Below are 115,343 nucleotides of genomic sequence, written 5' to 3'. Positions count from 1 at the left end.
CCTGCAAGCGGCTCCTGACGCGATTGAGACCCTGGCGACGCTTGGTGTCCGCTTCGATCGAACCGGGGAAGGAGCACTGCTGCTGGGTTTGGAGGCCGCGCACGGCCGCCGGCGCATCGTTCATGCCGGCGGCGACGGCAGTGGGCAGGAGATCATGCGCGCGCTGGTCGAAGCCGTGCGTTCCACTGCGTCGATTGTGGTCGTCGAGGGCGTTGAGGCGCGGCGGCTGGCGGTGGAGGACAATACGATCCGGGGCGTTTGGGCAAGCTGTTCGATGAGCCCTGTGTTCCTGGGTACCGGACGTGTCGTCCTCGCGACCGGTGGGATCGGCGGCCTGTTTTTCGATACCACCAATCCTTTGGGCAGTTGCGGACAGGGCCTGGCACTTGCGGCGCGTGCCGGTGCTGTCCTTGCCGATATCGAGTTCATCCAGTTCCACCCGACCGCTCTCGACGGACCGGACCGCCCCATGACGCTGATCAGCGAGGCGGTTCGCGGCGAAGGCGCTGAGATCGTCGATGAAACCGGCCGGCGCTTCCTCGAAGACTTGCATGACGCGGAACTCGCCCCGCGCGACGTCGTGGCCCGCGCCATCTCGAAGCATCTTTTGAACGGTCATCGCGTCTTTCTCGATGGACGCGAAAAGCCCGGCCCGACATTCGCGCGGCAGTTTCCGACGATTGCATCAACCTGCCGTCGCGCCGGCATCGACCCGGAGCGCGACCTCATTCCGATACGGCCGGCCCAGCACTATCACATGGGCGGTGTCGCGGTGGATAGGGACGGACGTACCTCCGTTGCCGGACTATGGGCTTGCGGCGAAGTCGCCTCGACCGGGTTGCACGGCGCCAACAGGCTTGCCAGCAATTCCTTGACCGAGGCCGTTGTGTGCGCACGCTGGGTCGCCGAAAGCGTGGCGGGATCTCCGATCGGCGTCAGAACGCGATCGACGGCACGAGAAATTCCGGCGCCAAATCCACTCTCCTTGCGCCCTCTCCTCTCGCGCCCTTGGCGTGAAGCGGGATGGTGAGGTCTTGCGCGAGACCATAAGCACATTGCTTCCGCTGGCCAAGCGCCAGGATGCGGCGTCCGATCCCGCGACAGTGGGACTGATGATCGCGATTGCCGCCTTGCTGCGCCAGGAAAGCCGCGGCGCTCACTACCGCACGGACTTTCCCGATCGTGCTGCCATCGCCCGCCGTTCAAGCCTCACGCTCGATGAAGCCTTAGCCACGGCCCAGGAATTCGCATGTTCGGCAACGCTCGAAGAGGTCGAGCCATGAACCTCTCGCCGCTTCCCGCAATCATGCTCGAGCCCCTGGTGCGGGCAGCGCTTCTGGAAGATCTCGGCCGGGCCGGTGATCTGACGACCGATGCCATCGTGCCGAAGAACCATCACGCGACGACCGTGCTGTCGGCTCGCCAGAAGGGAATCGTCGCCGGGCTCGATCTGGCGATGCTCGCCTTTAGGCTGATTGATCCGAATGTCGTGGTGGCCGTGGAGCGGACGGACGGCAGCGACGTCGCGAAAGGAGAGGTCATTGCATCCGTGGTTGGTCCGGCCCGGGCCATTCTCACGGCCGAACGGACGGCACTCAATTTTCTGTGCCATCTGAGCGGTGTCGCCACGGCAACCGCATCGATCGTCACAGCGATTCGTGGACATGGCGCGAAGATCGTCTGCACGCGCAAGACGACGCCCGGATTGCGGGCGCTGGAGAAATACGCCGTGCGCGCCGGTGGCGGCTCCAATCACCGCTTCGGCCTCGACGACGCCATCCTGATCAAGGACAACCACATCGCAATCGCCGGCGGAATTCGGCCCGCCATCGAACTGGCGCGAGGCAGCGTCGGCCATCTGGTCAAGATTGAAGTCGAGGTCGACACGTTGGCCCAGTTGGAAGAGGCCCTGGCGCTCGCCCCCGACGCTCTCCTGCTCGACAACATGTCGGTTGACGAGTTGGGTCGTGCGGTGACCATGGTTGCCGGCCGGGCGATCACCGAGGCATCAGGCAGGATCACCGCCGCGACAGCGCCAGCCATCGCCGCGACCGGCGTCGATCTGATTTCCGTCGGCTGGCTGACCCATAGCGCCCCGATCCTGGATATCGGGCTCGACTATCGGGACATGATCGACTGATGAACGGACGGCAGCCGGCGGATAAACTTCCGGTCGCCGTCAATCGGCTAGCAAAGAAGCCGTAAAGGCCGGAACCCCAGGGAATAGGATAAAGATGCACGCCACCAACCCGACGAAGACAATGCCACCGGCTCAATCCAATGATGGCGGGATGTGGACCCGGGAAGAGGCCCGCGCGCTTCACGACGCACCCTTCAACAATCTGCTCTTCCTGGCCCAAACCGTCCACCGCGAGAATTTCGATCCCAACAAGGTCCAGCTCAGCCGGCTTCTCAGCATCAAGACCGGCGGATGTCCGGAGGATTGCGGCTATTGCAGCCAGTCGGCCCATCACGAAACCGGCCTGAAGGCATCGAAGCTGATGGAGGTCAAGCGCGTCATCACCGAGGCGACCAAGGCGCGTGACGCCGGCGCCACACGTTCTTGCATGGGAGCCGCCTGGCGAAACCCCAAGGCGCGCGACATGGATGCGGTCGTGGCGATGGTCGAAGGCGTCAAGGCGCTGGGCATGGAGACCTGCATGACGCTCGGCATGCTCGATCTTGAGCAGACCGCTCGTCTGAAACAGGCTGGTCTCGACTATTACAACCACAACATCGACACGTCGGAACGCTACTACAGCGAGATCATCGGCACGCGCAGCTTTGCTGACCGGCTGGAAACGCTCGAGCTTGTCCGCCAATCCGGCATCAAAGGTCTGCTGCGGCGGCATCGTCGGCATGGGCGAAGAACCGGTGGACCGGATCGACATGCGGCGGAAAGACGCACATGCGATTTCGGCATCATGATGCGCGCCAGGGCAATCACGCGCACGAACTTAAGCGTTCCGATCAACATGCTCATCCCGATCGCCGGCACCCCGCTTGACCGGGCAGTCAGGCTTGAGCGGCTTGCCTAACGAGATCCGGGAGCGGCGGAATCGACTCTTGTGTTGGTATGGCGAGGCGGTCGCCGAGATAGCGGAAGAATGAGACGTCGAGCTTGATGCAGGTCTTCATCAGGCCGAGCAGGACGTCGCGGGCGTTCTTGCCTGCCTCGCTGACGGTTCCGCCGGAGATCTTGCGCTTGGTGACGAAGGCGCGGATGTCGTTTTCCGAACCATTGGTGTGGAGTGGGATCTCGGGACGATCGAGAACGCGCAGGAGTTCATGCTTGCGGCGATGCAGCCTGGCAAGAAGCCGGTCGAGCATGACGTAGCCGGTTCGTCGTTTGAACAGGCGCTCGAAGCGGGCGCGCAGGGCCGCCGCGCGGCGCGGACAAGGAGCACGCTGGTAGCTCTTGAGGTCGCGATAGAACCACCAGATCAACTGGCGCATGATGTCGACGGCCTGACGTTGATCCGGGGTCACGGGTATCAATTTGTGGACGAGCCGCTCGGCGTGGACCCAGCACAGAGCATGGTCGCCGATGCGGAACTGGCCGGCATCATCGGATACGACCACGGTATCGCCGAGAAAGCCGTGGTGGCGGATCGCTCCCCACATCGCCCCTTCGGTGGCGATCCTGACTGGGTTGGGCTCAACCGCGAGCTGGTCGAGGCCGAGTGCGGCCAGATGCGCCTGCCATGCGGCGCTGTCGGCAAATGCCTTGTGCGGCGCAGCCGCCAGCCGCGCGATCACCGGACCGGCGAGGTTGCGGCCGCGCATATTGGGCGGGCCTCTTTCGTTGATGAAGTAATCGCTGTGCCCGGCACGCAGCGTCGCCAGGAACGCCTCCCGTGACTTCGATCGTCCGGTGCGGAACGCGGTGAAGCGGCGATCGCCGATCTGGGTGGTGTAGCCGTCCTGGTGGGCGTGGCGCGCCGACGTATCATCGACGGTGATCCAGGGCGCCGTAGCCAGCCCGGCGCGCAGCACGTCACGGTCCTCCGCCGCGAAGGCCTCCAGGCCCTCCGAAATCAGCCGCACCACCTGGCGCTTCGAAATGTCGACCCCGATCCCGGTCAACAACGCCGTCAACCGCTCCGTCGTCACCTGGCCTTGAATGTGACAGGCCAGAATGAAGCGGCGCAGGTTCGCGCCCCAGCCGCCGATGATCCCCGCCGGCAAGGGCGCCACCATCGTTTCGCCGGTCGGTGTCACCCAGCGCTCGCGGCGATAGCGCACCACCTCGGCCGACAACGCCAGATCGCGCACCAGGATCGTCTCATACCCCTTGAAGCGAGAGCCCGCAGGAGCGCTCACCGCAACCGTCACCTCGCGGCTCACGCGACCGCCGTCGCGCTTGGCGCCGCGCCGGCGGCGCTTGCCCTTGCCAGATGTCGGCTGCGTCGCCTTCTCCATGCCCGATGGCTTGGTCGGCTTGACCGGGGGACGCGGCGGCAGGTCCTTCAGCCGGGCGATCTCATCCTTCAGGGTCTGGTTCTCGGCGCGTAGCGCCTGGTTCTCGATCTCAAGGCTCTCGACCCGGCCTTGAAGACCGCGCACTTCGCCGATCAGCGCAGAAACCAGCCCGCGGAGGTCCGCGAGCGACAGGCCTTCAAGCGAATCAGTCGGTGGTAGCGTCACGCAAAGGGTGAATCACGAACGCACGCGCCTGCAAACCCCCACCGCCCGGTAATCTGCCCCGGTTACAGGGAACCGCAGCGGCGGTGACTCCTCAGCTCCGCCCGCTCTACTACAACCGCCTACCAACTGCTTTCATTCAGAGTTGTCGGCCATTGATATGCAAATTCCCCGCCTCACGCCTGCCAGCGCGGCCTGCGGCGATCGAAGAAAGCCGCGATTCCTTCGGCGGCGTCGGCCGTTTCCCACGCATCGGCCAGCAGAGCGACCGTCTCGCCTATGACCGCATCGTCGATTGCCGCTCCAAGTCGGCCCACAAGCGCCTTGGCGGAGGCGACGGCCTGCGGCGAGGCCGAACGATAAGGCCGGGTCTCGGCCTCGACCGCCGCCGCCAAGTCGGCCAGCGGCACGGCGCGGGAAACCAGCCCGAGTTCGCAAGCTTCATTGGCATCGAATATCCTGGCTGACATGAAGACCCGCCGCGCCCGGCCCTCCCCCATCCGAGCCAGGACATAGGGAGAGATCGTCGCGGGGATGAGGCCTAGTCTGACCTCGGTGAAGCCGAACTTCGCGGTGTCGACTGCGATCGCGACGTCGCAGACGCTCATTAGGCCGAGACCGCCGCCGAATGCTTGGCCGTTGATGCGGCCGATCAGCGTCTTGGGTAGTTCGTTGAGCGCGCGCAGAGCCAGGGCCAGCTTCCTGGCCTCCGCGATTCGCTCGTCACGCGCGGCGGAGGCCTGCGCCCCCATCCAGGCGAGATCGGCACCGGCACAGAAGCTGTCCCCCTCGCCCGTCAGCACCACCGCTCGCACGTTGTCGTCATTGGCGAGCAGTTTGGCGGCGGCCGTAAGTTCGGCGATCATCTGTCCCGACATGGCGTTGTGCTTGTCCGGGCGGGCGAGAGTCAACGTAGAGACGCCGATCTCGTCAGTCGTGACCCGGATGGTCTCGAAGTTCATGGCCGCCCCCCTCTCAGGCTGTCCGTGAAGCGGGCCGCCGCCCCTAGTCGCTCCATATGGAGACCCGTCTCATAGCTCTTGTCGGCTAGCATTGCGGCGACGGCGAGGGTGTCCACATTGCCCTTCGAACCGGGGGCGAAAGGACAGCCGCCAAGGCCTCCAACCGCGGCGTCGAAGGTGCGCAAGCCCTTCTCCAAGCTTACAAGGATGTTATCGAGGGCCCGACCCCCCGTGTCGTGGTAATGTCCGGCAAGCCTCTCGGCCGGCACCTCTTCCAACACGGCATCGAGCATGGCAGCGATGGTGGCAGGGGTCCCTTGCCCGATAGTGTCGCCAAGCGAAATCTCATAGCAGCCCATCGCAAGGAGTTCGGCCGCAACCCTCGTGGCGGCAGCTGGTGGTACCGGCCCTTCGTAAGGACAGTCGGTGACGCAGGAGACATAACCCCGCACCGGAGTGCCGTCGGCGGAAGCCGCAGCGAGCACGGGGCGGAACCGATCGAGGCTCTCGGCAATCGAGCAGTTAATGTTCTTATGGCTGAAGGTTTCGGAGGCCGACGCGAACACGGCGATCTCGTCAGTTTTGGCCGCCCGCGCCGCCTCGTAGCCCTTCAAGTTGGGGACCAGCACCGCGTAGACGACGCCGGGCGCACGGCGAATACCGGCCGCGGCACCCACCTCGGCGACACGAAGGAGGTTGCCTCGATCTTCTGCAAGCCGCAGTCCGACAGCATGTCAATAAGTCTAATCTTTTCAGCAGCCGGCACGAGGCGCCTCTCGTTTTGGAGCCCGTCGCGTGCCGACATCTCGAAAATGCGAACGAATTCGCCCATCGGCTAGGCCTTTGGCTGAAATTAAGCGATTTAATCATCGGCAACCAAAGGATCGCCTGCGTGCATGGCGGCTATTATTTTCCGACCAACCTCACATCGACCGGATAGATACCGCTTTCGTTAGCGATAATTGGGTTGATGTCGAGCTCCACAAGGTTTTCCATTCTCAAGACTGCCATAGACAAGGACGAGATGAAGCTGGCGAGAGATCGCTTGTCGACTCTCGGAAACTGCCTGAAACCGTCGAGGATCTTCGCAACACGCGTCTCCTCGATCATGTTCAAGGCTTCCTCGAGAGAAACCGGTGCCGCGCGGAAAGTCACGTCTTCGGCTGCCTCAACCAGCACACCCCCTGAGCCGAACAAGATCACCGGACCGAAAACAGGATCGTTGGTTGCACCCACAAATAGTTCTGTGCCGCTATCCACCATCGGCGTGACGATGAAACCGAACGCTGTTCCTGGACCGGCGTGTGATTTCACGGCCTTTGTGATATCGGCGGCTACAGCCTGCGCCGTCTCTCTCGTCACTCCGAGACACACCCCGCCTACGTCAGACTTATGGCTGACCGCCGCCGAATCAACCTTCACCGCACAAGAGGTTGCGAACTCGGAAACTGCCGCCTCTACGGATTCGGCATCGACAGCAGCCGACCATTGACCAGCGTTCACACCCAATTTCTGCAATATCCCGCGAGCTGTCGTCTCTGCCGACAAGCCATTGGGCACGACAACGCGCGGCCCCCCAGTCGCCAACGTTGTGTTGTGGCTACTGTGTTTTGAAAGCCAGGTTGCCCTCTCAAAGAGCGCTCTCGAGCCTGCAACAGCCAAATCCAACGAGGCAAAGACTTGCATGCCGCCATTTCGCAAGATCTGGTGGTTCTCAGGCATTCGGCTGGCGTAGCAACTATGGAAAACTAGCGGAAGGCCGGAGGCTTTTTGCAATGCAACGATACGCTCGGCGGCCAAATTCTCAGCTTTCATGAGAGAATCTTCGAACCTTAGGTGGTACGCTCCAAACATCCCGGATGTCAGAATGAGCCCCACCTCTGGATCTGCCGCCAAGAGTTCAATGCATTCCGGAAAGACATCCGGATGTGCATCTATGGCGCTGTAAACGTCGATCGGATTTTCGACACTGGCCTCTTCTCCGAGCACCTTTCTCAACTTGGCCTTGGTGTCCTCTGAAAGAGACGCAAGAGGCACGCACGCACGCGATAGCGCATCAACCGCAAGCGTTGCATGTCCAGCACCGTCAGCCAGAACCACAATCCCAGTATGTGATTTGGGAAGAGGCGTGGTCGCCAGGAGTGCAGCAATCGGCAGTAATTCGTCAGAGCGATCTACCAACGTAACGCCCATTTGCGGCAGCACCCTTAGAGCAATATCGTCGGCCCCCGCAATTGAACCCGTATGAGAAAGCGCCGCTTTCCCACCTTCGTGGGATCGCACTCCGCGGAGCATTACAATCGGGCAGCTTTGCCCCACCCGAGCCGCCGAATTCAGCAAGCGCCGCCCATCGACAAAGCCTTCATTGTAGATTGCAATCGACCGAGTGCTCTTGCGCAGGCAAAGCTCTTCGATCAGTTCGTCATATCCCACATCAGCCTGGTTACCCAATCCAGCGATGACGTCGAAGCCGGGACCATTAATCGCGCGGCTATCCTCGAGCACCGTCAGAATCATGTTGCCGCTTTGCGTTAAGACACTGACCGGTCCCAATGGCGGCAGTTCTGGCAGGCCGATTAGGTCCGCCTGCACGGTGCAGTTTACCATTCCGGACGTGTTTGGCCCAATTATGCGGACGCCGCTTTCTGCTAAGGCATCACGCAATCTCTTCTCCGTGCCAGCTGCTTGGTCGCCCCTCTCTCCAAATCCATGCGCGACAACTACCGCGCCCGCGATGCCCTTTTTGCCGCACTGAAGAAGAATATTTGGCACTTCCTCAGCCGGGCGGACTATCACCGCGATGTCCACGCCGTCCGGAAGGGTATCGATTTCAGTGGCGACGGGTAAACCGAGGATCGTCCCTCCCTTCGGGTTGACCGGAAGGATCGGATAGCAGTAGCCGGCCTTTTGAAGCGCGTTGATGATCTGATATCCGCGCTTGGAGGGACTTGCAGATGCGCCAATGACCGCGACGGAATGCGGCTCAAGTATGCGGCTCACCGCTGTTGCCTTATTGAGGGCGTCCATTTCCTATTTTCCTTCAAACTAAGATTCAGCGGTCACCGAGGAGGGTGTCGGCACCGGCACCGTCGCAGAACTCTCGCGGCTGAAGGAGACCTATGACTGGCTCGTAAGCAGAGATGCCTTTTTGGTGTTCAGTGCAACGTTTGCGCCCTATGTTTTGCAATACCCCTCCTCCCGCGCCGCATTTCAAATCGAGCCCGCTGCCACCTCCTCCCGGCAGCGGGCTTTTCTTTGTGTGTGTGGACAGCGGGCCATGGCCTACGCATTGGCGTCTAGCCCCACTTAAACACCGCCTGTAAGAATATGTTATTATATCAGCACGTTAGGCGCGCGCCGGCGCGTGTTACCACTACATTTTGGGGATGATCTCAGGCGAGTTGTTCGTCGAGGTTGTGTGGCAGAGCGATGCCAGGTGCCTTGAAGACGTTGCCCACTTGGCCCGTAACGTGGGTTCTGGTGGTGACGATGCGACCATCCTTTTCGATGGTGGCTTCCTGGAGGCGGTCGAGATCGCGTAGAAGCGGCTGCCATTCGGGCGTCAGGCCTTTGGCCCGGCAGAGGCGGTACAGTTCCTTGCTGAGTACGAGCCCCAGGAACGAGCAGAACACATGCCCGCGGATGGCGGCATCGGATTGGTGGAAGATCGGCCGGGTATTGAAGGTTGCCTTGGCGGCGCGGAACAGGCTCTCGACCTCGAGCAAATCGCGATACCGCAGCACGGCCTGGAGCGGGGTCACCTTCGCGTTGGTCCGCACCACGGTGATGCCGTCGTACCGGGCTTCCTCGGCAAGCTTGCCGACATCGATCTTGAAGTTCTTGCCGCTGGCCTTGAGGTAACGCCGGTAGGCCGAGTTGCCGACCAGTGCCTTGTCGCCCTTCTTGAGCTGTGCCTCGAGGCCGGCGATGATCGCCTGGCGGTCGGCCTTGTCCTTCTCGGCCTCGGCGTCATTGCGGCTGACAATGTAGCGGTCTTTACCGACCTTGACCTCTTTGACCCACAACTGAGTTTCACCGCGCTGGCGCTCGAGAACGAGCGGAACCATCGGTGCCGCGTCATTGAGCACGACGTTGTGGATCACGCTGCTCGAGCGTTCGCGGGCCCCCAGAATGTATTCCATGCCCAGCTTTTCGAGCGCGGCGATGGTATCGGCGCTGATCATGCCGCGATCGGCGACAACGCAGGCGCGTGTGACGCCGAAGCGCGTTCGCAGCCGATCGACCACCGGCAACAGGACGGTCACGTCAGCGGTGTTGCCGGGCACCATCTCGGTGCAGATCGGCCGGCCCTCGGCATCAACGACCAGCGCCAGGATCATTTGCGCCAGATCGGGGCGGAAGTCCTTGGAATGCCCGCGCTTGCCCAGCGTCTCGCCGCCCGCGCCGTAGAAGGACAACGAGGTGGTGTCCATGAACACAAGGCTGAGGTCGGTGAACAGGTCCTGCCGGCGCGCGAAGAGCTTTTCCTCGATCACGTCTTTCACGCAGCGCGCCACCAGCGCGCCTTGCGCCTTTTCGCCGAGTTCCTCGCCCAGCCACGCCATGGCCCGGTAAAAGTGATGGAGCGCCAGACCCTCGGCGCCCTCGATACCATAATCGGCCATCCAGTTCGCGCAGTCGCGGTCCGAGCCCGAGACGAACAGCCGATGCAACGTGCCAATGAACACCGCCCGTTCCACCGCAAAGCCGAACTGGCGCCCTTCCAGCACCTCTTCCAGCACATCGCCGATCCCGAGCCGCTCCCACAGCCGCCCGAACAACAGCGGACCGCCGATGCGGCGAGAGGCAATTCGCCCCGCGTCAATGTCGGACAGGATGAGGCTGCGCTCGCCATGGCGCGCAATCGAGGCCGCCAATCTGTCAAGTTCGCCGCTGGCAACCAGCGCATCCTTGCGGCCCAGCGCCTTTATCGTGCGCTGGCGAACGGTTTTGCCGTCGCGGACACTTTCCACGAGGTAAAGATAGCGGTGGCCGCGCGCGACTCTCTCAACGACAAACATGCCAGCGTTGTTAGCGAATAAATGCCATAAAATCCATACAACATGCGGCTAGCAGATCAAATGTTGTTACCACACATTTTCGCGCCGAAAACTCGAGGCGAGTGAAGTCAATAGCTTAACGGACAGCGTTCGCCATCCGTTCACCTCCAACTGTTCAAGCTCGTCATGGCCGCCGCCAAATCCTGGCGTCGATTGAAGGGACAAAATCAGTTGCCGAAACTGCTCGCAGGTGCCAAGTTCCAGGATGGGATCGAGCTCATCGAAATGAAGCCGCAAAGCGCCGCTTGATCAACCCCGTCACCCAAAATCCGTCATAGCTCCTGCTCTGCCTCCCAAATCCGCAATCATCGCCTTCGGGCCATCGCCGAATGGAAAGCCGCTGCCGGCATCACTGCCTGAACGGCATCTCACGGCGTTACACTCGCCGTCCTTTTGACAACGTGACAGCCCCCACGCCCGAAATCCGCCCGCCGCAAGGCGGCCACGGCATAGTCTGCCGCTTCAAAGATCGACATCCGCTCAAGTCCGGACCCATGCACCAACGCCATCCCGTTCCATACAAATCATTCTTATGCGAAGGCGCGCCCCAGTGGCGCCCGACGCCCTGCCTTGGTCCTCAAGGCTGTCCCGCATTACACCCGGTCACGGCCGCCTTTCAAAAGCTCGCACGGAGATTTCTGCTACTTGTTTCATCAGGGGTATCTGATCAAACGGCAAGTCCGAGGCAATGTCGCGCCCGACGAGAGCCAATTGTTTCCAAGGCCAATGACGCGTTTTTTCATTACCACGCATCGCAAGCGCCGAAATCGCGCATTGCCGCGCCCAAAAAAGCCGTCGTTCAGGCAGATAAGTCTTCATAAGTTTGGCAACGCGCTGTTTGGAACCTTTGACAGGATAGAGAAAATCCTCTAACGCCTCGCCAGCTTCAAACCATTGATACTTGAATTCACTTTCCAGTAGATCGGCGTGCGCTCTTGCCACGGCTGTCGGATTTGATTGTTCAGGTGGCAGATCAGCCAGGAGGCCCGTAATGATTTCCATTGGCGAAGCATGATCGGGATGAACCGGACCAAGGCCGAGACTCTCCACCACCTCGACCAATTTGAACGGCGGCAGATTTCCAGAGGCGAAATTGTCGGCAATCGCCAGTCCCAACATCCGAGCAATGCCAGCTAAATCTGTTTCCGACACCGGCATGGAGGATTTCATTTGACGAACCATATCGTCCATCTCGGATTTTGACAGTTCCGGAATAACCATAGCTTCGGCAACCCCTGAATACTTCATCATGACGCTTGCAAGTTGGTAGTGAGCGCCGACCCTTTGTGTGACGAAGAGACCTCTCGTGCCCGAACCATCGCAGACCGAGACATAACACTTGATGACCTTTGGCGACTCCGTTTTCGCCGGCGGTAAGGCGTTCAACCGCATGGCCCGTATGGTTGCGTCGAGATGGGCCTGTCGGGTCTGCGGCACCCAAGGCCGCATGCGGACAAGCCGTTCGATCATCGAACTCTCAACGGGGGTTTGCGTAGCGGATACGGCCAAAGTTTCAGCCACTGACTGCGCGAGAACAGCATCAGGATGCAACACGAATCCAGCGACGGCCTGATCAATCACCGCCTTCTTGCCAGCGACGAGTTCAACCAGCAGCATGACACTAGCCTCCGGCGGAAAGCCGGCCAAAAGGGAATTCACACTTTCATAGACATCGAACGGATTTTGTCCTACCTGATCGGCTACTTCCAACAGCGATGAAACGATAGCATTTCCGGCAACACCTTGCGTATCCGGCGGGGCAGTTCGTAGCGCCTCAGCCATAGCCTGTCTCAAACTATCGGGAACAGCCCACCCGGCATCAGTAAAAATCTTCCCGGTCATCATCATATCAATTGGATGCAGCGAATGACCTTCAATTGCATTGTCCAATAGATCATAGATGGCTTGGATTTTTTCGCGAGCTTCCCGGTCACCTCCATTGGAGTCTACTTTAAGGCCGCCTAGCTCAACAACCAAATCAGTCAAGAGTGCGGCTTGCACATCTTCATCGGCCTTACCCAGCGCGCAGCTTTCCAGATATTCAGCGAATAGATCGATAGGATCCTCCGGATCAAACATTTCGGAACCAAAACCCATCTCTTTCTGCACGGTCTGCCGCAGCACGGCGACCAAGTCTTCATCCATATTGTTCAACATGACCAAAATGGGATTGCCCTGCCCCTTACTCTTTTGGGTGGGCGCTTTCGCTTTCGATGGCTTCCTAGCCTTACTCGCATTCTTCATCGATTCGATCCTCTGATTCGCGCCCATCTTTTCTCCATCTTTAGCCAAATCTGCATGAGCCGCCAAATGCTGACTATCCGTGTCCAGCAATTCGAAATGGCGTCACACAGCCTGATTTTTTTGGTTTTCCCGCGCTCCTTCGAGATGCAGGTTCTCGATCGCTTGGGCGTTGGTGCATGGGTCCGGACTTGAGCGGATGTCGATCTTTGAAGCGGCAGACTATGCCGTGGCCGCCTTGCGGCGGGCGGATTTCGGGCGTGCGCAGGCAAGCATGCGGTTGAGGACGGCGCAGCCGATGGCGACTTCGGTCTGCTGAACGGGAAGCGACCGTGCCCGCAAACGCCGCCCGATGGTGGACTTGTATCGCCCTATGGCGGTCTCGACCAGCGAGCGTTTGCCATACCCGTTGGAGACCTGCCATTTCATCCGGCCGTCTCTGCCGATTGCGGCGATATGCTGGTCCCTTTGGCCGGCAGGTCTATCGTCGAATGGTTCGACCGCGTTGACGCGAGGCGGAATGACGATTGCGGTGGCAGCGCTATGATCGATGACTGCGTCGTAAGTCGGTTTTCCGTCATAGCGCCGTCAGCAGTAAACTGTCCGATCGGACCGCCAATCTGGTCGAGTAGTGGCTCAACTTGAGAGACATCGCCAGTGTCCTGATCAGTCAGGGTATGGGCAATGATCTCGCCGCTGTCGGCATCCAGTGCCAGATGCAGCTTGCGCCAACTGCGACGGGATCTGGCGCCGTGCTTCTCCTCCAGCCACTGACCCGCGCCGTAGACCTGCAGGCCGGTGCTGTCGACAAGAACATGCACTGGTCCCTCCGGCGGAACCTGGCGATCATGCCGTTTGTTGGGCGATTGCCATGTCCGCGCCCGACGGCTCAGGGTGGTATGATCGCGGACAGCGAGCGCCAGCCCCATCAGTTGCAGCACCGATTCCAGCAAGCCTTCTGCCTGGCGCAGCCGCAGGCCAAACACAAGGCCCAGCGTCAAGGTGGTCTCGATCGCCAGATCAGAATAGCGGTGCTGGCCGCCACGTGTCTTGCGTCGTGGCGCTTGCCACCTGGACAGGGCTTCCGGCGTCACCCACAGGGTCAAACTGCCGCGATGACGAAGTCCTGCCTCATATTCTGGCCAGTTCGTCACCCTGAACTTCATCTTCTCAATATGATGGCGGCTGGTATTGTGTTTGCAAGGCATGGCTACGCTACAAAGGCTATTGCGGTTACCGCTTGCCTAAACCCACACCAATAAACGATCCGTGCACCAACGCCGGGTGGCATCGCTTTTCCTCGGATGCCCCATTCTTTCCGCCGGCGCTAAATCCACAGGCGCGGCCGGTCTTGTTCGCTCACGCCCTCCATGGCCTCGTGCTGTCTGCCATTGAAATCCGTGTGCGGGACGCGTTCCGGAGCGAAGATGTTGGAGGCCAACCACGTTCATTGTGTGTCAAGCGAAGTGAGGATTTGACCCGGTCAGTTTCTCAATTCGGCCGACACATTGTGAGCTTCACTGCTTGAGTGCTGCACGGTGTTACCGATCGGGCCGGAGGCTGACCCGGTGATTGCGGGGTGCGCTCGTTGTCGGATTCTCGACGATGTCGGACATGTGACACAACGCTGCCAGAGCGATCCCAGCGTTCCAAACGATTTCCCGGTTGGCACGACAGATGCAGTCCTGTGCGCAAAAGCACTGCGACGCCGTCCACTGAGGAGAGCCTAGCTGATGATCGCGTTTTTGGAACATGCGGGTGCAGCCGCCAAAACTGAGTGTTCCCGAGCAGACGGAAGCCATTGCGCTTTCATTTCTCTGGTTGTGCGGACATGACCGAATTCGATTTCCGCCCAACAGTGAATGCACCCGACGATGACCCCCATCTTTGGCTTGAAGATGTAGAAGGTGAACGGGCACTTGCGTGGACCGCCAGCCAGTCGGCAAAGACCCTGAAGCACTTTGGTGGAACGCAGTTCGATCGGGACCGGGCGGCACTGACGGCGATTTTCGACCGTCCCGACGGGGTTCCCCTGGTCATGCGCCGCGGTCAGTATCTCTACAATTTCTGGCAGGATGCCGGAAATCCCCGCGGGGTGTGGCGCCGGGCCACCCTTGCCGCCTACATGACGGCGGATCCGCAGTGGGAGCTACTGCTCGATCTGGATGCCCTCGCGGCTAGCGACGGAGAAGACTGGATCTGGGGCGGCGCGTCGATCGAGCCGGAGACGCGCGAAAGAGCCGTCCTGCGCCTGTCGCGCGGCGGCAGCGACGCGGTCGTGCATCGCGAATTCGATCTAGGGACTCTGAGCTTAGTCGCCGACGGTTTCAATCTCCCGGAGGCCAAAGGCGGCATTGATTGGCTCGATCCTGACACGCTTCTGCTTTCCAGTGCGATTGGTGATGGCATGGCCACCCGCTCCGGCTACGCGCGCACCGTGCGGCTGTGGAAGCGTGGCGCGGATCCCCTCGCCGCGCCGGTAATCTTCGAGACCGGTTCCGAATCCCTCGGCGTGTCTGGCCATCTGGACCGTACCGCCGAAAGCGAGCGCCTATGGTTTATCGAAAAGCCGGCCTACTTCGAGAAGATAGCCCGCATTGGCGATAGAAGCGGGCCGAAGGTTGAGATCGACCTTCCTCGGGACGCCTGGTGGAATGGCTTCGATGACTGGCTGGCGGTAAAGCCGCGCAAACCCTGGACGGTTGGTGGGACGACCTATGCCGCCGACGCGCTGATCGGCATCTCGCTTTCCTCCTTCCTGGCCGGCGAGCGCGGATTTAGTACCCTGTTTGAACCAGCCGAAAGACGTTCCCTGCAGTCATTCTTCTGGAATGAGGGGAAGCTCATCAGTTCCTACTTCAGCAACCTCGTTCCGCGATTCGAGATGTTCACCCCCGGTCCCCAGGAATGGACGCGCCGAACCCTGGACACTGTGCCCGGCGCGAACAATGTCCAACTCTGGTCACTCGACGCAGAAGATCACGAAACCAATGGAGAGGTCTTGGTCTGGGCTCAGGATCCGATCACGCCGCCGCAGCTTTCCCTATTCGATCTCAATGCCGCGCCGCCTCTCAGCGCTTCACTAATCCTGAAGCGCAACCCGGAGAATTTCGACGCATCCCGACTGACGGTCACGCGCTACGAGGCAGTCTCGATCGATGGTGAGATGATCCCCTATACGCAGGTCGGTCCGGCGGACGGGAACGGCGATGCCCCGGTTCATCTCACCGCCTATGGCGGGTTCGGCATGTCGCTCCTGCCCTCCTACAACTCCGCGCTGGGCAAGCTGTGGCTCGAACGCGGCGGCACGTGCGTGGTGGCGAACATCCGTGGGGGCGGCGAGTTCGGCACCCGTTGGCACGACGCCGGGCGCAGACAGGGCAAGCGTCTCGCCCATGACGATTTCGCCGCCGTTGCGGCCGACCTCGTGCGAAGGGGCATTACGCGGCCGAGCCGGATTGCCGCCGAGGGCGGCTCAAATGGCGGCCTCCTGATCGCCAACATGCTTACCCGCTACCCCGAGCACTTCGGCGCGCTGTTCTGCACAGTTCCGCTTGTCGACATGCGCCGCTACACCAAGCTCCTGGCGGGCGCGAACTGGATCGACGAATATGGCGATCCTGACAAGCCGGCCGATTGGGCTTTCCTGAAGGAAATCTCCGCCTATCACGCCGCAACGCCGGGACAGCCTTATCCGCCTGTCCTGCTCGCCACGACGAAGCGCGACGACCGCGTCCACCCGGGCCATGCGCGCAAGATGGCTGCAAAGCTGCAGGCTCTTGGCTATCCCGCTTACTTCTACGAGCTCAGCGCGGGCGGGCACGGCTACGGCAAGGACAATCGCGAGCGGGCCGCATTCATCAGTCTTGGCACCAACTTTCTACGCAGCATGATCGGCTGGCAAGCCGATAGCGCTCATTGACGACCGGGGCGCGACAGGAGCAAACTAGGAACAAGTGAGTACAGATCGACGTCTGCGACAACTGTACAAATAATGCGTGCAGAGTTTGCGTAAATGCGCGCCAGAGCTCTGTCGATCTCAACCAATACAGCAGACCTATTCACAGTGCGGCCCGTCATTTCTGACATGCAAGGAGACAATATCATGGCAACAAAGCGAACGAACGTGGCGCGGGGAGCAACAGCGGCCATCGTCCTGCGAGGTATACGGGTCGCAAGTAACGGAAGCCGACACGTTGTGTCGCCTTTGTCGAGTCCGCGACACAGTCTGGGTCTAACCGATCTATTGTTTTGCCCGAGGCTAAGCCACTGAAAGCAAACGCCATTTTTTTGCTTCGGCCCAACTCGACGAGCTGGCACGAGCCTTGAAACCATAAGGGCGAGGCGGCGAGAGCTGCCGGCCGGTATTCATGTCGCGGGCAGCCGCAAGAGAACAAAGGAAGGAAAGCTATATGGCAGGTCTGCGTCAGATCGCATTGTACGGCAAGGGGCATCGGGAAGTCGACCACGTCTTCGCCCGCAACGGCCGAAACGTTGCGCTCGTAGTTTCCCCAGTCGCGGCAAAGATGCCGCTTATCGAAAGGATGGGATGATGGAACCGAACCATCAAGAACCGGCCAGCCTCTCCGGCACCCCGCAGAAGAAGAGCTGGCGCAAGCGCATCGCCATAGGCGGCATTGCGATAGCGGCGCTTGCCGGCGTCGGCGTCGCCGGCGCGCTCAGCCAGGATTACGAGCGCATGCAGCGCTTCGGCATGGGCGGGGGCCATGGCGGACTCGACATGCACATGCAGGCCAACTTCCGGCGCGGGATGGGGTTCGGCCAGCATCGCTTTGAGCGCATGCTCGAAGAGGAGATCGACGCCACGCCCGAGCAGGAAGAGAAACTGAAGGCGATCAGGGACAAGTTCCTCGACGGTCTCCGCCCGATCATGCTCGGCTTAGTCTGTACCCTAAACGATGTCGACAAGCTGCCAACCATCGACCGCGAGGCAGCGGAGAAGCTGCGGGCCGCGCTCGTCGCGGCCTTCGACGAAGCCTCGCAAGCTGACGACGGCGCTGCTCGACGGCGCCGCGGTGCTGACGCCCGAGCAGATGGAGAAGCTTGTCGAATTCTGGGATTAGCCGGCACCCGCTGGTAAGCTTTGTACCTGCACAGTTTCGAATCGGAGCAGACAAACGAGCATGGCGGAACTAGGTTCTCATCGTAGACGACGACAGGCGCCTGGCCGCCATGCTCGCGAAATACCTGACACGCAACGGCTTTCGCGTGAGAGGCCGAGACGGCTGGTGCAGGCATTTCTCGACGTCATGCTGCCCGACATGGACGGCTTCCAGGCCCGCAACTACTGATCCCAAAAACAGGACCATTCACATGAAGAAGCCCAATCCAGTAGATCGCCGTGAAACCGCCCGCAGCCACGCCGGCGACCTGATCCACGAAGGTCTGCGCCAGCACATGCTGCGCGTCTACAACTACATGGGCGTTGGCCTCGTGGTCACCGGCCTGGTCGCCTTCATGGTGTCATCGACGCCGGCGCTCCACGTGCCGATCTTCTCCGGCCCGCTGAAATGGGTGGTGATGCTGGCGACGCTCGCCTCCGTCATGCTGTTTTCGTTCAAGATGCAGACCATGTCGGCGGCCAGCGCCCAGGCGATGTTCTGGGCGTTCTGCGCGGTCATGGGCCTGTCGCTTGCTTCCGTGTTCCTCGTCTTCACCGGAACCAGCATCGCGCGCACCTTCTTCATCGCCGCCACCATGTTCGGCGCAACCAGCCTCTACGGCTACACGACCAAACGCGACCTGACCCAGTTCTCGTCGTTCCTGATCATGGGCCTGATTGGCGTGGTGATCGCCAGCATCGTCAACATCTTCCTCGGCTCGACCGCGCTGCAGTTCGCCATCTCGGTGATCGGTATTGCCGTCTTCATCGGCCTGACCGCCTGGGAAACGCAGACAATCAAGGAACAGTATGCCGAGAACTTCGATTCGGAATCGCGCCAGAAGCTCGCCGTCTTCGGCGCCTTCTCGCTCTATCTGAACTTCATCAACATCTTCCAGCTGTTGCTGAATTTCACAGGCGAACGCGAATAGCCGCGCCGGGCAGAGCCGGCCAAGGTTGGCGCCCAGACTTGGATATAGAGCCATGGCCGGAGGGCGACCCTCCGGCCAACAATCGACCCGAAGGCCCGACCACACCTTGAGTCCGCAAGGGCTTTTGCTACATTGCCCGCTGCATCAGCCTGCACACCGGCCGCGCGAGGACATGTGCGCAAGACAGCCTAACGCTTCATGGCGACGGCATCTCGGCGACCGTCGTCCTACCGCGTGAGCGATCGCGTCTACGACGCCGTCATTGATCGGGCGCCGGTCCCAAGTATTGCGTGGGCGCTGCGTCCGTGAGCGGGTTGCTGCTCGCCGCGGCGTGCCCTGTACCCTGTACACGCATCGCCTCGCCGGAGCGCAGCCGGCCGCACTGTGACCAAGGCCTTCGAAGGCCTCGTCGATATCGGGGTGGTCGAAAGCCGCCGCGGCATGGGCATGTATGTTGCCGACGGGGCGCGCGAAAAGCTGCTCGCCCACGAGCGGCGCAAATTTTTAGCCGAGGACTGGCGCGCATAATCGCCCAGATCAAGGCCCTCGGAATCGATCCCGCAAGCTGTTGAAGGAAAGCCAAGCACATGAGTGATACTGCTCTCGCCCCCATTGTCTCCGCCCGCGGGCTGCGCAAACATTTCGGCAAGACCGAGATCCTGCATGGGCTCGATTTCGATATCCCCGCCGGCCGCATCTATGGCTTGGTCGGTCATAACGGCGCAGAAGACCACGACGCTGAATGCGCTCCTCGGCCTCACTTCCTACGAAGGCACCGTTCGCGTCCTCGGCGAGGATCCGTACCAGAAACGCGCCGCGCTGATGGAGAACGTCGCCTTCATCTCCGATGTCGCCAGCCTGCCGCGCTTCCTCCGGGTCCGCGAGCTCTTCGCGCTCATCTCCAACATTCATCCCAGGTTTGATCAGGCCAAGGCCCGCGGCTTCCTCGAAGGCACCGACGTCAAGATGGAAGCCAAGATCAAGCACCTGAGTAAAGGCATGATAGCCCAGCTCCACCTTGCCGCGGTGATGGCCATCGACGCCAAGCTGCTGGTGCTCGACGAACCCACGCTCGGCCTCGACATCACCTATCGCAAGCGCTTCTACCGCCGCCTGCTCGATGACTATCGTTCCCGCTACGTGCGCCGCCATCATATTCGGCGACGTATCGCGGGCCAATCCGACGACGGTGCGCTGGTGGCAATTCGCCCAGTCGATGACCGACCCCGGTGAAGGGAATGCTCACTGGCCCCAACGCGATTGTCTATTTTCCCAAGATCTGCGATTGAGGTCGGGGTGTTGTCACCGTTTCAGCGGGTAAGATGGGATAGGCAATCTCCGGCAGCTTTCCGGTCAGCGAATTAAGGAAGGCAACGAGCAGGTCGAATTGGTTTTCCGTCAATTCTTCGCCAAGCTGGGTGGTCGCCATGATGGCGACGGCCCGTCTCAGGTCCCAAACCTTGCCCGAATGAAAGTATGGCGCGGTGATTGCTACGTTGCGCAGCGGCGCCACACGGAAGAATCGTCGGCTGCATTGGTGTCAAATCGGCCCTTGTCGTTCTCCTGCAGAACGTCGGCGCTAGGCTTCTCAACAAGGCCGAATGTGTAATACCCTTCCCCTCCAATGTTGGTACCGGAATGGCAAGACGAGCAGCCCTTTTCCATGAAAAGCGCTAGGCCCTGTTTCTCTTCGGGGCGTTGTCACGTTGTTTGAAATGTGGTCGCGTGAGGCCGATACCGCGCTTTTCAGGCAGGCCGTGCACTCACGGCTTCCCACGCGGCCATTGCCTGGCGTCGATGGGTTCGAATTTGTGCTGCGGAGCGGTTGGTCTGGGATGGGACGAAGAGATTTCGGACGGCGGAGAAGATCGACACGAAATGCTGCAATGAGCCGACCGACCGGAAACCCTGTCGCGTTCGTTCCCGTTTTCGGAACGGCAGATGAAGTTCAAGCCTTTATGCGAGCGGTGTTCCACGTTCGGCATGACCTGGCGTTGGGCCGCCCCGTAGGAGCGCAGTTTGTCGGTGATCATACGCTTTGGCGGCAGACCCTGCTTCTTCAGAAGTCGCGTCAGCAGGCGCCTGGCGGCCTTGGTGTTGCGACGCGTCTGGACAATCTCGTCGAGCACATATCCGTCCTGATCAACCGCTCTCCACAACCAGCATTTCTGACCGTTGATGCGCACCGCGACTTCATCCAGGTGCCAGACGTCGGCGACTTGCGGCGTATGCGGCGCGCATAATCAGGGCCGTGCTTTCGGCACCATCGGCGGATGGTCTCGTAGGAAACGACGATCCCGCGATCGAGCAGCATTTCCTCGACATCGCGCAAGCTCAGATTGAAACGGAAGTAGAGCCAGACAGCACGGGCCACGATTTCGATCGGATAGCGGTGGTTCTTGTAGGTCGGTGCACTCACGGTTATGGGTGCGCTGCTACCTCAATTTCCTTACCCCTCAATCAATGTGACACCACCTTCCGCAATGGTACCACGCGCGACCGCAAAAATCCTGCGGCCCACCTCGGATGGATACTGACTATGAGATGGCCGCGTTGGTTATTCGGTGTCTCGGAAAGCCTCATGCGAAGTGTTGCAGAAATGCTGATAAGGCGGGAGATGTGTTTTCGTGATGCCATGCCAGTGCCAGTTCGATAGTCGGTGCGTCGCCGTCAAGTTCAACCGCGACGACTCCTTTCGGAAACAGCAATGTGGACCGTTGCGGCAACAGACATATGCCGCCCGCTGTACTGATGAGCGATAAGGCCATTACCAAGTTCTCGGACTCATAAGCTGAAGTGAACTCGACGCCGTGCCGAGCTGCATATGTTTGAATAATATCGAAAAGTACCGGCGCATCGCTGGCGGACACACCGATCATTGGTGCCCCGACCAGCTGTCGAATGTTCAAGGAAGCTTCAGCGGCGAGTGGGTGGTTGACAGGCAGTGCGACGATGAGCCGCTCCCGACGAATGATTTTCGCCATCAAACCCTGAGATTGCTTGGATGGCCGAATGAAGCCGGCATCAACGCGCCTTTCACGAAGGGCCGAGATGAGCAATGGGGATGGTAGGCTCCGCAGTACAATCTCGCCACTGCCGAGGCTGCCGCCGACAGCACCCATGACGCGTGGGAGTTCCTCGATTTCGACGCCAGGGACAAAGCCTAGCGACAGTGAGTGCGCATTTGCCTTGGCCGCCTGCCGGACGCGCTCTAAGGCCATTTCGGAATGCTCTAGCAACAATCGAGCCTCAGCAAGAAGAATGACCCCGGCCGCCGTCAACGATATCCGACGACTGGTTCGCTCGAGGAGTCGCGCGCCGACATGCTCCTCCAGGTCGCGAATTTGACGGCTGAGTGACGGTTGAACCGTGTTGAGGCGACTTGCTGCGCGAGTGAAGCTGCCTTCATCGGCAACGGCAACGAAGTAACGGAGATGACGAAGTTCCATGGTGGTGATCTATAGCGAATTGGTATCGATCCAGCAAATCAAAGTATTGGCCCTTCCCCATTCGCGCCCCTATGTGAAGCTATGGCAGTCACGAATTGCTACCGCAATCAAGGAGCGCATAATGAATGATCCATTTGGATCAACCAAACCGGAGCAGTTGAAGGGCTTCATCGGCAAGCACTTCATCTATACCTACGAGAATGGCTGGCAGTACGAAATGTATCTCAAGGACTCTCGTACCATCGACTACCGTATCCACAGTGGCATGGTCGGTGGGCGGTGGGTCCGGGATCAAGAAGCGCATATCATCCGGTTGAGTGATGATGTCTGCAAAATTTCGTGGGACGAGCCCACCGGCACCACTGTGAGCGTGGCAATCAATTTCGCGGAGAGACAGCTACACGGAATTATTTTTTTTCCGCGATGGGTAGCTCAAGCCCCGGAAAAAACCATTTGTTTCCAGAATGATCACTTGGACGCCATGCTAACCTATCGAGATACCGGGCCCCACTATCCCAAGCTTGTGATCGACGAGTTTGCTCCTATTACATTCATCGAGGATCGGGGCGAGCGCGACGAGACCGTAATCGACTGCGCGCCGGCGGATCTTCCCGACGGCTATGCTGCGCGCCGCGGCTGATCTGGCGACTTCGCACCCTGCCGATCACGAGACTGTCGCTGCTTCCGCATGCGCCAGGTTCGATCTCGCCCACGTGCAGTCATATTTCATGGCCACGGACGACCGCATCAACAATGTCGCCGTTGCAATGCTTAAAGCCTGTAATCATATCACTTCTCAAGAAATGGGCGAGAAACAGACGAGGTCTATTTTCGATGTATATCGATCCTGAAGTGAAAAATCTCTTCGCGAAAATAAACGAACAACCCGCCCCGTCGATGGATCAGCTTAGCGTGGCTGACGCGCGGCAGCGATATTGCGATCAGAGCGCAGTATTGGGCGGACCGGTGGTCGCGATAAACCAGGTCGCGGACTTCGCCGCGGAAGGACCTGCGGGCGCAATTCCGCTTCGTCTGTACCGTCCTGATGGTGTACCCGAGGATGCCGCACCGGCATTGATCTACATCCACGGCGGTGGATGGGTCATAGGCAGCATCGAGTCGCATGACCGCGTATGCCGTCAGATTGCGCATCGTGCCAGCTGCGCGGTGATATCAGTCGAGTATCGCTTGGCTCCCGAGCATCCAGCTCCCGCCGCTGCGGAAGACGTTATCTCGGCCTTGATCTGGATTGTCGATCATGCCACGGAGATCGGCGTCGATGCCGGTCGTCTGGCTGTGGGCGGTGACAGCGCAGGCGGTAGCCTGACGGCAGTCGCGGCCCTCGCGGCAAGAGATGCCGGTATCCCTCTACGCTGCCAGATTTTGATTTATCCGGCCACCGACAACAGAGACAGCGCATGGTCGTATCCATCGCGGATCGCCTATGCTGAAGTTCCGCCTCTGACACGTCCCATAATGGAATATTTCCGGGAAAGTTTCTTACCCGACAAGACGGCTGCGCAGGATTGGCGAGTGTCGCCGCTGGTGGTCGAGTCTGTAGAAAATGTGGCGACAACTCTGGTTATAACGGGGAGCAGTGACGTACTGCACGACGAGGGAGTGCTTTACGCAGATCGATTAGAAAAAGCCGGCGTGGCGGTCATACGCCGGAATTTCCCCGGCATGGTCCACGGCTTCATCGAAATGGCAGGCGTGCTGACGGCCACCCACCTCGCTCTCGACACCATCGCATTCGTACTGCGCGAGCAGCTGGTTCAATCAAAGTAACACTGTCAGTGCCTTTGCCTATCCAACTCAGCGACACCTTTTGCCGAAAGCACCGGCTCCGGCATCGTAAACTTAACGCTGCGAAGGCACGATTTGGAGTTCTGCCTTTGGTTCAGGCGGCATGAAGGCGTGCGATCTGGCGCCATGTTTCCATGGCTATTGCTCGCAGCTCGCGATGATGGGTGGATGAGATGTCGTGGCGGGGAATGTGAAAGAGGTTGGCGATCGGGTCGTGGATGGAAACAAAGCGTTGAAGCTGCCTGGCTGACTTGAAGCGCTTATCCTCTCACGCCTTCGGATCGGCTGATGGGAGTTTTCCGCCCGATTGTTCAGGCCTTTGTGCGAGCGATGTTCGACGCTGGGCATGATGTCGCATTTTGCGGCGCCATAGGACCGGAGCTTGTCGGTGATCATCACACGGGGCGAACGGCCTTGTCCTCTCAGGAGTTTTCTCATCAACCGCTTTGCAGCCCTGGCACTCCGGCGGTTCTGGACCAGGACGTCAAGGATGAAACCATCCTGATCGACGGCACGCCATTGCAAGTGTTTCTTGCCGGCGATCGTGATCACAACCTCATCGAAGTGCCATTTGTCACCGAGCTTGCCGGCCGTTCGCCTCCGGATATCATTGGCAAAGTGTCTGCCAAACTTCTCCGCCCAGAGCCTCACGGTCTGGTGAGAGACGATGATGCCACGCGCTGCCAGCATATCCTCGACCATGCGCAGACTGAGCGGAAAACGGAAATAGAGCCACACCGCATGGGCAATCACTTCTGCAGGAAATCGATGGCGACGATAGAGAGGATCACGGGCAGGTTTGGTCATGCCGCTAAATCCCACATCTTTCTGGAAAACCAGTTAAGTTTACGATGCCACCCACACCAATAAAAGATCCGTGCACCAACGCCATTAGAAAGTGCTAAACTAATGGTCGGCCACGCGGTCGATGACCGGTAGCCTGAGGCACGCCAGGAATGCCGACCCTCTATGGATAGCCGCAGGCATGCGTTTCAAAGGACTTGATCTGAACCTTCTCGTCGTGCTCGACGCCCTGCTGGCCGAGCGCAATCTCTCGGCGGCGGCACGCCGCATCAACCTCAGTCAGCCGGCCATGAGTGCGGCCGTCGCCCGGCTGCGCGATTTTTTCGGCGATGAACTGTTCAGCATGAGCGGCCGAGAACGTATTCTGACACCACGTGCGGCAGCACTTGGCCCCGCAGTCCGCGAGACTCTCCAAAACATCCAGTCCTCGTTTATTTCGTCGGATCCGTTTGACCCTGCTCGATCCGATCGCCGCTTCAGGATCATTATTTCCGATTTCGCCGCGCTCGTGTTTTTTGAAAAGGTCGTGGAGCGTGTTGCCCGGGAAGCCCCCGCCGTCAGCTTCGAATTGATGCCTCTCGACGGCAGCCCCGATGAGGTCCTCCGGCGTGGTGAGGTCGATTTTTTGATCACTCCGGATGTGTTCATGTCGAACGCGCATCCAAGAGTGGCGCTTTTCCACGAGAGGCTCGTATGCGTAGGCTGTCCCACGAACAAGCAGCTGCCACGGCACCTTACATTCGAGAGATACATGTCGATGAGGCACGTCTGCGTCAGGTTCGGACGTTTGCTGAAGCCCTCCATCGAGGAAGGGTTCTTGCTTGAGCATGGTCTTAAAAGACGTGTCGAAGTCGTCGTGCAGGGCTTCAGCATGATCCCGCCCATGGTGTCCGGCACAGCTCGTATAGCGACCGTGCCCCTCCGGCTGGTCAGGCATTTCGAAAACACGTTTCCCCTTCAGGTTGTCGAACTTCCGCTGCCGCTTCCCGGTTTCACCGAAGCCGCCCAGTGGCCGGCTCTCCACAATAGCGATCCGGCAAGCATCTGGATGCGAGAGATAATGATGCAGGAGGCAGAGCTGGATCGGGAAATTTGGACAGGGGTTATAAGTGGAATTTCTGCCTGAACACGGCGTTGGTACACGGATCTTTTATTGGTGTGGCTCAACTTGAGAGACATCGCCAGTGTCCTGATCAGTCAGGGTATGGGCAATGATCTCGCCGCTGTCGGCATCCAGTGCCAGATGCAGCTTGCGCCAACTGCGACGGGATCTGGCGCCGTGCTTCTCCTCCAGCCACTGACCCGCGCCGTAGACCTGCAGGCCGGTGCTGTCGACAAGAACATGCATTGGTCCCTCCGGCGCAACCTGGCGATCATGCCGTTTGTTGGGCGATTGCCATTTCCGCGCCCGACGGCTCAGGGTGGTATGATCGGGGACAGCGAGCGCCAGCCCCATCAGTTGCAGCACCGATTCCAGCAAGCCTTCTGCCTGGCGCAGCCGCAGGCCAAACACAAGGCCCAGCGTCAAGGTGGTCTCGATCGCCAGATCAGAATAGCGGTGCTTGTCAAACGGCGTAAGCGCTCATTTCCATGCGCGTTGACGCGGCCCGTTTGACCGGGGTCGCTGTCGGCCAGTTGCATCGGATCAAGTAGCGGCGGTTTTGGCGAAGTTGAATGGCAAGAGATCGGTGATGTCGGCATTGTCCGCGCGCTGCGGCAATTCCGTGAGGACGTGGCGCAAATAGGCCAAGGGCTCGATGCCGCAAGCTCGGCATGTCAGCATGAGGCTGTAGACGACGGCACTGGCCCTGGCTCCGTCCACAGTGTCGCTGAACAGCCAACTCTTTCTTCCAGTGGCAAAAATCCTGATGTCGCGCTCAAGCAGGTTGTTGTCGATCGGCATCCTGCCGTCTTCGGTGTAGCGCGTCAGGTACTCCCACTGGTTCAGGGTGTAGGACACGGCGTCGCCGATCTTGCTGTCGGGCAGGACCTTCGGGGCTATGTCGTCGAGCCATGCCTTGAGAGCGTTCATGATGGGGACGCTGTGTTGCTGGCGGAAACGGCGGATGCGTTGATGTCGCGTTTCGCCCTTGTCCGGCTTTTCGTTGCGCGTCTGGCTTTCAATCCGGTAGAGCTGTTCGAAGAACTTCAGCGCCTGCTCCGGCGGGCCGCCGCCTTTCTTTCTGGTCTTCAGTGCATCGACGAAGCGACGTCTGGCATGGGCCATGCACCCCAGATGGGTCGCTCCTGGCGTTGGTGCATGGGTCCGGACTTGAGCGGATGTCGATCTTTGAAGCGGCAGACTATGCCGTGGCCGCCTTGCGGCGGGCGGATTTCGGGCGTGCGCAGGCAAGCATGCGGTTGAGGACGGCGCAGCCGATGGCGACTTCGGTCTTCTGAACGGGAAGCGACCGTGCCCGCAAACGCCGCCCGATGGTGGACTTGTATCGCCCTATGGCGGTCTCGACCAGCGAGCGTTTGCCATACCCGTTGGAGACCTGCCATTTCATCCGGCCGTCTCTGCCGATTGCGGCGATATGCTGGTCCCCTTTGGCCGGCAGGTCTATCGTCGAATGGTTCGACCGCGTTGACGCGAGGCGGAATGACGATTGCGGTGGCAGCGCTATGATCGATGACTGCGTCGTAAGTCGGTTTTCCGTCATAGCGCCGTCAGCAGTAAACTGTCCGATCGGACCGCCAATCTGGTCGAGTAGTGGCTCAACTTGAGAGACATCGCCAGTGTCCTGATCAGTCAGGGTATGGGCAATGATCTCGCCGCTGTCGGCATCCAGTGCCAGATGCAGCTTGCGCCAACTGCGACGGGATCTGGCGCCGTGCTTCTCCTCCAGCCACTGACCCGCGCCGTAGACCTGCAGGCCGGTGCTGTCGACAAGAACATGCACTGGTCCCTCCGGCGGAACCTGGCGATCATGCCGTTTGTTGGGCGATTGCCATGTCCGCGCCCGACGGCTCAGGGTGGTATGATCGGGGACAGCGAGCGCCAGCCCCATCAGTTGCAGCACCGATTCCAGCAAGCCTTCTGCCTGGCGCAGCCGCAGGCCAAACACAAGGCCCAGCGTCAAGGTGGTCTCGATCGCCAGATCAGAATAGCGGTGCTGGCCGCCACGTGTCTTGCGTCGTGGCGCTTGCCACCTGGACAGGGCTTCCGGCGTCACCCACAGGGTCAAACTGCCGCGATGACGAAGTCCTGCCTCATATTCTGGCCAGTTCGTCACCCTGAACTTCATCTTCTCAATACGATGGCGTCGGCTGGTATTGTGTTTGAAAGGCATGGCTACGCTACAAAGGCTATTGCGGTGACCGCTTGCCTAAGCCCGCACCAATAAAAGATCCGTGCCCCAACGCCAGTTCGCTATAGAGCGGCACGGTTGGAGCGTGTGCGTCGATCACCTTCACGACGGTGGCGGTGAGGGGGAGATTCCTCTTCTCAGCCTCCCACGCTTGCCGAAATCGCTGGACGGTTTCGGCGGCGGTGTCGATGACAAGCTTTTCCGGCAGCAACGCCTTCGCCGCCACATGCCGAAGCTCATCAGCGTCGAGTTCGGCCATCTTCTTTGTTCGCGAGAAATTGAGGGCGGCCGTATCCTCGCCCTCCATATAAGGAACGGTCGACACCAGGTCGTAGGCTGGCGAGAGCGCAGCCGTTCGTCGGTCCGGATAGATCAGCGACCAGTTCTTGAGGTGCATGTCGCCATTTCCGATCAGCGCACTGAATACGAGGCGCCGGATAAACTCAGCGGCGCCGGCATCGCCCGCTTCTGTGCCAATGACGCGTGCGATGTTTGCGTAGCTCGCACGCTTGTACTTGTTGTCCGGAAAGACACCGAAAACCTGCGCGAAATCCTCGGTGTGGACGGGACCGTCACCGGTCCGGTCGAAGCGGCTGACAGCGAGCGCCTGTCCCTTTAGTTCGCCAAGGCCGTCTGGAATGCCGGCGATCGCATCGAGATCGATCAGGTTGATGATCGGTACCTCCATGCCGATCATTCCGGCGATCGTCATCATCGAGAATTCGTTCTCCGGAACGCCGGCGAACTGCTGAGACGGAAGCTTCACGATCCAGGAACCACCGACTCCTTCGGCGGGAATGGTCAGGCCTCCGCCCTTTCCGGCGTTCTGGAACGCGGAGAACTTGAGTTGCACACCAGCGAGCGAAAAGCGCAGCGCATTAGGTTTGGCATTCTCCGGCAAATCCTCGTCGGCGCCAGGTGGAAGGGCGTCACCGGCTGCGGGATGAATAGACAGCGCTCCCGGCAGATCCAGGCCAAGCACCCAGAGCAGGAAGAATTCACGTTGCTGATTGACCCCAGCCCGCTCGGCGAGATAACGCCGCAGCCCTCCCTCAGGTAGCAGGTTCGAGAAGAATGGCGGCACAACCCGCTGTGTCGGGCGAATTTTGGTAATGAGGCCACCCAGATCGTCTTTGAACGAAAGGCTCAGGGTTGGCCGATCCGGGTTTTCGACATAGTCTTCGTTGAAGGCAAAGATCGTCCGGTCGCCCTGCAAATGGGTTAGCGTGCCAATGGGCTCACCGTAGAGCCGCACATCGAGAACCGAGACGTCAGGCATCGTCGTCACCTTCGTCGAGCGAATAGGCTGGCCTCGGTTCGACTGAACCGCCATGGGCGATCGAATTACGTAAGCGCTGCAGGTTCTGCGCGATGTCACGGATGACGGGCGCCGCTTGGTCGCTCGCCTGATAGCGCTCTAGCCGAGCGATCAGTTCGCGCACGAGCTGCATCTCCTGATCGGTGAGAGTCATTCGCCGCAGGAAACGCAGCGTATCTTCGACCCGATCGAGGTCAACCGAGCTTCCGTAGAGTTCCTTCATTTTCTTGACCAGCCGTTCGGCGCGGGCGAAGCGCTTGTCGTTGCGCTGACCGGCATGAATATACATGTCGGGCGTTGCCTGCGCCTTGATCAGGCCTAGTACCGCGGGCACCAGCTTCTTCGGCACGAGCATGAGCTCAAGATCGAGCGCGCGGGTTATGTCGATGAAACTCGACAACCCAGGCTCCATCTTGCCGCTCTCGATTTGGGAGATATGGCTCTGCGTCAGCCCGGCGCGCTTACTGAGGGCGCGCTGACTAAGACCGGAGGCCTCGCGGACCTCGCGTGTTTGCGTTATCAGGCTTTCGCTCTGGTAGGCCATGATACATAATCCTAGATCAAATGGGCCGAACGATCAGGATGATGTATCTACCTTGACATGCCGCCGCCGTCAACGGCCTTGATGTAGAATAATGATCATCAGGCGCTACTTGATACAGGATCATGCATCAAATTATATCCCCCAATCCGAATGTGGCATTCTTCCTATGGAGTGAAGACATGGCGGCCAAGCCAACAGGTCAGTTGCGATCTTGGATAGAGGGACGCTACCCAGTCAAGTTACCGAAAAGTTTGCGACACATCCAGGCGGATGCCTCGTCGGTGACCGAGGCGGACCGTGCGGCTGAGCGGGTGATCCTTGAAGGGCTGCGCGAGGCGCTGGCCGGCGTAACTTGTGTGGCGGAAGAGGAAATCGCCGCCGGCGTGGTGCCGGTGCTCGAAGGCGATGCGATCCTGCTGATCGATCCGCTCGACGGCACCAAGGAATTCATCAACCGCAACAGCGACTTCACGGTGAATATCGCGCTTGTCCGCCAAGGCGTTCCGGAATTAGGCGTAGTTTATGCTCCGGCAAAGGGTGTGTTGTACTCCGGCCGTCCGGGCGAAGCGACCGAGGTATCAATTGCGCCGGATTTCCAGCCGGCGGCCCGCCGCAAGATATCCGTACGAAGGGCAGCCAAGCGGCTTACCATCGTCGCGAGCCGCCCCCACCGCACGCCCGAGACCGACGAATTCATCGCCAGGTTCCCGGGCGCGGAGATCGTCTCTGTTGGCTCTTCGTTGAAGTTCTGCCTTTTGGCGAGCGGAGCGGCTGATCTTTATCCGCGCTTCGGTCGTACTATGGAATGGGATACTGCGGCCGGCGATGCCGTGCTGCGGGCGGCTGGTGGACGAACAACGCTTCTCGAAGGCGGCCCGCTTCGCTACGGCAAACTGGGGCAACAGGACGAGGCGGATTTCGCCAATTCCTGTTCATAGCAGACACGTCACCGGCTGCGATTGATCAAAGTTCGCACTCTGGAGAATAACTCAACCGATTGGTCGGAGTGGAACAGACGCTCGTCACTTCATCAACATCTGCCAGTTGCTGCTGAATTTCACTGGCGAGCGTGAGCAGCGACTGTCCGTTGTGCGGCGATAGCGAGGTAACCGGAGAGATCCTCCGGCCACAATTTGTTCTCGCAAAACCCGGCCACACCTTGCGTCGCCAAGAGCTTTTGCTAGTCTGCCACAGCACCGGCCTTCAACAGCGGCCCGCGAGGATATGTGCCACAAGACAGTCAAACCCTTCATGGCGACGGCATCTCGGCTGTTATAGTCGGCCAGGGGGCCGAACTGGTGTCGCTGCAGGATGCGCAAGGATTTGAGTTCCTCTGGCAGGCCGGTCCGGCCTGGCGGCGCCATTCTCCGTTGCTGTTTCCGATTGTCGGCCGGCTGAAGGGCGATCAACTGCGTCACCGCGGCCAGACCTATACGATGAAGCAGCACGGCTTCGCGCGCGACAAGCCTTTTGTGTGGGCGGACAGGGGACCTCGATCCTGCACGCTGGTTCTTACCGACGACGCCGACAGCCGCGCGCACTACCCCTTCGCGTTTCGCCTGGCCGTGACTTACACACTGGAACGCCAGCAACTCGGGGTGACCTTCGAGGTCACCAACACAGGCGACGAGCTGTTGCCGGCCTCAATCGGCGCGCACCCGGCGTTCAATTGGCCGTTGCTGTCGGAGTTACCTAAGGAGGCCTACCACCTGACATTTGCCGATGATGAGCCGGCGCCAGTTCCTCGCCTTAGCGATGGCCTCCTGCTCGCAGCACCGCGGCCGACGCCCATCGAAGGCAGGACGCTTGCACTATCCGAACGGCTGTTCGATGACGACGCCGTCATCCTGGATCGTCCCGCAAGCACCAGCGTGCGCTACGCGGCCGAGCGTGGTCCGGCGATCGAAGTATCATGGCAGGGATTTTCAGAACTGGGCATCTGGTCAAAGCCGGGCGGCGCCCCGTTCCTGTGCATCGAACCCTGGCATGGCATAGCAAGCCCTGTGGACTTCGATGGCAACTTCATCGATAAGCCGGGCCTGATGCTGGTCGCACCGGGGGCGAAGCGGTCGCTTAATTACGGGATCAGACTGGAGCAGGGGCCATGGTGATCCCCGGACCATCCGGAGAAGCAACGCTCGTGGGGTACCCAATCAAACTTGGCTTCGTCGGCAGCCATGCGCTTACTTCGCCATTGTTATCGGCTGAAATCCCATCAAGGGCGATCCGGTATCGATCTTGTTGTCGCCTTCCAGCGAAGAGATCGCGGCAAACTCGCTTCGCGCTATCCGAATGTGGGGGTTGCCGCAGACAACCAGGCTGTGCTCGAAGAACGCGACACTATCACGCTGGCGGTCCGGCCGCAGATTGCCCCCAGCTGTTGTCCGAATTGCGGTTTCGGCGCGACCACCACTTTATCAGCCTGATCGCCACGCTATCGGGATGTGTCGCAAACTTTTCGGTAACTTGACTGGGGCATGACAGCTCTTCGATTTTCGGGAGCGCTCAATGTTCAAAGGCAGGCACTTCGATCGATCCGTGATCCTTCAGTGCGTGCGGTGGTATCTGGCCTACAATCTGAGCTTGCGTGATCTGGAAGAGATGATGGCCGAGCGAGGCCTGAACGTCGACCACTCCACCGTGCATCGTTGGGTCGTCCACTTCTCGCCCCAGCTTCTGGAGCGTTTCAACAGTAAGCGCTCATTTCCATGCGCGTTGACGCGGCCCGTTTGACGGGGTCGCTGTCAGACGGCTGCATCGGATCACGCAGCGGCGGTTTTGGCGAAGTTGAAGGGCAGCAGGTCGGTGATGTCGGCGTCTGTGGCGCGCTGCGGCAATTTGCTGAGGACGTGGCGCAAGTAGGCCAAGGGCTCGACGCCACAGGCGCGGCAGGTCAGCATCAGGCTGTATATGACGGCGCTGGCCCTGGCTCCATCCACGGTATCGCTGAACAGCCAGGATTTTCTGCCGGTGGCCATCGCAGGGTCATTCTGCCCATGTCGGGCAGATGGTAGAGTTTCATTATCGCTGGCATCCATATTACGGCGGCCGATTCCGGCATGAAGGTCGGGAGGATCGGGCTAACGGTTCGATCATTCGGGTCGAGATTAGGCCGGGTGAGATCATTCAGGTCGCAGAGTGGATGCTGGATCGGGCGTTTTGCGCCAACATGGAGATGGGCGAACCGCGCGTTGCGGTGATTGGACTTGTAGAGCTTCATAGACTGCTTACCGAGCGCGGTTTCAGGCAGACTTCGACGGATGGACTCACGGCCATCCAGGAGGCGCGCCATGAAGGCTTTACCACCACCACCCTCGACATTACCGGTGCTGACCCAGCAGCTGAGCATGCCGCTCGATACGCCGCAGATGCGAGGCCTGAGCGACCCGGAACGAAGCGTTGTTGTCGCCAGGCTGGCGACCCTCCTGATGGCCGCGGCCGGCGTCGCGACGAAGGAGACGAGCGATGACGGGCAATGATCTCCTTCCAGCGACGGTGCTGAAGCGCAAAGCTGTGGTCTACGTTCGACAGTCGACCCCCGGTCAGGTCCAGAACAACCTGGAAAGCCAGCGGCGACAATATGAACTTGTGGATGTTGCGCGCCGCTGGGGATTCCATGATGTCGAGGTGATCGACGATGACCTTGGTCGGACCGCCAGCGGCGCTGTCGACCGCCCTGGTTTCGAGCGACTGGTGAGCGGCCTGTGCACAGGCAAAGTTGGCGCAGTGCTCTGCCTCGACGCATCGCGCCTTTCCCGTAACGGCCGGGATTGGCACCACCTCCTGGAACTGTGCGGCCTGGTTGAAGCGCGCGTCATAGATCTCGACGGGGTGTACGAGCACACATCTTAATGCCCCAATTAGATTTGGAGATGATCAGCGCATAACAGTTACTGATCCGGCGCACCCTCTTTATGGGCGCGATTTCATTTTAGCGGCAGGACCGAGCGGCGCCGGCGCCTATCGTCAGCTTCTTGTCGTTTACCGCGATGATGTTCTCCTGAAGATTCCGATCTCGGCCACCAATCTGTATCCATCGGCACCAGATTCGCCGTCAGCCAAGCTTTCGACTGCGAGCGTTCGCGATTTTATTCGCCTTGTTAGCTGTGCAAAGGCGCAGGCGCCGCGAAGTTCCGGCGATATGGCTGACCATGGTAGCGTAACGTTAGAAACCGAATCACCCCTATCGGAATCGCATGGTTCTCTGGAGGGCGAGCCATGATGTCGGATCTGATAACAACCCAGCATTTGTGCCGAAAAGCCGTGATTTACATCCGGCAATCGACACCACATCAGATGGTCAACAACCAGGAAAGCCTGCGGCTGCAATATGCATTGCATCAGCGTGCGGGAGATCTCGGCTGGGACGACACCAATATCGAAGTGATCGACGCGGACCTTGGCCAGAGTGGAGCTGCGGCGGCTCACCGTGCCGGCTTCAAAGATCTCCTTGGACGCGTCACATTGGGTGAAGTTGGCATCGTTCTCTCGTATGAAGTGACACGGCTTGCCCGCAATTGTTCCGATTGGTACCCACTCCTCGATTTATGCGGCTATCGGCAATGCCTCATCGGCGACCGCGACGGAATTTACGACCCGGGCTCGGCCAACGGGCGCCTGTTGCTTGGCCTGAAGGGTACGATCTCGGAAGTGGAATTGCACACGCTTCGTGGCCGCCTGACGGCTGGTCTGCTCAGCAAGGCTGAACGGGGTGAGTTGGCTTTGCTGTTACCAGCCGGGTTGGAGCGGGATACCAATGGTGTCGTGATGAAGGATTCAAACCAGGAAGTGCAGGACCGGATTGCCCTGATATTCTCTGCATTTTGGGAGTTGGGCACCGTCGGAAAAGTGATCCGTTCCTTGCGGGATCGTGCGCTCACCATACCGCGGCGAAATCGATTTGGCGACGTTGTCTGGCGCGTCCCAACTGCCAACATGCTTGCCGGGATGTTGAAGAACCCGGCCTATGCCGGCGCCTTCGTCTATGGCCGCACCCAGTCCTGTCACGCCAGGTATGCGAGTGGTAAAATCATCTCGCGACGCCGGCCAATGGCAGAGTGGAAAATCGTAGTTAAAGACCGTTATCCTGCTTATTGCGATTGGGAGCGTTACGAGCGGATCCAGACCATGCTGAGCGACAATCACGCTGAATACCGACGAAACCAGACACGCGGTGCGCCGCGTGATGGCGCGGCGGTGTTGCAAGGCATTGTCTGGTGCGGGCGATGCGGCCATAAAATGGGCGTCGAATACAAGAACGGCAATCGTTACGTCTGCAACTTCCTGGCACGCAGCCAGGGCGGAGCCTTATGCCAGCATTTGCCAGCCGATCCCATCGACGCCCGCGTCGTTGAGGCCCTCTTCGCGGCGGCCAGTCCGGCCGAGTTGGCCGAGTTGATGCACGCCAAAGATGCTCGTCAGCAGGCAGACGAGGCTTTTAAGCGCGCTGAAGAGCAGCAGATCAAGCGGCTGCGTTATCAAGCGCTGCTCGCAGAACGGCAATACAATCGGGTTGACCCTGACAATCGCCTGATTGCGGCCGAGTTGGAGCGCCGTTGGGAGGGGGCTCTGCGTGAGCTTCGTCAAGCGGAGGATGCACTTGAGCGCCGTCGCGCAATGCAAAGTCAATCTGATGATCTGACGCCGACAGAACAGAATGATTTTATCGCTGCCGGTTCGCAACTTCCCGAATTTTGGCAGAGACCTGACATAGAGTGGGGACGCAAGAAAGCCTTGCTACGCAGCCTGATCGACAAAGTGATCCTGCAACGGGTGGTCCGAGATCGGATTACGATCCGCATCGTTTGGCGAGGCGGTGAAGTTACCGAACGCGAGGTCGAGCCGAGAGTTCATGCCTTGAGCGCCCTGTCTCGCGGCGCCGAGATGGAGGTCCGGCTGCTCGAACTGGCTCATCAAGGGCTCAACGACGCGGCGATAGCGGCCAAACTGACTAAGGAAGGCTTCCGCTCACCGCGCCGCAGCTACGTTCCTGTGCGCACAGTCCAGATCGTCCGACAACGCCATCGCGTATTGAGGCAGTCTACACCAGCCCGCTCTCACCACATTCCCGGGTGGCTAACGGTGTCTGAACTAGCGATGGCAGCGGACGTTTCTCGCTCCTGGATCCGGCATCGAATCCGCAATGGCGTGATCAGTATCCACCAAAACGCCCATCACAAACGCGTTCTGTTCCCAGATGCCGCTGCAACAATCGCCGCAATACAAGCGCTCAAATCCGGCGTGCGGCAACACCTCGACTTTAACCCACCTGCTACCGAATAAGGGTATCAACATGATAGATCGTACGATCCTTGTCGGCCTAACGATCGATTGTTGTTGGGTATGAAGGGCAGCATCAGCGAGTTTGAGCTCGGCATATTGCGAACGCGCATGCTTGACGCGGCTCGCGCCAAAGCGCGGCGGGGGGAACTGCGCCTCAGTGTTCCGATCGGCTATATCTGGCATCGTGAATACGGTCTGGGGCTTGATCCTGATCTTCGGGTACAGCAGGCGATCCGCCTCATCTTTTCGCGCTTCCGCGAGCTTGGCAGCGCCCGTCAGGTGCTGATTTCGCTGACGGCTGATAATTTCCATTTTCCCCGCCCTTCTGACGGGCGCAAAACGGTGTCCTTCGACTGGGTGCCGGTTCGCTATCGAAGTGTTATTTCGATCCTGAAGAACCCATTCTACGCCGGGGTCTATGTCTATGGTAAAAGCGAGAAGCGAACGGAGATTGTCGATGGCAGGGCTCGCAAAAGCTACGGCCACAACAAGCCCTTTGGAACGTGGGAAGTGCTGCTCCAGGATCATCATGAAGGTTATATCGATTGGAGTGAGTTTGAGCGGAACCAGAGCCATATCGCCGTCAATGCCTTTGGACAGAAAGGCGGCATCAAGTCGGGTCGTGGCGGCCGTGCGCTGCTTGCGGGCCTGCTCACCTGCGGCCGATGTGGAAGGCGGTTGGGCGTTGTCTATTCGGGCCGGCCTCCGGGTCATCCCTATTACCGCTGCGAACGTATCAACCAGATGCTGGCCAAGCCGCGATGCATGACTTTTGGCGCATCTCGCATCGACCCTGCCATCGGCAAAGAGATATTGAGAGCCGTGACGCCAATGGCGATCGAGGCCGCAATGGAAGCTGATCGTGCGCATCGGGATAATCTGGAAGAACGACACCGTATGGTGGAGCTGGACTTGCAGCAAGCTCGATACGAGGCATCTCTCGCTGAGCGTCGCTATGCCGCTTGCGACCCCGACAACCGGCTGATCGCTGCCCAACTTGAGAAGAGCTGGGAGGCAGCGCTCAGGCGCGTGGAAGCCTGTGAAGCGGGTTTGGCCCAAGCGCGACAAATCGATCTTGTCACCCCAGTTCCCGATTTTGCTGGCATTGCCACCGACCTGGAGGCTGCCTGGCGCGCGCCTGACGTCGATATGCGTTGCCGTCAGCAGCTCCTCCGCACCCTCGTGTCGGATATCATCGCTGACGTCGATGAAGAGCAACGTGAAGTTATTTTGACGATCCACTGGAGGGGTGGCCAGCACTCCCAGCTGCGTATTCGCAAACCCAAAGCTGGCGAACATGGCCAGAGTACTCCGGAGGCCGCCCTTGCCGTCATGCGGTCTATGGCTACCCGCTGGTCCGACGCAAACATTGCCGCCACTCTCAACCGGATGGGAATGCAGACCGGACAAGGCAAAACCTGGACGGCGCGCCGTGTCGGGGCACTGCGCACGGTCCATAAAATCCACGGCTACCGATCCGCCGAAAAGAATGGCGAATGGCTCACGCTGACCGAAGCTGCCAAAAAGCTTGGAGTTACAGCCCATCGTGTCCGTCGACTGATCAAGGAGGGCGTGCTCCCTACCGAGCAGGTTGTTCCGGATGCGCCGCACCAAATACGAGCCACGGACCTGGAAAAGGATCAAGTAACCCAGTTTCCGCGTCACAGGGGCCCGTGTCGCATCAAAATGGAAAACCAAAAGTCCCTGTTTCCGGACGTTTGAGGAGGAGGTGCAGTATGAATCGGTCGTTGGAATCGGAAGAAAAAATTGGCTCTTCGCGGGGTCGGACAAGGGCGGTGAGCGCATCGCAAACATCCTGACCATCATTGAGACTGCCAAACTCCATGGCCACAATCCGGAGGTCTATCTCACAGACGTCCTGACCCGGATCCAGAGCCATCCAAAGGATCGGCTTCAGGAATTGCTGCCGTGGCAGTGGGCGCCGGCGAAAGACCGATACGAGGCTGCGTGATGGCACGCTCGAGGTTCGTCTATACGCTTAAAGAAGTCGCCGGCATGATCAGCGAGAACCTCGAATTGGTCGAGGAGCTGACCGCCAACTCGGACAATATCGCCGAGGGCGAATTGGTTTATGTCCGCGATGGCAGTGAAGATGGCACAAAAGGCCTGACCGAAAATGGAATTGACGACCTCCAAAATCTCCTCGCCGACATACGGACGTGGGATGGTGGAATCCGCCAGTTCCTCGTCGATGAACAATGCGATCCCGAGATGATCGAGCGCGTCATGGCAGATGAGGTGGAGCGCGTCCTCTAGCTTCGGCCGCTCGACCAGCCAAAACGCTTTCGCCGGACGCTTACTGTTTGCCAGCGTTGCCAGGATCCACAACCGGATCAACGAGACGCTCTTCGACAGACCGCAGGATTATGCGCCCGGATTCGCCACCAAGCCCAGCGGCGGCATCGACCCCCGGCCGTGGTGCCAGGGGTTCTACGCGGCCATGAATCTCAACATCAAAAGCTGGAGACGGCTACTCGACCTCGATAACCCCAACCACGGCCTGCTGCTGCCGATCCTGATCTACTGCGTCGACAAAAAGGGGAGGCCCGTCCTCGGCAAGCCCAGACCGGGGCCCGAGACCGCGCATTTCATCGAACACGAGGCCTACAAAGACATCGCCCTCGTCATCCCCGCCCTACGCGAACTCCACTACGTCACCCGTTATGACGACCCGGAGTGATCGGCGCCGGCGCGCGCACCAACGACCGACCCGCCATAGACACATCACCAGCGGTTTCAGGAAAGGTGCCTTGGCGCACCGCTTACGCTGCAGGATAGACCGATAGGTTGGCTTGCCGTCATAGGCTCCGTCGGCTGTGAACTGGTCGATCTCGCCGTCGATCTGATCGAGCAGCGGTGCCACCTGGGAAGGATCATCCGTGTCCTGATCTGTCAGCCTTTGGGCAATGATCGCGCCCCTTTTGGCATCCACTGCCAGATGCAGCTTGCGCCAGTTGCGACGTGATCTGGCGCCATGTTTCTGCTCCAGCCATTGCCCGGCGCCGTAGACTTTCAATCCCGTGCTATCGACAAGCACATGCAGCGGGCCGTCCGGCTGCGGCGGGTTTCGTCAGGCTGATGGCTCCCACTTCTGTGCCCGACGGCTCAGCGTCGTATGATCTGGAACTGGGACTTTCAGCCCCATGAGATCCAGCAGCGAGTGGAGCAATCCCTCGGTCTGGCGCAGCCGCATTGCCAAGACGCAACCCAGCGTCAGCGCTGTCTCAATGGCGAGATCGGAATACCGGGCTTGGCCGCCGCGGGTCTTGCGTCGCGGAGCGCGCCATCCCGCCAGTGCCTCCGGCGTTACCCATAAGGTCAGGCTACCACGCCGGCGCAGACCTGCTTCGTAGTCACGCCAATTCGTCACCCTGAATTTCATCTTTCCGACGTGATGACGACGATCTGCGTTGTGTTTGTACGGCATGGCACTCAAATCAAGCTGATTTCGATCCTGCCTGCCTATCGCCAAACCGTTGACAAAGGATCCATGCACCAACGCTACGTTCTAACATACAGCAAGTCGCTGACCTTCGCGCAATGCTTTCAGGCTATTGTCAGTTCTGGCCGCTATACAAGTTCCGTTCGACTTGACGATCGCGAAACGGATGCGATGGCGGACAATTCACAAACGAGCACAAGGAAATCCTTACATGAGATCCTCACCGAAAGAGACCGCCACTGCGGCCATCCCGCTTCATCGAGTGCATCCCCCGTCTTTCTGGAAGGGGATGATCCTTGCTGCGACCGTGATCGTCCTCGTACCGAGTAGTCAGGTTTCGGCTGAGGACAAGGGGCAAACCGTTCACCACATACATCAGGCAGCCTCAGTTGATTGGGAGAGGAAGAAGATGGAAGAACTTCCGGCGGGAACAAAGTTCAACCACGCTAATAGGGATGGGGTGTGGGGCGGTTCGGGGCAAAGCGGGCACACGGGCAAAGCAATTTGGATGACCTCAGAAAACGATGTAAACGCGGCACGCGGCTATGCAGGTAGTTCTGGAAAGTACTTTGTTGTCAAGGCGCAAAAGCCCCTCAAATTAGCGGTCATGGACGAGCAGGGTGATCAAGTGCACCCTGATGAACTAGGCGCATGGGCCACCTTGGCGCAGAGATACGGCTTGGATGGAGTGAAGACGGAATATGGAAGCTCGTACGAGGTGGTTTTATTTAACAGAAGCAAGATTGCACCTGTGGAAGAACGTCATTTCGATTAGCACAGACGCCAGCGCACGACGCCATCGAGATAGGTGCCGTCCTCGTTGAGGCGGATGAAGTTTGCGAGTTCGGTCATGGTCTGTGTCCTGAAATGTGTGTTTCCCGAAGGGAAAGCCCTTTCGGGCGAAGCCTCCCCGGTCTTTCCGGGGGAATGGCGAAAGCCCGCCCCACGGCGGCGGGCGGGACTGTCAAGTGGCGTGGTGCGGAAGGTGGGGATCTTCTCGGGTCCGCTCGCGGACTGGCGCGGAAGATTTTCCACCTTCACGGGCCGCTTGACCGGCCTGGCCGGCGATGTCATGGGGCGGAAACAAGCAATGTGGCCCGGAGCGGGCCTCCGTGCCGGGTGCGCAAGCAGCCGCTGGACAAGCGATCGTTACCGGGATCGGCGGAGACGGGCGCCGGCCGGCTCCGTGCCCTCGGCATAGAGAGCGGCCATCGGAACGGGCGGTGGCCTTCTCCTGATTCAGTGCCCGTGATGAACAAGGGCTACGTAGGTCGGGATGTGCGCCACTTCGTAGGCCGTGACGTTGTCGAAGTCTGGTGATCCTTATCGATCGCGATTTGACGTGGAAGCCGGCCCTCTGGGCAATGCTTCCGTTTGTGCCGGAGGCGCGTCGACATGGCGGCCAATCGAGGTCAAGTACGCGGCGATCTCGTAACGCAGGTAATCGCGGCTACCGTAGCGCACCTCGATTTCGGCGAGCTTCTTGTACAGCCCCCTACGCTTGCCCCGCGGAACATCACTATCGCCCAAGGAGTAGTACCCCGGACCGACGGCACAGATATCGCAGCCGGTCGCGGCCACCTCACGCACGAACGCCGGAATGTCCTCTTCTCGCATCTGCTTCATTTCAAAGCCTCTTCGCATCCAATGGGCGTTGGTGCACGGATCGTTTATTGGTGTGGGTTTAGGCAAGCGGTAACCGCAATAGCCTTTGTAGCGTAGCCATGCCTTGCAAACACAATACCAGCCGCCATCATATTGAGAAGATGAAGTTCAGGGTGACGAACTGGCCAGAATATGAGGCAGGACTTCGTCATCGCGGCAGTTTGACCCTGTGGGTGACGCCGGAAGCCCTGTCCAGGTGGCAAGCGCCACGACGCAAGACACGTGGCGGCCAGCACCGCTATTCTGATCTGGCGATCGAGACCACCTTGACGCTGGGCCTTGTGTTTGGCCTGCGGCTGCGCCAGGCAGAAGGCTTGCTGGAATCGGTGCTGCAACTGATGGGGCTGGCGCTCGCTGTCCGCGATCATACCACCCTGAGCCGTCGGGCGCGGACATGGCAATCGCCCAACAAACGGCATGATCGCCAGGTTCCGCCGGAGGGACCAGTGCATGTTCTTGTCGACAGCACCGGCCTGCAGGTCTACGGCGCGGGTCAGTGGCTGGAGGAGAAGCACGGCGCCAGATCCCGTCGCAGTTGGCGCAAGCTGCATCTGGCACTGGATGCCGACAGCGGCGAGATCATTGCCCATACCCTGACTGATCAGGACACTGGCGATGTCTCTCAAGTTGAGCCACTACTCGACCAGATTGGCGGTCCGATCGGACAGTTTACTGCTGACGGCGCTATGACGGAAAACCGACTTACGACGCAGTCATCGATCATAGCGCTGCCACCGCAATCGTCATTCCGCCTCGCGTCAACGCGGTCGAACCATTCGACGATAGACCTGCCGGCCAAAGGGACCAGCATATCGCCGCAATCGGCAGAGACGGCCGGATGAAATGGCAGGTCTCCAACGGTTATGGCAAACGCTCGCTGGTCGAGACCGCCATAGGGCGATACAAGTCCACCATCGGGCGGCGTTTGCGGGCACGGTCGCTTCCCGTTCAGCAGACCGAAGTCGCCATCGGCTGCGCCGTCCTCAACCGCATGCTTGCCTGCGCACGCCCGAAATCCGCCCGCCGCAAGGCGGCCACGGCATAGTCTGCCGCTTCAAAGATCGACATCCGCTCAAGTCCGGACCCATGCACCAACGCCTGCGACGTGCTGTTCCGTTACCTGCTTTTGTAATTCCGCCCTGGCGGCGAGTTCCACCGCTCGAATGCTCCGATGGTACGAGCCCCAGATAGGCCATCAGTTGACGCGGATTTGTAAAGCGGCTGATATCGCCCAATTCGGCAATCATCGTTGCTGCTGTCACCAGAGCCATGCCGCGCAGCGATTGCAGCGCATGGACGACCGGAGCCAACGACCAGTCTGTGATTTTTCATGGAATGAGGGGCTCTGACGCACTTTTGGTGGTGATGGGGCCTACGCAGAACCGATGACGCGCGCCTGGAGTAGGTCGAGTTTTCCTCGGCCGTACATTTGGCGCTTAACGAGCTTGAGTTTGGTGATCTGCCCCTCGGTTTGGCCATTGGACCAGGGAGATGTGATCGCCGCGCTCACAGCCGCTCGGTCCTTGACGATGCCGTTGGCGAAGGGGGCAACAAGGCCCGATCGAGCTCGCTCCAGCCATGGCTCAAGATCGACGAGAGACTTCTTGCGGATCATGGCCTGGAAGGCGGCGATGATTCCTCGGGCGTCGACCAGCTGGGGCACACCGCCCTTAATCGCGGCGACAAGGATGGTTTCGGACTTGGAGAGGTTGTCGCGACCGACGGTCATCAGCCGCGCTATGGTCCGCGCCGAGGGCGCCCGGCTCAAGGCGCCGCCATCGACCTTTTCCGCCTTCCGACGGCGCGTGGCCCACTCAGTGACAACCCGAAGACTACCACGGAACCCTTGGCCTTTGAGCCGTCGCCATAGCTCGGCGCCGTTCCGCCGTCCGGCCGACCACTGGGCGTCGAGCCATGGCAGGTGCAGTTCGAGCGAGTTCTCGCGGACGCGGAAGATATCCGAGCGTTGACCGCGCATGACGCGACGGACCAGGCCGCGGCTGTACCCGGTCCGGCGAACGATCTCCTTGATCGTCACCCCGGTCTTGGCCAGGCCGAGAATGGCGGCGTTGGTGTCTTCCCGGCGAAGATATCCCTCATATTGGATCCGCTCGGCGGCGGTGAGCAGGTCGGGATTGATCGTGACTGCGCCGATCGCGGACCGAATCTGGCGTATGGATTTGCGCACGGCGTCGAGGAAGGCGCGGCTTGCGTTCTCCATCAAGTGCCAACGGTCGGCCACCTGGACCGCCTTCGGCAGAGCCTTGGCTACAGCCATTGCGTAGCCACCGCCACGGTCGCGGGCGACGATGCCGATCTGAGGCTGGTCTGAGAGCCAGGCCTGAGCCGTCGCTGGTTCCCGGTCAGGCAGCAATGCGATGGTCTTGCGCCGCTCCAGATCGCAGATGAGGGTTCCATAGCCCCACTTAAACACCGCCTGTAAGAATATGTTATTATATCAGCACGTTAGGCGCGCGCCGGCGCGTGTTACCACTACATTTTGGGGATGATCTCAGGCGAGTTGTTCGTCGAGGTTGTGTGGCAGAGCGATGCCAGCTGCCTTGAAGACGTTGCCTACTTGGCCCGTAACGTGGGTTCTGGTGGTGACGATGCGACCATCCTTTTCGATGGTGGCTTCCTGGAGGCGGTCGAGATCGCGTAGAAGCGGCTGCCATTCGGGCGTCAGGCCTTTGGCCCGGCAGAGGCGGTACAGTTCCTTGCTGAGTACGAGCCCCAGGAACGAGCAGAACACATGCCCGCGGATGGCGGCATCGGATTGGTGGAAGATCGGCCGGGTATTGAAGGTTGCCTTGGCGGCGCGGAACAGGCTCTCGACCTCGAGCAAATCGCGATACCGCAGCACGGCCTGGAGCGGGGTCACCTTCGCGTTGGTCCGCACCACGGTGATGCCGTCGTACCGGGCTTCCTCGGCAAGCTTGCCGACATCGATCTTGAAGTTCTTGCCGCTGGCCTTGAGGTAACGCCGGTAGGCCGAGTTGCCGACCAGTGCCTTGTCGCCCTTCTTGAGCTGTGCCTCGAGGCCGGCGATGATCGCCTGGCGGTCGGCCTTGTCCTTCTCGGCCTCGGCGTCATTGCGGCTGACAATGTAGCGGTCTTTACCGACCTTGACCTCTTTGACCCACAACTGAGTTTCACCGCGCTGGCGCTCGAGAACGAGCGGAACCATCGGTGCCGCGTCATTGAGCACGACGTTGTGGATCACGCTGCTCGAGCGTTCGCGGGCCCCCAGAATGTATTCCATGCCCAGCTTTTCGAGCGCGGCGATGGTATCGGCGCTGATCATGCCGCGATCGGCGACAACGCAGGCGCGTGTGACGCCGAAGCGCGTTCGCAGCCGATCGACCACCGGCAACAGGACGGTCACGTCAGCGGTGTTGCCGGGCACCATCTCGGTGCAGATCGGCCGGCCCTCGGCATCAACGACCAGCGCCAGGATCATTTGCGCCAGATCGGGGCGGAAGTCCTTGGAATGCCCGCGCTTGCCCAGCGTCTCGCCGCCCGCGCCGTAGAAGGACAACGAGGTGGTGTCCATGAACACAAGGCTGAGGTCGGTGAACAGGTCCTGCCGGCGCGCGAAGAGCTTTTCCTCGATCACGTCTTTCACGCAGCGCGCCACCAGCGCGCCTTGCGCCTTTTCGCCGAGTTCCTCGCCCAGCCACGCCATGGCCCGGTAAAAGTGATGGAGCGCCAGACCCTCGGCGCCCTCGATACCATAATCGGCCATCCAGTTCGCGCAGTCGCGGTCCGAGCCCGAGACGAACAGCCGATGCAACGTGCCAATGAACACCGCCCGTTCCACCGCAAAGCCGAACTGGCGCCCTTCCAGCACCTCTTCCAGCACATCGCCGATCCCGAGCCGCTCCCACAGCCGCCCGAACAACAGCGGACCGCCGATGCGGCGAGAGGCAATTCGCCCCGCGTCAATGTCGGACAGGATGAGGCTGCGCTCGCCATGGCGCGCAATCGAGGCCGCCAATCTGTCAAGTTCGCCGCTGGCAACCAGCGCATCCTTGCGGCCCAGCGCCTTTATCGTGCGCTGGCGAACGGTTTTGCCGTCGCGGACACTTTCCACGAGGTAAAGATAGCGGTGGCCGCGCGCGACTCTCTCAACGACAAACATGCCAGCGTTGTTAGCGAATAAATGCCATAAAATCCATACAACATGCAGCTAGCAGATCAAATGTTGTTACCACACATTTTCGCGCCGAAAACTCGAGGCGAGTGAATTCAATAGCTTAACGGACAGCGTTCGCCATCCGTTCACCTCCAACTGTTCAAGTCGGGCATAGCGCTGGTTGCGTCGCCACGCCCAGTCGTCGATCCCGATCACGGCTGGCGGAACGAAGCGCGGGCTGCCGCGCCGCCGCACGACGCGCAGCAGGGTGTCGTTGCTCACTGGCAGCATCAGCCTCCGGGCGAAGCCCGCTGCCGGGCGCCCGCCCAGAACAAGCCCAAGATGATGCACGATATCGTCGAGGCGAGCGGTTCGCCGCACCCATGGCGCCAGGACGCCCTCGTCAAAGCGCTCGGCGAAGATTCGCCGGCCGCACAGAACCGCGTCGCAGTGGAACCGGCGCACCAGGACGACCAGCCGAACAGGCTTTCCAGCCAACGGCAGATCCGCCAAGCGCCGCTGATACCGGCTGTGGATCCGCTCCGATCTCTTTCCGCAGCCCGGACAGGCACTCGCCATGCTCAAAGGTCGGATCGTGATGAGCGTCGCGTCGACCGCACTGGCGGCATCTTCAACAACAAAGCCGCGAGGGACGAGAGTCGATGGTCGGAGGGCCTGGCCCATGGCATTGATTCCTTTTGTGAAACCAGTGCCAGCCGACGTCACAATGTCATCAAAACTGAGTCAGAGCCCTTATTCCACGCCGAAACACAAGCGACAGGCGATGTACGCCTTTCAATCCGAATCCGTCCCTGGCCGAGCAGTTCGAAATCCTCGCCGCCTGATTGACCTCGCATCAGGGCCTCTCTGCGCCCCTATTCAGCCGTTGCAACAAAACCAGATGCTGTGGTAGAGCTTTGGACAGTTATGGGGGATGATTTTTTGCGATCCAACCTGATCTAATACCGGCTCTGTATCTACGGTAATTCTCAACACTCGCCCGCGATAGCCGGCAGAGTTTGAGCAGATCAACAGTATTTTGGCTGCGAAACGCGTAAAAAAGGCTTTTTAGCTGGGACGTGGCCATCTTTATTGTAGGTAAGATATGGATCGCAAGTCTCCAATTACTTCCGAGAACGTTACTGTCGCATCTCTAACGGCCATTATTGTGGCTTATCTCAATCGAAACGATATATCGCCGGCCGACCTTCCGCCGCTTGTGGCGCGTCTTCAGCACATTCTCAGCAAGGGTCATGACGATCCTTCCCTTGGTCTTGCGGAAAACGGCACCATGCAGCTGGGGTCGATTGTAAAAGAGGAAGGATCAATAAATGAGGAATATCTCATTTGCCTGGAGGATGGTAAACGTTTCAAGTCGTTGAAACGACATTTGCAGACGAAGTACCAGATGACACCTGATGAATACAGGCAGAAATGGCACCTCCCCCCGGACTATCCAATGGTCGCCCCTGCTTATGCACGAGCCCGATCTAAAATCGCCAGAGACGTCGGATTGGGAGTAACGATCTCGAAGCGCCGCTGCAGTACCTAGACGTAAGTTAGAGGGGGGCAAAACCTCCCTCTCTCTTTCATGAGAATGGCAGCGGCTCCAGCCTTCCGGTCCCCGGCGCGCAGAACAGATTGATCCAATCATTCTCATTGTTATTGCCCTCACCAGGGCTCATGTGAACAAAGAAGTCGGGGGAGACGACACGGCAGAACCACACCTTTGCGCCGGAGACCGTGATGGCCTTCTCGTAGACGTAGATGTTGTGAGAGACCGAGAGCAGGCTATCTTTCAGCGTTCCTTTTTCGATTTCGGGGCCGATGTGGAGGGGGGCAACCCGCACCTCTAGTTCGAAATCCGGCCTGTTGGCCGCCCTGAAATCTGCTTTTAGTTTGTCGCTTCCATACTCGTGCATGCCAAAGAATTCCATCTGCGGAAGCAACAGCGAGGTCTGCCATACCTCAGTAAACGCCTTCAACACCGCGGTCTCTGCGTCGTAGTCTGCGGCACAGCCGCATGCGAAATTGATAATGTCGTCCTCCTTGCGTGACCGGTACTCGGCAAACAGCACTGAAACGCCCTTCAAAAACGAGATGTCGTACACTGTAACAGAACCCTCCCGCGTCATCTGCCGGCAGGTGGTGCCGGCTTTGCCGCGGCCGAGGAGATTTTCGTAAAGGGGCGCCATCTTGTTGCAGCGTCGCGACACCCACATAGCGGTTGTACATTGCCGTTCAACGAATTCTAACAACGCCGATCGGAACGCCGTGGCGCGATCCGGGTGAATAGCACTGCCGGAGGTGTCGCGCACCGGCAGAAAATCAGCGTCGCGACAGCCGCTGAACCTGTGCAGAGAAAGATAGACGGCAGGATATAGGCAACGTTCGCCCGTCGAAAACCGCTGCACTTCGACAAGGTTAAAGGCGTGTTCCACGAGATCTTCTTTGGAGATATCGGGTTGGCAGGTCTGCAGCAATACACCTTGGAGGGCCACTTGCTCCGCGTTTGAAAGTCCCATCTCGTGTAACCGCCCGGTATGGGTCGGCTGAATGGTACGAAAAGCGGCGTACCGTTCCAAATATTCCCCAATTGCCTTGATATGTGCGTCGCCATCAAAACCAAAACCATGCCCGTTGACCGCAAGATGGTCGACAGCGGAGAAAACGGCAGGTTCGTAAATAGAGGCAGGGTAGCTTGCCGACAGGCGGAATCTCGGCGTCTTTAGGTCGAAATTGCGGAAGCTATTGGACATTCGCATCTCCCGGAAAACCAAAGGCTTGAATGGCAGCGGGGAGAAGCAACCTGCTGTCCAGGCCACAGGTCTTGGTAAACTCATACTCGGAGAAGCCGGCCAAGACGCGCGAAGCAATCCCGTTTTCCTGAGCTACAGTTGTGATGTGATGATACATCGAACCGATCTCTAGTAAGGCAAGCCGGTAGCCCCGCGACCTGTATTTGAAGGTCGCTTTCTTCAAATTGATGAAGTAGGCGACGTAGAAAACGGCCCCGTTAATGGTGGCGATGGCATTGTACCGATCCTGATCAAATTGCGCCGGCAGCAGTTCGAAGCGGTTGCTGCCCGGGAGGTAATGCGCGACAGAAAATGGAGGTATGCCCTCAACCATTTCGCTGGTTACTACGATGGCCTCAGCGCTATAGAGCGCGCCGCCGGATGGATATGGCCTGCGTCCTAAGCCATCCGCTCCAATTGCCTGGCCCAGGATCGAGGCAATCTTTTCGAATTCCACAATACCAAGCTGCCCTTCCTTCAGGGACGGCCAGCGTGAAACGGCTGTCTGCGTTGAGGTGGAGTGGCCGGTGACGATGTGACTGAAATGAGAAAATCGAGATTCCTTAGTCTCTGCGAGAAGTAGAGTTTCCTTCGAAAGAAACGGCGCACTGATGCGTTGTTCCAGAGTGGACCCTGCGCAGGTAAAACAATGATGGTGAAAGGTGCGAACAGTATGTTCGACGTCAGGGTCGACGAATTGGCTTGTAAAACCGATCTGGTTCAAAGCTGATATGTCGTTGGTCGGCATGGCATCTGCTCCCTCGTTCAAATGGTTCGCGGTTCCGCACTGTAGGTGGAATGGGCTCCTCGATGGCGCTCAATGCGACCCGTATCCAGATTCATCTCAATAATGGTGCTGAGGTCATCGGGGAAAAGCGGCGCAACGCCGTCGGCAAGGAGGGGGCGCAGGCGCGTGTATAGGAGGTGTAGTGCTGCTGCCGCTTCTATCTCTAACGCAGCGAACGTTGGAACTGAGAGCGAGTTGAGGGCATAGGGGTCAGAAAGGAAGAAGTCGGCCCAACTGGTTGGCTTGAAGCCTGGGTTTCTGTCGAGACCGGCCAGGTTATGAAGGCCACTGAAATGGTCAGGCAAGCCGATCGACGCTGAGTAGAACCCGTCAATGACAAAGTGTCGAAAAACAAAATATGCGTGGAGTACGATGCACTCAGGGCTCCGCGCACATGCGGCGTAGATTTCCCGCGCCGTGGTTGAAGAATAGGCGGCTTGAATCGCAACAAGGAAGGTCGGATTGCCTATGAGCGCCAGGTCGTCAACCGAAGTGCAGGTTATGGCGTCGTTGTTCTCAATGCACTTCCCCAAGGATCGCGAAATCTCATCCGAAGGGCAATAGATCACAACGCTTTCATCGGATTTCATGCGACGCAGAACTTTGAGCTTGGTCAGGAACTGCTCCGCTGCATCGATGGGCAGGGCATTGCGCTCCAGAATTTCCGAGACACAGTGTTCATCGATGTACGGCCGTATCGATGAAAATTCCCGCAGAGCCGCTGCAAGATTGGCATCGCTAATCGAAGCGGCCCCGGTCGGCGTGAACAGTTTGCAAACCCCGTCAATGTCGGCGGGCTCAAGCACAAACGGCGATATTGTGTACATAGTTTCCGATCCTAGAATGGCGACAGCGGTACCGATGCAGTCAATTGTTCTGCATGCGTGTGCTCGTGGTCACCCCGGCGCTCAGGATGCTGGCGCCGGGGTGGGCTTGGTCAGATCAGGCGGTCTGGCCGCAACGCGACGAGCCGGAAGACTTGCCCGATGCGCCGCTGCGGCTGGAGCTGTCGCAACGTGAGCATGCTGCTGCCGGGCGACGCCCGGAGTGGCGTCTTCGTCATCGAGGAATTCGATTGCCGTACCAAACTGCGGAGGGTTCAGGTTCTGATTCATAGGAATCTCCTTCTGTTAGCGCACCGCACCTCGCGGTGACGGTCGATTCATAAGATATAACTCCGATTTGTCAATGTGTATGTTTCAATGTATATTGTGATTCGACCAATCTGTGTTTAGCTATACATTGGTAGTCATTCGGTTGTACATGGTAACGGTGGTTAGATGACAGATCTATCAAAGATACTACAGGTCGTATTCCTGGTAATTACGCAAAATCGCAGGCAAAAGGCATTGCTTGCGCTGGTGATCCTAACCATTGCGGCGACAGCGGTAGGTGCTGCGATCTTTCCGGTGTTCTTTTCACTGGGTATTGATGCCCTCACAGAGGGTAACGGACGGATCAATGCTGCCGTTACCTACATCCTCTCCTTCGGCATAGGCTTAACGCTGGTTGGAATCCTTGAACAAATCCAGTGGCTTACCTTCGGGCCCATGAATCTGAGGCTCCAACGCAACTTGACTACCCATGTCTTTCAACATGCCGTCTCGTTACCTTACTACCGTCTCAAGACCTACACGACCTACGAGATCGGCCGTACGATAGAAAAGGGTTTGGATGCCGTCAGAGACATTACGTCGAATCTGACGTTCGTTCTGATCCCAACGATCATCGAACTGGGAATCGCGGCGTCGGTGATTGCCTTCATGATTGATTGCTGGATCGCAGGGTTTCTTGTCGTCGCACTGTTCTTGTACGGGTTCATCGCAAACATCGCTGCCCGGCGCATTCGCTCGTCGACGGAAGAAGCCATGGAAAGCGGCATCGATGCCTGGAGCTTCGGCCTCGACGGGGTGGCAAATGCCGAGCTGGTTCAACAATCGAATTTGGGTTCCGAATTCACCAGCAAACTTGACGACAAACTGAAAGTGAACGATCGGGCCTGGGCAATAACGTTCCGACAGAGGGCCTACTATGGTGGTCTCCAGGCGCTCGTCTTCGGCTTGGTCGTACTTGGCGTATTTGTGGCGCGGCGGTGTCAATGCCGGTGAGGGTATTCTCAGCATCGGGGAACTCGTCCTGCTGAATACCTACATTATTCGACTGCTGCAGCCGGTCGAAACGTTTGCACGCGTTTATCGTGACGTGCATGCGGCCCTCGGGGAGGCCCGACTTCTTGCCGATCTGCTGGCAGTCGACGTTCCGGCACCAACGAAGGTCCTGCTGCCGGCGGAAAAGCAGCCTTTCACCCTGGAACTTCGCCATGTTTCAATTGATGTCGCTGACCATCCGGTGTTGTCCGGCCTTAGCTTCAGTGTTCAGCCGAAGGAACCGCTCTTCATCGTGGGCCCGTCGGGTGTTGGGAAAACCTCTCTTCTCAAGCTCTTATCCTGCCTTACCATGCCGAGCGATGGGGCGTACATGATAAACGGGAAGGCTGTTTCGGACGAAAATGCAAGCGCGCTGCGGGAAGACATCGCCGTGGTACAGCAGGACTGCCTTTTGTTCGATTGGACGATCCGGGAGAACATTGCCTTCGGCTATTCCGGACCGAAAACGGATATCGACGAGGTGATTTCCATCCTTGGGCTGACAGACGTCATTAATCGGCATGAGGCGCAAGCCGAATCAACGGTGGGAGAGCGCGGCAATCGATTATCTGGCGGTGAGAAACAGCGTGTGTCGCTTGCCCGTGCCCTACTGAAAAAACCGCGTCTGCTTCTTTTGGACGAGGCCACAGCTGCGCTAGACGAAGTTAACCGGAAGCGCGCTCTGGCTGCCATTGAGACGCTTCAAAAAGACAACTCCAGCGTGTTCATTACCCATGACCTCTCGTTGATAAAACCAATGTCACGCGTTCTCTTTCTTTGCGCGTCCGACACGGCCTTTTACGGCATGCAAAACGAATTGCTGGCCGAAAATCCGACATATCGTCAGTTCATAGAAGGAATAGAACGCAACAGTGATGTGCCTGCCGGCGTGTCCAAACCCGATAATGGTGAGCGCGCTTAGGCGCGCTCCCTGATTGGCGCTGTCACGTTGTTCAGCGTTAACGGATTGACGATAGGCACCGGGCATGTCTGAAGCTGCCGCTACAAGAACCATCGCTTTCCGACCGAGATCATTGCTCACGCCGTTTGGCTCTATTACCGATTTCCCTTGGGCCTGCGCCATGTCGAGGAAAGGTGCTGTCACATTGATTTTGGCTTAACGGTTTGACGATAAGTCAGGTTGGCATGGTCGAAGCATGCGCCACCTGCAAGAACCATCGCTTCCCGATCGAAATCGTTGCTCATGCCGTCTGGCTTTATTACCGGTTCGGGCTGAGCCTGCGCGATGTTGAAGAAATGCTGCTGGAGCGGGGGATCGTCGTCTCCTACGAGACCATCCGCCGCTGGGGAAAGAAGCACAGTCCCGATTATGCACGTCGCCTGCGCCGCAAGGCGCCATCGAAAGACGATGTCTGGCATCTTGATGAGGTAGCCGTGCGCATCAACGGCAGGCGGTGCTGGCTGTGGCGCGCCGTCGACCAGGACGGCTATGTGCTGGATGAGATCGTGCAGACCCGCCGCAATACCAAGGCGGCCAGGCGTCAGGTCATGCCCGATATCGAGCACCGGTCGCACAAGGGCCTCAACAACCGGGCGGAGAACTCTCACCTGCCGTTTCGAAAGCGGGAGCGAATTCGGCAAGGCTTCCGCAGCATTGGCTCCCTTCAGCATTTCGTCTCCGTCTTCTCCGCCATACGCAATCTCTTTGTCCCCTCCCGCTCAAACAGGTCCGCCACGCAGATCCGAACTCACCGCCTCAATGCCATGGCAGAATGGAAGGCCGCGGCGTTGCAGATTGCCTGAAAACAGCTGTGGGCTTCCGCGCGTCCACCCTTCAAACAATGTGACAGCGCCGGGCATGGAGATGAAAGATGCGGGCTCGCGTCGTCAGGACAGCCCATCGCATCCGGGTTCCACTCTGGTTACGGGTTCAGCGCAGGAACCGTTTCTCTTCCGCTTTCGCCATCTCCATCCCCTGCAGGCGGAATATCTCTTCGACCGAGACAATGTCGCTGTTCACGTTCTGAATTCCGCCGTCTCTCCGGATGCGGGCAAACACATCCTTCATAGCCGTCACCGAAGCGCGGATGGCGTGATTGCCGTAGATGACCATGGCGATCTTGCCGAGCTTGCGGATGCGCTCCTCGTTCATCTCGGGGTATGCGGTCGGAACAATGACGATCGGCACCTTGCCCGACCAGGCCCGCACAAAGCTCTCTACCTCGCCGGGGTCTTTCTGCTTGGAGTGAATCAGGATCATGTCGGCGCCGGCCGCCTCGTATGCGGCCGCGCGCGTCAACGCCTCTTGCTCGCCGAGCCCGGCGATCAGCGCCTCGGTGCGCGCGATGATGAGGAAGTCCGGATCGGCTCTGGTGGCCAGTGCAGCTTCAACCTTGCCTTGGAACTCCTCAATGCGCACGAGCTCCTGGCGGCCGTCGGCGACGAGGCTGGTGACCTTTGGGAAGCTCTTGTCTTCAATGACCACCGCGGATGCGCCGGCACGCTCGTACTGTTGAATGGCGTGGATGACGTTCAGCGCATTGCCGAAGCCGGTGTCGATGTCGGCGACGATAGGCAGCGTGCTGCGGTCGGCCATCGCGCGCACCATGTCGAGGTGTTGCGTCATCGTGGTCAGGCTCATATCGGGCACGCCATAGAGAGCGGAAAGCTCAAATCCTGACGCCCATAGGCCATTGAAACCGGCTTCCTCCGCCAGGCAAGCCGACAGGGGGCTGTGCGCCGCCATCACATGAGCAAGGCCGTTTTTCGCAATGGTGTCCTTGAGGTTTTTGCCCCGGCTCATGCTGCTTCATCCTGAGAGAGTTTCGAACATGCAGCGATGATGCGATCGCATGCAGTGGTGAGATCCTCGATCGAGGATGCATAGGAAATGCGAATGTAGGGAGATGCCAGGAATCCGGATCCAGGTACGACTGCGACGCCCGCGTCTTCGAGCAGGTACATGGCGAAGTCGGTGTCAGTCTCGATCACCCTTCCCGCTGCTATAAGGCGGCCCAGGATGCCGGCGCAGTTGGCAAAGACGTAAAAGGCCCCGTCCGGCACGGTGCAGCTCAATCCCGGAGCCGCGTTGAGTCTTTCAACGACCAGGTTGCGGCGTTTTTCGAACTCGGCCCTGAACACAGGAACGTAGCTTTGGTCGCCGGCGATCGCTTCGATTGCTGCGTACTGCGAGATCGTGCTGGTATGCGAAGTTGTCTGGCCCTGAATGACGTTGATGGCTTTGATGAGCTCGATCGGGCCTGCTCCATAACCGACACGCCAACCCGTCATCGCATTGGTCTTGGAGACACCGTTCACGGTGATAGTGCGATCGAAGAGGTCGGGAGCGGCGTTTGCCATCGTCGCAAAGCGTGCAACTCCGTAAACAAGCTTCTCGTAGATATCGTCTGACAGGATATAGACGTGCGGATGTCGCCGCAGGACGTCGGCGAGCGCAACCAATTTGGCCTCGCTGTAAACCGCGCCCGTGGGATTGCTGGGCGAGTTCAGCATCAGCCATTTGGTGCGGGGGGTGATTGCGTTCTCAAGCTTCTCCGGCGTCAGCTTGAACCCGTCTGCCTCGAGGCAGTCTACAATCACGGGCTGGCCGCCAGCCAGACGCACCATGTCGGGATAGGACACCCAGCACGGTGCGGGAATGATGACTTCCTCACCGGGTTCCAGGCTCGCAAAGAGAGCGTTGAAGACGACCTGCTTGGCACCGCATCCGACCGTGATCTGGTCGATCGAATAGCCGAGGCCATTCTCGCGTGCCAGCTTGTCTCGAATGGCCTCCCGCAGCGGAACCACTCCCGCCACTGCGGTATATCGGGTTCGACCATCACGGATCGCCTGGACACCGGCGTCAGCCACATTGAGCGGCGTATCGAAATCGGGTTCGCCCTGACTAAGGGTGATGACCTTGTGACCTTGTGCCTTGAGTGCGGCCGCCCGTGCCGTCATCGCCTTCGTTTCGGAAGGGCGGATGGATTTGAGACGGCTTGAAACAAGCGACATAGACAACTCCGGCAGTGCGGGTCGTGCATGGCGCATGCGATTCAGAAAGGCGCTACGGGACCATGGCACGACACCTGGGAAATGCGATCATGAAGCCCGCGGAGTTGCGATTGAGCAAACCCAGAAATCGAATGTGGAGATGGAAACATAGCATTATTCGATACTTGCAGAATCCCGGCCCGATCTTTCTTGCCGCTGAGGCGCCTGCCTGCGACAAAATTCCGCGCCAGGTTTTCGCGTCGACCGCCTATCGCGGTACGTCAGTCAGTAATGTCATCTCCCTCCTCTACGCAAAAGGAACTGATCCATCGGATAATATCGTTTCGTGATCGTAATATGCGATAGTTGTCACAGATATGTCGTGGACGGCCATTACTCAGCGTCGCACCGCGGTTCCTCCGGTAGCCCCGCGAAAGCGAAAGGCCAAGAAGATGAGAATGAAACTACGCACCACCCTGGTCGGGACAATCTTCGCTGCGTCGCTGCATGGCTCGGCATGCGCGGTCGAGGGGCTATGATTTCCGGACGCCAATGATGACGAGCGACTCTTTAGGGGTCGGCCGGATCACGTATCTGAACGGGGTCTATATTCCGCTGGAGCAAGCGCGCGTGCCGATATTCGACCGGGGCTTCAATCTCGGAGATGGAGTTTATGAGGTCACAGCATTCGTCAATCGCTGCATGGTCGATTTCGAGGCGCATTTGTCCCGCTTACGCTCATCGCTTGCGCAGGTCGGCATCCTTGTCGATCTAGCCTGAAAAATTCATGGGGGTTGGTGGATGTGGCGCAAGCCGTTGAAATGACTTAGGATTTGGTTGCTTAAGCCGATCCGAACCATTTCCCGGAGACCACACCCACCATGAACGATCTTACGCTGCCGCTGAGCGGTTTGTCATCAGTCGGCGGCAAGTCCGTCGTCGCCCGTTTCGACGGCGGCATGCTGTCGTCCAACAGCGGCGTTCTGGCTTTGGCCGAGGTGGAAAAGCGGTTGCGGGTGGCCGAGCGTCTGGCGCGTTGCATCGACGATCCGCGCTGCCCGGACCAGGTCGTCCACAGCCTGGCGGACATGATCGGCTTTCGCATGAAGATGATTGCCGCCGGCTACGAGGACGGCAACCGGCTGCGCCGCGATCCGGTCTTCAAGATGGCCCAGGATGCGCTGCCGTCGGGTCGGGATCTGGCGTCGCAATCGACGCTGTGCCGGCTGGAGAACCTGCCCGGCGTGCGGGAGCTGGTTGCGATGGGGCGGGCGATGGTCGATCTCTATTGCGCCTCGTTCCGGCAGGTGCCGAAGCGGATCGTACTCGACATTGACGACACCTTCGACGCTGTGCACGGAGGCCAACAGCTTCGCCTGTTCAATGCCCACCATGACGAGTACGGCTTCCAGCCGATCGTAGTGTTCGATGGTGCGGGACGGTTCGTCAGCGCGATCCTGCGACCGGCCAAGCGGCCGAGTGGGGCTGAGATCCGCCCCCACCTGCGCCGTCTGGTGCGGGCGATCCGGATCAACTGGCCGAACATTCGAATCCTGCTCCGCGGCGATAGCCATTATTGCAGCCCGCAGGTCATCGACTGGTGCCGCGCCAACGACGTCGACTTCATCTTTGGCCTCGCGCCCACCACGACCCTGCGCAAGCATGTCGCGGATCTGGAGGCCAGCACGACGGCGCGCTTCGAAGCGTCGGCCAAGACAGGCAAGGTCCGCAGGTTCAAGGAGTTCGTTGACGGCGCCGCTAGTTGGAGCCGCGTCGAGCGCATCATCGCGCGGGTCGAGGTCGGCGCCCAAGGTGCCGATACCCGCTTCGTCGTCACCAACCTTGCCGGTGGCAAGGCCAAGGCGCTCTACGAGGATGTCTACTGCCGGCGCGGCGCGGCCGAGAACCACATCAAGTCGTGGAAGACGCATCTTGCCGCCGACCGCACATCCTGCACCAGAGCGACGGCCAACCAGTTCCGGCTATTCCTGCATGCCGGTGCTTACTGGTTGATGTGGGGCTTGCGGGCCGCGATGCCGAGGCGCTCGAGCTTTGCCGTCGCCCAATTCGACACGCTGCGATTGCGCCTCATCAAAATCGCTGCGCGGGTGGTCGAGATGAAATCGCAAATCCGCCTGCACCTGCCGACATCGTGCCCCGACCAGCGCATCCTGCGCATCGTCCTCGATCGCATCCCCCAACTCGCGACATAACGATGGGGCGCAGACGCCCCGAAACGAACCCGTCTGACCGCAACCTGCAAACCCCCGCCTGCCATCACGACGGAGCAATTCCGGCGCCTGACGAGGCGCGTGGAAAAGCACCGCAACGGCGACCACAGCGTCGCTTCAGGCCGTCAAAAGCTTATCGCCGTGCATTAAGGCGGCTAGATGACGCGGACTGGCAAGCAATCCATCACCGTTTGATCTTTGAGAATCCTGTCGATACCGGAACTGTCTACATTCAGGTCACGCGGGGTGTGATGGAACGTGATTTTGTGCCGAGCGAAGGTCAGCCGCCGACCATCCTTGGCCTTGTCCAAGCAAAGGCGCTCGATACGGACCCAAGGCTTGCCACGGGGATTTCGGCGGCCTTGGTCGAAGACCTCCGATGGAAGCGTCGCGATATAAAGTCGACTTCCCTCCTGGCACAGGTTCTGGCGAAGTCGAGAGCCCATGAGATGGGAGCTGGAGAGGCAATCCTCCACGAGGGCGGGGTTGTTACGGAAGGAGGGTCAACCACCGTCTTCGGTGTGGACAATCAGGGTGCTCTTTGGACGCACCCTCTAGGCCCGATAATACTCCCGGGTATCACCCGAAGGCGGGTAATTGCCCTTGAGTAAGGATTTGGGGCTCCAAGTGCGGGAAGAGCCCATCACTCTTTCCGCACTTCACCACATGTCTGAGGTGTTCCTGACAGGCGCGACGTTCTTCGTTGTTCCGGTCGTGCAGATCGATTCACAGAAGGTCGCTGAGGGGCGGCCGGGGTCCGTTGCTTTGACGCTGCAGAATGCATACTTGAATTTCGTACGACATGGCGGTGAGGCACCGTAACGTTAACCGGGCATCGATCAAAATGTGGGATCTGGCGGCATGACCAGATTTTCCCTTGATCCTCTTTATCGTCGCCACCGATTTCCGGCGCAGGTGATTGCCCATGCCGTTTGGCTCTATTTCCGGTTTCCGCTCAGCCTGCGGATGGTCGAGGATATGCTGGCAGCTCGTGGCGTCATCGTCTCTCACCAGACCGTGCGACTTTGGGCTGAGAAATTTGGCAGACACTTTGCCAATGATATCCGGAAGCGATCGGCCGGCAAGCTCGGCGACAAATGGCATCTCGATGAGGTTGTCATCACCATCGGTGGAAAGAAACACTGGCTTTGGCGCGCCGTTGATCAGGACGGGTTTGTTCTCGACGTGTTGGTGCTGCCGTCGCAATGCCAAGGCGGCAAAGCGCTTGATGCGAAAGCTTCTGAAAGGGCAAGGCCGTTCGCCGCGTGTGATGATCACCGACAAGCTTCGATCCTACGGTGCGGCGAAGCGGGAGATCATGCCAGGCGTCGAGCATCGCTCGCACAAGGGCCTGAACAATCGGGCGGAGAACTCTCATCAACCCGTCCGACGGCGGGAGAGGATCATGAAGCGCTTCAAGTCAGCGCGACATCTTCAGCGTTTCGTTTCCGTCCACGACCCGATCGCCAACCTCTTTAACGTTCCGCCACGATATTCCATCCACCCACCATCGAGAACTGCGAGCAACTGCCATGCAAGCATGGCGCCAAATCGCGCGCCTTCACGCCGAATGAACCAAAGCCTCACTCCCAGATCTTGTTTTCACAGCGTTAAGTTTACGGTGCCCAAGTAATGTTAGTACGGTGCTTTGCAGATGTGCCTTCAAGACGTTCAACTCCCGGTCCCCTCGCTGTATGAAAGGGGATGAAAATAAACGTCCTGCCTTACCGGCTACCGATGTTCAGTAGCGCTGCCGGTGATCATCAGGTGGGGGAGTTTCAAGTGACCATACCCGGGGGATTTTGACCGACCCACGGGGGCCAACTGCGACGGGATCTGGCGCCGTGCTTCTCCTCCAGCCACTGACCCGCGCCGTAGACCTGCAGGCCGGTGCTGACGACAAGAACATGCACTGGTCCCTCCGGCGCAACCTGGCGATCATGCCGTTTGTTGGGCGATTGCCATGTCCGCGCCCGACGGCTGCTCAGGGTGGTATGATCGGGGACAGCGAGCGCCAGCCCCATCAGTTGCAGCACCGATTCCAGCAAGCCTTCTGCCTGGCGCAGCCGCAGGCCAAACACAAGGCCCAGCGTCAAGGTGGTCTCGATCGCCAGATCAGAATAGCGGTGCTGGCCGCCACGTGTCTTGCGTCTTGGCGCTTGCCACCTGGACAGGGCTTCCGGCGTCACCCGCAGGGTCAAACTGCCGCGATGACGAAGTCCTGCCTCATATTCTGGCCAGTTCGTCACCCTGAACTTCATCTCCTCAATATGATGGCGGCGGCTGGTATTGTGTTTGAAAGGCATGGCTACGCTACAAAGGCTATTGCGGTGACCGCTTGCCTAAACCCACACCAATAAAAGATCCGTGCACCAACGCCCCGTCGAGCGCTACGGCGATATTTCTGTCCAAATAGAAGCGAATCGGCCGTGATCTAGAATAGCGCGCGAAATCGCAGCCCCTGCTCACTGCCCACACGGCTCGGATTGATGGTCTGGAGCCGCTCGCAGGCGGTTATCTGTCAGGCAAATACCGGAACGGCAGCGAGGGCCGGCGCAAGACCGTTGCTTTCCCGCCCATCAACGAAGAACGGGGTGGAAAATTTGTGCCCCGTGCTGGACAGCATCGCGGCGACGCACGGCGTCTCGAGGGGTCTTCGCTTGGCTGCTACACCAGCCAGTAGTGACCTCGGTCCTTGTTGGCGCTAAACGGATCGAACAGCTGGACTCGACCCTGGAACCCGTCACCAATCGAACTACTGGAATTTCCGCGCACCAAACGCAGATCTCCGGACGTTGCTACCTCATACGTTGCCGAAGCACCTGCATTAACAGGTATAGACGCGGCGGGCGACAGTATTTGTCATTGTTGTCTTTGACACGCGCCCGGCCGCAAGTTACATGTCCTCGGCCTAACTTTGCTGTTTCATGATGCCAGCCACAGTATCTAGGGCATATTTCAGATCTTCTCTGGTATCCGGACTTCCAAATACCAAACGAATGTGCCCCTCAGATGCGCCCTCTTTCTCCTCAAACACTTTCCCTGGGCGCAAGATAACGCGTTTCTTCGCGGCCTCGTCTATGAGGAACTTCTGGTCAACATCGTGAGGTAGCTCAAGCCATGAGTAAAGGCTTTCCCGCTTGGTTTTCAAGCGAAACCCCTCAAGACACTGCATAGCGATCTCTTGTCGGTCCATTGCTTCCTGTCGAACCTTTTCGGACAGATGCGCCATGGTGCCATCATGTACCCACTTTTGTGCGATTTCAGCAGAGAGTGGGGTCGGAAACCAGTATGAGGTACCGTACACCGAAGTAATGAATGACTTTGCGATGCTTGGCGTGGGAGCCACAACATAGGCCATTCTTAAGCCCGGGCCGATAGTCTTGGCGAAGCTTGTGACATGCCATGTCACATCTCCAGCCAAGGCAGCAATCGGCCTCGGTGCATCGTGCAAAAGACCGCCGTAGACGTCGTCTTCAATCAAAGTAACATTGTGTTCTCTCGCGAGCTCAGCAATCGCTATACGTCGGTCCTCTGGCATAATCGCTGTAGTAGGGTTGTGGATTGTCGGCATGAGAAATGCGACCTTGGGACGGCTTTTGGAGAAAACGTCAGCAACGGCGTCCGGCAAGGCACCTTCGTCGTCCATTTCAACGGGGAATAGCACATTCCCCCGGAAGCTCGCGATCGTCCGGAAACCGTGGTAGCTGAGGTCCTCTACTACTATACCGTCACCGGGCTTTGTGAGAAACGATAGAAGAATAGCCATCGCATTTTGCGCACTAGCCATTATTATGATTCTATCGGGATCGACGGCTTCGCCAAACCGCCGCTCCAGCCATCGTGAGGCCGCTTGTTTATCGGCGGGCAGACCGCCAAATCGATGCTCCTCGATCAGCAAGCCGCAGTTTGCGCTGGAGGCAATGTTTACGAGCGCATTACTCAATGCTTCACTTAAGCCCTCAATGGCCGGCGGGCTAGAACGGATAAGACTTATTTCTGGTCTATTGCTGGTCATAATTTTTCCTATCTGCATTTTGATACTTTACACCGGTCCGGTTGGCACCAATGGTTTGTAGTTCAGTTTCGACGCTCATGGTTTCACGCCAAAGGTCTTCAATAGCGTTTGCCGTCGCGGCGGCGCCCTTACGTCCAACGAAAAGTAAGTGCCCTCCTGCTATGCTCCGGGCGAGCCGTCGCGGAAGCAAAGCGAGTATTTCACCTAACCTGCTTACAATGGCATGATCCTGATGCGTCAAACGCCCCGCGATCACGTTCGCATTGTAAAACGACCAGTTTGACACATCCGTCAGCACATGAGCAATATCGCTAATCGACTTTGGCGAAATTACACTGCACAACGGACCTCCACGAAAGTCCATCGCAAGTAGATCGGCCTTGGCGGCTTCGTACGATACCTCAGTTTCTCGGCCGTTCCATCGCAACGTCTCCCCGTGGAGATTTAGTGGCGAGTTTCCGATGAACTCATCTGAATATATTTCAGCGGGAATGATTGTGCGTCCCTCCAACGTGTTTTGCTCCGAGAGAGACCGCATCCAGCTGTCGCTAACTCGATTGACATGGTTTTGTCTTGGATCACCGACGAACTGGCGAAAACCCTGTTCAGTTATTGGGGTTTCGTCGAGCCTGACTGGTGCAAGACCAGGTATTGGAGGAGTCGCCGCGACAGCCACAAAGGCTTCTAGCGCGATACCTCTTGCAGCAGCCCTCACGGCGAGACGGCTTGCGAAACGCCCGCCCATGCTCCATGCCACAACGACCAAACGAGGTTGTACCCTCCAAGTAATCGCCTTCTCCTCGACGAGGTCGATCAACACCTCAGTCCACCCTGCAATGTCGAGTCCGGATTCAGGATGGTCGAACACCGGATGGTCGATTGGAGGCGAAGGTACGATCACGCTGAATCCTGCACGTGAAAGCCAATAAGCTAAAAAATCTTTGGGCTCACCGCTAGGATATCCGTAAGCAATTCGCCCCAAGTGCCCCCCGCCTGTCAGAAAGAGCACCATGGGACGCCCTTTCTGACCTCGTTTCGACCAATCGAGGAACTGCATATTCTGGCTGAGTCTTACCGTCTCGCCAGGATACAATTCCCCGCGTCGATGGCTCACTGGTCTTCTCCTTCGGAGACTACTATTGATCCAGTAGGTTGCGGATATCCACCGCCATACTAGAGAGCGCGTCTTCCGGCGATGCCTTCTGCGCAATAACGGAGCGCATCCCTTCAACAATCCGCTCAGTAATCTTTACCGAGTTCGTGCCTGGGAATGCGTACCAACCCTTGAGCAATGAGACCTGAGCAAGGATCGGCCCATAATTCGGGTTCGATTTAAAATGCGCAGCAAGCTCTTCTGAATCGCGGATTGCATAGTCATTAGCCGGTATCCAGCCAGATTTTTGGGCAACAATTGTCTGGCCAGCCGCTCCGGTAGCGAACTTAAGAAACTCCCACGCGAGTTGCTGTTGCTTCGGGTCGGTCGCAAACATCATGGCGATCGAGCCCGCTGCGGGAAGTTTTGCCTCGGGTGCCAGTAGTGGAAATCCGCCCGTCGCTATAGCAAAGTGACCTACACTGGCCTCTTCAAAACGCGGGAGATTTGAGTTTGAGTCGAAAATGATGCCGACCTTGCCCGCTGCAAAAGCGGTACGCGCCTGATCTTTGGTCATATCGACTGCAGCTTGCCCAGAGATGCCGATCTCCTTGAGAATTGCCAGAGATTTTAGTCCTTCGGGGCCATCGAAAGTTATATCCGTCTCTTCGGTGTTCGTCATGTTCACGCCCTGGCTAAAAAGGAGGGCGTCCCAAAAGAAATCTCCACTGTCGTACTGGAAGACTATGCCTACGTTATTGTCGCCAAGTTGCGTAATTTTGTTGCCAATCTCGATGATCTCTTCCCAAGTGGTAGGTAGGTGTTCTGGATCGCCACCAGCCTGGGCAATGAGATCTAGATTGTAGAATACGGTAGGCACGGCAACACCGAAACCGAGGGCATACGTGTCTCCGTTAGATGCTCCGATCTCAACGGCGGACGGTGACATTGATTTCCTGTCTACACCGTCGTTTGCATCCAAAAACTGATTGAGAGGGACAGCGAGATTTCGATCTGTGTAAGGACGAATGCGGTTAGCGCCTTGAAAAGATACATCAGCCAAGGAGTTGGTCAGGGCATCACGAAGGGTAGACTGAACAAGATCATCGTAACTACGGTTAGTGTTATCCAGCTCCACTGTTATTCCGGGATGAGTTCTCTCGAATTCTTTAGCTAGCTCAACCCACATCGCATTCAGATCGGATGACGCCGCGGTTACTCGAATGTTTCCCTCATCTGCGAAAGAGGGGGTAACTGGATATGCTAGCAGCAACGCAGCTGTAACCGCTGAGAGGATAGTCTGTCGCGGTTTGTACATGTTGTTCTCCGTTCCATATTAGGTCGTTTAGAATTGTGCCGAATGGCGATCACATTTGTTGAATGACCGTGTTTACTTCACTGCCCCTCCAGCTAGTCCGGCTACGAACCAGCGTTGAGCACTGATGAAAGCAAGAAGCAGCGGGACGATTACTAGGGTTGATGCCGCCATAAGAGGTCCGTAGTCGTTCCCGGCCTCCTCGTTTTTGAACGCCATGATGCCGAGCGGCGGCGGCATCAGGTGCTCGGAGCGGACGGCAATCAGCGGCCAAAACAGGCTGTTCCAGTGCGATACGACTGAAAAAATGCCAAAGGCGATGATTGCCGGGAGCGCCATCGGCACCATGATCTTCCACACGATCGCGAACTCTGAGAGCCCATCAAGCCGAGCCGCATGGACAACATCGTCCGGGATCGTCTTGAAGAATTGGCGGAACAGAAAAATCCCGAAGGGCGACACCACATAGGGTATGATGAGCGCCCCATAGGTGTTGAGAACACCGGCATGGTAGCCCATTATGAATAGTGGCAGCGCCAGCACCTCGTGCGGCAGTAGAAGCCCGACCAGCACAAGCGCAAAGAGCAGGTTCCGGCCGGGGAAATGAAGCTTGGCCAATGCGTAGGCCGCCGGTGCGCAGACAATGATCTGGAGCGCCAGAATGGAGGCGCAGACGATGACGCCGTTCAGCATGTAGCGGAGCAAGGGCGCCTTTGTGATTGCTTGCGAGTAATTCTCCAGACCGTAGAACTGCTCTGGCCACAAAGAAAAGGACGCGCGGTAAATCTCGCCCGGCGGCTTGATTGACAGGCTGATCATCCACACGAAGGGGATCAAGATTAGCGCGCCTGTGATCAACAGAGCCGCATGGCGGAACATGACGGAAGGGAAAGCGAAGCGGAGCGTGCTCATTGGTAGTGCACCCTTCTGTCCATGATGCGGGCCTGGATCAGCGTCAGGGCTACGACGATGAATAGAAAGACTACAGCTACTGAGGCGCCATAGCCGGTGCGTAGGTACTGGAAGCTCTCGCGATAGAGTGTGAACAGCAGCATTTCCGAGGCATGACCTGGACCGCCCTTCGTCAGCACCTGGACTGTGTCGAAGGTCTCGAAGGCCCTGAGCGCCACGACGATGAAGACAAACATGGAGACCGGCCCGAGCATCGGCAGAGTGACAGTGCGCAGCCGGTCGAGCCAAAGGTCAGCGCCGTCAATGTCGGCAGCGTCATAGAGGTCCTGTGGTATCGATTTGAGCCCGGCGAGGAACAACACCATGGCAAAGCCGAGGTTTTGCCAGATGCCGATGACCGCAAGGACCGGCAGCACCGTGTTCTCGTCGCGCAGCCAATTGGCCGTCGGCAATCCGAAGACGGCGAGTGTCTGGTTGACGAGACCGATGGTGGGATGCAGCAGTGCCTCCCATGCAATCGCCATCGCGGTCAGCGTGGCCATGAAGGGCAGGAAGTGAATGGCGCGGTAGAAGGCTCGGCAAGACTTGCCGCTTTCGATCAGAAGCGCAATCACAAGGCCGAGGATGATTGTGCCGGGCACGACGATGGCGACATAGAGGATGGTGTTGATCAGCGAGGCGCGAAAGCCCTCGTCGGTGAAAACTTCCTTGAAGTTATCGAGGCCGACGAAGGAGAGACTGCTGGCGCCGAACTGCCAGTCGGTCAGGGCAATGCCAAAGACGGCGAAGACCGGCAGGAAGAACAGGACGACAAGCAGGACGAGCGCCGGTCCGGCCAATGACCAGGCCACGAATGTTTCGGCGAGCCTGTGATACCGCAGCGCCTTGCGGGTGTCGGGCCGGTCTGCCGAAGAGCCGGCAGGTTTGATTGCAGTGGAAGCGGCGCTGCTCATTGCACGTGCTCCTTCATCCGCAGCAAGGTCGCGCCCGCATCATCATTCGGGCGCAAACGTCGACCGTCGGCGCCAAACAAGAGCAGGCGCTCCGGCTTGACGCCGAGATGCAAGGTCTGTCCCGTGCCGATATGCGGCGCTCTCTCGGCAAGCAGCCTGGCAATGACGGCATGATCGTTCCCGGGAACGGCAAGATGCACAAAGAGGTCAGAGCCCATATGCTCGACAAGACGAACCGAGCCGGTCAGGGTATTCGCGCCGGCCACATCGGTGAGATGGAATGCCTCCGGACGGATGCCGAGGGTCAGGTTCGATCCGGATGAACCACCAACCTTTACTGTGAAGGTCGTGCCGGCTGCGTCGGCAAGCCCGACATCACGCAACTTCGCGTCAAGCATATTGATCTTCGGAGAGCCGATGAACTCAGCCACGCGACGATCATCGGGATTGGCGTAGATTTCCTGCGGCGTCGCGACCTGCAACAGCTCACCATCGAGCATCACGGCAACGCGATCGGACATCGTCATCGCTTCGGATTGATCGTGAGTGACGTAGACAAAGGTGACGCCCAGCCGCTGATGCAGCTCCTTGATTTCGGCCCTCATCTGGACCCTGAGTTTGGCATCCAAGTTGGACAGCGGCTCGTCCATGAGAAACACGGCAGGCTCACGCACCATGGCCCGGCCAACGGCGACACGCTGGCGCTGGCCGCCGGAGAGCTGGCCGGGCTTGCGCGCAAGGAGGTGACCGATGCCAAGCGCCTTTGCCGTGCGGGTGACATCGCGCTCGATCTCGGAGCCTGTCGCCTTCGTTCCCGATAGAAACCGGCCGATCATCGGTAGTCGCTGCCAAACCGATAGTCGCCGCATCCTGAGCGGCAGGGACATGTTTTGGCCGACAGTCATATGCGGGTAGAGCGCATAGGACTGGAAGACCATGGCGATGTCGCGCGCCTTGGGGCGAACGCCATCAACAACTCGGTCCCCGATCGCGATCGAGCCGCCGGTCTGCACCTCGAGCCCGGCGAGGATTCTGAGCAGTGTCGATTTTCCGCAACCGGACGGCCCAAGAAGCGTCAGGAATTCGCCATCGGCGATCTCCAGCGACAGATCGCGCAGCACGGATGTCGTGCCGAAGGATTTCCGGATATTCTGGATATGGATTGCGCTCACGGTGAGGTGACTCCCGCAACGGAGGCCTCGCCCGCGGTCGCACCGTCGAGATAGATCGTATCCTCTACGCGCACACGACGGAGCACCTGTCGATACGAACCGAGCCCCGTTTCCAGAACTTCGGGTACGACTTCAGGCGACTCCGTGATGCCCGCCACCGCTTCCTTCAGTACGCGGCCGGTCATCGAAGTTGGGATGGAGATCCCCAGCAGGTTCAGGATGGTCGGCGCAAAGTCGCAGATGCCGGAGGGGATGTCCGAACCGCCACCATCGGACTTGAATGCCGTTCCGGCGACGATTCCGACACAGGCTAGTTCTTTGGGGTGCAAGCCGCCGTGGACGCCGAGGCCGGAGCGACGGGCATTGTCATACCAGGTGCCGCCGACCAGTCCGAATTCATCAACGGTGTCGTCGGCTCGATAGGCAAAATACACATCGGGTGCCCGCTCGTGATCGATGAAGGCAAGCGTGCTCGCAAAGCTGCCGGGGGCAATACCCTCGAGGTCGTTGCGAGGGGCAGTGAAGATCGCGCCGCACCAAGGCTGATGGGTGAGCACTTCGACCAAGTGCGCAACCGCAGTCTCCGATCTGTCCGCAAGATAGAGTGCGCCGACCTGACCGGGCACGACCACCACGTCGACATCGACATCCGGCGCAATGCCGGGACGGAAGCCGGCGCTCCTCAATTCATCCAGCGCTGACACGCGGCTATGCGCCGTGATGTGTCCATGATCGGAAGCAATGATGATCTGGACGCCGGCGTCACGCCCATGAGCTTCCCACCAGTCAAGAACGCGACCGAACTGCGCATCACAGAATGCGATAATGTCGCGCGTCGTCGCGGAACCAGTGCCATGGAAATGTGAGGTGGTGTCGGGTTCGCCGTAGGAAATGATAGTCACATCCGGCTGCAGCCTCGGCCAGACGAAATCTAGAAATGCTGACGTGATCCAAACCTGCCCCTCGGTGTCGGGCTCACCCTGGGGGGATTCGGCGGGAGGGGTCCAAGCTGAGCTTCGGCCTGCTCCAAGAGATCTTTCGGCGAACACGCCTCCGGGAAGTGGCCGGAGAAGCGCAGATGACCGAGGCCTTCAGCTTGATGGTTGAAGAGCCTTGTCGTTCCGGGCGTGTTGGTGGCGAGGACGGCCAGGCTCTTTCCCGCCTTGTGAAGGATCTCACCCAGTGTCGGCGCCGTCATGAGACCGCCATTGCTCTCGCGGTTCAATCGATCGATCAGGACCGCATCGGCCGTGTCGACATAAAACTGCGGCACGGTTTTTCGATCGACATATTTGTTGCCGACCATGCCGTGCCTGCTGGACGTTGCGCCGGTCACCAGACTGGGGAACGCAACCCGCGTCTCGCTCGGATAGACCGTTCGATGACGAGACAACGTGGTGCCCATCGCCTTAACCCGAGAGATGTTGGGTGTCAGCTCGGGACTGATCAGATCGGGGCGAAGCCCGTCGAAGCTTGCAATAAGGAATTTCATGAGGCCCAATCCTGCAGACGCGACATCGTTTTTCGTTTGTGGAAGCGGGATATCGGTCGTACGTAACAAATCTGTGACAAACATCTAGTAATGCGATTGAGCTACGTCATTATTCGATGGCTGTGTGTTTATTAAATGGAGCGTCCAGACGATGGGATCAGAGGTGGGGGATGTGCCCCTCAACGCAATCAGGGCGTTCGCCATGATCGCGCGCGAGAGGAGTGTGACTAAGGCGGCTGCGGCGCTCGGTACGACACAAAGTTCTGTCAGTCGGTATCTGGCGGTGCTGGAGGACTATCTCGGCGCGGAACTGATCAAGCGTCAGGGCCGATATACCGAGCTCACCGATTTCGGGCGGCTCTTCGCCAATTCCGTTGCCGAACCACTCGACCACATCTCTTTCACGGCAAGACGGATGCGCCGACGCGAGCGCCATGAGGTCAATCGCATTGTGGTCAATTTATCCCTGCCGACATTTGCCTATACGTTCCTGATCCCAAACCTCCAGGAATTCTCTACCGAAATGGGAGGTGCCGTGGTTGACGTGATGAGCTCACTGTCGCTGCCATCCTCGACAGCTGGCTTTGATGTGCTGGTCACGCGTGACCTCGCGCTTGTCGAACCATCAGACCACTGGGAGATATATCATGAGCACCTCGTGTGTGTCGGGGCGCCCGGCCATGTCACGGGAAAGGGAGTGGCAATCGCCAAATCGCTGCCGATCCTCACCATTACCTCTCGGCCCGATATTCTGCCGACCTGGCTAAAGGCACATGGCTTGTCCTCGGACGACATCAAACCGGGGGCACGATACGATCATCATTATTTGGCGCTCCCGGCAGTGACCACTGGCAAATGCCTTCTTGTCGCGCCGGAAATCGTTGTCGGGAACCTGGTGCGTAACGGGTTGCTCAAGGTCGTTCCAAACTCGCGCACGCCAAGCGGGATGCAGTATCGGGCCTATGCCGTCGATCGCAGCGACAATCCAGAGCTCGCGCGTGCGTTCTGTCGCTGGCTCGTACGCCTATGCCGAAAGGAAGCACTAACAACGGTGCCTCTGGGACTGCGAGTGGTCCGTTCACAGATGTCATTTCGACATCTCCACGAGGGAAGTGCGTAGTGGTGAGAACTTAGGTGGATGCGACGCCACGTCAGAGTTCACCAATTGATCAACCAACATGTGTGCCAAATAGGGTGCAAGGGTCACTCCTCCATGCATGACGGCGACACCGAGACGTTTTTCTGGATCTACGAACCCGCAGATCGGCTGATCGTCGGTCGGTATTGGGCGGATGGAGATTTGCGCATCAATGACGTCGGAGAGAGAGGCGTCTGCAAAAACTAGCAGGGTGCGATCCAAAAGCTCGTCGACGCAAGTTCGACGCAAGTCCTCGTCAACAAACAAGCGGTTCTCAGTGATTTTCTCATGCATTCCTACCATAGTGCCTTCATCGTGAGGACGAAGGTGGAACTTGTTGAAGTAGAGAACATGGTTCAACCGACCCAGAGTCGGAGAAAGGATGCATAGCAGTCCGGGATGGAAACGGATAACATCATGCGCTATGCCAGCGCTGCGAACCAGATTGTTGGTTCCGACGCCTGCGCAGACAATCGCTCTCGAAAATACCTGTGCCCCATCGGGCGAGACGACCGATACACCGTTGTCGAGAATAGAAATGGAGGAGACATAGCGCTCATGCCACGTCGAAAGGCCGGTTGAATGTGCTTGGGAAAGAAGTACGTTGCGCATTTTCAGCGCGTCGCTCCAGCCCTCTGAAGGGACATGTATTGCGCGCTTGGGCCTGAACAGCGATGGAAGTGACGGTTCCAATCCGCGCAACTCATTTTCGGTGAGAACTCTGATTTCCACACCGACGTCGCGCGCAATCTCCTCCATTGCTATCATAGCGTCGGCGTCCTGATCATTGACGGCGATGCGCAGTGTCCCATTCTGGTGAAGTAGCCGGTCTGCACCGATGCGCTTTGCCAACTCGCTTTGGTAGGCGATTGCCGCCATCCGTGTCTCGACCATTCCTCGGTCGAGGTGGCCATAGGCATTGAGGCAAGCAAAAGTCCATGCCGTAGCTGACGCTGCGGGAGGGCTGTTGTTGTACAGGGACACTGCTTCCCCGGCTAGTGTTAGGTGGTAAGCAATGGATGCGCCGACAATCCCCGAACCAATTATAGCAATAGTCATTGCCTGTTCTCCGTGTACGTTGTTCAAAAAAACGACATAAATTGTTGCGCTCTATTCAGAGGACGCGCTATCGCGGTAGCAGCACAATTTGTAAAAAGCGGGAAAAAATGGCTGATATATTTGCCGACGCAGAACGCAGATCAAGTGAGCGGAAAGGAATGCAGTTATCGACACGCTGTTAGGCCGCCATCGACAAAGAGGGTCTCACCCGTAATGAACCGCGAAAGATCTGATGCCAGGAACAGCACTGCGCCTGCCACATCATCTGGTATGGCCATGCGCCCAAGGGGGATGTTACGCACGACCTGTCCCAATGCAGCGGGGTCGTCAACGAGCGCTTTCTCGTTCTTCTGTGTGCGTACGGCGCCCGGAGCAACGCCATTTACTGTGATGCCATAAGGCGCCAGCTCAGTTGCCTGCTGCTTCAATAGTACTGCGAGGCCACCTTTCGATGCGCACATCGAACTATATCCTCTATCTCGGAACCCGAGGGATGAACGTACGGAAAGCAGGTGGATTTGATTGCCACCCTTTCCGGCGGCCACCTGGTGGAACGCTACCGCCTGCGATAGGAACATTCCTGCTCGTAAGGTCTTTGAATAGACCTCGTCGAAGGCGTCTTCCGTAACGTCGAGCAGTTTCTGTTCTTTATGGTAGCCCACGCAATTGACGAGAATATCGATTGCGCCATGTCGCGATGCTATGGACGCAACTGCTTCACGAACGGCCGGAACATCGCACGCGTCTATCTCCACTCCGTCCGCGCAATAGCCTTTTTCATTGAGGGAACCGACAAGAACGCGCGCTCGCGAGACATCACGGCCCGCGATGACACATGTCGCTCCAGCTTTAGCCAAAACCTCGGAGATGGTTGTCCCAATCGCGCCGTAGCCGCCGACGACAAGTGCAACCTTTCCCGATAGGCGCGTCGGATTTTCGAATTGGTCGTTACAACTCTCAATTGTCACGTCGTCCTCCTTCGAGACGCCGGCCGCTGGCGATCTGGCCGCACGCGTGTCGCGCGCCATCTTCCCGTCCCAAACTGTGATCTGAAAACTGGCCCAAGATGTTCGGGTGCCGCGGCGCCAACCTCAACGATCCCGACAATCTCGTCAGCATTTACGACCTTTCCGATGAAGCGATAAAACAGCCACATGGGCGTGTTTTCGTGCTCTGCGGCGAGCTCGAAGTTATCGCCGGTGAAGACACCTTCCACCCGCCCTGCCCCTCGGTCCGTGGTGTGACACCCCGAGACCGCTTTGCCGATCTGATTGAGATCAAGGTGATGGACCGCCGAGCCGTGAAGAAACGCGACGTGGACCACCCAAATGCCCGTCAAGTCTGATGACGCCGGCTCACTTGTTTGAGTCCGTAAAGTCTCCGTTGGATTCGACAACGCAGACGCCAACGCGCTCCCCACGATCTCGGCTTCTTCGTCGGAAAGGTTTACTGGGTCCAACGTGATGGAACTCGGCGTCGACCAGAAGTCATGGATCAGAATACGAGGTCTCTGGCGGAGCATCGACTGCCTGAGTTCTTCCGCATTGCACTCGATGATGGATTGATCCCAGCACACCTTCAGCCGGGTGGCCGTCACGGAGCCGGCCCAGGTCAGAACCTGGGTTTCGACGCCTAAAACTGGAAAGAGATGAGCCGCAATGCGTTCCAACCGTGGAAGCCAGGTGCTTCGTTCCTGCATTGCTTCTGGAGAATTGATCCATCTATCGAGGGCCACCACAGCGCCGACTGCCTCCTCCTTGCCCACCTTCATGCCGCGGCCGAAAGCCTGATGAGGTGCGCTGTTCCACCACATCGCCTGACAGAGGCGTTTGGAGCCGAGCACGATTGCTGTCGACTGAGGGCCTCGGATGTATTTTCCGCCTGCATAGACAACCAGATCGGCGCCACGCGCGATCCAGGAATCCGGACTTCCGGGTGAAAGCCCGGCGGCGTTGATCAGGATAGGAACCCCCTTCGCCTTTGAAGCTGCAATAATCATCTCCAGGAGTGTTGGCGAGCGACTGTTCCGGCCGAGCAGGCAGACCATTGCAGCCTGATCCTCCAATGCAGCCGCCAGTTCCTTGGCTGACGACACACTTACAATCTTGGCGCCGGCGATCCGGATCGCCTGCTCATAGGCAAAACGATGGTCAGCTGGAATGACGACCTTGTTCCGAAGCCCCGATGTGTCCGGAAGGCGCAGCATCAGTTCTGGGTTGTTCCCCGCGATACAGGCCGCGGTGGCGAGTGCAAGGCTCGCCGCGGTCCCAGCTGTGACCAGCCCCCATTCGGCGCCGGTCAATTCACCAAGCCTTTTTCCGATAGCCTCGGATAATTCATCAAGGTCGACGAATGCCTCCGCAGCGGCATTCATCGCCGAGATTACCGCTGGAGCTGGATTGCTTGCCCCGTAATTCGTACGCACGCCCGCACAGTTGATGAGTGGCTCTACTCCGAGAGAACGGTAGATGTCCCCTGCCGCGTGGTCGGCGTGGAAGCCGAAGGTCGATGCATTTGCCCGATGGTTAAGGTGCGACCGCATTACGATACTCCCCGCTGAAGCAGGATCGCCGAAGCGCAGATCGCGAAGACCGTGATCGCCAGATACATCGCCCGGTTGGGTGAAGGCACACGAATTGAAGCAACGTGGGCAATGCTAAGAAGAACGAAAACGACATTCATGACAGGAACGAATATCTCCAGGGCCATGAAAGGCTGGACTAGGACCAGCGCCGCCAGCAAGGGAATGTCATAAGACAGCGGTACCCCTGCAAAGCAGCCGTCCTCGGATTTTCCGAAGTTTGCGAAGTAGCTTAACCGGATCGCACCAGCCAGAATAAGTGCAGAGGCGATAAATAGAGAGAGCAGCGAGACCCCGTTCAACTGCAGGATCAGCACGGCAGGAAGGATCGCGCCGTAAATTATATCGCCGAACCCGTCGAGACTCTTGCCCATTTTCGCCACATCCGGATGGCAATTCAATGTGCGTCCGGCCACCACCCCATCCAAATGATCCGCAAGAACGGCCCACAAAGCGACCGCGACCGCTATCTCAATCTGGCCATTGAGCGCGAGGTACAAGGAGACCGATGAGCACAGCAAACCGACTGTGGTTATCGCATTGGCAGGGTCGACGAGGTAGCGAAGCATAATCGGTCTCCAGGCTCGAAACGGCTAGCAAATTTCGCGGGCGGTGATGAACATCGCCTCTGCGTTGCGCAGGTCGGCCTCGGTGTCGATCTCATACCACCTGACTTCATCGCATCTGGCGGCGGCGATCTTGAGGCCCTTGCGCTCGATAAGCTGCACAGCAGCTCTTCGGTATAGGAGGCTACGCCTCCGCAGTCGATGAGACCGTCGAGAGACGGAACGATGGTCTGTCGCAGGTCTTCGCCGGAGAAACGGATGAGATTCATCATCTTGAAGAGCGGTTGCGACGCGTCGTTGAGATCTGCCGCGGTCTGCTTCATCCGGACCTCGGCAATGTAGCCATTGTCATTAAGAACGACCCCCAGAACCTTCCATCGATCGTTCAAATGGAGCATCCGCGGCGACATTCCCCGCACGCACAGCGTCAGGTTGCGAAGGGCGTCCGAGCTCAAAGAACACATCGCCTTCCAGCAGATAGGTATCGCTTGACGACAAGGCGTGGCGAGCCAACTAAAGCGAGTATGCGCTGCCGGTCTTGTCGAAGACCGTAGACCCGACATAGTTGATGTCGATGTTCCCGAACCGACAGCCGCAAGAATACTGGATGGCGTCCCTACGACCGACGACGATGGTAACATCCTCGACGCCAACGGTCTCAAGGTTGTGCAGAGCGTTGTGAAGGATAGGTGTTCCATTTACCTCGACCAAGCGTTTCGGCCAAAGGTCGGTGAGCGGTCGAAGGCGAGAGCCGAAGCCTGCAGCCAATATGAAGCTCTCGTGGAGAATTCGTTGTCATAGCATTTCCCTTCTTCCTATTGACGCTGACGCGTCTCCCCGTAGTCCCAGGCGTTGAGGAATTTGACGAGCCGGCTAAGGCCCATCTCGAGCTTGTCCGGCGGAACGCCATAAGAGAGGCGAAGACCGAACGGGTCGCCGAACGCCGTGCCGGACACCGCCGCGACTCCGGCCTTAGCGATCAGTTCCCGAACCAGCTTGTCCGCGTCGCGGTCGCCAATCACCAGGTTCCAAGGTTCCGGAGCCAGAAGGCTTTTGATGTCGAGATAGAAATAGAATCCACCCATGGCCGTCGGCGCTGGAATCCTCGAAAGATCCGAAAGTGCTCTCAGCCCCACCTGTCGGGAAGAGGTGAGCTGTGACCGAAGCTGGTGTTCATAGCTGCCGTCGGTGTTTTGGAGATGGAAAAGCGCGGCGTGCTGGGCGATCACGTTCGGGTTCGATGTCGTATGCGACTGGAGCGCTTTCACGGCACTGATAACGTATTCCGGACCCGCAAGGTAACCGATCCTCCAACCCGTCAGAGCAAGCGACTTGCTGAAAGCGTTGACGATCAGCGTCCGGGATCGCACTTCCGGAAGCACCGAGACGATCCTATGATGGTGCACGTCGGCATGGACGAAATCTGCGTAGCATTCATCGAAAATGATCCAGAGGTCATGTTCTATCGCAAGCTGCCCGATCCCGCGCAGAATATTGGCGTTGTAAACGGTGCCGGTAGGATTATTTGGCGTGTTGATTACAATCGCACGGCTGTGCGCGGTGAGCGCTGATTCAATGTCCTCGATGCGCAGCGCGTAGCCATTGGACCGAGTATCGACATGAACAGGAGTACCGCCAGCGATCCGCACTTGGGCGGGAAATGTCGTCCAGTAGGGCGCCGGGATGATGACCTCGTCGCCCGGATTGAACAGCACCATGGCGGCGTTGAAGAGAGCCTGTTTGGCACCGGTCGTGACCGCGATCTCGTTGGCAGACCACGCCAGGCCGGTCTCAACTGCAACCTTTTTGGCCAACGCCTCACGTAATTCCACAATGCCAACTGTGTCGGTATACCGGTTTGCGCCCTTGCTGATGGCGTCGATTGCCCCGTCACGGATCGTTGGCGCGAGGTCGGACCAGATTTCGCCGGCAGTTAGATCGACGATTTCAATGCCTGCATCGGCTGCTTCTTTCGCCGCAGCGCGGGCCGCTGCGGTTCCCGACCCTTTGAACAAAGCTGTCCTATGCGCGAGCATTTGCGCCTCCTGGCAATCGTGTTAGAGTCTTCCGTAGGCCTGCCGGCCGAACAGTCAGCCGTGCTTCATCGACCACGTCGGTCCAACTCGCCTCGTTCGCATCGCGATATCCGAGACTTGCCGAAATCGAAAGGCCAGACGCCCAAAGGCCTGCGAACCCCGCCTGACGGGCGATAGCTGCGGCGAGACCATCATGAGCTTCCATCAGAAAGGTCAACTCAGTCGACTGGATCAAGTTTCGCATCGCGTCTGGGGGGGGGTCTTCGAGCGACTCGCTGCTCTTTGGGACATAGGGGGTAGTTGCGCCCCTCATTCCGGAACCTAACTCCCCTACTGCGGCCCCGGACGTTTCCCCCTGTGATAAGCACTTCGCCTGTTGAGGGTTTCAGCATTGTCACATATCCTTCATAAACGGATGCTCTACGGAACGATAGTCCGCTGAAATTTGCTTTTAATCAAGAGGAGTCCAAAATATATTTAGGAAAATATTTGTGCTACACTTGACATAATCCACTAAGGTATTGGTATGAATATGACGATGACCCTGAATATATTCGAGAAGATATTTTGGTTTATTTTTACAAGCCATGGAATCGACGTGATACACTCCGGGACCCGTGGCGTTTCACGCCGTTACGTCGTGGGAGGAGAGACCCTGTATGCTCCAGAAAGTTCCCGATGCGCGTTGTGCAGAGAGTGGACAAGGAAACAAGTCGGGACAGGTCTACGGACGTCTCAAATCACTTATCGTACTTCAAAAGCTTCCCCCGGACACCTTTGGAGCTGAAGAGCATCGCTGAGCGTTTCGGAGTGAGCACTACCCCGGTACGTGAAGCGCTCATCCTGCTCGCAAACGAGGGGATCATCGCCAAGAACGGCACCAGAAGCTACCTGACCCGATCCTTGAACGCGCAGGAGGTGCAAAACGACTACCAATTGGCCTTTGCGATCGCCAAATTCTGCATTGAGTCTACTGTGGAGCGGTTCGTTGCGACAGGGTTAAGATTGGTAGACAAGGAAGCGCTTGGGAAGCGAACGGCAAAAGATAATGTACAAGCGATGGCGTTCACAATTGAAACGCTTTACGAACGCGTTGCGGGCCTGACCGAAAACCAACTCCTTGTGCGTCGAATGATTGAATTCAATGATCGCACCAGATTCATACGGCAACTCGACCTCCAAAACCAAGACCGGCTTGAGGAGACCATTTCGGCGATGGAGACGTTTGTTCAGTTTCTCGCCACAGGCGATGCAAGCGCAGCGATCAGTAACCTCGAACGGCAGTATCAGCGCAAATGGGAGCTCATCCCGTCGTTGGTCAAAGAAGGAAACCTTATCGCGCTCGACGCCGATGATATCTTCGCTAATGAATGACTGGGGCTCTTCAAGGCCACTCTGCTGTCCAACAAGGATCTTACGCTTCTATGACAATTGCGATCGCGCGGAGTAGAAGTATCGGTACTAACGCCATTCGAGACGAGTTCGAATTGGCCCGAGCTATTCTTGAGTTCAGTGTCCGACAGAATATTGCCGGTTTCACACTCTCTGGCCTGAAAATCCCTCGAATCTTGCAGACCTGGTCAAAAGGTGCAACGCTCCCTCCCGTCGAAGAATTTGCTCTCGAAGTCGCCATCTTCCAGGAACATCTCGGGGATCGCATCGCAGCCCTCTCCTGCAATCGAAAAATCCTCGAAGAAATCTGGCGCTTTAATGAGGTCACTCGTGAGTTTCGCGAACTCGAGTTCACCATCCCGGAAGCGGCGTGCGATATCCTCGACCAAATGGCGGAACTCGTAAATGCACTTTTTGCTCAGGACGTTTCGGCAGTCCTCCAGGTCCTCGAGCATTGCGAAAGCCGTCGTTTCGAACTCGCCGACGAGATCGTTCCCAAGCTGTTGGAACTTGAGGTGCCGATCGGCGTGGGGTCTCCGCGCCGATCGGCACGATAAGCCATTGCAATCTCAGTGGCGGGTGGGTCACGCTGTGGCGCCTGTTCACACGCGACGGTCGGATCACGGAAGGAGTCTTGAACGGGCCAGCGGGCGCACCTCACGTGAGGAACTTTTTTTCGTTGGCCTTGACCTGGTCCATCGTATGCGGCGTCTCCGCCCCATTGATTTTTTGGTTGCAACGGTCAGGTCTAGCGCTTGCAGATGGTCCATGAGCACGTCGGGGAGTCCCGGACGAGCTCATTGTGAGGCGCTGATCCGTTGTGCATAGGCCCAGGGCATGAGGGCGTCGATGTCTTTGGAGAGGTGGCCCTTTGCGAGGCTGATGAAGAGATCGTGCAGGTAGGCGTATGGTTCAACGCGGTTCATCTTGCATGAACTCCTGCGCGTTCTCGATCATCCCGAGATCCCACACACTAACGGCTCGGAAAACGACATCCGCGCCTTCGTCACCAAGCGCAAGATCTCCGGCGAAACCGTCAGTGAGGCAGGCAAGAACGCGACGTCCTGCTCGGCCTGATGAAAACCTGCATCAAGCTCAACGTCTCATTCTTCCGCTATCTCGGCGACCGCCTCGGCATACCCGCACAACAGCCGATTCCGCCGCTCCCGGATCTCGTTAGGCAAGCCGCTCAAGCATGAATGCCCGGTAATCCGCCCCGGTTACATTGGCCGAAAGAGTATCGTGACCCGAGGGGCAGATTTTGGTCAACGCCGTGAGGCCACGAGAACCTCACTGATCCACGCCATGGTCACAAATCCATCGCTGTCAGCGTAGCGTTCAAAAAGCCGGATGTGCTCGTGCTGGACGGACTTCAAGCCATGTAACGCGACAATCTTCTTGGTATCGCTGCGGGAAAGGCTGAGCTCAAGAAAGCCGTCGAAAGATAGCTTCTGCTGCCACGGCCACTTCTTGAAACCCACTATGATGAATGCGTCGTGCTGCTGGAGTTCTACCTGAAAATCCACTGGTCGATAGTCTCCGCTGTGGTTCTCAAAAGTGCCTCGCTTGAATCCTGGAAGAGCGCGTTCCTGGTAGATCTCATAGTCCAGCGTGAAACCAGCCTGTGATAGATCCCGGCGTATCATTGCGATGCCGAGGATCCCTCGTGTATGAAGTGACCGCGCGCATTCAAGGTAAAATTTCTCCCGGTCAAACCAAGTCGCCGCCGATGCCGCGGTGATCAGCGATGCGGAACCGTCTTTGATCGGCAGGGCTTCGGCATGGCCAAAGATATACCGGACGCGCAAAGCTGGGGGTGTTACCTCGATCGCTTTATTGCGCATGTCTTCGTTGGGCTCAACACCGACAATGTCGAGCGGTTGATTGGCAATTGCAGCAAGCTGACGGGCGAAAATCCCCGTTCCGCAACCGATGTCGTAAACTACCAATCGTCTTTGGCTATCAACGGGCAACTTCGACAAAACAAGTTCGACCAGTTCTTCCTGATATCGCGGTCTCCGATTTTGGTAGTTTGATGCAAGGCCCGAGTATGCTTTGCTGCTGCTTTCGCATTTTGCTGCATTTGTCATGCTCAGTTCTCCGTCTACTCAAGGCCTTAAAAAACTCAATCGCCTGACTTATCATGACCCTACTCTTGGCTCCTCAGTGAGGAGCTTGAAGAAAAACAAATAATGACGCTAAGGCATAGAACAGATCCTCCGACAACCGCATATATATTTGGAACGGTATGAAAGACAAATACATCTACCAGCATTGCCGGGAGTAGGCGAACAAACTCTAGGCTGGCTACGCCTTGCATTGTTACGCTCTTGTAAATTTGGATACGACATAACTGCGACAAGCTAAAAAATAAGCCACCCGCTACCGACAATGCTATAAAAGGTCCGGAAAGGGAGGGCCAATTGAGAATTGCAAACGGAAAGGAACCACCTGCGCAAGCAAGCGCGACGAACAGAGTGATGTCAAAAGGTGTGCACCATCTGACAAGCCGCAGTGTCAGGAACGGCATTAGGGCCGATGCAAATGAGGAAAGAAGGACGAATGAAACTCCGGCAGCCGCACCACTGTCCGTAGGGCGATAAATGATGACTACGCCGGCACACCCGGCCAAGAGCGCTAATATTTGACGATAAGTAAGTGTCTCTTTTCCCAGCGTCACGGCGAATACTGTAATAAATATCGTCTTCGAGAACGAAAGACTCAGTGCTGTTGAGATCGGGAGATGTTTTAGACTCTGAAACCAGAATAGAGTAGAGGTATAGCCGACAATCAGGAGCCACGCGATCGGTCGCCATAGAGCGGGTAGCGATTCGGACATCTTGCTGCCGCGACGTGTAACTCCTCGATAGACTATAAGTATGAATCCTCCAGTTGCGGACACGAAGAGCAACGCAGTGTACACTGTCTGCTGTAACTGAATTAGTCGAAATACCCCATTTAGTGATACGAAAAATAGCGCTTCCGCGGTTACGATTAACGCGAGCAGAGATCGGCTAATACTAGGTGTCCCAGTAAATTTATCGCGCATCGTTGCCGGGTCCTCTCGGACTGAGAGCATCGGTATCGCCGATCGCCTCGCTATCTTGCCTGTATAACGAGCGTGAAGCAGTTACGCGTGTCACACGGTTCGTGTTGAACGACGCCAGCAATCCTCGGATGACCAAGAATCTCTGTAACGCTCCACACAATGAGAGACGGTAAAAGCGATGTATCGCGTTGGCAGCAGCTTGCAGTTTAACGCAGCTATTCTCAGCCGATAGTTGGTCGGCGATGGCATCGATATATGCGATCGACCTGTTGGGGTTAGAGGTCGTGTGACTCTGCACTTTCTTGGCCGCGGAAACGATCTCCGGCGGCGCCGCAAAATAGCCCAAGCGCCATCCAGTGATCGCCAGCTCCTTGGAGAAGGCATTTACCAGGATTGTCCGCGACCGAACCCCGGGATGGGCCATGACGATGGACTCATGGCGTCCACCCGTAAAGACAAAGCTGGAATAGCATTCTTCGGAAACGATCCAAAGCTGGTAGTTGATTGCGACATCGCCAATGGCCTGAAGCGTTGTTCGATCGTAGACAGCGCCTGTGGGATTGTTCGGCGAGTTGATGATGATGGCTTTCGTGCGCGGTGTGACGGCGGCGCGGATTGCGTCAATGTCGGGAATGTAGGTTGGCGGCCGGACATCAACGAATACGGGCTTTGCGCCGGCAAGAAGAACTTGGGACGGGAATGTCGGCCAGCACGGGCGAAAGATGATGACCTCGTCGCCTGGGTCGAGCACAGCCAGAGCAGCATCGAGCAACCCTTGTTTTGCACCCGCGGTGATGACGATATCGTCGGTATTCCAGCCAATGCCTGTTTCGATCGTCAGTTTTTTCGCGACGGCTTCCCGGAGCGGTGCCAAACCGATTGAGTCCGTATAGCGGTTCGTTCCGGCATTGATTGCGGCGATCGCTCCATTGCGAACTGACGTAGGCGGCTCGATGACCACCTCGCCGGCGGCCAGATCGATGATCTGACGGCCGGCCGCAGCAGCAACCTTGACTGCCTCACGGGCGACGGCAGTGCCCGGACCTGAAAGCAAAGACATCCGTTGCGCAAGCATGTGCGCCTCTCCTGAGCTAATTGTCGAATTTTTGAAATTGGTCCGAGTCGCTTGGAAGTCGATCTGCTGTCCGCTTCGGCAGATACTGTTCTTCCGCCTGAGCCAGTTCGTCGTAGCCGATCAGGCTGAACAGCTCGTCGAGGCTGGCAACATGGTCCTCGATCCCGGCGACGCTTTCTTCCGACCAGATACGGTGGCAGATATCGCGCATGCCGGCAATCGCCGCCCGCATCGAATGGTTGGCCCAGATGACGGTCGAAATGCCGGCTTCCCGATAGACCGAGACTGGTGTCTTGTAATATTTGGTCGGGACGATGACGATCGGCAGCTTGTTGTTCCATTCCTTGGCAAAGGCCAGGATCTCGTCTGCGACGGCCTCGCGGGAGTGGATGAGGATTGCGTCGGCGCCGGCTTCTGCATAAGCCTCGGCCCGGACCAGCGCCTCATCGAGGCCGTGACCGGCGATCAGCGCCTCGATCCGCGCAACGAGGACGAAATTTGGATCCGTCGTGTCTTTTACGGCCTTGAGCCGCCCTGAGAATTCATCGATGTCGGCGAGCGGATGCCGATCGCCGACGAAGGAGTTAATTTTCGGGAACCCCTTGTCTTCAAGGCAGACGCCGCTAGCGCCGCGTTGCTCAAGCTTCCACGCGACCAATCGAGCATTGTTGAAATTTCCGAAGCCGCTGTCACCGTCGACAAGAACAGGGATGGTCGTCGCATCGACCATGCGCTCGACGACGTCGACGACTTGCGTCCAACTCGCTTCGTTGGCGTCCCGATAGCCGAGCGCCGAGGCGATGGAAAGACCAGAGGCCCAGAGCCCTCGAAAGCCAGCGCGCTCGGCGATTGCTGCCGAAAGCCCATCATGCGCTTCCATCAAAAATGTCAGGTCGTTGGAAAGAATGAGCTCGCGAAGGGTCGTCGATGACGCCGTCACCGGCAAGACTTCCGCCCCGAACGAAATCGCCTTGCTCATTGTATGACCTCCTCCATAAACTCAGGTCCAATGAACTCGGTGAAACGGGACGATTACTCATCGTCGCCCTGACCTCGCCGCAAAAAAGTCCTTTGGCCTACATATGCGCAATGGTCGTGAGATCCGCTGGAAGCGGCTCTTGCCGGAGCGCACGTTACAGCTCAAGCAGCAATCGCCATGCCAGCTAAAAAGCCTTTGTTATTGCAATAGGTTGGCTTTGCGCGGCTGGTTCCGTTGTTAGTAACGGTACAATTCTGTCGGGATCGCGACAGTGGACAATCTATACCACGGTGCGAGGGCGACACAGGTCGCCCCCTAATAGTGATGTCCTTGGCCACGCTAGAGCGCGTCCTGTTTTATCCGGTTCATATCCTGCGGCCTTGAAGGGGCACCGTAACGTTAACCGGGCATCGATCAAAATGTGGGATCTGGCGGCATGACCAGATTTTCCCTTGATCCTCTTTATCGTCGCCACCGATTTCCGGCGCAGGTGATTGCCCATGCCGTTTGGCTCTATTTCCGGTTTCCGCTCAGCCTGCGGATGGTCGAGGATATGCTGGCAGCTCGTGGCATCATCGTCTCTCACCAGACCGTGCGACTTTGGGCTGAGAAATTTGGCAGACACTTTGCCAATGATATCCGGAAGCGATCGGCCGGCAAGCTCGGCGACAAATGGCATCTCGATGAGGTTGTCATCACCATCGGTGGAAAGAAACACTGGCTTTGGCGCGCCGTTGATCAGGACGGGTTTGTTCTCGACGTGTTGGTGCTGCCGTCGCAATGCCAAGGCGGCAAAGCGCTTGATGCGAAAGCTTCTGAAAGGGCAAGGCCGTTCGCCGCGTGTGATGATCACCGACAAGCTTCGATCCTACGGTGCGGCGAAGCGGGAGATCATGCCAGGCGTCGAGCATCGCTCGCACAAGGGCCTGAACAATCGGGCGGAGAACTCTCATCAACCCGTCCGACGGCGGGAGAGGATCATGAAGCGCTTCAAGTCAGCGCGACATCTTCAGCGTTTCGTTTCCGTCCACGACCCGATCGCCAACCTCTTTAACGTTCCGCCACGATATTCCATCCACCCACCATCGAGAACTGCGAGCAACTGCCATGCAAGCATGGCGCCAAATCGCGCGCCTTCACGCCGAATGAACCAAAGCCTCACTCCCAGATCTTGTTTTCACAGCGTTAAGTTTACGGTGCCTCCGCACCTGTCAGGTAGATCCGGTTTGCGCTCGCCACAAGCGAGCGTAAGCGCCTTCAGTTTTCACCAGATCAGCATGCCTTCCCTCAGCAACAACCCGCCCCTTGTCCAATACCACTATTTTGTCGGCCCGACGGATGGTGCTGAGCCGATGAGAGATGGCGACGATGGTCTTGCCGTCCCGACGCAGATCCTCAACCACCCGCAGGACAAACGCCTCGGCGACCGAGTTGAGAGAGGAGGTCGCTTCGTCGAGGATCAGGATCTCCGGATCCCGGTACAGAGCACGAGCCAACGCAAGGCGCTGCTTCTCGCCCCCGGAGAGGCGCACGCCGTTCTCGCCTAGATAGGCCCCAGTGCATTATTGGGACACAGATATACGGTAGGCATGTCGGCGCCGTCATGAGGCGTCAATCCTAAGCGGCAGGAACCCTTCGCCATCGACCATGAGATGGTCTGACCAGACGTAATCGCCCGTGATGTTGATATGGTCCCAGCCCAACGGCGAGAGCTGCGGGATTACCCGCTCATCGAATGCCGTTCCGCGCCGGCGCATCGCTTCGACGACGCGACCGAGATAGCGGCAGTTGAACAGGATGATGGCTGCGGTGACGAGGTTGAGGGCGGCGGCTCGGCTGGCCTGGTTTTCGTGCCCACGGTCCCGGAAACGCCCAAGGCGGTGGAAAGCCACTGCTCGGGAGAGCGAGTTCTTCGCTTCGCCCTTGTTGAGTTCGGCGGTGACGAGCCGGCGGAGCTCGGGATCCTCGAACCAGCGCAAGGTGAACAGCGTGCGCTCGATGCGGCCGATTTCGCGCAACGCGGCGGCCAGACTGTTTTGCTGCCGGTAAGCGCTAAGTTTCTTCAGGATGAGCGACGGTGTCACCACCCGGTTCCTGAGCGCCTGGATTATCCTTTGAACATCCTCCCAGTGTGTCCGGATCAACCCGGCGTCGAGGCGATGGCCGAACAACGGCGCCAGTGGACCGTACCGCGCTTTCGGCTCGAACGCGTAGAGTTTGCGATCCGACAGGCGCGGGATACGGGGTTCGAAGGAAAGTCCGAGCAGGTGCATGACGGCGAAGACGATGTCCGACGCGCCACCACCATCGACATGAAGTGCTGCGACGTTCACGCTGCTCTCGTGACCGAGGATGCCGTCCAATGAATGGATGGCTTCTCCGGCGGTGCCAGCTATGACCTTCTGGTGGAGCGGCGCGTAACGGTCGGTGATCGTGGTGTAGATTTTGACGATCGGATCGCGGCCGTAATGCGCGTTGACGGCGCCGCCAGCTTCGCCGGGGCCGCCGAGATAAAAGGCCTGCCCGTCCGCCGATGCCCGCCACCCTTCGCCGAACCAGGCCGACAGCGGCTCGGCGTGGATCGCATCGGTGAGGCCGGCGAGTGCCGCCCGGAATGTGTCCTCACGCATGTGCCATGTCTGCATCCGCAATAGCGCCCGACGGGAGCCTGCTCCGCTTATCTCGGCCATGCGCGACAAGCCAAGGTTCGTCGCCTCGGCGATGAGCGTCGCCATGAAGGCGCGAATGTTGTCGGGTGGCAGACTGGTCGAGACGTGACCGAATTGACTTGTGAATCCTGTCCAGCGGTCGACCTGATCGAGCATGTCGGTAATCCGCACGCGCGGCATCAGCCGGTAGATGGCGGCGGAAACGGCGCCGGCGCCCTCGGCCTCGTTGTCCTTCTGCTCCTTCGGGAAACGGAGCTTGCCGCCGGTGAACATGGCCACATCCTTGCCCGACAGCCCGCGCGCCGTGGCAAGGAGGGCGGCATCGAGTTCGGCCGCGCGAGCCTCTATGTAGGTCTCGGCACCAACCACCGGAACGGTCGGCAGCCGCGAAGGGGGGAGGTTCGTTGCAGGCGAAGCCGGCGTAAGGAGCGTATCGAGCGAGCGATGGATTCGCGATGTCGGCACCCACACGTCACCGCTGGCGAGAGCGTTGGACAGTGCGAAGAAAGTGACGAGTTCGTAGTAGGTCCGGTCAACCGAACCCTCCTTGAAGACGTGTCGATACCAGCGTCTTTCGATATGGCCGAGAGGCAAACTCGCCGGTAATGACTTGCGCCAGTCACCGCCAAGGTCGCGCAGAACGGTAGCCGCTGAAAGCAATGGCTGAGACGCCCGACGCCCCTCGAACGTGAAGCTCGCCAGGAGTCGGGCGCCGATCTGCTTGAACACGCGGTGCTCGTGGGAAAGCTCGCCGAGTACGTCCGGCCTTCCGGGACGAATTGTACGCCGAATGATGGCGGCGTCGGCTTCGACGACGTCGAGCGCCGCGATCGCGGTGACGGCCGCTTTGATGTCGCCGTCTTTCCTCGCGGTCCTCACCAAAGCGTCCAGCACATCGGCGATGCGAGTCAGCCGTGTTCGGCCCTGTTCGGTGGAGGCGGCGATCGTCTCCTCGAGCCGCTTTCGGGCACGCAGGTTCGCGCGGCCGACGAGCGACTGGAACATGGTAAGCGCGCCATCGGTCAGCGCGATCCCGAGTTCGCTCAGCGTCGCCATCATGATGGTGTGCCGGCGGGCAGGTCCCATCTGCTGAAAAGCCTGCGCCGTATAGAGGCTGCCCTCCTTCGCCATCTGCGCCATGCGGGGCCCGAGGCCGGGACGCGAAACAACAACATCGCCGCCAATCGTGCGGACGAGGGTGAGCTTGTCGAGAAGTTCGAGAAGCGGCCTCCCACCGACCCTGGAGGGCGGCTCACGCAGCCAAGACAGCCGGCTTTGGCGGACATGTATCTTATCCGACAGAAGTGCATCAAGCTGCAGACGCTGCGCATCCGATAGAAGAGAATTGATCTCAGCTACCACAGCGGCATCGGCCGCGTGCATCGCCGCGGCGGCCATGCGCTCGACCACGCTGATGCCGGGAATAATGATCTGCTCGGCGCGCATCCGTTCGATCAGCCGATCGAGCAGCACGCGCCCGTCGGTCAAACCGACGGCTTCGCGCTCCGCCCAGGCGGCGAGTTCTGCTCGCGTCGGCCTGGTGAAATCCCGAAAACCATGACGCTGTTTGATCGCCGCCAGTTGTTCATATCGGGTGGCTCCACGTCGGGCGAACAAGGATATCGCTTCGGCATCGGCACCGACCTGTTCTGCGATATGATCGAGCATGATGCCCGGCAGGAATTCGCCGCGCCGAAGATATCGACCGGGGTAGCGCAGGCAACAGAGCTGAAGCGCGTAACCGAGCCGGGTCTCGGGCATCCGGCTTTGGGCGATCGCCGCGAGGTCATCGGAGGTGAGGCTATGATACCGGACGGTTTCATCTTCCCTGTCCGGCAATGCCAAAAGCTTCTCCCGCTGCGTCTTCGTCATCGATATCCGAGCCGGCATCGTTCATCCCTTCACAAACCACTTGCCTTACGACGTCATAATGAAAGAGGATTGTGAAAGGCTCTGCACCTAAATTCTCGTAGATGCCGGCGGCCTTCCATAAACGACCGTTTTCGAAAGGAACCATGGTGCTGATCGGCTATGCCCGCGTGAGCAAGGGGGACGACCAGTCGAACAAGGCGCAAGCCAAGGCTCTCGCCGATGCAGGTTGCAAGCGCATCTTCAAGGAAGAAGCGTCTGGCGGTCGCTGGGAACGGCCTGAATTACACAGGATGCTTGATCACTTGAGGCAGGGCGACACCGTTGTCGTCTGGAAGCTCGACCGCCTGTCACGCTCGCTCAAGGACGTACTGCATATCATGGAGCGGATCGAGACCGCCGGTGCCGGATTCCGCTCTCTGACTGAGGCGATCGATACAACGACGCCGGCAGGGCGGATGATGATGCAGATGGTCGGTTCCTTCGCCGAATTCGAGCGCGCCATGATCCGCGAACGCACCTGCGCCGGGTTGGCCTTGGCGCGATCCGAGGGCAGGATCGGCGGCCGCCGCAAGAAGCTCAATCCAAAGAAACGGCTGGAAATCGCCGAGAGTGTCTTGTCCGGACGCAAGTCAGCCGCTGAAATGGCGCGGCTCTACGAAGTCAGCCAGCCAACGGTATCGAGAATTATAGCCGAGCACAGACGGAAGGTGGGAAAAGGCCATGCCCAACAGCCATGACCTCAAGGGTCTGATGAAGTTCCTCTCCCGCGACGAATGGCGTGATTGTTTCGAAGGCACTCTCGACGATCATTTCGGGCCGGTTCTCGACGCCAGCAACATGGAGTTCGATGATCTGGCCGAGATGCTCGGCGATCATTGGGCAATGACGCTTTGGGGCTGCGCCTTCGAGGATTTCCTCACTCAGGATTTCGACGTCGAGGGCGGCAATATCGCTGACGACTATCTGAAGCGGCGCGGTTGGAAGGAAGGCGCCCAGGCAAAAGCTTATATGAAGGCGCTCCGGACGTCGGTCATGAGCCTCTACGAAGTCAGCGACATCGTGTCGGGCAAATCCCTGATGGCCCGCGATCTCATCCGCGGTGGTGATCCTGTCCTGGTCAGCGAGGGCACTGCCACGAAGACATTGCAGCAATGGGACAGGGTTGCGGCCAGAGTCGTTCCCGTTGCGGGCAAGAACATCATTGGCGGAGGATTGCTACCGTTCACACCGGAAGCTTCCGACGCGCTGTTCGATGGTTTGCGGGCGATCTTTGGCAAGGGTCGGTCCAAAAAACTGCCCGTACCAACAAACGAAGAACTTCAACAGGCCGCGCCGGTATTTACCCTCTCATAGCTGTTCGACACCCTGGACCGGACGATGCGGATGGAGCAGACCACCTTCGAGAATGGCGACGGCGACGCAATCATCTTCCACGATGTCCGCTTTCCGCTGGCATCCGGGATCACCCCGAAAGAAATCACCGCCCAGTTGAAGACAGTCCCGGCTCTGCGACAGGAGAACGCGAAATTCTGGAACTGGCTTGGCGACATCCCGAAGGGAAGGCTCAAGGCCGGCAAATCTGGAAACCTCGCATGGGACACTTCCATGGAGGACGGCGCGCGGGTGCTGGGCAATGTGGAACTGAAGGGCCGCTTCCTGCACCTGTCGACCAATTCCGCCGCCCGAGCCGAAAAAGGAACGGCGCTGATGCAGGGGGCGCTGAACGATCTGGTTGGAAAGCCGCTCACCGAAATCCGTACCGTCGAGCAAATGATGGTCGAAAGGCCCGTCCACAAGGATACGGCTCGTCCGGAGCTGCCACCCGAGATCGCCACAAAAGTCGTTCATGAGTTTTTGGACAAGCAGTATCGCGAAACCCTCGATCAGCCCGTCGGAATGCTGGGTAATATTTCCCCGCGCGAGGCCATCAAAACCGCCAAGGGTCGCGAGAAGGCCGCCGAATGGCTCAAATATCTTGAAAACCGTTCTTCAAGCCAGCCTGACCCCAACGATCCCATGGCGACCTATGATTTCCAGTGGATCTGGACCGAACTCGGTATCGAAAATCTTCGCCGATAATCGCTACCGTATATCTGTGTCCCTATAATGTACTGGAGCCCGTCAGGAAACTTCCCCTCCCCCCTCTGCCTCCAGGCCTCACACCGGCGCCGGCCGCCTGCCGCAAAGCTTTCGCTGGACTGCGGACGGCAGAGTGACTATATATCTTCCATGAACGTGGAAGGATTATTGTCATGCCGGGGTTTAGCAGCGAAGTGCTCACCGCCAATGAGGCGGCGGCGGTAACGCAGGTGCCGCTCAAGCAGGTGCATCGCATTATCGATGCCGGATTGCTACGCGGCCGTGTCGAGACACGCCGCGGCAGCCGCGTCATCATCGGAGCGGGTCTCGTCGGCCTACGCCTCGCCTGGCTGACGGCGGAGACGCTGACGCCTGCCGCGCGGCGGCGGATCGTCGAGCACGCCATTGCCGATGATGCTGCGCCCGTGGTCGCGGACGATCCGCTTAAGGTCGACCTGAAGCCGATCACCGCCGGGGTAAGGACCGGCCTCACCCGGCTGAGGAAAGCCAAGGCCATGGTGGCGCGCGATCCAGCGGTACTTAGCGGTCAGCCGGCCTTTGTGGGAACACGCGTGCTTGTTCATGACGTTGCCGACATGCTCGCCAATGGCGATACGCCAGAGACGATCCGTGCCGCCTATCCGCAACTGACTCTCGACCAGATCGGGCTCGCGGCCGACTATGCGCTCGCCTATCCGCGGCGTGGCCGTCCGCCGGTCAAGCCGGCGTGGCGCAGCACGGCGGCGAAGTCGACACGCACAATCCGTCTCGACGATCTGCCGGCCGTTTCGTGAAATTCCTGATCGACGAATGCCTGAGCCCAGAGCTTGCGAAACTGGCGCGCGAACGGGGTTTTCCCGAGTTCGAGCCATGTGCGCTGGCTGGGCCTCGCCGGCGCCAAGGACCATATGGTGACCCGGCGCGCGGTCGATGACGGCTATGTGCTCGTCACGCACAACACGACCGACTTTCGCGGCCTCTATCGCCGCGAGGAGTTGCATGTCGGGCTGGTCGCCTTCAACACCGCCCCTGGCCTGATGAGCCTCGATCTCCAGCACAGGCTCTTTCATCTCGCCCTTTCGGAGCTCGGTGGCGAGGAGGCATGGAACGAAGTGCTGGAGATTACGGTGGATGTCGCGCGTACCGTCAATATCGATCGGTTCAACCTCCCCGCCTGACGGACCTCCGCGTTCGTTTCCTGCAATCGGGCTGCGAGAAGCCGCCCTTCGCACAACGAAAAAGCCCGCCGCGGGAGGAGGTGCGGCGGGCTTGATTTGGACGACAGCATTCGGGAGGAATAAATGCCGTCCCTGATCGCCAAGGTCGGGAGGAGGTGACCTGGACGAAACTCGATACCGACAAGCTACTCCCTTCCACGCTCTCGAGAAGCATTAATTGTGCATAGCAGCATTGCGATTTTGTGCGGCGCACACCTGGACCTGAGAGATGTGTTTGCCAGACCGGCAGCGCAGGCCGTGTGCTGCGCGCCGCAGCGATGCACATGTTCGGACACTGGCAGCCTCAGCAGCCCAGTGACATTCATACTCCTCGGCGCGCAGCATGCGGTATCATGCTGCCAGATCGAGCAGCTTTCTTGGCCTTGCCCTCCATCTCCAGGCGAACATCCTGATGCGGCTTGTCGCGTGCCACCCGCGTAATGCCCTGCACGAAGTCGAAAATCGAGGCGGGCGGGTGCGGCGTTGGTGCATGGGTCCGGACTTGAGCGGATGTCGATCTTTGAAGCGGCAGACTATGCCGTGGCCGCCTTGCGGCGGGCGGATTTCGGGCGTGCGCAGGCAAGCATGCGGTTGAGGACGGAGCAGCCGATGGCGACTTCGGTCTTCTGAACGGGAAGCGACCGTGCCCGCAAACGCCGCCCGATGGTGGACTTGTATCGCCCTATGGCGGTCTCGACCAGCGAGCGTTTGCCATAACCGTTGGAGACCTGCCATTTCATCCGGCCGTCTCTGCCGATTGCGGCGATATGCTGGTCCCTTTGGCCGGCAGGTCTATCGTCGAATGGTTCGACCGCGTTGACGCGAGGCGGAATGACGATTGCGGCGGCAGCGCTATGATCGATGACTGCGTCGTAAGTCGGTTTTCCGTCATAGGCGCCGTCAGCAGTAAACTGTCCGATCGGACCGCCAATCTGGTCGAGTAGTGGCTCAACTTGAGAGACATCGCCAGTGTCCTGATCAGTCAGGGTATGGGCAATGATCTCGCCGCTGTCGGCATCCAGGGCCAGATGCAGCTTGCGCCAACTGCGACGGGATCTGGCGCCGTGCTTCTCCTCCAGCCACTGACCCGCGCCGTAGAGCTGCAGGCCGGTGCTGTCGACAAGAACATGCACTGGTCCCTCCGGCGCAACCTGGCGATCATGACGTTTGTTGGGCGATTGCCATTTCCGCGCCCGACGGCTCAGGGTGGTATGATCGGGGACAGCGCCAGCCCCATCAGTTGCAGCACCGATTCCAGCAAGCCTTCTGCCTGGCGCAGCCGCAGGCCAAACACAAGGCCCAGCGTCAAGGTGGTCTCGATCGCCAGATCAGAATAGCGGTGCTGGCCGCCACGTGTCTTGCGTCTTGGCGCTTGCCACCCGGACAGGGCTTCCGGCGTCCCCCACAGGGTCAAACTGCCGCGATGACGAAGTCCTGCCTCATATTCTGGCCAGTTCGTCACCCTGAACTTCATCTTCTCAATACGATGGCGGCGGCTGGTATTGTGTTTGAAAGGCATGGCTACGCTACAAAGGCTATTGCGGTGACCGCTTGCCTAAACCCACACCAATAAAAGATCCGTGCACCAACGCCACTGCACTCTGCAGCTGTGCGGCCCCGTCAACTCCTGCCGTCCTGGCCGGCCGGCCGCGCCGACGTGACTTCAGATTACCATGAAGCCTGAGATGATCACGCCACTCGTAAAGTCGTTGGCGACTGATACCAACCTCATCTGCCAACTTGCTGACGGTTTCGCCCGCCTCCATGCGCCGGAGAAGCTCCAGCTTTTGGTCATCATCAATAACTCTTTGCCGTCCGGCCATGCTCCAGTTTCCTCTCCTTGCGGGGAAACTGTCCGCGATTTTCCTTGTCTCAGTCTGGGGGTGCACTCCACCACTGTCCGGGAATTAGCGGAACCCCTGTCCGGCTTTTGCGAAATGCGCACACAAGGGCGATCAGGGTTGTAGGAAGTCCCCTCCCCTGCCGCGAACAAGCTTTGAACAAAATCCAGCTTTGCTATCTGTAATGTGATCGGGAGGCCGGAGCGCCGTGCTGCTTAGCGGATGTGACGCGCGAGATCTGTGATCCTACCCATCAGCACTTCCATCGGTCCTCGCTGGAAGACGCGCAGCCAAAGCACCGCGAAAGTGCTGATAACCACGACGAAGCCAAAGAGCATGGACAGGCTCCCGTCTTCTCCTTCATACAAATCTATTTTCATAATGTGCTTGAAATAGGCTATTGCCACCAAGTGCAGCACATAGGCCGTCAAAGGCATCGAGCCGACCGCGATTATGGGCCCGACCAGCTTTCGCAGATGCGGGAGCGCATTCATAGCGAGCCAGCAAGCCGCAATGACAATCATTGCGCAACCGGTTCTGCCCAGGATCGAGAATGTCGTCTTGCTATAAGGTTCGGTAAACAGCGATTCCTGAAACGCCGCAGGTACACCGGGCAGCAAACGCAGCGCGAGCCAGGATCCCCCATAGCCCAACACGGCCAGCGCGACCCCGGCTAGACCAAGGCGCCAATGCATTGCTTGCGTATCAAGGCTAAGGCGCGCAATGGCCATGCCTGCTATCACGAAAGGAACCCAGCTTATCGCGGGATAATCGCCGTTGACCATGAGCTCGAACACCGGGTCCAAAGACTCCTCAAACAACAGAAGGAGGGAGCGCATTTGCGGGAGAACCAATGCGGTCCCAGCAGCGAGCAAGCCGAGTTGCTGTGCGCTGAGCCGATGGAGCGGCAGGACCAACAAGAAGCAGATTCCGTAGTATTCCAGGATGACCGGAATCCCCGTACCGAGGCAGGTCAGGATTGAGCCAAGCGCGAGCAAAACAAGGGCACGAATTGCGACGCTGGCAACTGCCTGTCTGCCGGCTACCCCCGACTTCGGCGTCTCGCGGCCGGTAATCAGGATGATCGAATAACCGGCCAATACGGCAAACAGGGCGGACGCCCGCCCCTGGGTTAGTTCCATCAGATTCCCGACCAGTCCTACGTCGGGGATGGGACCACCGACATAATCAGCTTGATGCGAGTGCCATGCCGTACAAACATGGCGCCAGATCACGTCGCAACTGGCGCAAGCTGCATCTGGCAGTGGATGCCAAAAGTGGCGCGATCATTGCCCAAAGGCTGACAGATCAGGACACGGATGATCCTTCCCAGGTGGCACCGCTGCTCGATCAGATCGACGGCGAGATCGACCAGTTCACAGCCGACGGAGCCTATGACGGCAAGCCAACCTATCGGTCTATCCTGCAGCACAGCGCAACCGCGAACATCGTCATTCCACCGCGTTCCACGGCGGTGGAAAGCGGTGATACCGGACCGCCTGGTCAAAGGGACAAGCACATTGCCGCAATCGCAAGCGACGGTCGGCTGAAATGGCAGGCAGCCACCGGCTACGGCAAGCGGGCGCTGAGCGAAACAGCCGTCGGACGATACAAGGGGCTGATCGGACGGCGCCTGCGAGCACGCTCTCTTCCGGCTCAACAGACCGAGGTTGCCATCGGTTGCATCGTTCTCAACCGCATGCTGGCATGGGCACGCCCGGAGTCTATCCGGCGTCAAGTCACGCAGGCATAACCAACATTAAAGATCGAAATGCGTTCGATTTCATATCCGCGCACCAACGCCCATTTTTACCCGTCGATCATCATCATTACTGGTCGTGTCTCATCAGGTGGTGTAGCTCGGTGGTTACGAAGCCGCTCGCGAGCGTTCTCTTGCAAATCCGGCGCTCGGCGTCACGCGATCGATGGGTGATCGCTAACAGCGACGCCCGGCGGTCGGCAGGCCGGTAGACAATCGTCTGAGGCCGGTCTACCCCTGACCCGCTGCCCCCGCCCGGTTATTCTCGTCCTTGCGATCCCCCTGAAAGAGTAGTTCCGATGCTTCCTCCCCAACTCAGCCGCCGCGATCTCCTGACCATGATCGGCGCGCTTGCCGGCAGTGAGGCCATGTATCAGGCCATGACGACCCTGGGCTTCGCGCAGGAGTCGCCCTACAAGGGTCCGATCAAGCTGGACGGCGATCCGAAAGGGGCTTCCGTTCTCGTACTCGGCGGCGGACTGGCCGGCATGGTCGCTGCGTACGAGCTCAGCAAGGTCGGTTACAAGGTGCAGGTTCTGGAGTACAGGGAAAAAGCCGGCGGTCGCTGCTGGTCGCTGCGTGGCGGCGACAATTACACCGAGCTCGGCGGCTTCGAGCAGGAATGCAAGTTCGACGAGGGTCTTTATATCAATCCCGGCCCGTGGCGTATCCCTTACCATCACCATGCCGTGCTGGATTACTGCAAGCGGCTCGGCGTCAAACTCGAGGCGTTCGTGCAGGTGAACCACAACGCCTACTTGCATTCGGTCAAGGCGTTCGAAGGCAAGCCGCAGCGCTACCGCCATGTCAGCGCGGATTTCAACGGCCATGTCGCCCAGCTGCTTTCCAAGGTGACGAAGCAGGGTGGACTCGACCAGGCGGTCTCGACGGAGGACCGGGAGAAGCTGCTGGAAGCGTTGCAGAGCTGGGGCGCGCTTGACGAAAACTACGCTTACGTCGCTGGCACTCACAGCAGCGAGCGGCGAGGCTTTGATATTGAACCGGGCGGCGGCCAGATGCCGCTGGCCAAGCCATCGCAGCCGATAGGGCTCTCCGACATCTTGCAATCCGGCCTGTGGAGCAGCCTTAGCACTGGCAGTCTCTATGACTACCAGACCACGATGCTGCAGCCGGTCGGCGGCATGGACATGATAGCCAGGGCGTTCGAGAGGGAAGTCGGCAGCCTTACCAAATACAACGTGAAGGTCACGGAGATCGACCAGGACGACGAAAGCGTCACCATCCGCTACGAGGATGCGCGAAAGGGCGGCGAGGCGCAGACCGCCACCGCTGACTGGTGTATCTGCACCGTGCCGTTCTCCGTGCTCAGCCAGATCAAAACCAAGGTGTCGACCGAAACGAAGGCGGCGATTGACAACCTGCCTTACGGTGCCGCGATCAAGGTGGGATTGCAGTTCAAGCGCCGCTTTTGGGAAGAGGACGAACACATCTACGGCGGCATCACCTACACCGATCTGCCCAACACGCTGATCTCCTATCCCAGCACCGACTATCACAGCCCGGGCAAGGGCGTGCTTCTCGGCGCCTTTTCATTGGAGGCCTGGGCTTACGAGTTCACGTCGCTGCCGCCGGAAGAGCGCATCCAGAAGGCGCTGGAGTACGGGGCTCAGATCCATCCGCAATACAAAGACGAGTTCGACAACGGCGTTGCCGTCGGCTGGCACCGCGTGCCATGGACGCTCGGCTGCTATGGCGAATGGACCGAGGAGAAGCGCAAGGAACACTATCATGCGGCAAGCTCGATCGACGGGCGCATCGCCATGGCCGGCGAGCACATCTCCTACATGCCGGCCTGGATGGAAGGAGCGATCCTGTCTTCGCTCGATGCGATCGGGCGTCTCCACCAACGCGTGGTCAGCGGCTGACGGCCCGCCGCCAGCCAGCTCGCCCTGATCGCAATCTGGAGACTTTTGGACATGAACCGGATCACCTCTTTCGCCGCCACCGTTGCCGTTGCGGCTTTCGCTGCGTTTCCTGTTTTTGGGCAATCGTCCGACTCGACCGGTTTTGGCAATGCCTCGAAGATCCAACCCAGAGATGGCGCCGGCATTTACGCGGCGATCTGCCGGGGTTGCCACATGCCGGAAGGCGTCGGCGCAGTCGGGGCCGGCAAATATCCGGCGCTCGCCAAGAACGAGAAGCTCGAAGCGGGCGCTTATCCGGTCGTCATGGTGGTCAAGGGTCAGAAGGCGATGCCGCCGCTCGGCTCCTATCTCGATGACGAGCAGGTGACGGCCGTGGTTAATTACATCCGTACCAATTTCGGCAACAACTACACGGATGCGGTGACTGTCGAAGACGTGCAGGCGGCGCGCCCGTAAACCCGGCCTGAACAGGTCATTGCAGGCGCATTACCGGCGGGCGCACGCTGACCTTCCTTGTCCGCGGCTATCTCGAACAGGAGTTGGTGCCGCTACGCTCTAAACTCCAGGCCACGAAAGCACTGGGCTGGAAAACGCCCGCTGAGGCGCTTGACGAGTGGTTGCGGTAGGTCAAACAGATTGGTGTTGCGACGACCGGCCTGAATCCGCCCAATTTTCGTGCGCTGCCCATTCCGGTCTTCTCAACCTGCACGGCACCCAGCCAAGCATGAGCCGCGTTGGCACTAGGACAATGCGGGGTCGGAACAAGAGCAGTGCGAAATCGTACGCGGTCTTTATCAACCAAAGACCGCAATATCCTTGTGATCTCCGGCCTTTCATGCGATTCTTCGGGCTGATCTGCAGGAGATGAGAATGCCTGAAATGCTTGCAGCGCTTTCCAACATTCGGACTGTTGAAGAAATGATCGCGGCCTTCCGGGATGAGCAGCATTGCCGTCGGTTGCTGGAAAGCATGGTGTGGCCCGATGGCCGGATCTGCCCCGCCTGCGGATACAAACGTTCGATTGCGCTTGCCGGCCGCGATACCGGCAAGCGGCGCGCCCGACCGGGTCTTTATCAATGTTCCAGCGGCGATTGCCGGTACCAGTTCACGGTGACGACACACACGCCTCTGCACTCCACGAAGCTTCCCTTGCGTGTTTGGCTGAAGGCAATGTGGCTGTTACTGCAATCCGACAAGGGCTTGTCGTCGGTGCGCCTGGCCGAGGCGCTCGGGGTGAGCCAGCCAACGGCCTGGCGGATGGGACATGCACTGCGTCTCATGGTGGCGCGGGAGAACATGCTCGTCGGCACGATTGAGATCGACCATTTCCATCTCGGGGGAAGTCCCCGAAAGCGGCCGGATGACCCACCTCCGGGACGGGGCCGGAAAGGCCAGGCGAATACGGACAAAACGCCAGTCATGGCCATGGTGCAGCGGCCGACCGACGTCACGCCCGGCGCTCCGTCCGGTGACGCGCGTGCCGCGGTCGTGACCAGTCTCTCGGCGCGAGCAAGCGAACGCGTCATTGAAGCGCAGATCGAATTGGGAGCTCATTTGATGAGCGACGAGTGGAAGGCATTCATGGCCATTGGTGAGAGCTTTGCCAAGCACGAGACCGTGAAGCATTCCAGCGGTGAGTATGTCCGGGACGCCGTCCACGTCAATTCGGTCGAAGGTTTCAACTCCCGCGTCCGCCGTACCATCGCCGGCGTCTTTCATCATATCAGCCCGCAGCATGCCGACCTGTATTTCCACGAGATCGGCTTCCGATGGTCGCAGCGCGTCGTCACAGGAAACGTCATTCGCAAAACCCGGCATGGCCGGGAGAGCGTGCGAACCCTGTGGTCGCGCGTGCCGCCTGCGCTGCAATTGACGAATGTTTTTCGCACCGCCACGGGTCGTCAGATGCGCCGAAGCCCGGATGGCGGCATCATCATCAAATCAGCCGTAGCTGTCTTTGGTTGATAAAGGCCGCGTACGATTTCGCACTGCTCTTGTTCCGACCCCTACTCCCCCGATTATCCCGGATTTAAATCAAATCCGTCTGTGGATATTGACGATTGCGCGACCCTCACCTCGTAGACGGCTAATGCGGGCGGCTACTGAGAGGGTCATATGACAAGCGATTTTTCCGCCGCCCGAGTTCATTTAGATCGAGCGTATCACTACCTTCGTGGCGATGACCCGATGAGCCGAAGGGGGCGCGAAGCCTTGGACCTGTTAATTGAGGCGGTTGCCGTCGAAGAGTTCAAGCAGCCACGCCAAAACGCGGAGGTGCTAATGTTTCCGATTGGGCGCCGCTTCTGAGGCGATCTCCATGGCCGCCACTCTGAACCATGGTGAGCAAATCCTCCCAGAACGCAAAGAAGCCCGCCCCGGCATGAGCCGAGACGGGCAATAGAAATGGGAGTCCCAAGCGCGCGTCCACGAAACAGCGCCGGCAGGTGAAATTCAGCAGAATGTCCATTCTGGCGCAACGTCACGTTCGCGAACCGAGAAATTGACCGATGCCGTGGGAAAACTCGATTGCGATCCCTGTTATCGCGTGTCACCCTACTCCGGTTCCTTATAAGTGGTCGGGTAGCCCCTCCCGATCACCGTGTACCCCTCCTCACCCTCCGAATGAATCCTGAGAATGTTGGAGGGGGGCAGTTTGTGCTCGACGCCGAGATCGAGGCCTTCGCGAAAGAACTCGGATCCCAGGCTGCAACTCGGCGCCAAAAACATGGGATTATTATGTATTTGAGCGACGCGAACGGCCGTCTTGTGCCGCTCTGCCCATTTCCCCTGCGATAGCGATTATTTCACCGGTGGAGGGCCAATGCACAATGCCCGAAGTATACAACTCCAGCTTTCAACAACCGAGCTTTGGTCGGAGTAGTGCTTGTCAGCGTCTTGGGTGACGGCTGGAGCTGGAGCGGTCATTACAATGGCCAACGCTGTGGCAGCAAGTATCGTTCGTGGCCAGTGAGACCGCAATTTCTGGAGCCTCGAGCGCCCCACAGCGTCTTTTTCTGAGGTAGGCATTTTTCGTTTTCCTTTTGGATCATCACGGATTTGAAGAGGATCTGGTGTTATGTCCCGTTGGGAGAGCCGGCGAAGCGGCCGATATTCATGTGGTCGAGTCATAAGTTCTCCTGAATGTTTGTTTTACGAGAACCCTTATGGCAGCCCTAGCTGACAACAGGCTGAAAGCGGTTTTCGGGATGGCAATCCTGTCTGCCGATCGCAGCGAGATCCAATGGAGCCGGGGCGTCCCATGGGATGCGCAGCCTGTATTGCGTTCGGACGAATGTCATGTGAACTCCTGGGCTAAAGACTGCGCGACGGGCCATGTCGGAACACGTATCATGGCTATGAATATGCAATTGGCATGCCACCAAACGGGTTGTGAGCAGCGACCACAAATCGGAGGAGTCGCCCCCTGGCCGGCTTGATCCTAACCCCTAGGATGTCTGGATCTGAACACAGATTGTCGTCAATCGGACTCGGACAAAATGCTGTGACCAGCTTTGGCACCGGCTGACGCCAGAGTCCTCGGTTGAGAATTGCGCGTCTGAGGGCGGATTGGGCAACAGGCGATCGCCGGGGCCGGTCGAGTTGCGCAGCCGTGTGTTGCTGTTAGCGTGGCGGCATAGGGCCGCAGGTGTGAGCCCGCCTCGTAGCAGAGGTGAATCCGATCGAACTTGGCGGCGATCCGTTGGATAACGCGGCGCATGCTTGTGTCCGATGCATCGACCTCACCGAAGTAGCGAACCTCTCCTTCCCGGCCGGCTTCCGCAATCGCCACGGCATTCCTCTGCTTCGCAACATCGATTCCGACGGGGATGTCACATTAATGAGAAATACTACTATCTACTCGTCAAGCGAAAAAGTTTGCAAAGAAATCAAAAGGTTATGGCGTCAAGAATGTAACCGGGGCAGATTACCGGGCGGTGGGGGTTTGCAGGCGCGTGCGTTCGTGATTCACCCTTTGCGTGACGCTACCACCGACTGATTCGCTTGAAGGCCTGTCGCTCGCGGAACTCCGCGGGCTGGTTTCTGCGCTGATCGGCGAAGTGCGCGGTCTTCAAGGCCGGGTCGAGAGCCTTGAGAGCGAGAACCAGGCGCTACGCGCCGAGAACCAGACCCTGAAGGATGAGATCGCCCGGCTGAAGGACCTGCCGCCGCGTCCCCCGGTCAAGCCGACCAAGCCATCGGGCATGGAGAAGGCGACGCAGCCGACATCTGGCAAGGGCAAGCGCCGCCGGCGCGGCGCCAAGCGCGACGGCGGTCGCGTGAGCCGCGAGGTGACGGTTGCGGTGAGCGCTCCTGCGGGCTCTCGCTTCAAGGGGTATGAGACGATCCTGGTGCGCGATCTGGCGTTGTCGGCCGAGGTGGTGCGCTATCGCCGCGAGCGCTGGGTGACACCGACCGGCGAAACGATGGTGGCGCCCTTGCCGGCGGGGATCATCGGCGGCTGGGGCGCGAACCTGCGCCGCTTCATTCTGGCCTGTCACATTCAAGGCCAGGTGACGACGGAGCGGTTGACGGCGTTGTTGACCGGGATCGGGGTCGACATTTCGAAGCGCCAGGTGGTGCGGCTGATTTCGGAGGGCCTGGAGGCCTTCGCGGCGGAGGACCGTGACGTGCTGCGCGCCGGGCTGGCTACGGCGCCCTGGATCACCGTCGATGATACGTCGGCGCGCCACGCCCACCAGGACGGCTACACCACCCAGATCGGCGATCGCCGCTTCACCGCGTTCCGCACCGGGCGATCGAAGTCACGGGAGGCGTTCCTGGCGACGCTTGCGTGCCGGGCACAGCGATTACTTCATCAATGAAGAGGCCCTGGCCTATATGCGCGGCCGCAACCTCGCCGGTCCGGTGATCGCGCGGCTTGGCGGCTGCGCCGCACAAGGCATTTGCCGACAGCGCCGCATGGCAGGCGCATCTGGCCGCACTCGGCCTCGACCAGCTCGCGGTTGAGCCCAACCCAGTCAGGATCGCCACCGAAGGGGCGATGTGGGGAGCGATCCGCCACCACGGCTTTCTTGGCGATACCGTGGTCGTGTCCGATGATGCCGGCCAGTTCCGCATCGGCGACCATGCTCTGTGCTGGGTCCACGCCGAGCGGCTCGTCCACAAATTGATACCCGTGACCCCGGATCAACGTCAGGCCGTCGACATCATGCGCCAGTTGATCTGGTGGTTCTATCGCGACCTCAAGAGCTACCAGCGTGCTCCTTGTCCGCGCCACGCGGCGGCCCTGCGCGCCCGCTTCGAGCGCCTGTTCAAACGACGAACCGGCTACGTCATGCTCGACCGGCTTCTTGCCAGGCTGCATCGCCGCAAGCATGAACTCCTGCGCGTTCTCGATCGTCCCGAGATCCCACTCCACACCAATGGTTCGGAAAACGACATCCGCACCTTCGTCACCAAGCGCAAGATCTCCGGCGGAACCGTCAGCGAGGCAGGCAAGAATGCCCGCGACGTCCTGCTCGGCCTGATGAAGACCTGCATCAAGCTCGACGTCTCATTCTTCCGCTATCTCGGCGACCGCCTCGGCATACCAACACAAGAGTCGATTCCGCCGCTCCCGGATCTCGTTAGGCAAGCCGCTCAAGCCTGACTGCCCGGTAATCTGCCCCGGTTACGTCAAGAATCGGCGCGGCGCGATGGAAAAAGCACTTTACTGAGTTAATGTGACATCCCCTGTTCGAGCCCCATGCCGATATCATCGTCAAAGGCAGCCGCGCCACCGAATACGGCCACAAGCTCAACCTGACCACCGGCAGGAGCGGCATGATCCTCGATCTGGTGATCGAGGCGGGCAATCCGCGCGACAGCGACCGCTTGCTGCCGATGCTGGAACGCCACATCGCCTTCTATGGTCACGCGCCGCGGCAGGCGGCGGCCGACGGCGGCTTTGCCAGTCGCGGCAATCTGGCTACAGCCAAGGCCTTGGGCGTTCACGACATGGCATTCCACAAGAAAGCCGGCCTCAGGATCGAGGACATGGTCAGAAGCAATTGGGTCTATCGCAAGCTGCGCAACTTCCGTGCCGGCATCGAGGCCGACATCTCATGCCTCAAGCGCGCTTACGGCTTGGCGCGCTGCACCTGGCGCGGCCTTGATCACTTCAAGAGCTAAGTCTGGTCCTCGGTCGTGGCTTACAATCTCGTCGTCTTCACGCGCCTCAAGCCGACTTGACACTGACCCATCGGAATTGCGTCGCACCGGCACAGCCGGCCTCGTGGCGTGCGCGTGATCGCCCCCACAACGCCTTTCTGCTCGATCGCCAGCCCTCGATCCTGTCCATACCACTCAACGCACACCAACGGCCAACAAACCATTGCAAATGCTCGCAAAAAGAAGCGTTTGTGGACGAAAACTAACTAGTCCCTATGATTGCTGGGCCTGAGGGCGGCCCGTCATCCGATATGCAACGGTACGAGGGTTAAGCCGGCTGGCCGGCGCAGAGCCTCATGCATAGGAGACGGGCCATATGGACCATATCAGATTTGTCGGTTTGGATATTCACAAGGAACGGATCTCGGTCGCGGTGGCGGAGAGCGGACGCTCCGGCGCGGTGGACTATCTCGGCGAGATTGCCAATGATGCTGATACCATCAGCAAGCTGTGCGACCGTCTCGGGCGGTCCGGCAAGCCGCTGGCGTTTTGCTATGAGGCCGGCCCGGCGGCTATGGCGTTCATCGCCAACTCACGCGCCTCGGCCATCGGTGCGACGTGGTGGCGCCGTCGCTGATTCCGCGGAAGCCTGGCGATCGGGTGAAGACGAACCGTCGCGACGCCACCATGCTCGCTCGCCTCAATCGGGCCGGAGAGCTGACCCCCGTTTGGGTGCCCGACGCCGATCATGAAGCCATGCGCGACCTGATCCGGCTGCGCAGCGTCGTGCGACAGGTGGTGACGCGAGCGCGCCAACATCTTCAAGGATTTCTGCTGCGTCACGGGCGCAAGCATGAGCGTGGGACGGCCTGGCGAAAGGCTTACCGGCGATGGCTTTCGACATTGGCCTTCGACCATCCCGCTCAGCAGATCGCATTTCAGGACTACGTCGATGCCGTCATGGATGCGGAACGGCGCCTGCAGCAGGTCGAGGAACAGATACTCAGCCTGCTCCCGGAATGGAACCAGCGCCCGGTCGTTGACGCCTTGCAGGCGATGCGCGGCATCGCGCTGATTAATGCCGTGGTGCTGGTCGCGGAGGTCGGTGACTTCACACGCTTCTCAAACCCACGCCAGCTCATGGCCTATTTCGGCCTGGTCCCCGGAGAACAATCGAGTGGTGAGACCGTCTGGCGCGGCGGCATCACCAAGACCGGCAACACTCATGCCCGGCGCGCGCTGGTCGAAGGCGCCTGGGCTTACCGGATGAGAGCGCGCATCGGCCGGCATAAGGTCGACCGGATCGAGGCGCTGCCGAAAGTCGTTCGCGATATCGGGTGGAAAGCGCAAGTTCGACTGTGCACCCGATATCGTCGGCTGAGCGCGCGCGGCAAGAATGCGAACGTCGTCAATGTCGCCATCGCACGCGAGATGGTGGGCTTCATCTGGTCGATCGCCTGCACGGTTCAGTCCGCGCCAAAGGCGGCGTGACCACTATTTGACAGACAGCCAACAGAGGAGACCACAACACAGGATCAGCCTCGGCGCGGTATGCGGCGCTGGAGGCGGGACAATGCCGGGGAGCCCTCGTCTCCACTATGAGCCTCGACGCTCGCCACCTAGACAGAGGCAGCCCCAAACGAAACCAGGTCATGCGGCCCGACCCGCGGATGAGAGATTGTTGACCGACGTTCAAGTCCCGCCTCTTGCACCTCATATCCGCCGTACAAGTGCCTCGACCGCCGATCGGATCGGCGGGCCGCAGCTTATGTCAAAGGCCATTGTCAGCAATCATGAGAGTGGAGTGATCGAGACGAAAGAGTCCGATTTTGGATTCTAATTTTTGCGGGAGTATGCGACTATGGTGCATGCGCAAAGGTATTACATTTGAGGTTTCCGCGGCTGACCGAGTTCGTCTCAACGCAATCGTTTCGGCGGGCAGTTCGCCTCAAAAGCATGTGTGGCGGGCGAAGATCATCTTGATGAGCGACGAGGGTCTGGGAACCGTCGCGATCATGGAGGCGACGGCCAAGTCGAAGACCTGCGTCTGGCGTTGGCAGGAACGCTTCATGGCGGAAGGTGTAGACGGTCTTTTGCGCGACAAGAGCCGGCCGCCCGGCACTGCGCCGCTTGAGGTTGACCTTGTCGACCGGGTGCTCGCTCTGACTCTGGAAACGCCCAGGCAGGAGGCCACGCACTGGACCGTTCGTGCGATGGCAAGGCCGTTGGGATCGCGGCGTCTTCGGTCGTCAAGATCTGGCACGAGCACGGCCTTGCGCCGCACCGCTGGCGCAGCTTCAAACTGTCGAATGACAAGGCTTTTGCCGAGAAACTGCACGACGTCGTCGGGCTCTATGTCTCGCCGCCGGCCCATGCCATTGTCCTTTCCGTCGATGAAAAGAGCCAGATCCAGGCGCTCGATCGGACGCAGCCAGGACTTCCTTTGAAGAAGGGCCGCGGCGGCACGATGACCCATGATTACAAGCGCCATGGCACCACGACACTCTTCGCTGCCCTGAATGTCCTCGACGGCTCCGTCATTGGCCGCAACATGCAGCGTCACCGGCATCAGGAGTTCATCCGCTTCCTCAACGCAATCGAGGCCCAGTTGCCGAAGGATAAGGCGGTTCACGTCATCCTGGATAGCTATGCGACGCACAAACAGCCGAAGGTCCGGGCCTGGTTGGCGCGGCACCCACGCTGGACATTCCACTTCGTTCCGACATCGTGTTCCTGGTTGAACGCCGTCGAGGGCTTCTTCGCAAAGCTCACACGGCGACGACTGAAAAATGGTGTCTTTCATTCCGTCGTTGATCTTCAGGCAGCCATCAACCGCTTTATCAAAGAGCACAACGAAGAGCCAAAGCCGTTCATTTGGAAAGCAGACCCTGACAACATCATCGCAGCCGTCAGACGTGGGCACCAAGTGTTGGAATCAATGCACTAGGAGACCTGTGCGCGGGAAGCATTTAGCGTTGATTTTGTTTGATCTTTTCCGCTTCCGAGGTAAACGGTGCAAAGATATCAGCGCCGACGTCGACGGCTGTGTCTTCTGACGCTCTCGTGTGAGCGTCAGTGGTGTTTTTGCCCGCTATCCAGCCATAGTGATGACCTTCAAACTGCGTTTCATATTGTAGGCGATGGCAGTGAGGCGAATTTGAACGCCTGCCTTTGCAAGCCCTCGCCATCGCATCCGGCGAAGGCCGTAGCTTCGTTTCCACGTGCCAAAGATCTTCTCGATCCGGCCACGAATGCGATGGATCGGTTGGTTCCAGGCCTCAAGGCGTGCCAGTGTTTCGGCTTCGTCCCGTCCCCACATGCCGGTGGCGACGATGCGTGGCGTTCCACCCTTGGCACGCACCGCGTCGCCGAAATGATTGCCGCGATAGGCGCTATCGGCAAACACCTGGCCGGGATTGTCAGGCAGAGCATCGGGACCGGCCTTGCCGTCGTTGATGTTGGCGGGTGTGACGGCGATCTCCTCGACCAGAGCTGTATCGGCGTCGGCACCGACATGGGCCTTGAAGCCATGAACCGCTGGTCGGCCCTTATGCTTGACCCAATGGCCCTCTTCGTCATCCTCACTGGCCGAGGCGATGATCGTCGCATCGACAAGCGTGCCGGTCTTCACCTGAATCGCTTTGGCCTTGAGCTGGCCGGTGATCTCGTCGAACAGCGTCTTGTCCAGACCATGGGCCACAAGAGCCTTTCGAAAACGCACGAAAGCCGTTCGCTCAGGTGTCTGCTCTTGAGCCGAAAACCCGCAGAACCGTCGGAACGATCCTCTGTCGTCCAACGCCTCGGCAAGCTTGACGTCGGACAAGTCGTACCAGATCGACAGCAGCATCGCCTTGAACAACGCCTCTGGCGGCCAGGCAGGCTCGCCCTTCGAAGAGCAGGAAATCACACAAAGGGCCTGATCGATCGGCACCCAGTCAATCAGTCTGGCAAGCGCATCCAAAGACGAATGCTGGCCGCGATCAACGGCAAAACCAAACTTTTCCTGACCAATGCGCCGACGTGACATCGCATCCCTCAATCCATTGTACTGATTGAGAGAATCACACATCAACACGCCAGTCCAGACACCCGCGCACAGGTCTCCACTAGAGCATTTTCCGTGAACGCCGAGTCACATTTGGGATTCACGCGGTGGCGGAAGTCTGTTTCATTTTCCCTGTGATTTGCAGGGAGATGACGATGACACGCAGCTTGAGTGCGGACCTTCGCGGTCGGGTGATTTTGGCTATATCGGAGGGTGTTTCGACGCGGGAGGCAGCACGCCGGTTCCGGATCGGGATTGCTACGGCGGGGAACTGGTATCGCCGCTATCGCGAGACGGGTGAGATGGCGGCACGCAAGCAGGGCCAACCGTCGCGCTCGAAGCTTGATCCTCACGAAGCCTTCATCCTCGGCCTGATCGAGGAGACGCCCGACATCACTCTGGCGGAGATTGCCGAGAGGCTGGCGGCCGGGCATGGCGTGCGCGTGGTTCCTTCGACGATCTGGATGTTTCTCGACAGGCGCTGCGTCACGTTTAAAAAAAGACGGCGCATGCCAGCGAACAACAGCGCCCCGACGTCAAGGCGCGCCGTTGCGCCTGGTTCGACGGCCAGCTCGATCTCGACCCCGAGAAGCTGATCTTCATTGATGAGACTGCGGCCTCCACCAAGATGGCGCGGCTGCGCGGGCGGGCCAAACGTGGCGAACGCTGCCGTGCGCCGGTTCCTCATGGTCATTGGAAGACCACGACCTTCACCGCTGGACTGCGGCTGAACGGCCTGACCGCACCGATGCTGCTCGACGGGCCGATGAACGGCGCCGCCTTCCTGGCCTATGCCGAACAGGTGCTCGCGCCTGAACTTTCTCCCGGCGACATCGTCGTCATGGACAACCTGCCGGCTCACAAGATCACCGGCGTTCGCGAGGCCATCCAAAGGACCGGCGCACGGCTTCTGTTGCTGCCGCCATATTCGCCCGACTTCAATCCCATCGAGATGGCGTTCTCGAAGCTCAAAGCCCTACTCAGAAAAGCAGCCGCCCGCTCCATCGATCAACTCTGGTCCGTCATCGCCGACTGCCTCGACGCCTTCAAACCGGCCGAATGCCGAAACTACTTCGAGGCAGCCGGGTATGACCCGGAGTAAGTCGAATCTGCTCTAGTTGAGAAAACTGGCGCGCCGGACGAGATGAAACTGGGCACTCTTATGTAATTGCTTTTTCTATATAATTTTCCCGGTCGTTTTTGTGCTGTCCGGCAACGCAAGCCCGGGCCAAACATTTCGGGAGAAATGACGGAACACCTGGGGAGATGGTAGTGCGCATATGCCGTTTACAACTCGTCTGCTTCGCGAGCCTTAGCGATGGCGCATGATTTTTCGATCTTCTCGAAATACGACTTGATCCGCGTTTCGATAAGCTCGTTATGCGGCACAGGAGCCCTGACAGCTCTCTTCGTAAGTTCCTCCCTCAATTTCGTTATCCATTCATGCTCTTCGATCAAAAGTCCGCTGTGTTCATCATGTTCGTATCGCTTTGCTAATGACGCAAAAAGCCGCCCAATAGGACGAGAGTCCACAACCATGATATCAGCGAAGTCATCTGCTCGGATGTGATGCAGCACAGGGCAATCTGCGTAGTTACCTTCGTCGATTCCATACTCGTACAGCGCCGAATGGGCCTCACCACTCGCGTCCTGCAGCCTCTTCAATAGCGCGGGCGCTTCACTCTTCATCAGTCCAGAAAATGCCTCAAAGGTCGCCTCTCGCACGCTTTTCGAGATTTGCTTGAATTCATCCGTCTGTTCGCTGGGGTAGCCCAAGCCAGCGAAGGAACCGCCGAATGAATCGAAGACGCCTCTCGCTGGAACCATTCGACTACTGGCGAGAAGATTCTTCAAATACTCCTCAAAGTAGGCGACGACGTCCGTGCCCTTTCCCAAGATATGGTCACCCCAACTTGCCAGGCTGACTATTTCGCCGGCAACGTGAAGAATAATGCCAGGGTGGATCAATTCGTGATTATTTAGCTCCGCCACCAGCTGTGTGCGAGCCGCTTCATAATGCTCGCGAGGCAAATCTGTCCAACTCCATAGCTGACGCCATGCTGGGGCGCTCTTATAACCAACAACCACGGGGTGCTCCAACACGTACTTGTTTATGGGTTCCACATCGACGATGCCGGTCTCATAGAGATGAGCCAATCGATCAGGAGGGACGATCGGGTTGCTCCATTCAACGTCTTGATATATCGCGAGCAGGTACGCAGGTTTCGACGCGTCCATTTCCTCTTCTGAAGTCTTATTGAATCGGTGCATGCTGAGCGACGTTGAGAGATTCGACAACTCCTCGACACCCAGATTGCCAGCTCTAAACTCCAGTCCAGTCGCTACCACAAACAGGAGCAGGCGGTGGAGTGCGTCTGAAGATGCTTGAACTTTGTCATCGATTAGTGAAACCAGGCGATCGAAGTCAGCAAAGACCGCACGGAGGCTGCGAAAATTGCTTTTCCCCGAGGCGGCGAATGTCCTTAGAACCGCTTCCTTGGAGGCCGTGGCCGCAGCTTGAGCGGGCTTGTTAGCAATATCCCGAACAAAAAGATCAAAAACGTCCGAAGGGTCCGACCCGACGCGCAGCGTTTTTCCGACGAGTTTCTCTTTTCGTCTATCGTATTCGCTCCTTTGATCGGCTGGGATTTCCGCCTGATTGGCTATGACGATGACTTTGAGCCCTTCGTGCTCGACGTAACTGTTGATAAAACCCATTGCTTCCGAGATCGGCATAGAACAGCGTTCCAGATCGTCGAAAACGAGAATCCGTCCCTCGAGCTTTAAGACCATGTCTTTGACGACATCGCCGTTATTGCCACTCTCGTTCAGCTTCGCCCCGGTGAAGAGCTGAGCTACCCCTGAGATACTCGAACCGAGAATTCGGGCTGCGCGTGAATTGAGCAGTGGGTGCGCTTGTGCGAAGAATTGTTCGGTGATTTCTCCGGGCGATTTAACCCCGTATAGGCTTGCATAAAGGTGTCCGGACCCTGCCAAGGGATCAGCCCCTTTGGCCGCGTCATCCCGCTCTTTGAGGAGCTTCTTGATAAAATGGGTTTTGCCCGACCCCCAAGGCCCATCGAGCAATATGGCAAAGTCGCTCGCTTGGCCTGGGTCTAGGTAGTGTGTGATGTATTTCTTAGCGTCCTCATTGTGCGTCATCGTTCAGCCGTCCCTGCAAATCTAACTAACGAAAATCTCTACTGTGCCATCAGTGTCATTGCGCCTCAGCACTCCTACAAACGCCTCCACATAGGCTTTTGCGCCATCCACCGATTGACTCTGGGTGCGGGCGTAGAAGCAGACGCCACTTCGGTAGTGAGACGAAGTATAACCGTTGATCCTCAACCATCGGGCAAAACCCCGACGGGAGTCGCGGAAATGCACATACGCCCCCCCGATTTGGCCCTCCATGATCATTGGATAACCTTCAATCTTCATCGGCGTCGGCACGCAGATTTCGGCCGCCCGAGTGCCAGCTTCGCACGCGGCCTCGAACAGCGCCCGCCAGCGATCATCGCCTTTTAGGTCGGGAAGCAGAACGTTTGGCTCGTATGGCGCGGCAGACGGCACTTTTCGTTCGTCTCCCGGGAACGCGGTCACTAGTGTGGCCCGTTCTCCGCTCCTGACTATCCAGCCGGTCTTGACCGCTGCTACGCGGCCGTCCCGTCCCCGAATTGACAGGGTTGCATCGAAACGGATGCCGTATTCGTCGAGTCTCAGGTCTTCGAACGATGCCGCAGCCAGTGAGTCGACCAGTTGGGCCTGCAAATAGCGCCAGTCACTAGCGTCTATCCCTAGGGCCTGTTTAAGGAATTTAGCCTTGCTGCCGCCCTTTGGGTGCTCCAGGTTGAGAAGATACTCGGTAAGACGGCGTGCCTGTACGACCACCTCATCGGGGGCATTGGGAAGGTCCCTTAGGTCCCATACGAAGTCAGTGACCAGGCCTAATGAACTTATTTTTGAGGAAAGTTCCGAAGCAACCCGCTCATGCACAGAAGGCGCTGCTCTCGACTTTAACCGAGCCTCGGTAACGAGCCCGCGCGGGCTGAGGTCAACAGGACCGGGCAAGGCGGGCGAGCGGCGATGGAAATCCTCGCTTGGGATGTGGACGATACTGCCTGCCGCCAGAACGCTTGCGCCACCGAAATGTGCTTCTGGGTGCCCTTCATCGCTAAGCGTCAGATGCACAGTACCCCGCTCAATGAACGCGTCTCGTATTAGGCATTTAATAAATAGGTGGCGGTGCAGAGGATTGCCCAGGTCCGGCACAACCATGCCGAGATAACACTCGTCATGGCCATCCACTCCCGACAGTAATTCGCCACGAATATTAGGCAAAACGATGCAGCAAATCGATCGCTTTGCAAGCACCTCGGGAAGGGTCGCTAAATCCAAAGTGTGATGTTGATCAGAAAAACTATCGCAAAGCTCACCGATGAGCGTGGCAAAGAGGGGATTGTCACCGCGCATTTCGAGCCCGGAGGAATGGATACGCTGCGCGCCGGTTTTGGCGACGCCAACATTAGCCGTCACTCTGCCGGGCCGGTACGCAATGTCATCCAGAAGCAAGTCGCCCCGTAGAATTCGGGACCGGGTTGCCTTCAGCGAGTCGACATACTGGAGTGCCTGCAGAAAGGCCGTGTCAAACCTGTCGCCATAACTGTTACCGGCAAGCCTTGTGTCCGAGTCAAAAAGAAAGGCAGCGGCGGTCTCTTCCGGAAATGCCGTCAGTGGAGCAGCGATCATGCGCTTGTCTCCACCCGCAACACCGTTGCCAGTTGATTTACAAGCCGGGCTCGCAACTCTCTGGACAACCGATCGAGGTTGACCTGCTTCCACTTCACGGCCGGCAAATTCTCAGCGCCCTCTACGCCCAGCAATGACCACTCAGGCTCCCCCTTCTTGAACCCCAGCAGGAACGCCCGGTGATCGTCCGGCATCCCGCCGGCTATCGCGGCGATCAGTTCCTCTCGCGCTTTCAGCAGCGCTTCGAACGCCACCGGCTCTGCGGTCATACCGTCAAAGCCTTGCGCAAATTCCTGCTCGATATCCTTGTGGCGGGGTACGAGAACCTCTGAGATCGGACGGTCATGGCTGATGAGATAGACGATAAACGCCCGCCGCAGATCATCGGTGATGCCTTCGTTGGCCAGCAGGTCGCGAACATCGAACAGGTCACGCGGATGCTGCCTGTCCAGTGCCGCCATGATCTTCCCCGCATAAAGGTCAGAGAACGAAACCACCTGCATTTCCGCAAAGCCGAACGCGTCTTCCACCGCCGGCGACACGGCTCTCACTTGCGGCTCGAACACACAGCCGCGCAGCACCGGCGTCACCTCGATCTTGATCTGCGCATCGCTGCCCTGGATTATCAGTTTGGTGACGATCTGCTCCCGGGCATTCACCACTTCATTGACGCGCACGCCGCGCAGACCTGACCTGAGCGCCGCCGCAATCCTCTTCATACCCGCATCGATGGCGGCCAGCGACTCTGCCCGGGTGCGACCGGCAGATAGGTCAGGTCGATATCGACCGACAGGCGCGGCATATCCCGGACAAAAAGATTGATCGCCGTTCCGCCCTTGAGCGCGAACGCCCGCTCCGCCGCGACAAACGGCACGGCAGATATCAAAAGGGCAACCTGGCGCCTGTAGCGTTCATTCAGGGGCACCAAGGTCCTCCGGTACGGTTATGAGGTATTTCGGGTCCAGTTTCCCGCCTTTGACGAGCATTCGCTTGCCGCTGCCAAGGCTGATTTCGTCACGCTTTATCTCCTTCAACCACGGCGGCGCATGGCGGTCGGCGAAGAAAAAGAACAGGCGCTTCACCTTCACGCTGCGGCAATCCGCAAGCAGCGCCTGAAGCCGCCGGGGACTCAAGGTATTCAGGCTTTGCATCATCATATCAGCGACGTGAAAGCTCTCCTGCCCGGGCAGCTCGTCCAGCATTTCGAGCAGCGCACGTTCAGGGGTCGAAGCCAAGAGCGGCCAATCTGATGGCCCCGGTAATTCGCGCAGAGTACCGCCCTTCAACGCCTCTTTCTCCGACGCAAGTGTCTCGAACAACACCTGGGACCGGTGAAACCGGAACGTCTCTTTCAACGGTAGCTTGGACAGCCAGCCCGGGGGCGGCTCCGTCCCATAAAGGTGGATCGTTGACGGTCCGGACAACGACAAATAATGGCTGAACCCCTGCAGGTCGAGCGCGGTACGCCCTCCCACCGTAAGGCCATGCCCCATCATCTTTTGAAGAGAAACGACAACTTTCTGCCAGTCGAGTTCTCCCAGGGGGCGTTTGAAAACTCCCCTCGCGGGCTGCACCAGCCAACCCGCCGAAACGTACTGGCTGCGCAGGCTCGTGGAATAGCCATGCCGCTCCATCCACGCCGCATCGGCCAAAAGGCCCTCCGGCAAGGTCCGCTCCAACTGGTTTAGCTTTCCACTGTTTCGCTCAGCCATACTTAGTATAATGGCATAATTTCAAACCGTTTTCAAGGTTTGAATGAAGCTCTTATTACGTAGCTTAGCTTGGTAAAATGCCTCTTATGCAAACCAAAGAGACTGACCGTATCGGCTACAACCGTGCTGCCGGACTGGAGAGGCGGCAGGCATAAGGGAATTGCACGCTCCGCCTTGTCAATTCGCAACCGTTATTGGATTGTGGTGCGTTGATTGATTAATAGAAGCTGATTTTAAAATCAGAGCGGATATAGCAAAAATTAGCGAGGCATTGATTTATGCAGATAGAGACGGCGTGGGTTAAGCCACCACTACAGGTCGGTGGACTTGATCATCTGGCTGTGCAGGCACCATGCATAAACATATACGGGAGGATGCTTCCCGGTATTACTAACGTGACGGACAGAGCGCGGTACTATTCATTCTACCCTTGGCTTATATGGGCTCTAGATACTGCCGGCCACCGGGAATTCAACGATGCCTTCATCGAGCGTTTCCGCCGGGCTGATTGTCTGTTCTGTCTTATCGCGCAACGCCATGCTGCTGTATGCGGCGGCGATGCTGACGATCATGCTGCTGCAATGGTGGGGAGTGATACTCTGGCAAGCGTCGCGCGATCGCTGGGGACCGACGGCACAATCCGTCTGTCCGACTTTTCACTGCGGTCGGGAGCCAAGAAGCGATACTTTGCGAGTGATCTGGGTGGGCTTGGACAGTATTATCTTGGGGTTTTAAGAGAGCTTTCGATTATCGACGGTGATGCATCCGCTGGTGTCCGCTATACGAGGCAAGTGGGCGCTGTCATCGCTGAGCGAATGGATGCCAGCGTCAATCGACCGCTTTTTATGAAAGCAGTCGATGCCGACCTGGTTACTGCGTCCGAGCTGGATGCCTTACATGGCTTTTGCCCATGCCAGCTCTGCAATAGTCCGGGTGAGCAGGAAATCCTCAGCGAGCTGTTCTTTGTTAGGGATCGATTCCACGACAGCGAGGCACTGCCGCGCCGCAGGTCGCTGCAATTGATATTGCAGCTTGCCGATCTTCTTTGCGCCCAAGGCGAACCGCTCTCCGAGACGGCGTTTCGTGCTTGTACATATGCGAGCAGTCTGCCGGGAGGCGAGCCGTGGAAAATCTCCCCCGCACTATCCGGTACCCACGAAAAATGGGCGATCTACGCCCGCAACGAGCTGCTCTCGGTTGCGGTTCAGGGGTTATTTTACGCCTTGCTTGATGCCTACGAAGCCTCGTCTCTTCGCTTCGATGCAAGCGCAGACATCGCAGACTGGTTCATGCAGCAATCTGAAGCTCTGGAAGCGTTGGAGATTCTGGGGCCACAGAAGTCATTTTCGGCATGTGTCGCGGACAGCAAGGCGTGGCTGCCCGATCTTGCGCGCTGGAACGAGCAGATGCATGAGGTGCAGCTGACCGAGCGCATCACCTCACTGTCAAGGGCCAACAAGTCATCTCAGAACCGCAAAGAGATAGTTTTGGCTGCTCTACGAACGCTGATTGCACTCGCGAGCAGGACCGACTCTACCGATCGGCAGTACGCTGATCTAGTATTCGAGACGGACTACTTCCTTTATTACCCGATCAATCTGGAGTCGTTTGCCCGCAATGCCTCGGGCAGCTGGGCCTCCACAACAATACACGATGTGCTCCGGTGGCTCTTAATCAACTGGGGCCTAGAGATGCATCTGCGTGTAGCCCTGAGAAAACTACGTGGCCAATCGCAATCAACATTCAGAATACGTCCTTCTGATCGAGGGATGGAGGTCATAGCAATCCCGCCGGCTGTTCACACACGTCCTCGTTTCAATCAGGCCGTTCGGGTGCTCAAGGACATTGGCGCGCTTGAGAGAACCCCCTCGGGCTGGCAGCCCAGCATACTGGGGCGTGCGCAGCTGGAGCTTACCGATGCTCCCTAAAGTCTCGCTGATGGAGGAACTGAAGAAGGGCGGCTACGAAGCTTCGCTGACCACTACCTACAACGCGTATTTGCCCTTCTATGAAGAAGTGGTGTTGCGCCGGTTGGTCAATGCCGGTGTACGGCACAACGTCCTTCTAATGGATTCTCAGCAATATGCGGCCTCATTAGCGATCCACCCGCCCCGACTTGCCGGCCGTCAGTACACCCTTCTTCCAGTGAAGGTTCCGGGCGCTTTTCATCCAAAGTTGGTTTTTCTGACGGGCAAGACCAAGGGAGCGATCCTGATCGGCAGTCACAATATGACCCTTGCCGGCTTCGGGTTTAATCGCGAGATGACAAATCTTGTGCGCATCCAAGGGGACGACGACGGGGCCGGGATAGCGCTTGCTCAAGAGGTCTGGACGGAAATCGAATACTGGCTGGACGCGTTCACGGATGGCATCCCCGACCATGTCCGGGCAATGACCCGACGCGTGAAGGAGTTCGCCCCATGGCTGACCGGGGCGTCCCTCCCTGACGCGAGACTGAGGCTTCTTGCCGCCCGTCCGGGAGGAGAATCTTTATGGCAACAGTTCACCGCACTGTTGGTTGGAGAAACGGCCCGGATTTCGATCGGCGGGGCCTTTTTCGATCAACAGCTGAACTTCCTCGACCGTGTGAAGGAAGAATTGCAACCGGGAAAAATGACCGTAGCTGTCGACCCTGAGACCGTACAGATTCCCGCACGTGCTCATAATCTTGAAGGCCTGTCCTTTGTCAGGGCAGACCAACTCGGCTGTGACGAGAACTCGCAAAGCCGGTATCTTCATGCCAAGTTTGTTCTGTCAGAGCAAACGGGCGGCACCTCTGTCTTTGCGTCAGGTAGCGCGAACCCCAGTCGACCTGCTTGGCTCGCTGACACCTTCAGCGGCAACGTCGAACTGGTGCTCGCACGCGTGGGCGATGATGCTTTGCTGACGGCAAATGCGCTCGGGTGCGGCGACAT

87 protein-coding genes and 34 pseudogenes (2 of these 121 running past the window's edge) are annotated in these 115,343 nt (G+C 58.7%); 55 read left to right on the top strand and 66 right to left on the bottom strand.

Annotation, left to right across the window (positions count from 1 at the left end; all coding sequences use genetic code 11):
- The 3 genes and pseudogenes from ACZYHG_RS33800 to ACZYHG_RS33790 form a co-directional block, all read left to right on the top strand.
- A pseudogene (locus ACZYHG_RS33800) lies at nt 1-1,283 on the top strand (L-aspartate oxidase); it begins 260 nt to the left of the window's first position.
- The gene (gene nadC / locus ACZYHG_RS33795; protein ID WP_464615303.1) at nt 1,280-2,140 is read left to right on the top strand and encodes a carboxylating nicotinate-nucleotide diphosphorylase; all 861 of its coding nucleotides are present in this window, start codon (nt 1,280-1,282) and stop codon (nt 2,138-2,140) included. The pseudogene ACZYHG_RS33800 and the gene nadC overlap by 4 nt, the downstream one beginning before the upstream one ends.
- 94 nt (nt 2,141-2,234) lie before the next feature.
- Nucleotides 2,235-2,825, top strand: a pseudogene (locus tag ACZYHG_RS33790) (biotin synthase BioB); the annotation flags it as partial.
- Here ACZYHG_RS33790 and ACZYHG_RS33785 read toward each other — a convergent pair.
- The 6 genes and pseudogenes from ACZYHG_RS33785 to ACZYHG_RS33760 form a co-directional block, all read right to left on the bottom strand.
- On the bottom strand, nt 2,756-2,977 hold the full coding sequence (locus ACZYHG_RS33785; RefSeq protein WP_464615350.1) for a hypothetical protein: 222 nt from the start codon (nt 2,975-2,977) through the stop codon (nt 2,756-2,758). The pseudogene ACZYHG_RS33790 and the gene ACZYHG_RS33785 overlap by 70 nt on opposite strands.
- Nucleotides 2,978-3,015: 38 nt before the next feature.
- Nucleotides 3,016-4,647, bottom strand: a complete 1,632-nt coding sequence (locus tag ACZYHG_RS33780; RefSeq protein WP_464614924.1) for an IS66 family transposase — start codon at nt 4,645-4,647, stop codon at nt 3,016-3,018.
- A 173-nt stretch (nt 4,648-4,820) separates the two neighbouring features.
- Entirely contained in the window at nt 4,821-5,606 is a 786-nt protein-coding gene (locus tag ACZYHG_RS33775) for a crotonase/enoyl-CoA hydratase family protein (protein ID WP_464615302.1), read from the bottom strand.
- Nucleotides 5,603-6,438 (bottom strand): annotated as a pseudogene (locus tag ACZYHG_RS33770) (hydroxymethylglutaryl-CoA lyase). The gene ACZYHG_RS33775 and the pseudogene ACZYHG_RS33770 overlap by 4 nt, the downstream one beginning before the upstream one ends.
- A gap of 74 nt (nt 6,439-6,512) precedes the next feature.
- Entirely contained in the window at nt 6,513-8,633 is a 2,121-nt protein-coding gene (locus tag ACZYHG_RS33765; RefSeq protein ID WP_464615301.1) for an acetate--CoA ligase family protein, read from the bottom strand.
- Between the two features lie 365 nt (nt 8,634-8,998).
- Nucleotides 8,999-10,627 carry an IS1634 family transposase gene (locus tag ACZYHG_RS33760; RefSeq protein WP_464615300.1) on the bottom strand — a complete coding sequence of 543 codons (1,629 nt, stop codon included), beginning with the start codon at nt 10,625-10,627 and terminating at the stop codon, nt 8,999-9,001.
- A gap of 144 nt (nt 10,628-10,771) precedes the next feature.
- Here ACZYHG_RS33760 and ACZYHG_RS33755 point away from each other — a divergent pair.
- Nucleotides 10,772-10,915: pseudogene (locus ACZYHG_RS33755) on the top strand (IS256 family transposase); the annotation flags it as partial.
- A 354-nt stretch (nt 10,916-11,269) separates the two neighbouring features.
- On the opposite strand, the gene ACZYHG_RS33750 reads toward ACZYHG_RS33755, so the two are convergent.
- Nucleotides 11,270-12,976, bottom strand: coding sequence for a hypothetical protein (locus tag ACZYHG_RS33750; protein WP_464615299.1), 1,707 nt, complete (start codon nt 12,974-12,976; stop codon nt 11,270-11,272).
- Nucleotides 12,977-13,129: 153 nt separating this feature from the next.
- Nucleotides 13,130-14,115 (bottom strand): annotated as a pseudogene (locus ACZYHG_RS33745) (IS5 family transposase).
- 623 nt (nt 14,116-14,738) lie between these two features.
- On the opposite strand from ACZYHG_RS33745, the gene ACZYHG_RS33740 reads away from it, so the two are divergent.
- The 5 genes from ACZYHG_RS33740 to ACZYHG_RS33720 all read left to right on the top strand — a co-directional run bounded on the left by ACZYHG_RS33740 (nt 14,739) and on the right by ACZYHG_RS33720 (nt 20,194).
- Entirely contained in the window at nt 14,739-16,829 is a 2,091-nt protein-coding gene (locus tag ACZYHG_RS33740) for a prolyl oligopeptidase family serine peptidase (protein WP_464615298.1), read from the top strand.
- 627 nt (nt 16,830-17,456) lie between these two features.
- Nucleotides 17,457-18,008: a hypothetical protein gene (locus ACZYHG_RS33735; protein WP_258580686.1), complete on the top strand. Its 552-nt coding sequence runs from the start codon at nt 17,457-17,459 to the stop codon at nt 18,006-18,008.
- A gap of 233 nt (nt 18,009-18,241) precedes the next feature.
- On the top strand, nt 18,242-18,961 hold the full coding sequence (locus ACZYHG_RS33730) for a Bax inhibitor-1/YccA family protein (protein WP_258580685.1): 720 nt from the start codon (nt 18,242-18,244) through the stop codon (nt 18,959-18,961).
- Nucleotides 18,962-19,345: 384 nt separating this feature from the next.
- Nucleotides 19,346-19,489, top strand: coding sequence for a GntR family transcriptional regulator (locus ACZYHG_RS33725; protein ID WP_258580684.1), 144 nt, complete (start codon nt 19,346-19,348; stop codon nt 19,487-19,489).
- A gap of 135 nt (nt 19,490-19,624) precedes the next feature.
- Nucleotides 19,625-20,194: an ATP-binding cassette domain-containing protein gene (locus ACZYHG_RS33720; RefSeq protein WP_416361676.1), complete on the top strand. Its 570-nt coding sequence runs from the start codon at nt 19,625-19,627 to the stop codon at nt 20,192-20,194.
- A gap of 31 nt (nt 20,195-20,225) precedes the next feature.
- On the opposite strand, the pseudogene ACZYHG_RS33715 reads toward ACZYHG_RS33720, so the two are convergent.
- From ACZYHG_RS33715 to ACZYHG_RS33705, 3 genes and pseudogenes are all read right to left on the bottom strand, one after another.
- Nucleotides 20,226-20,653 (bottom strand): annotated as a pseudogene (locus ACZYHG_RS33715) (cytochrome-c peroxidase); the annotation flags it as partial.
- Between the two features lie 54 nt (nt 20,654-20,707).
- Nucleotides 20,708-21,386, bottom strand: a pseudogene (locus tag ACZYHG_RS33710) (IS6 family transposase).
- Between the two features lie 154 nt (nt 21,387-21,540).
- Entirely contained in the window at nt 21,541-22,410 is an 870-nt protein-coding gene (locus ACZYHG_RS33705; RefSeq protein ID WP_258580683.1) for a LysR substrate-binding domain-containing protein, read from the bottom strand.
- Nucleotides 22,411-22,531: 121 nt separating this feature from the next.
- Between ACZYHG_RS33705 and ACZYHG_RS33700 the strand changes: the two genes are divergently transcribed.
- Both ACZYHG_RS33700 and ACZYHG_RS33695 read left to right on the top strand, forming a co-directional pair.
- Entirely contained in the window at nt 22,532-23,050 is a 519-nt protein-coding gene (locus ACZYHG_RS33700; protein WP_318036885.1) for a phenolic acid decarboxylase, read from the top strand.
- Between the two features lie 194 nt (nt 23,051-23,244).
- Entirely contained in the window at nt 23,245-24,198 is a 954-nt protein-coding gene (locus ACZYHG_RS33695) for an alpha/beta hydrolase (protein ID WP_464615297.1), read from the top strand.
- Between the two features lie 112 nt (nt 24,199-24,310).
- Here the strand turns inward: ACZYHG_RS33695 and ACZYHG_RS33690 are convergent.
- A pseudogene (locus ACZYHG_RS33690) lies at nt 24,311-25,023 on the bottom strand (IS6 family transposase).
- Nucleotides 25,024-25,201: 178 nt separating this feature from the next.
- On the opposite strand from ACZYHG_RS33690, the gene ACZYHG_RS33685 reads away from it, so the two are divergent.
- Nucleotides 25,202-26,146, top strand: coding sequence for a LysR family transcriptional regulator (locus ACZYHG_RS33685; protein ID WP_258580681.1), 945 nt, complete (start codon nt 25,202-25,204; stop codon nt 26,144-26,146).
- 33 nt (nt 26,147-26,179) lie between these two features.
- Here the strand turns inward: ACZYHG_RS33685 and ACZYHG_RS33680 are convergent.
- From ACZYHG_RS33680 to ACZYHG_RS33660, 5 genes and pseudogenes are all read right to left on the bottom strand, one after another.
- Nucleotides 26,180-26,578, bottom strand: a pseudogene (locus ACZYHG_RS33680) (transposase); the annotation flags it as partial.
- Nucleotides 26,579-26,665: 87 nt separating this feature from the next.
- Nucleotides 26,666-27,268 (bottom strand): annotated as a pseudogene (gene tnpC, locus ACZYHG_RS33675) (IS66 family transposase); the annotation flags it as partial.
- 55 nt (nt 27,269-27,323) lie between these two features.
- Nucleotides 27,324-28,268: an IS5 family transposase gene (locus tag ACZYHG_RS33670; protein WP_464615296.1), complete on the bottom strand. Its 945-nt coding sequence runs from the start codon at nt 28,266-28,268 to the stop codon at nt 27,324-27,326.
- A 61-nt stretch (nt 28,269-28,329) separates the two neighbouring features.
- Nucleotides 28,330-29,610: a type II toxin-antitoxin system HipA family toxin gene (locus ACZYHG_RS33665; RefSeq protein ID WP_464615295.1), complete on the bottom strand. Its 1,281-nt coding sequence runs from the start codon at nt 29,608-29,610 to the stop codon at nt 28,330-28,332.
- Nucleotides 29,603-30,193, bottom strand: coding sequence for a helix-turn-helix domain-containing protein (locus tag ACZYHG_RS33660; RefSeq protein WP_258580678.1), 591 nt, complete (start codon nt 30,191-30,193; stop codon nt 29,603-29,605). The genes ACZYHG_RS33665 and ACZYHG_RS33660 overlap by 8 nt, the downstream gene beginning before the upstream one ends.
- Before the next feature lie 179 nt (nt 30,194-30,372).
- Here ACZYHG_RS33660 and cysQ point away from each other — a divergent pair, with 179 nt between their 5' ends.
- From cysQ to ACZYHG_RS33645, 3 genes and pseudogenes are all read left to right on the top strand, one after another.
- Nucleotides 30,373-31,131, top strand: a complete 759-nt coding sequence (gene cysQ / locus ACZYHG_RS33655; protein WP_318036873.1) for a 3'(2'),5'-bisphosphate nucleotidase CysQ — start codon at nt 30,373-30,375, stop codon at nt 31,129-31,131.
- A 288-nt stretch (nt 31,132-31,419) separates the two neighbouring features.
- Nucleotides 31,420-32,304 (top strand): aldose 1-epimerase family protein, encoded by an 885-nt coding sequence (locus tag ACZYHG_RS33650; protein WP_258580677.1) that lies wholly within the window; start codon nt 31,420-31,422, stop codon nt 32,302-32,304.
- Nucleotides 32,305-32,701: 397 nt separating this feature from the next.
- Nucleotides 32,702-32,893, top strand: a pseudogene (locus ACZYHG_RS33645) (IS6 family transposase); the annotation flags it as partial.
- Nucleotides 32,894-32,955: 62 nt separating this feature from the next.
- On the opposite strand, the pseudogene ACZYHG_RS33640 reads toward ACZYHG_RS33645, so the two are convergent.
- Nucleotides 32,956-33,168 (bottom strand): annotated as a pseudogene (locus ACZYHG_RS33640) (transposase domain-containing protein); the annotation flags it as partial.
- A 315-nt stretch (nt 33,169-33,483) separates the two neighbouring features.
- Here ACZYHG_RS33640 and ACZYHG_RS33635 point away from each other — a divergent pair.
- The 7 genes and pseudogenes from ACZYHG_RS33635 (at nt 33,484) to ACZYHG_RS33605 (ending at nt 39,176) form a co-directional block, all read left to right on the top strand.
- Nucleotides 33,484-33,672 carry a hypothetical protein gene (locus ACZYHG_RS33635; RefSeq protein WP_464614991.1) on the top strand — a complete coding sequence of 63 codons (189 nt, stop codon included), beginning with the start codon at nt 33,484-33,486 and terminating at the stop codon, nt 33,670-33,672.
- Nucleotides 33,659-34,030 (top strand): annotated as a pseudogene (locus tag ACZYHG_RS33630) (recombinase family protein); the annotation flags it as partial. The gene ACZYHG_RS33635 and the pseudogene ACZYHG_RS33630, both read left to right, overlap by 14 nt.
- A gap of 381 nt (nt 34,031-34,411) precedes the next feature.
- On the top strand, nt 34,412-36,475 hold the full coding sequence (locus ACZYHG_RS33625) for a recombinase family protein (protein WP_464614992.1): 2,064 nt from the start codon (nt 34,412-34,414) through the stop codon (nt 36,473-36,475).
- Nucleotides 36,476-36,535: 60 nt separating this feature from the next.
- Complete coding sequence (locus tag ACZYHG_RS33620) at nt 36,536-38,197, top strand: recombinase family protein (RefSeq protein ID WP_464615294.1); 1,662 nt, start codon at nt 36,536-36,538, stop codon at nt 38,195-38,197.
- A gap of 25 nt (nt 38,198-38,222) precedes the next feature.
- Nucleotides 38,223-38,447: pseudogene (locus tag ACZYHG_RS33615) on the top strand (transposase domain-containing protein); the annotation flags it as partial.
- Complete coding sequence (locus ACZYHG_RS33610) at nt 38,447-38,752, top strand: hypothetical protein (protein WP_464615293.1); 306 nt, start codon at nt 38,447-38,449, stop codon at nt 38,750-38,752. The pseudogene ACZYHG_RS33615 and the gene ACZYHG_RS33610, both read left to right, overlap by 1 nt.
- Nucleotides 38,730-39,176, top strand: a complete 447-nt coding sequence (locus tag ACZYHG_RS33605; protein ID WP_464615292.1) for a UPF0149 family protein — start codon at nt 38,730-38,732, stop codon at nt 39,174-39,176. The genes ACZYHG_RS33610 and ACZYHG_RS33605 overlap by 23 nt, the downstream gene beginning before the upstream one ends.
- Before the next feature lie 72 nt (nt 39,177-39,248).
- Here ACZYHG_RS33605 and ACZYHG_RS33600 read toward each other — a convergent pair.
- A pseudogene (locus ACZYHG_RS33600) lies at nt 39,249-39,923 on the bottom strand (IS5 family transposase); the annotation flags it as partial.
- Between the two features lie 304 nt (nt 39,924-40,227).
- Here ACZYHG_RS33600 and ACZYHG_RS33595 point away from each other — a divergent pair.
- Nucleotides 40,228-40,713 carry a hypothetical protein gene (locus tag ACZYHG_RS33595; protein WP_318036884.1) on the top strand — a complete coding sequence of 162 codons (486 nt, stop codon included), beginning with the start codon at nt 40,228-40,230 and terminating at the stop codon, nt 40,711-40,713.
- Here the strand turns inward: ACZYHG_RS33595 and ACZYHG_RS33590 are convergent.
- On the bottom strand, nt 40,710-41,012 hold the full coding sequence (locus ACZYHG_RS33590) for a hypothetical protein (RefSeq protein ID WP_464615291.1): 303 nt from the start codon (nt 41,010-41,012) through the stop codon (nt 40,710-40,712). The two genes, ACZYHG_RS33595 and ACZYHG_RS33590, sit on opposite strands and share 4 nt — an antisense overlap.
- 249 nt (nt 41,013-41,261) lie before the next feature.
- Entirely contained in the window at nt 41,262-41,564 is a 303-nt protein-coding gene (locus tag ACZYHG_RS33585) for a hypothetical protein (RefSeq protein WP_318036882.1), read from the bottom strand.
- A 98-nt stretch (nt 41,565-41,662) separates the two neighbouring features.
- Here ACZYHG_RS33585 and ACZYHG_RS33580 point away from each other — a divergent pair.
- Nucleotides 41,663-42,648, top strand: a pseudogene (locus ACZYHG_RS33580) (IS5 family transposase).
- Between the two features lie 55 nt (nt 42,649-42,703).
- Here ACZYHG_RS33580 and ACZYHG_RS33575 read toward each other — a convergent pair.
- The 4 genes and pseudogenes from ACZYHG_RS33575 to ACZYHG_RS33560 all read right to left on the bottom strand — a co-directional run.
- A pseudogene (locus ACZYHG_RS33575) lies at nt 42,704-42,928 on the bottom strand (transposase); the annotation flags it as partial.
- Between the two features lie 47 nt (nt 42,929-42,975).
- Nucleotides 42,976-44,022, bottom strand: a pseudogene (locus ACZYHG_RS33570) (ISL3 family transposase); the annotation flags it as partial.
- A gap of 93 nt (nt 44,023-44,115) precedes the next feature.
- A complete protein-coding gene (locus tag ACZYHG_RS33565) occupies nt 44,116-45,744 on the bottom strand; it encodes an IS1634 family transposase (protein WP_464614942.1) in 1,629 nt (542 codons plus the stop codon).
- A 66-nt stretch (nt 45,745-45,810) separates the two neighbouring features.
- Nucleotides 45,811-46,422: a transposase family protein gene (locus ACZYHG_RS33560; protein ID WP_464615290.1), complete on the bottom strand. Its 612-nt coding sequence runs from the start codon at nt 46,420-46,422 to the stop codon at nt 45,811-45,813.
- A gap of 421 nt (nt 46,423-46,843) precedes the next feature.
- Here ACZYHG_RS33560 and ACZYHG_RS33555 point away from each other — a divergent pair, with 421 nt between their 5' ends.
- The gene (locus ACZYHG_RS33555; RefSeq protein ID WP_464615289.1) at nt 46,844-47,290 is read left to right on the top strand and encodes a Ros/MucR family transcriptional regulator; all 447 of its coding nucleotides are present in this window, start codon (nt 46,844-46,846) and stop codon (nt 47,288-47,290) included.
- Between the two features lie 37 nt (nt 47,291-47,327).
- Here the strand turns inward: ACZYHG_RS33555 and ACZYHG_RS33550 are convergent, their stop codons facing one another.
- The 4 genes and pseudogenes from ACZYHG_RS33550 to ACZYHG_RS33535 all read right to left on the bottom strand — a co-directional run bounded on the left by ACZYHG_RS33550 (nt 47,328) and on the right by ACZYHG_RS33535 (nt 50,438).
- On the bottom strand, nt 47,328-48,497 hold the full coding sequence (locus tag ACZYHG_RS33550; protein WP_464615288.1) for a YcaO-like family protein: 1,170 nt from the start codon (nt 48,495-48,497) through the stop codon (nt 47,328-47,330).
- A complete protein-coding gene (locus ACZYHG_RS33545; protein ID WP_183454955.1) occupies nt 48,487-49,284 on the bottom strand; it encodes a nitroreductase family protein in 798 nt (265 codons plus the stop codon). Before ACZYHG_RS33545 ends, ACZYHG_RS33550 begins: the two co-directional genes overlap by 11 nt.
- Before the next feature lie 17 nt (nt 49,285-49,301).
- Nucleotides 49,302-50,150 carry an McbB family protein gene (locus ACZYHG_RS33540; RefSeq protein WP_464615287.1) on the bottom strand — a complete coding sequence of 283 codons (849 nt, stop codon included), beginning with the start codon at nt 50,148-50,150 and terminating at the stop codon, nt 49,302-49,304.
- 115 nt (nt 50,151-50,265) lie between these two features.
- Nucleotides 50,266-50,438, bottom strand: a pseudogene (locus tag ACZYHG_RS33535) (phazolicin family TOMM bacteriocin).
- A 234-nt stretch (nt 50,439-50,672) separates the two neighbouring features.
- On the opposite strand from ACZYHG_RS33535, the gene ACZYHG_RS33530 reads away from it, so the two are divergent.
- The 3 genes and pseudogenes from ACZYHG_RS33530 (at nt 50,673) to ACZYHG_RS33520 (ending at nt 53,234) form a co-directional block, all read left to right on the top strand.
- Nucleotides 50,673-51,431, top strand: a complete 759-nt coding sequence (locus ACZYHG_RS33530) for an ABC transporter transmembrane domain-containing protein (protein WP_464615286.1) — start codon at nt 50,673-50,675, stop codon at nt 51,429-51,431.
- Complete coding sequence (locus ACZYHG_RS33525) at nt 51,394-52,392, top strand: ATP-binding cassette domain-containing protein (RefSeq protein WP_464615285.1); 999 nt, start codon at nt 51,394-51,396, stop codon at nt 52,390-52,392. Before ACZYHG_RS33530 ends, ACZYHG_RS33525 begins: the two co-directional genes overlap by 38 nt.
- 235 nt (nt 52,393-52,627) lie before the next feature.
- Nucleotides 52,628-53,234, top strand: a pseudogene (locus tag ACZYHG_RS33520) (IS6 family transposase).
- Between the two features lie 127 nt (nt 53,235-53,361).
- Here the strand turns inward: ACZYHG_RS33520 and ACZYHG_RS33515 are convergent.
- Both ACZYHG_RS33515 and ACZYHG_RS33510 read right to left on the bottom strand, forming a co-directional pair.
- Nucleotides 53,362-54,234 carry a phosphonopyruvate hydrolase gene (locus ACZYHG_RS33515; protein WP_464615284.1) on the bottom strand — a complete coding sequence of 291 codons (873 nt, stop codon included), beginning with the start codon at nt 54,232-54,234 and terminating at the stop codon, nt 53,362-53,364.
- Entirely contained in the window at nt 54,231-55,448 is a 1,218-nt protein-coding gene (locus ACZYHG_RS33510; protein ID WP_464615283.1) for a pyridoxal phosphate-dependent aminotransferase, read from the bottom strand. The genes ACZYHG_RS33515 and ACZYHG_RS33510 overlap by 4 nt, the downstream gene beginning before the upstream one ends.
- A 531-nt stretch (nt 55,449-55,979) precedes the next feature.
- Between ACZYHG_RS33510 and ACZYHG_RS33505 the strand changes: the two genes are divergently transcribed.
- The 5 genes and pseudogenes from ACZYHG_RS33505 (at nt 55,980) to ACZYHG_RS33485 (ending at nt 59,232) form a co-directional block, all read left to right on the top strand.
- Nucleotides 55,980-56,207, top strand: a complete 228-nt coding sequence (locus tag ACZYHG_RS33505; RefSeq protein WP_464615282.1) for a hypothetical protein — start codon at nt 55,980-55,982, stop codon at nt 56,205-56,207.
- A 101-nt stretch (nt 56,208-56,308) separates the two neighbouring features.
- The gene (locus tag ACZYHG_RS33500; RefSeq protein ID WP_464615281.1) at nt 56,309-57,640 is read left to right on the top strand and encodes an IS1380 family transposase; all 1,332 of its coding nucleotides are present in this window, start codon (nt 56,309-56,311) and stop codon (nt 57,638-57,640) included.
- A gap of 2 nt (nt 57,641-57,642) precedes the next feature.
- On the top strand, nt 57,643-58,269 hold the full coding sequence (locus ACZYHG_RS33495; protein ID WP_464615280.1) for an aminotransferase class IV: 627 nt from the start codon (nt 57,643-57,645) through the stop codon (nt 58,267-58,269).
- Nucleotides 58,256-58,480 carry an aminotransferase class IV gene (locus ACZYHG_RS33490; protein ID WP_464615279.1) on the top strand — a complete coding sequence of 75 codons (225 nt, stop codon included), beginning with the start codon at nt 58,256-58,258 and terminating at the stop codon, nt 58,478-58,480. Before ACZYHG_RS33495 ends, ACZYHG_RS33490 begins: the two co-directional genes overlap by 14 nt.
- Before the next feature lie 39 nt (nt 58,481-58,519).
- Nucleotides 58,520-59,232: pseudogene (locus tag ACZYHG_RS33485) on the top strand (IS6 family transposase).
- A 246-nt stretch (nt 59,233-59,478) separates the two neighbouring features.
- Here ACZYHG_RS33485 and ACZYHG_RS33480 read toward each other — a convergent pair.
- The 9 genes and pseudogenes from ACZYHG_RS33480 to ACZYHG_RS33440 all read right to left on the bottom strand — a co-directional run.
- A pseudogene (locus ACZYHG_RS33480) lies at nt 59,479-59,964 on the bottom strand (transposase); the annotation flags it as partial.
- 605 nt (nt 59,965-60,569) lie between these two features.
- Nucleotides 60,570-61,676, bottom strand: coding sequence for an aminotransferase-like domain-containing protein (locus ACZYHG_RS33475; RefSeq protein WP_464615278.1), 1,107 nt, complete (start codon nt 61,674-61,676; stop codon nt 60,570-60,572).
- A complete protein-coding gene (locus ACZYHG_RS33470) occupies nt 61,663-62,790 on the bottom strand; it encodes an alpha/beta fold hydrolase (protein ID WP_464615277.1) in 1,128 nt (375 codons plus the stop codon). Before ACZYHG_RS33470 ends, ACZYHG_RS33475 begins: the two co-directional genes overlap by 14 nt.
- Nucleotides 62,791-62,812: 22 nt before the next feature.
- The gene (locus ACZYHG_RS33465) at nt 62,813-64,087 is read right to left on the bottom strand and encodes an extracellular solute-binding protein (RefSeq protein ID WP_464615276.1); all 1,275 of its coding nucleotides are present in this window, start codon (nt 64,085-64,087) and stop codon (nt 62,813-62,815) included.
- Nucleotides 64,088-64,159: 72 nt separating this feature from the next.
- Nucleotides 64,160-64,996: a carbohydrate ABC transporter permease gene (locus ACZYHG_RS33460; RefSeq protein WP_464615275.1), complete on the bottom strand. Its 837-nt coding sequence runs from the start codon at nt 64,994-64,996 to the stop codon at nt 64,160-64,162.
- Nucleotides 64,993-65,949: a carbohydrate ABC transporter permease gene (locus tag ACZYHG_RS33455; protein WP_464615274.1), complete on the bottom strand. Its 957-nt coding sequence runs from the start codon at nt 65,947-65,949 to the stop codon at nt 64,993-64,995. The genes ACZYHG_RS33460 and ACZYHG_RS33455 overlap by 4 nt, the downstream gene beginning before the upstream one ends.
- The gene (locus ACZYHG_RS33450; protein WP_464615273.1) at nt 65,946-67,121 is read right to left on the bottom strand and encodes an ABC transporter ATP-binding protein; all 1,176 of its coding nucleotides are present in this window, start codon (nt 67,119-67,121) and stop codon (nt 65,946-65,948) included. Before ACZYHG_RS33450 ends, ACZYHG_RS33455 begins: the two co-directional genes overlap by 4 nt.
- Nucleotides 67,118-68,023: an alkaline phosphatase family protein gene (locus ACZYHG_RS33445; RefSeq protein WP_464615272.1), complete on the bottom strand. Its 906-nt coding sequence runs from the start codon at nt 68,021-68,023 to the stop codon at nt 67,118-67,120. Before ACZYHG_RS33445 ends, ACZYHG_RS33450 begins: the two co-directional genes overlap by 4 nt.
- 29 nt (nt 68,024-68,052) lie before the next feature.
- The gene (locus ACZYHG_RS33440) at nt 68,053-68,697 is read right to left on the bottom strand and encodes an alkaline phosphatase family protein (protein WP_464615271.1); all 645 of its coding nucleotides are present in this window, start codon (nt 68,695-68,697) and stop codon (nt 68,053-68,055) included.
- A gap of 67 nt (nt 68,698-68,764) precedes the next feature.
- Here ACZYHG_RS33440 and ACZYHG_RS33435 point away from each other — a divergent pair, with 67 nt between their 5' ends.
- Nucleotides 68,765-69,733 (top strand): LysR family transcriptional regulator, encoded by a 969-nt coding sequence (locus ACZYHG_RS33435; RefSeq protein WP_464615270.1) that lies wholly within the window; start codon nt 68,765-68,767, stop codon nt 69,731-69,733.
- On the opposite strand, the gene ACZYHG_RS33430 is transcribed toward ACZYHG_RS33435, so the two are convergent.
- The 8 genes and pseudogenes from ACZYHG_RS33430 to ACZYHG_RS33395 form a co-directional block, all read right to left on the bottom strand.
- Nucleotides 69,701-70,810 carry an NAD(P)/FAD-dependent oxidoreductase gene (locus ACZYHG_RS33430; protein ID WP_464615269.1) on the bottom strand — a complete coding sequence of 370 codons (1,110 nt, stop codon included), beginning with the start codon at nt 70,808-70,810 and terminating at the stop codon, nt 69,701-69,703. The two genes, ACZYHG_RS33435 and ACZYHG_RS33430, sit on opposite strands and share 33 nt — an antisense overlap.
- A gap of 164 nt (nt 70,811-70,974) precedes the next feature.
- Nucleotides 70,975-71,778, bottom strand: coding sequence for an SDR family NAD(P)-dependent oxidoreductase (locus ACZYHG_RS33425; protein ID WP_464615268.1), 804 nt, complete (start codon nt 71,776-71,778; stop codon nt 70,975-70,977).
- Entirely contained in the window at nt 71,775-73,352 is a 1,578-nt protein-coding gene (locus ACZYHG_RS33420; RefSeq protein WP_464615267.1) for a hypothetical protein, read from the bottom strand. Before ACZYHG_RS33420 ends, ACZYHG_RS33425 begins: the two co-directional genes overlap by 4 nt.
- Nucleotides 73,352-73,960, bottom strand: a complete 609-nt coding sequence (locus tag ACZYHG_RS33415; protein WP_464615266.1) for a CDP-alcohol phosphatidyltransferase family protein — start codon at nt 73,958-73,960, stop codon at nt 73,352-73,354. The genes ACZYHG_RS33420 and ACZYHG_RS33415 overlap by 1 nt, the downstream gene beginning before the upstream one ends.
- A gap of 24 nt (nt 73,961-73,984) precedes the next feature.
- Nucleotides 73,985-74,119, bottom strand: coding sequence for a hypothetical protein (locus tag ACZYHG_RS33410; RefSeq protein ID WP_464615265.1), 135 nt, complete (start codon nt 74,117-74,119; stop codon nt 73,985-73,987).
- Between the two features lie 351 nt (nt 74,120-74,470).
- Complete coding sequence (locus tag ACZYHG_RS33405) at nt 74,471-74,725, bottom strand: sugar phosphate nucleotidyltransferase (RefSeq protein WP_464615264.1); 255 nt, start codon at nt 74,723-74,725, stop codon at nt 74,471-74,473.
- A 47-nt stretch (nt 74,726-74,772) separates the two neighbouring features.
- Entirely contained in the window at nt 74,773-75,993 is a 1,221-nt protein-coding gene (locus ACZYHG_RS33400) for an aminotransferase class I/II-fold pyridoxal phosphate-dependent enzyme (RefSeq protein ID WP_464615263.1), read from the bottom strand.
- Between the two features lie 34 nt (nt 75,994-76,027).
- Nucleotides 76,028-76,237 (bottom strand): annotated as a pseudogene (locus ACZYHG_RS33395) (isocitrate lyase/phosphoenolpyruvate mutase family protein); the annotation flags it as partial.
- Nucleotides 76,238-76,770: 533 nt separating this feature from the next.
- On the opposite strand from ACZYHG_RS33395, the gene ACZYHG_RS33390 reads away from it, so the two are divergent.
- The gene (locus tag ACZYHG_RS33390) at nt 76,771-77,367 is read left to right on the top strand and encodes a GntR family transcriptional regulator (RefSeq protein ID WP_464615262.1); all 597 of its coding nucleotides are present in this window, start codon (nt 76,771-76,773) and stop codon (nt 77,365-77,367) included.
- 50 nt (nt 77,368-77,417) lie between these two features.
- A complete protein-coding gene (locus ACZYHG_RS33385) occupies nt 77,418-77,942 on the top strand; it encodes a hypothetical protein (protein WP_464615261.1) in 525 nt (174 codons plus the stop codon).
- Nucleotides 77,943-78,182: 240 nt separating this feature from the next.
- Here ACZYHG_RS33385 and ACZYHG_RS33380 read toward each other — a convergent pair.
- A pseudogene (locus ACZYHG_RS33380) lies at nt 78,183-78,320 on the bottom strand (transposase domain-containing protein); the annotation flags it as partial.
- On the opposite strand from ACZYHG_RS33380, the pseudogene ACZYHG_RS33375 reads away from it, so the two are divergent.
- A pseudogene (locus ACZYHG_RS33375) lies at nt 78,319-78,584 on the top strand (IS66 family transposase); the annotation flags it as partial. The pseudogenes ACZYHG_RS33380 and ACZYHG_RS33375 overlap by 2 nt on opposite strands.
- Before the next feature lie 66 nt (nt 78,585-78,650).
- Here the strand turns inward: ACZYHG_RS33375 and ACZYHG_RS33370 are convergent.
- Genes ACZYHG_RS33370 through aepX form a run of 4 tightly spaced genes read right to left on the bottom strand, consistent with a single transcriptional unit; the run spans nt 78,651 to nt 82,488 of the window.
- A complete protein-coding gene (locus ACZYHG_RS33370; protein ID WP_464615260.1) occupies nt 78,651-79,475 on the bottom strand; it encodes a class I SAM-dependent methyltransferase in 825 nt (274 codons plus the stop codon).
- 59 nt (nt 79,476-79,534) lie between these two features.
- The gene (locus tag ACZYHG_RS33365) at nt 79,535-80,434 is read right to left on the bottom strand and encodes a DMT family transporter (protein ID WP_464615259.1); all 900 of its coding nucleotides are present in this window, start codon (nt 80,432-80,434) and stop codon (nt 79,535-79,537) included.
- The gene (locus tag ACZYHG_RS33360; RefSeq protein ID WP_464615258.1) at nt 80,424-81,509 is read right to left on the bottom strand and encodes a pyridoxal phosphate-dependent aminotransferase; all 1,086 of its coding nucleotides are present in this window, start codon (nt 81,507-81,509) and stop codon (nt 80,424-80,426) included. Before ACZYHG_RS33360 ends, ACZYHG_RS33365 begins: the two co-directional genes overlap by 11 nt.
- 16 nt (nt 81,510-81,525) lie before the next feature.
- Nucleotides 81,526-82,488, bottom strand: a complete 963-nt coding sequence (gene aepX, locus ACZYHG_RS33355) for a phosphoenolpyruvate mutase (protein WP_464615257.1) — start codon at nt 82,486-82,488, stop codon at nt 81,526-81,528.
- Between the two features lie 436 nt (nt 82,489-82,924).
- Here aepX and ACZYHG_RS33350 point away from each other — a divergent pair.
- Nucleotides 82,925-83,637, top strand: a pseudogene (locus ACZYHG_RS33350) (IS6 family transposase).
- A 62-nt stretch (nt 83,638-83,699) separates the two neighbouring features.
- Here the strand turns inward: ACZYHG_RS33350 and ACZYHG_RS33345 are convergent.
- The 3 genes and pseudogenes from ACZYHG_RS33345 to ACZYHG_RS33335 all read right to left on the bottom strand — a co-directional run.
- A pseudogene (locus ACZYHG_RS33345) lies at nt 83,700-84,041 on the bottom strand (ATP-binding cassette domain-containing protein); the annotation flags it as partial.
- Between the two features lie 48 nt (nt 84,042-84,089).
- The gene (locus ACZYHG_RS33340) at nt 84,090-87,029 is read right to left on the bottom strand and encodes a Tn3 family transposase (RefSeq protein ID WP_464615256.1); all 2,940 of its coding nucleotides are present in this window, start codon (nt 87,027-87,029) and stop codon (nt 84,090-84,092) included.
- Nucleotides 86,977-87,174 carry a hypothetical protein gene (locus tag ACZYHG_RS33335; RefSeq protein WP_258598695.1) on the bottom strand — a complete coding sequence of 66 codons (198 nt, stop codon included), beginning with the start codon at nt 87,172-87,174 and terminating at the stop codon, nt 86,977-86,979. The genes ACZYHG_RS33340 and ACZYHG_RS33335 overlap by 53 nt, the downstream gene beginning before the upstream one ends.
- On the opposite strand from ACZYHG_RS33335, the gene ACZYHG_RS33330 reads away from it, so the two are divergent.
- The 5 genes from ACZYHG_RS33330 (at nt 87,173) to ACZYHG_RS33310 (ending at nt 90,286) form a co-directional block, all read left to right on the top strand.
- Nucleotides 87,173-87,766, top strand: coding sequence for a recombinase family protein (locus ACZYHG_RS33330; protein WP_202367918.1), 594 nt, complete (start codon nt 87,173-87,175; stop codon nt 87,764-87,766). The genes ACZYHG_RS33335 and ACZYHG_RS33330 overlap by 2 nt on opposite strands.
- Nucleotides 87,750-88,382: a DUF7986 domain-containing protein gene (locus ACZYHG_RS33325; RefSeq protein ID WP_464615255.1), complete on the top strand. Its 633-nt coding sequence runs from the start codon at nt 87,750-87,752 to the stop codon at nt 88,380-88,382. The genes ACZYHG_RS33330 and ACZYHG_RS33325 overlap by 17 nt, the downstream gene beginning before the upstream one ends.
- Before the next feature lie 30 nt (nt 88,383-88,412).
- A complete protein-coding gene (locus ACZYHG_RS33320; protein ID WP_464615254.1) occupies nt 88,413-89,108 on the top strand; it encodes a hypothetical protein in 696 nt (231 codons plus the stop codon).
- A 173-nt stretch (nt 89,109-89,281) separates the two neighbouring features.
- Nucleotides 89,282-89,902: a DUF433 domain-containing protein gene (locus tag ACZYHG_RS33315; RefSeq protein WP_258600193.1), complete on the top strand. Its 621-nt coding sequence runs from the start codon at nt 89,282-89,284 to the stop codon at nt 89,900-89,902.
- A 33-nt stretch (nt 89,903-89,935) separates the two neighbouring features.
- The gene (locus ACZYHG_RS33310) at nt 89,936-90,286 is read left to right on the top strand and encodes a DUF5615 family PIN-like protein (RefSeq protein ID WP_464615253.1); all 351 of its coding nucleotides are present in this window, start codon (nt 89,936-89,938) and stop codon (nt 90,284-90,286) included.
- Between the two features lie 572 nt (nt 90,287-90,858).
- Here ACZYHG_RS33310 and ACZYHG_RS33305 read toward each other — a convergent pair.
- The 3 genes and pseudogenes from ACZYHG_RS33305 to ACZYHG_RS33295 form a co-directional block, all read right to left on the bottom strand.
- Nucleotides 90,859-91,844: pseudogene (locus ACZYHG_RS33305) on the bottom strand (IS5 family transposase).
- Between the two features lie 16 nt (nt 91,845-91,860).
- A complete protein-coding gene (locus ACZYHG_RS33300) occupies nt 91,861-92,148 on the bottom strand; it encodes a helix-turn-helix domain-containing protein (protein WP_258600188.1) in 288 nt (95 codons plus the stop codon).
- Between the two features lie 233 nt (nt 92,149-92,381).
- Nucleotides 92,382-93,308 (bottom strand): DUF418 domain-containing protein, encoded by a 927-nt coding sequence (locus tag ACZYHG_RS33295; RefSeq protein WP_464615252.1) that lies wholly within the window; start codon nt 93,306-93,308, stop codon nt 92,382-92,384.
- Nucleotides 93,309-93,373: 65 nt separating this feature from the next.
- Between ACZYHG_RS33295 and ACZYHG_RS33290 the strand changes: the two genes are divergently transcribed.
- From ACZYHG_RS33290 to ACZYHG_RS33270, 5 genes are all read left to right on the top strand, one after another.
- On the top strand, nt 93,374-93,919 hold the full coding sequence (locus tag ACZYHG_RS33290; RefSeq protein ID WP_464615251.1) for an IS5 family transposase: 546 nt from the start codon (nt 93,374-93,376) through the stop codon (nt 93,917-93,919).
- 305 nt (nt 93,920-94,224) lie between these two features.
- On the top strand, nt 94,225-95,811 hold the full coding sequence (locus ACZYHG_RS33285; protein ID WP_464615250.1) for a flavin monoamine oxidase family protein: 1,587 nt from the start codon (nt 94,225-94,227) through the stop codon (nt 95,809-95,811).
- A 51-nt stretch (nt 95,812-95,862) separates the two neighbouring features.
- Entirely contained in the window at nt 95,863-96,267 is a 405-nt protein-coding gene (locus ACZYHG_RS33280) for a c-type cytochrome (RefSeq protein WP_183455384.1), read from the top strand.
- A gap of 414 nt (nt 96,268-96,681) precedes the next feature.
- Nucleotides 96,682-97,776, top strand: a complete 1,095-nt coding sequence (locus ACZYHG_RS33275) for an IS1595 family transposase (RefSeq protein WP_464615249.1) — start codon at nt 96,682-96,684, stop codon at nt 97,774-97,776.
- 150 nt (nt 97,777-97,926) lie between these two features.
- On the top strand, nt 97,927-98,118 hold the full coding sequence (locus ACZYHG_RS33270) for a hypothetical protein (protein ID WP_258580801.1): 192 nt from the start codon (nt 97,927-97,929) through the stop codon (nt 98,116-98,118).
- Between the two features lie 1,345 nt (nt 98,119-99,463).
- On the opposite strand, the pseudogene ACZYHG_RS33265 reads toward ACZYHG_RS33270, so the two are convergent.
- A pseudogene (locus tag ACZYHG_RS33265) lies at nt 99,464-99,640 on the bottom strand (IS110 family transposase); the annotation flags it as partial.
- Between the two features lie 181 nt (nt 99,641-99,821).
- Here ACZYHG_RS33265 and ACZYHG_RS33260 point away from each other — a divergent pair.
- The 4 pseudogenes from ACZYHG_RS33260 to ACZYHG_RS33245 all read left to right on the top strand — a co-directional run bounded on the left by ACZYHG_RS33260 (nt 99,822) and on the right by ACZYHG_RS33245 (nt 104,869).
- Nucleotides 99,822-101,422: pseudogene (locus ACZYHG_RS33260) on the top strand (IS66 family transposase).
- 83 nt (nt 101,423-101,505) lie between these two features.
- Nucleotides 101,506-101,943, top strand: a pseudogene (locus tag ACZYHG_RS33255) (transposase); the annotation flags it as partial.
- 355 nt (nt 101,944-102,298) lie between these two features.
- Nucleotides 102,299-103,413, top strand: a pseudogene (locus tag ACZYHG_RS33250) (IS110 family RNA-guided transposase).
- Nucleotides 103,414-103,790: 377 nt separating this feature from the next.
- Nucleotides 103,791-104,869, top strand: a pseudogene (locus ACZYHG_RS33245) (IS630 family transposase).
- Nucleotides 104,870-105,013: 144 nt separating this feature from the next.
- On the opposite strand, the gene ACZYHG_RS33240 reads toward ACZYHG_RS33245, so the two are convergent.
- The gene (locus ACZYHG_RS33240; protein WP_464609580.1) at nt 105,014-105,949 is read right to left on the bottom strand and encodes an IS5 family transposase; all 936 of its coding nucleotides are present in this window, start codon (nt 105,947-105,949) and stop codon (nt 105,014-105,016) included.
- A gap of 173 nt (nt 105,950-106,122) precedes the next feature.
- Here ACZYHG_RS33240 and ACZYHG_RS33235 point away from each other — a divergent pair.
- A protein-coding gene (locus tag ACZYHG_RS33235) for an IS630 family transposase (protein WP_464615248.1) occupies nt 106,123-107,069 on the top strand; the annotation gives its coding sequence in 2 pieces (ribosomal slippage) (nt 106,123-106,462 and nt 106,462-107,069; 948 coding nt in all).
- A gap of 185 nt (nt 107,070-107,254) precedes the next feature.
- Here ACZYHG_RS33235 and ACZYHG_RS33230 read toward each other — a convergent pair.
- From ACZYHG_RS33230 to ACZYHG_RS33210, 5 genes and pseudogenes are all read right to left on the bottom strand, one after another.
- Complete coding sequence (locus ACZYHG_RS33230) at nt 107,255-109,129, bottom strand: P-loop NTPase fold protein (protein WP_464615247.1); 1,875 nt, start codon at nt 109,127-109,129, stop codon at nt 107,255-107,257.
- 21 nt (nt 109,130-109,150) lie between these two features.
- Nucleotides 109,151-110,716 carry a DUF6883 domain-containing protein gene (locus ACZYHG_RS33225; RefSeq protein WP_464615246.1) on the bottom strand — a complete coding sequence of 522 codons (1,566 nt, stop codon included), beginning with the start codon at nt 110,714-110,716 and terminating at the stop codon, nt 109,151-109,153.
- Nucleotides 110,713-111,518 (bottom strand): annotated as a pseudogene (locus ACZYHG_RS33220) (nucleotidyl transferase AbiEii/AbiGii toxin family protein). The gene ACZYHG_RS33225 and the pseudogene ACZYHG_RS33220 overlap by 4 nt, the downstream one beginning before the upstream one ends.
- A gap of 109 nt (nt 111,519-111,627) precedes the next feature.
- The gene (locus ACZYHG_RS33215) at nt 111,628-112,428 is read right to left on the bottom strand and encodes a type IV toxin-antitoxin system AbiEi family antitoxin domain-containing protein (RefSeq protein WP_464615245.1); all 801 of its coding nucleotides are present in this window, start codon (nt 112,426-112,428) and stop codon (nt 111,628-111,630) included.
- A 446-nt stretch (nt 112,429-112,874) separates the two neighbouring features.
- Entirely contained in the window at nt 112,875-113,000 is a 126-nt protein-coding gene (locus tag ACZYHG_RS33210) for a hypothetical protein (protein ID WP_464615244.1), read from the bottom strand.
- A gap of 9 nt (nt 113,001-113,009) precedes the next feature.
- Here ACZYHG_RS33210 and ACZYHG_RS33205 point away from each other — a divergent pair, with 9 nt between their 5' ends.
- Both ACZYHG_RS33205 and ACZYHG_RS33200 read left to right on the top strand, forming a co-directional pair.
- On the top strand, nt 113,010-114,356 hold the full coding sequence (locus tag ACZYHG_RS33205; RefSeq protein ID WP_464615243.1) for a hypothetical protein: 1,347 nt from the start codon (nt 113,010-113,012) through the stop codon (nt 114,354-114,356).
- Nucleotides 114,346-115,343, top strand: the 5' end (the start) of a protein-coding gene (locus tag ACZYHG_RS33200; RefSeq protein ID WP_464615242.1) for a hypothetical protein. The gene runs 1,576 nt beyond the window's last position; 998 of the gene's 2,574 nt are visible here — the first part of the coding sequence; its start codon is at nt 114,346-114,348; its stop codon lies beyond the right edge, outside the window. Before ACZYHG_RS33205 ends, ACZYHG_RS33200 begins: the two co-directional genes overlap by 11 nt.

This window comes from Mesorhizobium subarcticum (genome assembly GCF_055456085.1).
This window is presented reverse-complemented; position numbering and strand designations above follow the sequence as displayed.

Excerpts from the sequence above, each read along its gene's own strand:
- nadC (WP_464615303.1), top strand. The coding sequence starts at position 1,280 with ATGAACCTCTCGCCGCTTCCCGCAATCATGCTCGAGCCCCTGGTGCGG.
- ACZYHG_RS33785 (WP_464615350.1), bottom strand. The coding sequence starts at position 2,977 with ATGTTGATCGGAACGCTTAAGTTCGTGCGCGTGATTGCCCTGGCGCGC.
- ACZYHG_RS33775 (WP_464615302.1), bottom strand. The coding sequence starts at position 5,606 with ATGAACTTCGAGACCATCCGGGTCACGACTGACGAGATCGGCGTCTCT.
- ACZYHG_RS33765 (WP_464615301.1), bottom strand. The coding sequence starts at position 8,633 with ATGGACGCCCTCAATAAGGCAACAGCGGTGAGCCGCATACTTGAGCCG.
- ACZYHG_RS33760 (WP_464615300.1), bottom strand. The coding sequence starts at position 10,627 with ATGTTTGTCGTTGAGAGAGTCGCGCGCGGCCACCGCTATCTTTACCTC.
- ACZYHG_RS33740 (WP_464615298.1), top strand. The coding sequence starts at position 14,739 with ATGACCGAATTCGATTTCCGCCCAACAGTGAATGCACCCGACGATGAC.
- ACZYHG_RS33735 (WP_258580686.1), top strand. The coding sequence starts at position 17,457 with ATGATGGAACCGAACCATCAAGAACCGGCCAGCCTCTCCGGCACCCCG.
- ACZYHG_RS33730 (WP_258580685.1), top strand. The coding sequence starts at position 18,242 with ATGAAGAAGCCCAATCCAGTAGATCGCCGTGAAACCGCCCGCAGCCAC.
- ACZYHG_RS33720 (WP_416361676.1), top strand. The coding sequence starts at position 19,625 with ATGGGCTCGATTTCGATATCCCCGCCGGCCGCATCTATGGCTTGGTCG.
- ACZYHG_RS33705 (WP_258580683.1), bottom strand. The coding sequence starts at position 22,410 with ATGGAACTTCGTCATCTCCGTTACTTCGTTGCCGTTGCCGATGAAGGC.
- ACZYHG_RS33700 (WP_318036885.1), top strand. The coding sequence starts at position 22,532 with ATGAATGATCCATTTGGATCAACCAAACCGGAGCAGTTGAAGGGCTTC.
- ACZYHG_RS33695 (WP_464615297.1), top strand. The coding sequence starts at position 23,245 with ATGTATATCGATCCTGAAGTGAAAAATCTCTTCGCGAAAATAAACGAA.
- ACZYHG_RS33685 (WP_258580681.1), top strand. The coding sequence starts at position 25,202 with ATGCGTTTCAAAGGACTTGATCTGAACCTTCTCGTCGTGCTCGACGCC.
- ACZYHG_RS33670 (WP_464615296.1), bottom strand. The coding sequence starts at position 28,268 with ATGAAGTTCAGGGTGACGAACTGGCCAGAATATGAGGCAGGACTTCGT.
- ACZYHG_RS33665 (WP_464615295.1), bottom strand. The coding sequence starts at position 29,610 with ATGCCTGACGTCTCGGTTCTCGATGTGCGGCTCTACGGTGAGCCCATT.
- ACZYHG_RS33660 (WP_258580678.1), bottom strand. The coding sequence starts at position 30,193 with ATGGCCTACCAGAGCGAAAGCCTGATAACGCAAACACGCGAGGTCCGC.
- cysQ (WP_318036873.1), top strand. The coding sequence starts at position 30,373 with ATGGCGGCCAAGCCAACAGGTCAGTTGCGATCTTGGATAGAGGGACGC.
- ACZYHG_RS33635 (WP_464614991.1), top strand. The coding sequence starts at position 33,484 with ATGAAGGCTTTACCACCACCACCCTCGACATTACCGGTGCTGACCCAG.
- ACZYHG_RS33625 (WP_464614992.1), top strand. The coding sequence starts at position 34,412 with ATGATGTCGGATCTGATAACAACCCAGCATTTGTGCCGAAAAGCCGTG.
- ACZYHG_RS33620 (WP_464615294.1), top strand. The coding sequence starts at position 36,536 with ATGAAGGGCAGCATCAGCGAGTTTGAGCTCGGCATATTGCGAACGCGC.
- ACZYHG_RS33610 (WP_464615293.1), top strand. The coding sequence starts at position 38,447 with ATGGCACGCTCGAGGTTCGTCTATACGCTTAAAGAAGTCGCCGGCATG.
- ACZYHG_RS33605 (WP_464615292.1), top strand. The coding sequence starts at position 38,730 with ATGAGGTGGAGCGCGTCCTCTAGCTTCGGCCGCTCGACCAGCCAAAAC.
- ACZYHG_RS33595 (WP_318036884.1), top strand. The coding sequence starts at position 40,228 with ATGATCCTTGCTGCGACCGTGATCGTCCTCGTACCGAGTAGTCAGGTT.
- ACZYHG_RS33590 (WP_464615291.1), bottom strand. The coding sequence starts at position 41,012 with ATGACATCGCCGGCCAGGCCGGTCAAGCGGCCCGTGAAGGTGGAAAAT.
- ACZYHG_RS33585 (WP_318036882.1), bottom strand. The coding sequence starts at position 41,564 with ATGAAGCAGATGCGAGAAGAGGACATTCCGGCGTTCGTGCGTGAGGTG.
- ACZYHG_RS33565 (WP_464614942.1), bottom strand. The coding sequence starts at position 45,744 with ATGTTTGTCGTTGAGAGAGTCGCGCGCGGCCACCGCTATCTTTACCTC.
- ACZYHG_RS33560 (WP_464615290.1), bottom strand. The coding sequence starts at position 46,422 with ATGGGCCAGGCCCTCCGACCATCGACTCTCGTCCCTCGCGGCTTTGTT.
- ACZYHG_RS33555 (WP_464615289.1), top strand. The coding sequence starts at position 46,844 with ATGGATCGCAAGTCTCCAATTACTTCCGAGAACGTTACTGTCGCATCT.
- ACZYHG_RS33550 (WP_464615288.1), bottom strand. The coding sequence starts at position 48,497 with ATGTCCAATAGCTTCCGCAATTTCGACCTAAAGACGCCGAGATTCCGC.
- ACZYHG_RS33545 (WP_183454955.1), bottom strand. The coding sequence starts at position 49,284 with ATGCCGACCAACGACATATCAGCTTTGAACCAGATCGGTTTTACAAGC.
- ACZYHG_RS33540 (WP_464615287.1), bottom strand. The coding sequence starts at position 50,150 with ATGTACACAATATCGCCGTTTGTGCTTGAGCCCGCCGACATTGACGGG.
- ACZYHG_RS33515 (WP_464615284.1), bottom strand. The coding sequence starts at position 54,234 with ATGAGCCGGGGCAAAAACCTCAAGGACACCATTGCGAAAAACGGCCTT.
- ACZYHG_RS33510 (WP_464615283.1), bottom strand. The coding sequence starts at position 55,448 with ATGTCGCTTGTTTCAAGCCGTCTCAAATCCATCCGCCCTTCCGAAACG.
- ACZYHG_RS33505 (WP_464615282.1), top strand. The coding sequence starts at position 55,980 with ATGATGACGAGCGACTCTTTAGGGGTCGGCCGGATCACGTATCTGAAC.
- ACZYHG_RS33500 (WP_464615281.1), top strand. The coding sequence starts at position 56,309 with ATGAACGATCTTACGCTGCCGCTGAGCGGTTTGTCATCAGTCGGCGGC.
- ACZYHG_RS33495 (WP_464615280.1), top strand. The coding sequence starts at position 57,643 with ATGGGGCGCAGACGCCCCGAAACGAACCCGTCTGACCGCAACCTGCAA.
- ACZYHG_RS33475 (WP_464615278.1), bottom strand. The coding sequence starts at position 61,676 with ATGACCAGCAATAGACCAGAAATAAGTCTTATCCGTTCTAGCCCGCCG.
- ACZYHG_RS33465 (WP_464615276.1), bottom strand. The coding sequence starts at position 64,087 with ATGTACAAACCGCGACAGACTATCCTCTCAGCGGTTACAGCTGCGTTG.
- ACZYHG_RS33460 (WP_464615275.1), bottom strand. The coding sequence starts at position 64,996 with ATGAGCACGCTCCGCTTCGCTTTCCCTTCCGTCATGTTCCGCCATGCG.
- ACZYHG_RS33455 (WP_464615274.1), bottom strand. The coding sequence starts at position 65,949 with ATGAGCAGCGCCGCTTCCACTGCAATCAAACCTGCCGGCTCTTCGGCA.
- ACZYHG_RS33440 (WP_464615271.1), bottom strand. The coding sequence starts at position 68,697 with ATGTTTGTCACAGATTTGTTACGTACGACCGATATCCCGCTTCCACAA.
- ACZYHG_RS33435 (WP_464615270.1), top strand. The coding sequence starts at position 68,765 with ATGGGATCAGAGGTGGGGGATGTGCCCCTCAACGCAATCAGGGCGTTC.
- ACZYHG_RS33430 (WP_464615269.1), bottom strand. The coding sequence starts at position 70,810 with ATGACTATTGCTATAATTGGTTCGGGGATTGTCGGCGCATCCATTGCT.
- ACZYHG_RS33420 (WP_464615267.1), bottom strand. The coding sequence starts at position 73,352 with ATGCGGTCGCACCTTAACCATCGGGCAAATGCATCGACCTTCGGCTTC.
- ACZYHG_RS33415 (WP_464615266.1), bottom strand. The coding sequence starts at position 73,960 with ATGCTTCGCTACCTCGTCGACCCTGCCAATGCGATAACCACAGTCGGT.
- ACZYHG_RS33400 (WP_464615263.1), bottom strand. The coding sequence starts at position 75,993 with ATGCTCGCGCATAGGACAGCTTTGTTCAAAGGGTCGGGAACCGCAGCG.
- ACZYHG_RS33385 (WP_464615261.1), top strand. The coding sequence starts at position 77,418 with ATGACAATTGCGATCGCGCGGAGTAGAAGTATCGGTACTAACGCCATT.
- ACZYHG_RS33370 (WP_464615260.1), bottom strand. The coding sequence starts at position 79,475 with ATGACAAATGCAGCAAAATGCGAAAGCAGCAGCAAAGCATACTCGGGC.
- ACZYHG_RS33365 (WP_464615259.1), bottom strand. The coding sequence starts at position 80,434 with ATGCGCGATAAATTTACTGGGACACCTAGTATTAGCCGATCTCTGCTC.
- ACZYHG_RS33360 (WP_464615258.1), bottom strand. The coding sequence starts at position 81,509 with ATGCTTGCGCAACGGATGTCTTTGCTTTCAGGTCCGGGCACTGCCGTC.
- aepX (WP_464615257.1), bottom strand. The coding sequence starts at position 82,488 with ATGAGCAAGGCGATTTCGTTCGGGGCGGAAGTCTTGCCGGTGACGGCG.
- ACZYHG_RS33340 (WP_464615256.1), bottom strand. The coding sequence starts at position 87,029 with ATGACGAAGACGCAGCGGGAGAAGCTTTTGGCATTGCCGGACAGGGAA.
- ACZYHG_RS33330 (WP_202367918.1), top strand. The coding sequence starts at position 87,173 with ATGGTGCTGATCGGCTATGCCCGCGTGAGCAAGGGGGACGACCAGTCG.
- ACZYHG_RS33335 (WP_258598695.1), bottom strand. The coding sequence starts at position 87,174 with ATGGTTCCTTTCGAAAACGGTCGTTTATGGAAGGCCGCCGGCATCTAC.
- ACZYHG_RS33325 (WP_464615255.1), top strand. The coding sequence starts at position 87,750 with ATGCCCAACAGCCATGACCTCAAGGGTCTGATGAAGTTCCTCTCCCGC.
- ACZYHG_RS33320 (WP_464615254.1), top strand. The coding sequence starts at position 88,413 with ATGGAGCAGACCACCTTCGAGAATGGCGACGGCGACGCAATCATCTTC.
- ACZYHG_RS33315 (WP_258600193.1), top strand. The coding sequence starts at position 89,282 with ATGCCGGGGTTTAGCAGCGAAGTGCTCACCGCCAATGAGGCGGCGGCG.
- ACZYHG_RS33300 (WP_258600188.1), bottom strand. The coding sequence starts at position 92,148 with ATGGCCGGACGGCAAAGAGTTATTGATGATGACCAAAAGCTGGAGCTT.
- ACZYHG_RS33295 (WP_464615252.1), bottom strand. The coding sequence starts at position 93,308 with ATGGAACTAACCCAGGGGCGGGCGTCCGCCCTGTTTGCCGTATTGGCC.
- ACZYHG_RS33290 (WP_464615251.1), top strand. The coding sequence starts at position 93,374 with ATGCCGTACAAACATGGCGCCAGATCACGTCGCAACTGGCGCAAGCTG.
- ACZYHG_RS33285 (WP_464615250.1), top strand. The coding sequence starts at position 94,225 with ATGCTTCCTCCCCAACTCAGCCGCCGCGATCTCCTGACCATGATCGGC.
- ACZYHG_RS33280 (WP_183455384.1), top strand. The coding sequence starts at position 95,863 with ATGAACCGGATCACCTCTTTCGCCGCCACCGTTGCCGTTGCGGCTTTC.
- ACZYHG_RS33275 (WP_464615249.1), top strand. The coding sequence starts at position 96,682 with ATGCCTGAAATGCTTGCAGCGCTTTCCAACATTCGGACTGTTGAAGAA.
- ACZYHG_RS33270 (WP_258580801.1), top strand. The coding sequence starts at position 97,927 with ATGACAAGCGATTTTTCCGCCGCCCGAGTTCATTTAGATCGAGCGTAT.
- ACZYHG_RS33240 (WP_464609580.1), bottom strand. The coding sequence starts at position 105,949 with ATGTCACGTCGGCGCATTGGTCAGGAAAAGTTTGGTTTTGCCGTTGAT.
- ACZYHG_RS33230 (WP_464615247.1), bottom strand. The coding sequence starts at position 109,129 with ATGACGCACAATGAGGACGCTAAGAAATACATCACACACTACCTAGAC.
- ACZYHG_RS33225 (WP_464615246.1), bottom strand. The coding sequence starts at position 110,716 with ATGATCGCTGCTCCACTGACGGCATTTCCGGAAGAGACCGCCGCTGCC.
- ACZYHG_RS33215 (WP_464615245.1), bottom strand. The coding sequence starts at position 112,428 with ATGGCTGAGCGAAACAGTGGAAAGCTAAACCAGTTGGAGCGGACCTTG.
- ACZYHG_RS33210 (WP_464615244.1), bottom strand. The coding sequence starts at position 113,000 with ATGATCGTCAGCATCGCCGCCGCATACAGCAGCATGGCGTTGCGCGAT.
- ACZYHG_RS33205 (WP_464615243.1), top strand. The coding sequence starts at position 113,010 with ATGGTGGGGAGTGATACTCTGGCAAGCGTCGCGCGATCGCTGGGGACC.